General features: G+C 65.1%; 90 protein-coding genes, 1 tRNA gene and 1 riboswitch (1 of these 92 only partly in view). Of the genes, 52 read left to right on the top strand and 39 right to left on the bottom strand.

What is annotated here, in order from left to right; translation table 11 throughout:
• Positions 1-225 precede the first annotated feature (225 nt).
• The 11 genes from FAS41_RS15470 to FAS41_RS15420 form a co-directional block, all read right to left on the bottom strand.
• Positions 226-1,479: a methyltransferase gene (locus tag FAS41_RS15470; protein WP_138523712.1), complete on the bottom strand. Its 1,254-nt coding sequence runs from the start codon at positions 1,477-1,479 to the stop codon at positions 226-228.
• Between the two features lie 32 nt (positions 1,480-1,511).
• Complete coding sequence (locus tag FAS41_RS15465) at positions 1,512-2,204, bottom strand: ABC transporter permease (RefSeq protein ID WP_138523710.1); 693 nt, start codon at positions 2,202-2,204, stop codon at positions 1,512-1,514.
• The gene (locus FAS41_RS15460; RefSeq protein ID WP_138523708.1) at positions 2,201-2,896 is read right to left on the bottom strand and encodes an ABC transporter permease; all 696 of its coding nucleotides are present in this window, start codon (positions 2,894-2,896) and stop codon (positions 2,201-2,203) included. The genes FAS41_RS15465 and FAS41_RS15460 overlap by 4 nt, the downstream gene beginning before the upstream one ends.
• A gap of 56 nt (positions 2,897-2,952) precedes the next feature.
• Complete coding sequence (locus tag FAS41_RS15455) at positions 2,953-3,705, bottom strand: ABC transporter substrate-binding protein (RefSeq protein WP_138523706.1); 753 nt, start codon at positions 3,703-3,705, stop codon at positions 2,953-2,955.
• A 14-nt stretch (positions 3,706-3,719) separates the two neighbouring features.
• Positions 3,720-4,493 carry an ABC transporter ATP-binding protein gene (locus FAS41_RS15450; protein WP_045215765.1) on the bottom strand — a complete coding sequence of 258 codons (774 nt, stop codon included), beginning with the start codon at positions 4,491-4,493 and terminating at the stop codon, positions 3,720-3,722.
• Between the two features lie 284 nt (positions 4,494-4,777).
• Complete coding sequence (locus FAS41_RS15445) at positions 4,778-7,108, bottom strand: LTA synthase family protein (protein WP_138523704.1); 2,331 nt, start codon at positions 7,106-7,108, stop codon at positions 4,778-4,780.
• A gap of 231 nt (positions 7,109-7,339) precedes the next feature.
• Positions 7,340-7,415, bottom strand: a tRNA-Phe gene (locus tag FAS41_RS15440).
• 78 nt (positions 7,416-7,493) lie between these two features.
• On the bottom strand, positions 7,494-7,766 hold the full coding sequence (locus FAS41_RS15435; protein WP_138523702.1) for an oxidative damage protection protein: 273 nt from the start codon (positions 7,764-7,766) through the stop codon (positions 7,494-7,496).
• On the bottom strand, positions 7,763-8,830 hold the full coding sequence (gene mutY, locus FAS41_RS15430) for an A/G-specific adenine glycosylase (protein WP_138523700.1): 1,068 nt from the start codon (positions 8,828-8,830) through the stop codon (positions 7,763-7,765). The genes FAS41_RS15435 and mutY overlap by 4 nt, the downstream gene beginning before the upstream one ends.
• Positions 8,827-11,055: an AsmA family protein gene (locus FAS41_RS15425; RefSeq protein WP_138523698.1), complete on the bottom strand. Its 2,229-nt coding sequence runs from the start codon at positions 11,053-11,055 to the stop codon at positions 8,827-8,829. The genes mutY and FAS41_RS15425 overlap by 4 nt, the downstream gene beginning before the upstream one ends.
• Positions 11,056-11,186: 131 nt before the next feature.
• Complete coding sequence (locus FAS41_RS15420) at positions 11,187-11,585, bottom strand: acetyl-CoA sensor PanZ family protein (protein WP_138523696.1); 399 nt, start codon at positions 11,583-11,585, stop codon at positions 11,187-11,189.
• A gap of 140 nt (positions 11,586-11,725) precedes the next feature.
• Between FAS41_RS15420 and hisB the strand changes: the two genes are divergently transcribed.
• The 7 genes from hisB (at position 11,726) to FAS41_RS15385 (ending at position 16,822) form a co-directional block, all read left to right on the top strand.
• On the top strand, positions 11,726-12,319 hold the full coding sequence (hisB, locus tag FAS41_RS15415) for an imidazoleglycerol-phosphate dehydratase HisB (RefSeq protein ID WP_015479330.1): 594 nt from the start codon (positions 11,726-11,728) through the stop codon (positions 12,317-12,319).
• A complete protein-coding gene (gene hisH / locus FAS41_RS15410; protein ID WP_081515338.1) occupies positions 12,319-12,957 on the top strand; it encodes an imidazole glycerol phosphate synthase subunit HisH in 639 nt (212 codons plus the stop codon). The genes hisB and hisH overlap by 1 nt, the downstream gene beginning before the upstream one ends.
• A gap of 3 nt (positions 12,958-12,960) precedes the next feature.
• Entirely contained in the window at positions 12,961-13,221 is a 261-nt protein-coding gene (locus FAS41_RS15405) for a DUF2164 domain-containing protein (RefSeq protein WP_138523694.1), read from the top strand.
• A 40-nt stretch (positions 13,222-13,261) separates the two neighbouring features.
• Entirely contained in the window at positions 13,262-13,999 is a 738-nt protein-coding gene (hisA, locus tag FAS41_RS15400; protein WP_088420217.1) for a 1-(5-phosphoribosyl)-5-[(5-phosphoribosylamino)methylideneamino]imidazole-4-carboxamide isomerase, read from the top strand.
• A 112-nt stretch (positions 14,000-14,111) separates the two neighbouring features.
• The gene (hisF, locus tag FAS41_RS15395; protein ID WP_138523692.1) at positions 14,112-14,882 is read left to right on the top strand and encodes an imidazole glycerol phosphate synthase subunit HisF; all 771 of its coding nucleotides are present in this window, start codon (positions 14,112-14,114) and stop codon (positions 14,880-14,882) included.
• A 276-nt stretch (positions 14,883-15,158) separates the two neighbouring features.
• Positions 15,159-15,914 carry a substrate-binding periplasmic protein gene (locus FAS41_RS15390; protein WP_425049000.1) on the top strand — a complete coding sequence of 252 codons (756 nt, stop codon included), beginning with the start codon at positions 15,159-15,161 and terminating at the stop codon, positions 15,912-15,914.
• 152 nt (positions 15,915-16,066) lie between these two features.
• Positions 16,067-16,822 (top strand): substrate-binding periplasmic protein, encoded by a 756-nt coding sequence (locus FAS41_RS15385; RefSeq protein ID WP_054910504.1) that lies wholly within the window; start codon positions 16,067-16,069, stop codon positions 16,820-16,822.
• A 116-nt stretch (positions 16,823-16,938) separates the two neighbouring features.
• Here FAS41_RS15385 and FAS41_RS15380 read toward each other — a convergent pair whose 3' ends face one another.
• From FAS41_RS15380 to gpmI, 4 genes are all read right to left on the bottom strand, one after another.
• Positions 16,939-17,721: a divergent polysaccharide deacetylase family protein gene (locus tag FAS41_RS15380; RefSeq protein ID WP_138523688.1), complete on the bottom strand. Its 783-nt coding sequence runs from the start codon at positions 17,719-17,721 to the stop codon at positions 16,939-16,941.
• A gap of 3 nt (positions 17,722-17,724) precedes the next feature.
• The gene (locus FAS41_RS15375; protein WP_138523686.1) at positions 17,725-19,035 is read right to left on the bottom strand and encodes a S41 family peptidase; all 1,311 of its coding nucleotides are present in this window, start codon (positions 19,033-19,035) and stop codon (positions 17,725-17,727) included.
• A gap of 27 nt (positions 19,036-19,062) precedes the next feature.
• Complete coding sequence (locus FAS41_RS15370) at positions 19,063-20,352, bottom strand: murein hydrolase activator EnvC family protein (RefSeq protein WP_138523684.1); 1,290 nt, start codon at positions 20,350-20,352, stop codon at positions 19,063-19,065.
• Between the two features lie 138 nt (positions 20,353-20,490).
• Positions 20,491-22,026, bottom strand: a complete 1,536-nt coding sequence (gpmI, locus tag FAS41_RS15365; protein WP_138523682.1) for a 2,3-bisphosphoglycerate-independent phosphoglycerate mutase — start codon at positions 22,024-22,026, stop codon at positions 20,491-20,493.
• Positions 22,027-22,171: 145 nt separating this feature from the next.
• Here gpmI and FAS41_RS15360 point away from each other — a divergent pair, with 145 nt between their 5' ends.
• Genes FAS41_RS15360 through secB form a run of 3 tightly spaced genes read left to right on the top strand, consistent with a single transcriptional unit; the run spans position 22,172 to position 23,370 of the window.
• The gene (locus FAS41_RS15360) at positions 22,172-22,594 is read left to right on the top strand and encodes a rhodanese-like domain-containing protein (RefSeq protein WP_138523680.1); all 423 of its coding nucleotides are present in this window, start codon (positions 22,172-22,174) and stop codon (positions 22,592-22,594) included.
• Between the two features lies 1 nt (position 22,595).
• On the top strand, positions 22,596-22,850 hold the full coding sequence (gene grxC, locus FAS41_RS15355) for a glutaredoxin 3 (RefSeq protein ID WP_138523678.1): 255 nt from the start codon (positions 22,596-22,598) through the stop codon (positions 22,848-22,850).
• Positions 22,851-22,887: 37 nt separating this feature from the next.
• Positions 22,888-23,370, top strand: coding sequence for a protein-export chaperone SecB (secB, locus tag FAS41_RS15350; protein WP_017517171.1), 483 nt, complete (start codon positions 22,888-22,890; stop codon positions 23,368-23,370).
• 761 nt (positions 23,371-24,131) lie between these two features.
• On the opposite strand, the gene FAS41_RS15345 is transcribed toward secB, so the two are convergent.
• Positions 24,132-24,584 (bottom strand): hypothetical protein, encoded by a 453-nt coding sequence (locus FAS41_RS15345; RefSeq protein ID WP_138523675.1) that lies wholly within the window; start codon positions 24,582-24,584, stop codon positions 24,132-24,134.
• On the opposite strand from FAS41_RS15345, the gene trmL reads away from it, so the two are divergent.
• On the top strand, positions 24,583-25,044 hold the full coding sequence (gene trmL, locus FAS41_RS15340) for a tRNA (uridine(34)/cytosine(34)/5-carboxymethylaminomethyluridine(34)-2'-O)-methyltransferase TrmL (RefSeq protein ID WP_138523673.1): 462 nt from the start codon (positions 24,583-24,585) through the stop codon (positions 25,042-25,044). The genes FAS41_RS15345 and trmL overlap by 2 nt on opposite strands.
• A gap of 324 nt (positions 25,045-25,368) precedes the next feature.
• Here the strand turns inward: trmL and ntrC are convergent, their stop codons facing one another.
• From ntrC to FAS41_RS15320, 4 genes are all read right to left on the bottom strand, one after another.
• Positions 25,369-26,799: a two-component system response regulator NtrC gene (gene ntrC / locus FAS41_RS15335; protein WP_138523671.1), complete on the bottom strand. Its 1,431-nt coding sequence runs from the start codon at positions 26,797-26,799 to the stop codon at positions 25,369-25,371.
• Positions 26,800-26,801: 2 nt separating this feature from the next.
• Complete coding sequence (gene glnL, locus FAS41_RS15330) at positions 26,802-27,878, bottom strand: nitrogen regulation protein NR(II) (RefSeq protein ID WP_138523669.1); 1,077 nt, start codon at positions 27,876-27,878, stop codon at positions 26,802-26,804.
• 206 nt (positions 27,879-28,084) lie between these two features.
• A complete protein-coding gene (locus FAS41_RS15325; protein WP_246084884.1) occupies positions 28,085-28,654 on the bottom strand; it encodes a DUF4124 domain-containing protein in 570 nt (189 codons plus the stop codon).
• A gap of 11 nt (positions 28,655-28,665) precedes the next feature.
• Entirely contained in the window at positions 28,666-29,214 is a 549-nt protein-coding gene (locus FAS41_RS15320; protein ID WP_138523665.1) for a DUF4124 domain-containing protein, read from the bottom strand.
• Between the two features lie 201 nt (positions 29,215-29,415).
• On the opposite strand from FAS41_RS15320, the gene FAS41_RS15315 reads away from it, so the two are divergent.
• On the top strand, positions 29,416-31,617 hold the full coding sequence (locus tag FAS41_RS15315; protein ID WP_425048995.1) for a mechanosensitive ion channel family protein: 2,202 nt from the start codon (positions 29,416-29,418) through the stop codon (positions 31,615-31,617).
• A gap of 206 nt (positions 31,618-31,823) precedes the next feature.
• Here the strand turns inward: FAS41_RS15315 and glnA are convergent, their stop codons facing one another.
• Positions 31,824-33,233, bottom strand: a complete 1,410-nt coding sequence (gene glnA, locus FAS41_RS15310; RefSeq protein ID WP_045215805.1) for a glutamate--ammonia ligase — start codon at positions 33,231-33,233, stop codon at positions 31,824-31,826.
• A 331-nt stretch (positions 33,234-33,564) separates the two neighbouring features.
• Here glnA and thiI point away from each other — a divergent pair, with 331 nt between their 5' ends.
• The 9 genes from thiI to FAS41_RS15260 all read left to right on the top strand — a co-directional run bounded on the left by thiI (position 33,565) and on the right by FAS41_RS15260 (position 47,202).
• Positions 33,565-35,019, top strand: a complete 1,455-nt coding sequence (gene thiI, locus FAS41_RS15300; RefSeq protein ID WP_138523661.1) for a tRNA uracil 4-sulfurtransferase ThiI — start codon at positions 33,565-33,567, stop codon at positions 35,017-35,019.
• Positions 35,020-35,189: 170 nt separating this feature from the next.
• Positions 35,190-37,010 (top strand): translational GTPase TypA, encoded by a 1,821-nt coding sequence (gene typA, locus FAS41_RS15295; protein ID WP_138523659.1) that lies wholly within the window; start codon positions 35,190-35,192, stop codon positions 37,008-37,010.
• 338 nt (positions 37,011-37,348) lie between these two features.
• Entirely contained in the window at positions 37,349-41,065 is a 3,717-nt protein-coding gene (locus FAS41_RS15290) for a DUF2339 domain-containing protein (protein ID WP_138523657.1), read from the top strand.
• Positions 41,062-42,426 (top strand): DUF3999 domain-containing protein, encoded by a 1,365-nt coding sequence (locus FAS41_RS15285; protein ID WP_138523655.1) that lies wholly within the window; start codon positions 41,062-41,064, stop codon positions 42,424-42,426. The genes FAS41_RS15290 and FAS41_RS15285 overlap by 4 nt, the downstream gene beginning before the upstream one ends.
• A 101-nt stretch (positions 42,427-42,527) precedes the next feature.
• A complete protein-coding gene (gene estP / locus FAS41_RS15280) occupies positions 42,528-44,435 on the top strand; it encodes an esterase EstP (protein ID WP_138523653.1) in 1,908 nt (635 codons plus the stop codon).
• A gap of 229 nt (positions 44,436-44,664) precedes the next feature.
• Positions 44,665-45,678, top strand: a complete 1,014-nt coding sequence (locus FAS41_RS15275; protein WP_138523651.1) for a class 1 fructose-bisphosphatase — start codon at positions 44,665-44,667, stop codon at positions 45,676-45,678.
• Positions 45,678-46,283: a DUF924 family protein gene (locus tag FAS41_RS15270; RefSeq protein ID WP_138523649.1), complete on the top strand. Its 606-nt coding sequence runs from the start codon at positions 45,678-45,680 to the stop codon at positions 46,281-46,283. Before FAS41_RS15275 ends, FAS41_RS15270 begins: the two co-directional genes overlap by 1 nt.
• Before the next feature lie 73 nt (positions 46,284-46,356).
• Positions 46,357-46,611: an outer membrane protein assembly factor BamE domain-containing protein gene (bamE, locus tag FAS41_RS15265; protein WP_138523647.1), complete on the top strand. Its 255-nt coding sequence runs from the start codon at positions 46,357-46,359 to the stop codon at positions 46,609-46,611.
• A 36-nt stretch (positions 46,612-46,647) separates the two neighbouring features.
• The gene (locus tag FAS41_RS15260; protein ID WP_138523645.1) at positions 46,648-47,202 is read left to right on the top strand and encodes a lipocalin family protein; all 555 of its coding nucleotides are present in this window, start codon (positions 46,648-46,650) and stop codon (positions 47,200-47,202) included.
• A 241-nt stretch (positions 47,203-47,443) separates the two neighbouring features.
• Here FAS41_RS15260 and FAS41_RS15255 read toward each other — a convergent pair whose 3' ends face one another.
• Complete coding sequence (locus FAS41_RS15255) at positions 47,444-48,808, bottom strand: formimidoylglutamate deiminase (protein ID WP_138523643.1); 1,365 nt, start codon at positions 48,806-48,808, stop codon at positions 47,444-47,446.
• Between the two features lie 247 nt (positions 48,809-49,055).
• Between FAS41_RS15255 and hutC the strand changes: the two genes are divergently transcribed.
• Positions 49,056-49,766, top strand: coding sequence for a histidine utilization transcriptional repressor HutC (hutC, locus tag FAS41_RS15250; protein ID WP_138523718.1), 711 nt, complete (start codon positions 49,056-49,058; stop codon positions 49,764-49,766).
• Entirely contained in the window at positions 49,763-50,353 is a 591-nt protein-coding gene (locus tag FAS41_RS15245; RefSeq protein ID WP_138523641.1) for a HutD/Ves family protein, read from the top strand. The genes hutC and FAS41_RS15245 overlap by 4 nt, the downstream gene beginning before the upstream one ends.
• A 147-nt stretch (positions 50,354-50,500) precedes the next feature.
• On the opposite strand, the gene hutH (FAS41_RS15240) is transcribed toward FAS41_RS15245, so the two are convergent.
• Positions 50,501-52,030 (bottom strand): histidine ammonia-lyase, encoded by a 1,530-nt coding sequence (hutH, locus tag FAS41_RS15240; RefSeq protein ID WP_138523639.1) that lies wholly within the window; start codon positions 52,028-52,030, stop codon positions 50,501-50,503.
• A gap of 234 nt (positions 52,031-52,264) precedes the next feature.
• Between hutH (FAS41_RS15240) and FAS41_RS15235 the strand changes: the two genes are divergently transcribed.
• The 9 genes from FAS41_RS15235 to hutG all read left to right on the top strand — a co-directional run bounded on the left by FAS41_RS15235 (position 52,265) and on the right by hutG (position 63,471).
• Entirely contained in the window at positions 52,265-53,281 is a 1,017-nt protein-coding gene (locus FAS41_RS15235; RefSeq protein WP_138523637.1) for an ABC transporter substrate-binding protein, read from the top strand.
• A gap of 462 nt (positions 53,282-53,743) precedes the next feature.
• Positions 53,744-55,411 carry a urocanate hydratase gene (hutU, locus tag FAS41_RS15230; RefSeq protein WP_138523635.1) on the top strand — a complete coding sequence of 556 codons (1,668 nt, stop codon included), beginning with the start codon at positions 53,744-53,746 and terminating at the stop codon, positions 55,409-55,411.
• Positions 55,412-55,590: 179 nt separating this feature from the next.
• Positions 55,591-57,003, top strand: coding sequence for a purine-cytosine permease family protein (locus FAS41_RS15225; protein WP_138523633.1), 1,413 nt, complete (start codon positions 55,591-55,593; stop codon positions 57,001-57,003).
• A 79-nt stretch (positions 57,004-57,082) separates the two neighbouring features.
• Positions 57,083-58,048, top strand: coding sequence for an ABC transporter substrate-binding protein (locus FAS41_RS15220; RefSeq protein ID WP_138523631.1), 966 nt, complete (start codon positions 57,083-57,085; stop codon positions 58,046-58,048).
• Positions 58,049-58,113: 65 nt separating this feature from the next.
• The gene (locus tag FAS41_RS15215) at positions 58,114-58,968 is read left to right on the top strand and encodes an ABC transporter permease (protein ID WP_138523629.1); all 855 of its coding nucleotides are present in this window, start codon (positions 58,114-58,116) and stop codon (positions 58,966-58,968) included.
• The gene (locus FAS41_RS15210) at positions 58,965-59,780 is read left to right on the top strand and encodes a quaternary amine ABC transporter ATP-binding protein (RefSeq protein ID WP_138523627.1); all 816 of its coding nucleotides are present in this window, start codon (positions 58,965-58,967) and stop codon (positions 59,778-59,780) included. Before FAS41_RS15215 ends, FAS41_RS15210 begins: the two co-directional genes overlap by 4 nt.
• A gap of 49 nt (positions 59,781-59,829) precedes the next feature.
• Entirely contained in the window at positions 59,830-61,362 is a 1,533-nt protein-coding gene (hutH, locus tag FAS41_RS15205; RefSeq protein ID WP_138523625.1) for a histidine ammonia-lyase, read from the top strand.
• Complete coding sequence (gene hutI, locus FAS41_RS15200; protein WP_138523623.1) at positions 61,359-62,555, top strand: imidazolonepropionase; 1,197 nt, start codon at positions 61,359-61,361, stop codon at positions 62,553-62,555. Before hutH (FAS41_RS15205) ends, hutI begins: the two co-directional genes overlap by 4 nt.
• 112 nt (positions 62,556-62,667) lie before the next feature.
• Positions 62,668-63,471 (top strand): N-formylglutamate deformylase, encoded by an 804-nt coding sequence (gene hutG, locus FAS41_RS15195; protein WP_138523621.1) that lies wholly within the window; start codon positions 62,668-62,670, stop codon positions 63,469-63,471.
• Between the two features lie 97 nt (positions 63,472-63,568).
• Here the strand turns inward: hutG and FAS41_RS15190 are convergent, their stop codons facing one another.
• Positions 63,569-64,480, bottom strand: a complete 912-nt coding sequence (locus tag FAS41_RS15190; RefSeq protein ID WP_138523619.1) for a LysR family transcriptional regulator — start codon at positions 64,478-64,480, stop codon at positions 63,569-63,571.
• Positions 64,481-64,612: 132 nt separating this feature from the next.
• On the opposite strand from FAS41_RS15190, the gene FAS41_RS15185 reads away from it, so the two are divergent.
• The 3 genes from FAS41_RS15185 to FAS41_RS15175 are packed head-to-tail and all read left to right on the top strand — an operon-like array spanning position 64,613 to position 67,170.
• Positions 64,613-65,857 carry a D-amino acid dehydrogenase gene (locus FAS41_RS15185; protein WP_138523617.1) on the top strand — a complete coding sequence of 415 codons (1,245 nt, stop codon included), beginning with the start codon at positions 64,613-64,615 and terminating at the stop codon, positions 65,855-65,857.
• Between the two features lie 24 nt (positions 65,858-65,881).
• Positions 65,882-66,232, top strand: a complete 351-nt coding sequence (locus FAS41_RS15180; protein ID WP_138523615.1) for a RidA family protein — start codon at positions 65,882-65,884, stop codon at positions 66,230-66,232.
• Between the two features lie 38 nt (positions 66,233-66,270).
• A complete protein-coding gene (locus FAS41_RS15175) occupies positions 66,271-67,170 on the top strand; it encodes a transporter substrate-binding domain-containing protein (RefSeq protein WP_138523613.1) in 900 nt (299 codons plus the stop codon).
• Between the two features lie 5 nt (positions 67,171-67,175).
• Here FAS41_RS15175 and FAS41_RS15170 read toward each other — a convergent pair whose 3' ends face one another.
• A complete protein-coding gene (locus FAS41_RS15170) occupies positions 67,176-67,652 on the bottom strand; it encodes an NUDIX domain-containing protein (protein WP_138523611.1) in 477 nt (158 codons plus the stop codon).
• On the bottom strand, positions 67,649-68,077 hold the full coding sequence (locus tag FAS41_RS15165) for a hypothetical protein (RefSeq protein WP_138523609.1): 429 nt from the start codon (positions 68,075-68,077) through the stop codon (positions 67,649-67,651). The genes FAS41_RS15170 and FAS41_RS15165 overlap by 4 nt, the downstream gene beginning before the upstream one ends.
• 179 nt (positions 68,078-68,256) lie before the next feature.
• On the opposite strand from FAS41_RS15165, the gene pip reads away from it, so the two are divergent.
• The 7 genes from pip (at position 68,257) to FAS41_RS15130 (ending at position 76,793) form a co-directional block, all read left to right on the top strand.
• Entirely contained in the window at positions 68,257-69,228 is a 972-nt protein-coding gene (pip, locus tag FAS41_RS15160; RefSeq protein WP_138523607.1) for a prolyl aminopeptidase, read from the top strand.
• Complete coding sequence (dtd, locus tag FAS41_RS15155; RefSeq protein ID WP_138523605.1) at positions 69,225-69,662, top strand: D-aminoacyl-tRNA deacylase; 438 nt, start codon at positions 69,225-69,227, stop codon at positions 69,660-69,662. The genes pip and dtd overlap by 4 nt, the downstream gene beginning before the upstream one ends.
• A gap of 201 nt (positions 69,663-69,863) precedes the next feature.
• Positions 69,864-71,432 (top strand): glucan biosynthesis protein G, encoded by a 1,569-nt coding sequence (locus FAS41_RS15150; RefSeq protein ID WP_425048994.1) that lies wholly within the window; start codon positions 69,864-69,866, stop codon positions 71,430-71,432.
• Entirely contained in the window at positions 71,425-73,998 is a 2,574-nt protein-coding gene (mdoH, locus tag FAS41_RS15145; RefSeq protein ID WP_138523603.1) for a glucans biosynthesis glucosyltransferase MdoH, read from the top strand. Before FAS41_RS15150 ends, mdoH begins: the two co-directional genes overlap by 8 nt.
• A 234-nt stretch (positions 73,999-74,232) precedes the next feature.
• Positions 74,233-75,030 (top strand): transporter substrate-binding domain-containing protein, encoded by a 798-nt coding sequence (locus FAS41_RS15140; protein WP_138523601.1) that lies wholly within the window; start codon positions 74,233-74,235, stop codon positions 75,028-75,030.
• A 73-nt stretch (positions 75,031-75,103) separates the two neighbouring features.
• Positions 75,104-76,066, top strand: coding sequence for an amino acid ABC transporter permease (locus tag FAS41_RS15135; protein WP_138523599.1), 963 nt, complete (start codon positions 75,104-75,106; stop codon positions 76,064-76,066).
• Complete coding sequence (locus FAS41_RS15130) at positions 76,059-76,793, top strand: amino acid ABC transporter ATP-binding protein (RefSeq protein WP_138523597.1); 735 nt, start codon at positions 76,059-76,061, stop codon at positions 76,791-76,793. The genes FAS41_RS15135 and FAS41_RS15130 overlap by 8 nt, the downstream gene beginning before the upstream one ends.
• A gap of 222 nt (positions 76,794-77,015) precedes the next feature.
• Here FAS41_RS15130 and rhlE2 read toward each other — a convergent pair whose 3' ends face one another.
• The 6 genes from rhlE2 to FAS41_RS15100 form a co-directional block, all read right to left on the bottom strand.
• Complete coding sequence (rhlE2, locus tag FAS41_RS15125) at positions 77,016-79,085, bottom strand: RNA helicase RhlE2 (protein WP_138523595.1); 2,070 nt, start codon at positions 79,083-79,085, stop codon at positions 77,016-77,018.
• Positions 79,086-79,239: 154 nt separating this feature from the next.
• Positions 79,240-80,088, bottom strand: a complete 849-nt coding sequence (metF, locus tag FAS41_RS15120) for a methylenetetrahydrofolate reductase [NAD(P)H] (RefSeq protein ID WP_081515389.1) — start codon at positions 80,086-80,088, stop codon at positions 79,240-79,242.
• Between the two features lie 54 nt (positions 80,089-80,142).
• The gene (locus FAS41_RS15115) at positions 80,143-80,673 is read right to left on the bottom strand and encodes an HD domain-containing protein (RefSeq protein WP_138523593.1); all 531 of its coding nucleotides are present in this window, start codon (positions 80,671-80,673) and stop codon (positions 80,143-80,145) included.
• Positions 80,674-80,726: 53 nt separating this feature from the next.
• Complete coding sequence (gene ahcY / locus FAS41_RS15110; protein WP_024764176.1) at positions 80,727-82,133, bottom strand: adenosylhomocysteinase; 1,407 nt, start codon at positions 82,131-82,133, stop codon at positions 80,727-80,729.
• Between the two features lie 8 nt (positions 82,134-82,141).
• A riboswitch (S-adenosyl-L-homocysteine riboswitch) is annotated at positions 82,142-82,254 on the bottom strand.
• Between the two features lie 216 nt (positions 82,255-82,470).
• Positions 82,471-83,694: a CaiB/BaiF CoA transferase family protein gene (locus tag FAS41_RS15105; protein WP_138523591.1), complete on the bottom strand. Its 1,224-nt coding sequence runs from the start codon at positions 83,692-83,694 to the stop codon at positions 82,471-82,473.
• Positions 83,695-83,829: 135 nt separating this feature from the next.
• Positions 83,830-85,011, bottom strand: coding sequence for an acyl-CoA dehydrogenase (locus FAS41_RS15100; protein ID WP_138523589.1), 1,182 nt, complete (start codon positions 85,009-85,011; stop codon positions 83,830-83,832).
• Positions 85,012-85,240: 229 nt separating this feature from the next.
• On the opposite strand from FAS41_RS15100, the gene gcvA reads away from it, so the two are divergent.
• The 5 genes from gcvA to FAS41_RS15075 all read left to right on the top strand — a co-directional run bounded on the left by gcvA (position 85,241) and on the right by FAS41_RS15075 (position 89,515).
• Entirely contained in the window at positions 85,241-86,149 is a 909-nt protein-coding gene (gene gcvA / locus FAS41_RS15095) for a transcriptional regulator GcvA (RefSeq protein ID WP_138523587.1), read from the top strand.
• A gap of 105 nt (positions 86,150-86,254) precedes the next feature.
• Positions 86,255-86,662: an acyl-CoA thioesterase gene (locus tag FAS41_RS15090; RefSeq protein ID WP_138213907.1), complete on the top strand. Its 408-nt coding sequence runs from the start codon at positions 86,255-86,257 to the stop codon at positions 86,660-86,662.
• Between the two features lie 195 nt (positions 86,663-86,857).
• The gene (locus tag FAS41_RS15085; RefSeq protein WP_138523585.1) at positions 86,858-87,865 is read left to right on the top strand and encodes an ABC transporter substrate-binding protein; all 1,008 of its coding nucleotides are present in this window, start codon (positions 86,858-86,860) and stop codon (positions 87,863-87,865) included.
• Between the two features lie 67 nt (positions 87,866-87,932).
• The gene (locus FAS41_RS15080; protein WP_138523583.1) at positions 87,933-88,739 is read left to right on the top strand and encodes an ABC transporter permease; all 807 of its coding nucleotides are present in this window, start codon (positions 87,933-87,935) and stop codon (positions 88,737-88,739) included.
• Positions 88,739-89,515 (top strand): ABC transporter ATP-binding protein, encoded by a 777-nt coding sequence (locus tag FAS41_RS15075; protein WP_138523581.1) that lies wholly within the window; start codon positions 88,739-88,741, stop codon positions 89,513-89,515. Before FAS41_RS15080 ends, FAS41_RS15075 begins: the two co-directional genes overlap by 1 nt.
• Before the next feature lie 13 nt (positions 89,516-89,528).
• On the opposite strand, the gene FAS41_RS15070 is transcribed toward FAS41_RS15075, so the two are convergent.
• A complete protein-coding gene (locus FAS41_RS15070; RefSeq protein WP_138523578.1) occupies positions 89,529-90,512 on the bottom strand; it encodes a TPM domain-containing protein in 984 nt (327 codons plus the stop codon).
• On the bottom strand, positions 90,509-91,123 hold the full coding sequence (locus tag FAS41_RS15065) for a LemA family protein (RefSeq protein WP_138523576.1): 615 nt from the start codon (positions 91,121-91,123) through the stop codon (positions 90,509-90,511). Before FAS41_RS15065 ends, FAS41_RS15070 begins: the two co-directional genes overlap by 4 nt.
• Before the next feature lie 146 nt (positions 91,124-91,269).
• Here FAS41_RS15065 and FAS41_RS15060 point away from each other — a divergent pair, with 146 nt between their 5' ends.
• The 3 genes from FAS41_RS15060 to FAS41_RS15050 all read left to right on the top strand — a co-directional run bounded on the left by FAS41_RS15060 (position 91,270) and on the right by FAS41_RS15050 (position 93,199).
• Positions 91,270-92,100 carry an EamA family transporter gene (locus tag FAS41_RS15060; RefSeq protein WP_138523574.1) on the top strand — a complete coding sequence of 277 codons (831 nt, stop codon included), beginning with the start codon at positions 91,270-91,272 and terminating at the stop codon, positions 92,098-92,100.
• Between the two features lie 100 nt (positions 92,101-92,200).
• The gene (locus FAS41_RS15055) at positions 92,201-92,587 is read left to right on the top strand and encodes an MAPEG family protein (protein WP_138523572.1); all 387 of its coding nucleotides are present in this window, start codon (positions 92,201-92,203) and stop codon (positions 92,585-92,587) included.
• Positions 92,588-92,731: 144 nt separating this feature from the next.
• A complete protein-coding gene (locus FAS41_RS15050) occupies positions 92,732-93,199 on the top strand; it encodes a c-type cytochrome (RefSeq protein ID WP_138523570.1) in 468 nt (155 codons plus the stop codon).
• Positions 93,200-93,292: 93 nt separating this feature from the next.
• On the opposite strand, the gene FAS41_RS15045 is transcribed toward FAS41_RS15050, so the two are convergent.
• Positions 93,293-93,691, bottom strand: a complete 399-nt coding sequence (locus FAS41_RS15045; protein ID WP_138523568.1) for a DUF1090 domain-containing protein — start codon at positions 93,689-93,691, stop codon at positions 93,293-93,295.
• Between the two features lie 164 nt (positions 93,692-93,855).
• Between FAS41_RS15045 and FAS41_RS15040 the strand changes: the two genes are divergently transcribed.
• Positions 93,856-94,854, top strand: coding sequence for a CE1 family esterase (locus FAS41_RS15040; protein ID WP_138523566.1), 999 nt, complete (start codon positions 93,856-93,858; stop codon positions 94,852-94,854).
• Here FAS41_RS15040 and FAS41_RS15035 read toward each other — a convergent pair.
• Positions 94,851-95,597 (bottom strand): metallophosphoesterase, encoded by a 747-nt coding sequence (locus FAS41_RS15035; protein ID WP_138523564.1) that lies wholly within the window; start codon positions 95,595-95,597, stop codon positions 94,851-94,853. The two genes, FAS41_RS15040 and FAS41_RS15035, sit on opposite strands and share 4 nt — an antisense overlap.
• Positions 95,598-95,768: 171 nt before the next feature.
• On the opposite strand from FAS41_RS15035, the gene FAS41_RS15030 reads away from it, so the two are divergent.
• Positions 95,769-97,073 carry a ferredoxin reductase family protein gene (locus tag FAS41_RS15030; protein WP_138523562.1) on the top strand — a complete coding sequence of 435 codons (1,305 nt, stop codon included), beginning with the start codon at positions 95,769-95,771 and terminating at the stop codon, positions 97,071-97,073.
• A 5-nt stretch (positions 97,074-97,078) separates the two neighbouring features.
• On the opposite strand, the gene ligB is transcribed toward FAS41_RS15030, so the two are convergent.
• From ligB to FAS41_RS15015, 3 genes are all read right to left on the bottom strand, one after another.
• Complete coding sequence (gene ligB, locus FAS41_RS15025; protein WP_138523560.1) at positions 97,079-98,746, bottom strand: NAD-dependent DNA ligase LigB; 1,668 nt, start codon at positions 98,744-98,746, stop codon at positions 97,079-97,081.
• A gap of 148 nt (positions 98,747-98,894) precedes the next feature.
• A complete protein-coding gene (metK, locus tag FAS41_RS15020) occupies positions 98,895-100,085 on the bottom strand; it encodes a methionine adenosyltransferase (RefSeq protein ID WP_081515406.1) in 1,191 nt (396 codons plus the stop codon).
• 17 nt (positions 100,086-100,102) lie between these two features.
• Positions 100,103-100,134, bottom strand: partial view of an ArsR/SmtB family transcription factor gene (locus FAS41_RS15015; RefSeq protein ID WP_138523558.1) — the final stretch only. 970 nt of this gene lie beyond the right edge of the window; only the last 32 of its 1,002 coding nucleotides appear in the window; its start codon lies off the right edge, out of view; the stop codon is at positions 100,103-100,105.

Raw genomic sequence — 100,134 nt, 5'->3', positions numbered from 1 at the left:
CTCTTTATGCACAAGGGGGAAAGCTTTAGGGCAGAAATTGCATATGAGATGTGATAGCAATCACGAAGTTTCGTAACTTGCTGTTTTTTAAGTATTTAATTTATATGTACAAAAAATAACCAGATCGCAGCGAGGCGGTCTGGGCGGTCAGTCAGGGACGGTTCTTCCTGGGTTACGAACAGAGTTATCCACAGGGTCTGTGGGTGAAGCGCTGGAACGACCGTCTCAGGTGCGTTCAGCCAGCAACAGCAGGTTGCGAGGGGTCATCCGGGTGGCGCAGAAGGCGCCCAAGGTGGCGCGATAGCCCTGTTCCTCGAGGAATAACGCGCGGTCGAGCAACAGCCACAGCTCCATGGGGCGGCGGAACAGCCCGCGCACCAGTTCAAGGTTGCGAACCTGGGCCAGGCGCTGCCAGCCCCGTGCCTCCAGTTTCTGCCAGTCCGTCCCAGCAGGCAGGTCGAGCCCCCTGAGGGCGGCGAGGTCGCAGCAGTAGTCGGCGAATGGCTTGTCCAACCAGATTGGCGACACTGAAGGAGTGGTCAGGTAGTCGTGGCTGCGGCGGACTTCCCGTTGCAGCAGGTCGAATGCCAGTCGCCGCGCCATTGATTCGTCGCGCTGGCGGCGCACGCGGGCGCCAGCGGTCACGGTTTCGGCGAGCGGCAAGCGCAGGTCGTCCCGCGAGAGCAGTAGAGCGGAGCCTTGCGCGGCGGTCGAGAGCGGCTGGTAGTGCTCGCTATCGATGCGGTTGTAGCAGCAGGGTGCCACTGCCAGCTGACGGCAGCCCTGGGCGCTGGCGAGCTGCAGCAGGCGCACGTGCAGGTTGCCGCAGGCGTGCAGGGCGACAGCCGTGTGCTCGGCTTGCAGGTGCTGGTGGGCGTCGGGTGCTAGCACGTCCTGCTGGCGATGTCGGGCGTGAAGCTGAAGCCGGTCGCTCAGGCGTTGGCCATCTTCCACCAGGGATTTGTCGAACTCCAGGCTCAGCAGCGGCTTGCCGTCGCGAGCCAGCAGGCGGCCAAGATGGCCTTTGCCGGCGCACCAGTCGAGCCATTGTTGCGGTGCTTCGGCGAAATCCAGGCGGCTGGCGAAGGCTTCGATCTGTTGCCACTTTCGGCCGGGGACATCGACCGTCAGTTGGTTCGGCAGCTTGCCCAGTGGCGTTGCCGGGAGTTCGCCAACGGCGGACAGCTGCGCGGCGGTGGCGGCCAGTGCGGGGAAGGGGGCGGGAGCGTCGAGCTGTTCAGGCGTGTTATGCGCCGCATCGGCGTCCTCGAGGCTGCGACTGCGCAGCCAGGTGGCCAGTTCGGGGTGATCGCGCTCCCAGGGCAGTTCCAGTTCCGTGAAGGGCTTCGGCCGCCACAGCGCCTGATGATCCAGCAGGAACCCATCCAGAGCCTGGAAGCGCTGGAGCAGGTCGGAGCCGGTCAGGGGAGTATCGTTCGGGAGCACGGTGCGAAGGGGAGGAAGCCACGGGGCGCGCATTATAGCGGCCCCGTGGGCGAGCGGTGCGCCGGTCAGCGGCCCTGCATGGAGTCCACTTTCAGCCAGCGTTCCAGCAGGCGGAAGATGCGGGTCAGCAGCAGGGTGATGACCAGGTAGAACAGTCCGGCGAGGCAGAAGAACAGCATGGCCTCGTAGGTGCGCGCGATGATGGTGCGGGTCATGCCCATGATGTCGAACAGGGTCACGGTGTACACCACGGCGCTGGCCTTGAGCATGAGGATCACCTCGTTGCTGTAGGCCGGCATGGCGATGCGCGCGGCGCGCGGCAGGATGATGTGGAACAGTGCTTGGCGACGAGACATGCCCAGCGCGCGGGCGGCTTCCACTTCACCCACCGGGATGGCGTGGATGGCACCACGCAGGATCTCGGCGATGTAGGCCGCGGTGTGCAGCGTCATGGTCAGCAGGGCGCACCAGTAGGGATCGCGCAGATACGGCCAGAGCGGCCCCTTGCGAACGCTCTCGAACTGGGCGAAGCCGTAGTAGACGATGAACAGCTGCAGCAGCAGTGGTGTGCCGCGGAAGAAGAAGATGTAGGCGTAGGGTACGGCGCGCACATACCAGTGCCGCGAAGCGCGGGCAATGCCCAGCGGTACGGCGAGGCACAGGCCGGCGACCACGGCAATGGCCAGCAGCTCCAGGGTCAGGGTAGCGCCCTGGAGCATCTTTGGCATCCATTTGAGGATCAGCTCGAGATCGGTCATAGCTCATTCCTCACGAAGCCACGGCCGGCGCGACGCTCGAGGAAATGCAGGGCGGCCATGATGAAGACGGTCAGGCCCAGGTAGATGAAGGCCGCGGTCATGTAGAAGGTGAAAGGTTCCTTGGTCGCATTGGAAGCAACCTGGGCCTTGCGCATGATTTCGTCGAGGGTGATCAGCGAAACCAGCGCGGTGTCCTTCAGCAGAATCAGATAGAGGTTGCCCAGGCCCGGCAGCGCCACGCGCCATACCTGCGGCAGCACGATGCGCCAGAAGATGCGCGGGGCGGAGAGGCCCAGTGCCTGGCCAGCCTCGCGGTGGCCTTTGGGGATCGCCAGCAGTGCGCCACGGAAGACTTCGGTGGCGTAGGCGCCAAAGCACAGGCCCAGGGCACAGGTGCCCGCCGCGAATGGCGACAGGGCGAATTCGGGATAACCGAACAGGTCACCGATGGCGTTCAGGCCGGCCACGGTGCCGAAATAGATCATCAATACCCAGAGTGTCTCGGGTACGCCGCGCACTACGGTGGTGTAGAAACCGCCGAGCATGCGCAGGAAGCTGTTCTTCGAGGTCTTGGCGACGGCGCCGAGCAAGCCGAGGATCAGTCCCACGCAGACTGCGGCGAGCGAAAGCTTGAGTGTCATCCAGGTGCCGGCGATCAACTGATCGCCAAAGCCGTGCAGGTCGAAAATCATGGGGAGTCACGCCTGAAGGCGCGCGCCGCCCGGCAAGGGGCGGCGCGGCACGTGCATCAGTAGATGCTGAAGGGGAAGTACTTGTCGTTGATCTTCTTGTAGGTACCGTCGTCGACGATTTCCTTCAGAGCGGCGTTCAGCTTGTCACGCAGCGGGTCGCCCTTGCGCACGGCGATGCCGATCTTGTCGTTGTCGAACACCGGCTCGCCTTTGAACTCGAAGTCCTTGCCGGCATCGCTCTTCAGCCAGTCGTACTGCACGAACTTGTCGGCCAGCACGCCATCGAGGCGGCCCGAGGAGAGGTCGAGGTAGGCGTTTTCCTGGGTGTCGTACAGCTTGATGGTGACGGTGTCGGACATGTTGTCCTCCAGCCAGGTACCCGCGATGGTCGCGCGCTGGGCACCGATCACCTTGCCTTTCAGGTAGCCCTTGTCGGTCTTGAAGTCGGTCGACTTGGGCGCCACGAACTGCAGCTTGTTGGTGTAGTAGGGGTTGGTGAAGTCGACTGCCTGTTTGCGCTCGTCGGTGATCGACATGGAGGCGACGATGAAGTCGAACTTCTTGGCGTTCAGGGCCGGGATGATGCCGTCCCAGTCGGAGGTGACGACGTCGCACTCGGTCTTCATCTTGGCGCACAGCGCCTTGCCGATCTCGATATCGAAACCGACGACCTGGCCGCTGGCGTCGATGCCGTTGAAGGGCGGGTAGGCGCCTTCGGTACCGATGCGCAGTTTGTCTGCGGCGATGGCCTGGCTCCCCAGTGCGAAGGTGGCCGCGATAGCCAGAACGATCTTCTTATAGTTGTTCATGCAGTGATGCTCCGTTAGCGGTGGCTGGACATGAATTGTTTACAGCGTGCCGATTGCGGGTTGTCAAATACCTGCTGCGGCGGTCCCTGCTCTTCTACCAGGCCCTGGTGGAGGAACACCACCTCGCTGGATACCTGGCGGGCAAAGTTCATTTCATGGGTCACCAGCAGCATGGTGCGACCCTCGTCGGCGAGCGCGCGGATAACGTTAAGCACTTCCTGGACCATTTCCGGGTCCAGTGCCGACGTTGGCTCATCGAAGAGGATGACCTTGGGCTGCATCGCCAGGGTGCGGGCGATGGCGGCGCGTTGCTGCTGACCACCGGAAAGCTGCGCGGGGAAGCTGTGGCGCTTGTCGGAGATGCCGACCTTGGCCAGCAGGGCCTCGGCAATCTCGGTGGCTTCGGCCTTGGTCTTGCCCAGTACACGACGCGGTGCCTCGATGATGTTGTCGAGGATGCTCATGTGCGGCCAGAGGTTGAAGTTCTGGAAGACGAAGCCCAGTTCGCTGCGCAGACGGTTGATCTGCTTGTTGTCCGAGGCGACCAGCGAGCCGTCCTTGGTTTTCTTCAGCTTGAGTTCTTCACCGGCGACCAGAATCTGGCCCTGGTGCGGGTTCTCCAGCAGGTTGATGCAGCGCAGGAACGTGGATTTACCGGAACCGGAGGAGCCGAGAATGGAAATCACATCGCCGTCGCGGGCGGTCAGGGAAATGCCTTTGAGCACTTCCAGGTCACCGTAACGCTTGTGCAGGTTACGGATTTCCAGTGCGGGTATGGCCGTGGCCATAGGGGGCTCCTCTATTGTTATTCGGACGCTTTCGCAGCAGGTCACTGCAGAATCGGGGCCATCCTGGCGAGGGGCAACCTAACACGCACTCTGGAGTGCGCCAAGCGCCCATCTGCCGCGGTCGTCGGCTGTAGTGGCAAGTTGTCGCATTGCCGCTCGGCGTTGTCGCCTGGGCTGAACTAGCCGCGCTGGATCGGGGCGTCGGCTGATGGCGCGGGGGGCGGGATAGTGCCAGTTTAGGCCGGCCGTTAAAAGTCCGACGGCCCTGGGGCCGCCGGTTGGGGTTACTGCATCATCTGCCGCAGTTGCGGGCTCGGATCTTCGATGGCTTCGGCGGGGGTGATGTCGTCCTGGGATTCCGGCGGCTGACTGGCCATCAGGTTCGGGTGCCCGGACAGTCGCGGAATCGGCAGGAGCTTGGCGTCGGCGAGCCCCGTACCACCGGCTTCGGTGGCGTTGATCGTCGATTTGCGCGGCTGGGTCAGCACGTGGAAATCGGTGATCTCGATGACGCCCTTGCCCTCGGCGAGCAGGTGGAAGGAGAACGCCTTGCGCGCTTCCTCGTTGTCGAAGCCGAAGGTCACCTCCAGCGGCTGGTTGCGTTTCACCAGCGGGAATTCGGGCATCTCGATAGGCACTGGCTTCTCGAAGGAGCGCGTCTTGAGCGTCACTTTCGCGCCATTGGCGTCCATCTGGATGGCGCGGATCTTCAGGCGCACCGTGGTGTGGGTGTTGGCCGGAAACTCCAGATACTGTGCGCCGATCAGGTTGTCGGTGTACTCATTGTCGATCTGCGGCTTCAGCCGGATGCGCTCCTTGGTCGCGAACTGGTATTCGCGGGCCGACTGCGCCTTGGTCACCGACTGGTCGAGAATGTCCGCGCGGGCGGTCATCAGGCGAGCGTCGCGACCACTGAAGCGGCCTTCGAACTTGGCGGTGTCGGCAATGAAGCCGTCACTCTTGTAGCGCCGGCAGACCTGCTGGAAGTCGCATTCGGTGAAGTTGCCCTTGCCGTCGTGGTAGCGCTGCATGCCGTTGGTGAAGGACACCATCTCGCGGCCGGTGGTGTAGTCGCGGAACAGCGAGCGGCCGGCGATATCCTGCGGCGCCTTGATCGCGAAGTAGTCGAGCACCGAGGACTCCAGGTCGACGTGGCCGTAGACGCCGGCCTTCACCGGCGGCAGAGCGGCCTGTTCCGGTGCAAGAATCAGGTTCAGGCCCCAGGCCGAGGCAAGGCGTACGTTGTCGATACCGTGGGATTCGTCGGAGGTGACGATCACCAGGGTGTCCTTGAGCACGCCTTTTTCTTCCAGACCCTTGAGGAAGGCGTCGACGGCGTCGTCCAGGTAGGCGATGGCGGCCTGGCGCGGGGTCGGGTATTTGGCCAGGTATTCGGGAGTGGCCGAATACGGCTGGTGTGTGCCGACGGTGAGCAAGGTGAGCATCCACGGCTGCTTCTTCTGGCGCAGCTGGCCGACATAGTCCAGCGCACCTTCGAAGAAGGCCTTGTCATCCATGCCCCAGGCGAACTCCAGGTACGGTTTTTTCTTGAACCAGTCACGGCCCAGGGTCTTGTCGAAGCCCATGGCCGGCATGACCTTGTCCTTGGCCATGAAGCGCAGCCCGGCGCCCTGCAGGAAGTGGGTGCTGAAGCCGGCCTGGTGCATCTGCGCCGGCAGACATTCGGCGGCGCGGGTCGGGTTGCCCAGCAGTTCGACACCCTTGGGCGTGCCGTTGTCCAGCTTGCTGTAGTCGCCACAGAGCATGGCGTAGAGGCCGCGGATAGTCTGGTGGCTGTGCACCACGTAGTCCGGGGTGGTCATGGCGCGCTCGGCCCAGGTGCTCAGGCGCGGCATCATCGATTCTTCGTAGCTGCTGCTCAGGGCGGCGCGGTTGGTGGCGACGTAGGCGCCGGGGATACCTTCCATGGCGATGATCAGCACGTTCTTCGCCTGCCCTCGGCCGGCCAGCAGCGGAGTGCCGTTGAGGTCGTGCTGGGTCAGGCCCGTGACATCCGGGCGGGCTTCCGGCTGGTCGCGGTCGCGCCAGTCCTGATAGGCCATCTCGCCGCTGGTGACTGCGCGTGAAACAAGCTGGTGCGGCAGGTTGAACTGCTTCCACATCTCCGCATCGCTGGGCTGGAAGTATTGCACGCCGGCGTGGGCGGCCAGCAGCGCGGCCGGCACGGCATAGGCGTAGCGTGGCAGCGGCGTTTCGCGGCGGCGCCAGAGCAGTGCGCAGAGCAGGATGCCGGCGCCGATCAGGATCGCCAGGTGCAGGTGGTTGAGGCCACCGCCCTCGGTGGAGTTGGCGACGAAGGTCGGATCGGCGAGGAAATGCAGGTCTTCCGGCGCGGGCATGCGGCCCACGGCGCTGACCAGCTCGGCGGTGCCGATGACCGACAGTGCCCAGATCAGCATGACCGGAATGGCGATGAACAGGCGTCGGTTGTGCAACGCGACGACCAGCAGGGTGCCAAGTGCGAGGTCCGACAGGTAACCCAGCGGCGTGCCCCAGCCAAGACTGTAACGGCCGATCACCGGGACCAGAAGGAAGAGGGCAGACAGAGAAACCAGGTTACCCCGGGAATTCCACCAGCTTATGAGTTTGCGCACAGTGACTCCGCTACGAAACATCGAATCCCGGAGGGTATCCCACTGAAGTGTGGAAATCGCCCGGATGGTCATGATTCTGAAAGATCGACGTGCTATGTGCCAGTAGACACTGTACTTAGGCAAACATTCGATACGAATCGTGGGAGCGCGCTGGGGCGGGGGAGTGACTTGTGCGGAGGGAAATGAAAAAGCCCCTGAAATCTCGCGATTTCAGGGGCTTTTCGGAAGGCTTGGTGCCCAGGGACGGAATCGAACCGCCGACACGGGGATTTTCAATCCCCTGCTCTACCAACTGAGCTACCTGGGCAACGTGGCGCGCATTAAAAGGGTTTTCGGAAGGGGTGTCAAGCGTGCCGCGAAAAAATTTTTCAAATAATACCGAAACTTACGCGCTGGGCGGGACGTAGCCCTCGGCCTGCGCGTATTCCTCGCCGGAGAGGAACTTGTCCATCTCGGCAGTGAGGAACTTGCGATCCTCGGCATTCATCATGTTCAGGCGGCGCTCGTTGATCAGCATGGTCTGGTGCTTCTGCCATTCGTCCCAGGCTTTCTTCGAGACGTGCTCGTAGATGTCCTGGCCCTTGGCTCCGGGATAGGGTGCGCGATCGAGGCCGGGCAGCTCTTCTTTGAATTTGCGGCACATCACCAGTCGGGTCATGACATTTCTCCTGCGTTCAACACGTCGGCAGCTCGTTTGAGCAGCTTCTTCACCGGGGCGGCGAGGCCGAGCCGCGGCGGGGTGGCGAGGTTATACCAGAGCCAGTCGGCCTCGGCCACGGCGGGGGCTGCGTCCTCGACGCGCACCAGCCAGGGCTCGATGGCCAGCTGGAAATGGCTGAAGGTATGGGTCAGGCCGGGCAGCTCGCGGCGCTCGCCCAGGCGCAGGGCGTGCTGCTGCGCGAGTGGGGCGAGGGCAGCCAGGTCGTCCAGTTCGGGAAAGCTCCACAGTCCCCCCCAGAGACCGGTCGACGGGCGGCGGTAGAGCAGGATGTCGCCGTCGCGGTTGGCCAGGATCGGCATCAGCGTGCGCTTCTGCGGCAGCGCCTTGCGCGGCTTGGACACCGGGAAGTCGGTCTCGCGGCCGAGGAAGTGCGCACGGCAGCCCTCGCGCAGTGGGCAGAGCAGGCAACTTGGCTTGCTGCGGGTGCAGAGCGTGGCGCCCAAGTCCATCATCGCCTGGGTGTAGTGGTTGACCCGCTCGTGTGGGGTGAAGCGCTCGGCGGCCTCCCACAGCAGCTTCGCCACCTTGGGCTCGCCCGGATAGCCGTCGCAGGCGATGTAACGAGCGAGCACGCGTTTGACGTTGCCGTCGAGGATCGGCGCGCGCAGGCCCATGGAGATGCTGGCGATGGCGCCGGCGGTGGAGCGGCCGATGCCGGGCAATTCGGCGAGTTGCTCGACGTCACGGGGGAATTCTCCGCCGTGCTGCTCCATCACCGTCTTCGCCGTCTTGTGCAGGTTGCGGGCTCGGGTGTAGTAGCCCAGGCCCGTCCACAGGTGCAGCACTTCGTCTTCCGGCGCGTTGGCGAGATCAGCCACCGTCGGCAGCGCGGTCATGAAGCGGTCGTAGTAGCCCATCACGGTGCTGACCTGGGTCTGCTGCAGCATGATTTCAGAAACCCACACCCGGTAGGGCGTGATGTTCTGCTGCCAGGGCAGGTCATGGCGGCCGTGGCTGTCGAACCAGTCGAGCACGGCCGAGTTGAAGCTTTGCGGGGTCACTTCTTGAACAGCCCTTTGAGTGCGTCTTTGAGTTCGGGACTGACCTTGTCGCCGAGCTTCTCTTCGAGTTTCTGGTTCAGCCGGTCCCCGGCCAAACGTGCGGCGATCTTGCCGATGCCGTCCTTGTCCAGGCGACAGGCCTTGGCACCCAGTTCCAGCGGGCCGCGGCAGCGCAGTGGCCATTCGATGCCGACGTAGCGCTTGTTCACTTCGCAGGCGGGGTCGGGCATGTCGCTCTTGTCGCCTTCGATGGTGACGCCAACACGGTAGTCCATGCCCAGCACGCGCAGGTCCAGGTCGCCATCGGCCTTGACGGTCAGGCCGGGGATGCTGGCCTTGAGGTCCGGGTTGCTGGCCACGCCATTCTTGAACACCAGGTTGCCCTGAAGCTCGCGGAACGGCGTGTCCTTGCCGCCATGCTCGGCGGTCAGCGACTTGCGGTTGAGCGTGGCGATGCCCTGGCAGAGCTGCTGTTCGAGGTTGGCGTTGAGCAGTACGCCCTGGGTCATGACGAAGCGCGCGGTGCCATTGAGGTTGTCGATCCAGGCCTTCTGGCTATTGCCCTGGGTGGTGATGTCGGCATCCAGGTCCAGCAGGCCCTTCACCGGCGGCTTCTGGCCCTGGGATTCGAGCAGGCGCTCCACCGGTACATCGGCGATGTGCTTTTTCGCCTGCAGGGTCGGTACGTCCTGGCGCACGTCGAGCGTGGCGCTGGCGTTGAACTTGCCGTCGTAGAGCTCGCCGCGCAGGTCGTCGAGGTTGATCAGGCCGCCTTGGCCGCGGAGCTTGAGCACGGCGTTCTCGATGGGCAGCTTGTCCAGGGTCAGTTGGCCGAGGTTCAGGCTGGCGTCCAGGTCCAGTGCCCGCAAGCGGGCAACCGGCAGTAGCGGGGCGTCGCTCCAGGCCTGCTGGGTTGGCTGGCTGGGCAGCGGGGTGTCACCCTTGATGGCGCTTTGTTCGGTGCTGGCGACTTCTGCCTTGCGCGCGCTGTTGGTGGCCTCCTGGGCCTTCTTGACCTTGGCGGGCAGGTAGCGGTCGAGGTTGAGCTTGTCACCGTTGAGCTGGGCGCGAATGGCCTGTTTGCCGAAGTCGGCGATGCCGAGGTTGCCGTTGAAGGTGCTGTCGTCCAGTTTCAGCTTGATGTCGTTCAGGGTCAGGCTATTGCGGCTACCGCTCAGGCGGGTAGCCAGCTCCACTCTGGTCAGGGTGGTGGAGTCGGCCATTTCCGGCAGGGGCTGGCCGATGCTTTCGAGAAATTCGCGCAGGTTGAACGGCGCCAGGGACAGGCCGCCGTCGAGCTTGGGCTCCTTATCCAGTTCGCGGGCCTTGATCTCGCCAAGGGCGCGCAGCTGGTTGACGGTGACCTTCAGGCCGTTCCACTCGGCGACCTGGGCGGCCTGATCGAGCACCAGCTGGCCCTGGGCGCTGTAGTTGGCAGTCTTGCCCTGGAACGGGTCGCCAGAGACTTCGCCGGAAAGCTTGGCGTCTTCGAGCTGGTAGCGCTTGAGGGCGCGATCAAAGCGCAGGCTACCGGTCAGCTCGGTGCGGGCGCGGATCACCGGCTGGTTGGTGCCCAGGTAGGCGCTGAGCTTGATCGGGATATTGCTGCCTTCTCGGATGGCGCCGGTGGTCAGTTCGATGCCTTCGACGCTGTAGTTCTTGCCGCTCTGCGCGTCGGCGTAATCGATGCGGGCGTTCTTCACGCTCAGGCTGTCGATGTCCAGCTTCATCGCCTGGTGGCCTTCGCCGGCAGTGGGCTTGGCCGGCTCTCTCGGTGCGGGCGTCGGTTGTGTGGCGGGTGTGGTGCCGGTGGCCGGCTGGGCGGGCTTGCCGATGCTTTCCCAGTTGCCGACGCCATTCTTGTCCTTGTTCAGGGAGAGGGTCAGGCCTTCGACGCGGATGTCGCTCATCTGCACTTCCTTGCGCAGCAGCGGCAGTACGCGCACCGACATGGCCAGCAGCTGCGCGTCAGCGAACGGCTTGTCCGGCGTCTGCAGGCTTGCCACGCTGGTGTCATGCAGCTCCAGGCCCAGCCAGGGGAACAGGCTCCAGCCGATGTCACCCTTGAGGTTCAGCTCGAGGTTGGCCTTGTCCCGGGCAAGCTGGCGGATCTCGTCCTTGTAGTCGTTCGGATCGAAGAAATGGGTCAGCACGAAGCCGGCGGCGACGATGAGCAGCAGCAGGACCAGGGCAACGATGCCGATGATTTTGCCGAACGCTTTCATGTACGGGTCCTTGTTCAGGCGGCGGGTGGAATGGCGAGAAAGTATACCAATGACGCGACGGCGCCCCAGCCCGGAAGGCAAGGTGCGGGTATTGCGGAGTTTGAACGGGGACTTTGCGCTCGGTTCCCGATTCAGTCCGGTTGCAGCGTCAGCCCGAGGTGATGCGCGAAATCAGCGGCTTGTGGTTGATCCGCAGCCGCGATCAGTCGCAGCGCGGCGCCCTGCAAGATGGCCAGGCGTTGTGCCTCTTCCAGCAGTCGCCGGGCCACACCGCGGTTGCGGGTGAGCTGACGCACGCACAGGCGGGACAGCCGCCAGGTGTCGTCATCGCGCTCGATCCAGGCTGCACCCAGCAGGCGGTCGTTGAAGCGTCCGGTGAGCAGCCGGCCCTCGGCAAGCCCGCGGGTGACCAGCGCCTCGGCATCGGCAAAGGGTGCCAGCAGCCATTGTGGCGCGTCGGCGTAGATCTTCAGCAGGTCCTGACGGTCCTGTTCGCTGGGCTGGGTCAGGTGCTGGACGACGACGGGCATGGGCAATCCTCGAAAGGCGAGCCGCGCAGTGTAGGACCATCGGCCAGCGCCGACCACCGCCCATAGCCGCGCAGCGCCCGGCGCGCCTATAATGCCGGCCCTTCTTATAATTACGTGCAGTGTTAGCTGTGGAGCTGGTGATGGCCGAACGCAAGGCATCCGTCGCGCGCGACACCCTGGAAACCCAGATCAAGGTTTCCATCGACCTGGATGGAACGGGCAAGGCCCGCTTCGATACCGGGGTTCCCTTCCTCGAGCACATGATGGACCAGATCGCCCGCCACGGCCTGATCGACCTGGACATCGAGTGCAAGGGCGACCTGCATATCGACGACCACCATACCGTCGAAGACATCGGCATCACCCTCGGCCAGGCCTTCGCCAAGGCCATCGGCGACAAGAAAGGCATCCGCCGCTACGGCCATGCCTACGTGCCGCTGGACGAGGCTTTGTCGCGCGTGGTCATCGACTTCTCCGGCCGTCCCGGCCTGCAGATGCACGTGCCGTTCACCCGTGCCAGCGTCGGCGGCTTCGATGTGGACCTGTTCATGGAGTTCTTCCAGGGCTTCGTCAACCACGCCAACGTCACCCTGCACATCGATAACCTGCGTGGGCATAACACTCACCACCAGATCGAGACCGTGTTCAAGGCCTTCGGCCGCGCGCTGCGCATGGCCATCGAGCTGGACGAGCGCATGGCCGGCCAGATGCCGTCCACCAAAGGGTGCCTGTAATGCAGACGGTAGCCGTCATCGACTACGGCATGGGTAACCTGCACTCGGTGTCCAAGGCGCTGGAGCGCGTGGGCGCCGGGCGCGTGCTGGTGACCAGCGACGCCAACGTGATCCGCGAGGCGGACCGCGTGGTGTTCCCCGGCGTTGGCGCGATCCGCGACTGCATGGCCGAGATCAAGCGCCTGGGCTTCGACAGCCTGGTGCGCGAGGTCAGCCAGGACCGCCCGTTCCTCGGCATCTGCGTCGGCATGCAGGCGCTGCTGGAGCGCAGCGAAGAGAACGACGGCGTCGACTGCATCGGCCTGTTCCCCGGCCAGGTGCGCTTCTTCGGCAAGGACCTGCACGAGGACGGCGAGCATCTGAAGGTGCCCCACATGGGCTGGAACGAAGTGGCGCAGAGTGTGGATCACCCGCTGTGGCACGACATCCCGGACCGTGCGCGCTTCTACTTCGTGCACAGCTACTACATCCAGGCCGGCAATCCGCGCCAGGTGGTCGGTCGCGGCCATTACGGCGTCGACTTTGCCGCCGCGCTGGCCGATGGCTCTCGCTTCGCCGTGCAGTTCCACCCGGAGAAGAGCCATACCCATGGCCTGCAGCTGCTGCAGAACTTCGCCGCCTGGGACGGGCGCTGGTAAGCCATGGCCCGGCAGAAGGACAAGCCCGCGATCCTCGACCTCGATGGCGTCCAACGCCAGAGCGCGGCGCGGGCGATCCAGCGTTTCCTCGAAGACCGCTTCGAGCTGGACGTCGGTTCCTTCGAGGCCGAAGAGGCGCTGGACTTCTTCCTGCGCGAGTTCGGCCCGCTGTTCTACAACAAGGCGATCTTCGACGTGCAATCTCACCTGAAAGACCGGTTCGAGAGCATCGAAAGCGACTTGTGGGCGCTCGAGAAGAGCTGACCCTACCCCATTCAACTTTGGATTCGAGCAGGTTCAACCCATGCTGATCATCCCCGCAATCGATCTGAAAGACGGCGCCTGCGTGCGCCTGCGCCAGGGCCTGATGGAAGACGCCACGGTGTTCTCCGACGACCCGGTATCCATGGCCGCCAAGTGGGTGGAGGGCGGTTGCCGCCGTCTGCACCTGGTGGACCTGAACGGTGCCTTCGAAGGCAAGCCGGTCAATGGTGAAGTGGTCACCGCCATCGCCAAGCGCTACCCGAACCTGCCGATCCAGATCGGCGGCGGCATTCGCTCGCTGGAAACCATCGAGCACTACGTCCGCGCCGGCGTCAGCTACGTGATCATCGGCACCAAGGCGGTCAAGCAGCCGGAATTTGTCGGCGAAGCCTGCCGCGCTTTCCCGGGCAAGGTCATCGTCGGCCTGGATGCCAAAGACGGCTTCGTCGCCACTGACGGCTGGGCCGAAGTGAGCGAAGTGCAGGTGATTGACCTGGCCAAGCGCTTCGAAGCCGATGGCGTCTCCGCCATCGTCTACACCGACATCTCCAAGGACGGCATGATGCAGGGCTGCAACGTCGAAGCCACCGCTGCCCTGGCCAATGCCACGCGCATTCCAGTGATCGCTTCGGGCGGCATCCACAACCTGGGTGATATCCAGAAGCTGCTGGACGCCCGCACCCCGGGCATCGTCGGCGCCATCACCGGCCGCGCGATCTATGAAGGCACGCTGGACGTTGCCGAAGCACAGGCGCTGTGCGACAGCTTCAAGGGCTGATCTGAACGCAGGCTGGGTGGGCCGCGAGGCGGCGTAACCCGGCGATGAGGACCTGGGGTGGTTTGGCAGCATGGGTATCGCTGCGCTCCACCCATCCTACGAGAGCATTGCTATGGCACTGGCTAAACGCATCATTCCCTGCCTCGACGTGGACAACGGCCGCGTGGTGAAGGGCGTCAAGTTCGAGAACATCCGCGACGCCGGTGACCCGGTAGAAATTGCCCGTCGCTACGACGAGCAGGGCGCGGATGAGATCACCTTCCTCGACATCACCGCCAGCGTCGATGGCCGGGACACCACCCTGCATACCGTCGAGCGCATGGCGAGCCAGGTGTTCATCCCGCTGACCGTGGGCGGCGGCGTCAGGACGGTGCAGGACATTCGCAACCTGCTCAATGCCGGTGCGGACAAGGTCTCGATCAACACCGCCGCGGTGTTCACCCCGGAGTTCGTCGGTGAGGCCGCCGCACGCTTCGGTTCGCAGTGCATCGTGGTCGCCATCGACGCCAAGAAAGTGTCGGGCCCCGGCGAAGCCCCGCGCTGGGAAATCTTCACCCACGGCGGCCGCAAGCCCACCGGGCTCGATGCGGTCGAATGGGCGAAGAAGATGGAAGGCCTGGGTGCCGGTGAAATCCTCCTGACCAGCATGGACCAGGACGGCGTGAAGAGCGGCTACGACCTGGGCGTGACCCGCGCCATCAGCGAGGCGGTGGGCGTTCCGGTGATCGCTTCCGGCGGCGTTGGCAACCTGGAGCACCTGGCCGCCGGCATCATCGAAGGCAAGGCCGACGCGGTCCTCGCGGCGAGCATCTTCCACTTCGGCGAGTACAGCGTGCCGGAGGCCAAAGCCTACCTGGCCAGCCGCGGCATCATCGTGCGCTGACCCCTTCCGGGCCGGGGTTCTCCCGGCCCGATGGCTCTATCCTGGGCCGTCCTTCTCCCGCGTCCGGTCGCCGCATCTCCTTCCTTCGCACGAAGCTTGCTAGCCAAAGGCTCAAGTCAAGGTGCTGGCGCTTCTGAGTCAAGGTACTGGCGTTCCAAAGTGAATGTGCTGGCGTACCTGTGTCCCATTGCCATATTCATAGGGTTTATTGGCGTCAATTCTCCGAGTAAGCTCTGCGCCTTCTTAGAAATGTCATACGCAGGAAATATCTCGATGCTGAAGCGCATTCTGCTCGCATGGCTAGGCTGCGGCCTGCTTCTGGCCAGCGCGGCAAGGGCTGAAACGGATTCTTCGGACTACAGCGTGGTGCTGCTCACCGAGAACTTCCCTCCCTACAACATGGCCATCAACGGCAAGAACTTCGCCCAGGAAGACAGCATCGACGGCATCGCCGTGGATATCGTCAAGGAAATGTTCAAGCGTGCCGGCGTGCAGTACAGCCTGACCCTGCGCTTCCCCTGGGACCGTATCTACAAGCTGGCGCTGGAGAAGCCCGGCTACGGCGTATTCGTCACCGCCCGCCTGCCCGAGCGCGAGAGCCAGTTCAAGTGGGTCGGCCCGATCGGCCCGGACGACTGGGTCCTGCTGGCCAAGGCCGACAGCAAGATCACCCTGAACAACCTGGACGAAGCCAAGCAGTACCGCGTTGGCGCCTACAAGGGCGACGCCATGGCCCAGTACCTGACCGAGCACGGCTTCGAGCCGGTGCTGGCGCTCCGTGACCAGGAAAACGCCGCCAAGCTGCGCGACGGCCAGATCGATCTGTGGGCCAGCGGCGACCCGGCGGGCCGCTACCTGGCCAAGCAGGTGGGCGTCACCGGCCTGAAGACCGTGCTGCGCTTCAACAGCGACCAGCTGTTCCTCGCGCTGAACCGCGAAACCCCAGACGCCGTGGTGCAGAAGCTGCAAGGGGCGCTGGACAAGATGCGCGCCGAAGGCTTCGTCGACGACGTGCTCAACAGTTACCTGTAACACCCGAAGGCCGGCCACTCGCCGGCCTTCGTGTTTGGCGCCGACATCCCTCGGCGCCGGTTTTGCCACGGAAGGCAGACGAGCGAAGTATTCCGTCCCCTCTGCAGGGATGCCGCAAGCCCAATAACGATAACCAAGCGAGCGGTATGACCATGCTGAAAGTCCTGATCAAGACCCTGACCCTGGGTCTGCTGTTGGGGGCCGCCACGGCCCGCGCCGAGTTGCCCGCCGATTACAAGATGGTGCTGCTCACCGAGAACTTCCCGCCGTTCAACATGGCGGTGGACGACAAGAACTTCGCTCGCGATGACGGTATCGACGGCATCAGCGCCGATATCGTCCGCGAGATGTTCAAGCGCGCCGGCATCCAGTACAGCCTGAGCCTGCGTTTCCCCTGGGATCGGCTGTACAAGCTGGCCCTCGACAAGCCCGACTATGGGCTGTTCTCCACCACCTACACGCCCGAGCGCGTGCCCCTGTTCAAGTGGGTCGGGCCGATCGCCAAGACCCATTGGGTCCTGCTGGCGCCGCCGGGTAGTTCGATCAAGGTGAAGGACCTCAAGGACGCCGCCAAATACAAGCTCGGTGCCTACAAGAACGACGCCGTCAGCCAGAACCTGGAAAGCCAGGGCATCCCGGTGCTCAACGCGCTGCGCGACCAGGAAAACGTGAAGAAGCTGACTACCGGCGAGATCGACCTGTGGGCCACCACCGACCCGGTGGGCCGCTACCTGGCCAAGCAGGAGGGCGTGTCCGGCCTGCAGACCGTCCTGCGCTTCAACGAGGCCCAGCTGTACCTGGCGATCAACAAGGACACCCCGGACGAGGTGGTGGCGAAGCTGCAGAAGGCGCTGGACGAGATGCGCGCCGATGGCTTCATCGAGCAGGCGACCAATAACTACCTGTAAGGTCGGCTTTTCGTTGTAGGGGCGAGCTTGCTCGCGAACCCGGCCTCCGGGGATTCCGGTGCCGGGTGCTGTTCGCGAGCAAGCTCGCTCCTACAGAAAGCCGATCCTGCCTACCTCTATCGGTAAATCCCGTCGCGCCCATGCCCCGCCATGGCGCGGTTGCCGCGCTCGGCGATCATCAGCGAGGGTTTCACCAGCTCGAAGCCCTGAGCCTTCAGGGTTGGTAGCACGCGCTTGAGCACGGCCAGGGTCGCCGGCTTCGGGTGGCCGATCATCACCACCGTACCCTGCTTGCGCGCCAGGTCCAGGCCACGCTGCATCTGCTCCAGCACCGCCGCTTCGCTCGGGTCGTCATCGAGGAACACGTCCCGTGACAGGCTGGCGAGGCCGATCTTCTGCGCCTCGGCGGCGGCCACGGTGGCGGCGCTGGTGCGGCTGTCGAGGAGGAACAGGTGGCGGCGCTGCAATTCCGCCGCCAGCCAGGCCATGGCCGGGCGGTCGGCCGTCATGCGGCTGCCTTCGTGGTTGTTCAGGCCTTGCACGTAGGGCACTTTCGCCAGCGCGGCGTCGAGGCGGCGCGCGCGTTCTTCCTGGCTCAGCTCCGGACGCCAGGCGTAGTCACCGCCGGCCGGGTCCATCGGCATGTGCAGCATGATGGTGCGCCCGCGCTGATGCGCCTCGCGCGCCAGTTCGGCGGCGTGGGGCGTGTCGGGGATGATCGCCAGGGCGATGGCGGGGGAGATGTCGAGCACCTGGCGGTCGCGTGCCAGATTCTGCCCAAGGTCGTCGATGACGATGCTGACCAGCGGCTTGCCGCTGGCCGGCCGGGGCGCAGCGGCCGCCGGCAGGCACAGCAGCGCGCCCAGGCACAGGCCGAACAGCAGCCAGGCCGAGCGCATCGCTTAGTTGTTGCCGCGGCTGACGCTGAGTCCTTTCAGCAGGCTGAGGGCTTGGCTGAGCTGGTAGTCGCCATCCTGCGGGCGATCCACCGGCGGCTTGCCGGAAGTGGTCGGGCGATCCTGGCCACCGTTGCCGTTGGCCAGGTGGCCCTGCAGGTCGGCTTCCTTGAAGCCGTCGAACTCGCTTTTCTCGCGAGTTACCTTGGCGCGCTCCACCTCGATGTCCGGGGTGATGCCCTGGGCCTGGATGGAGCGGCCGTTGGGGGTGTAGTACAGCGCGGTGGTGAGCTTCAGGGCGCGGTCGTTGTTCAGCGGCAGCACGGTCTGCACCGAGCCCTTGCCAAAGCTGTCGGTGCCCATGAGGATCCCGCGTTTCTGGTCCTGCAGGGCGCCAGCGACGATCTCCGCCGCCGAGGCGCTGCCGCCGTTGATCAGCACCACCAGCGGGACGCCGTCGCTCGGGTCGGCCGGATCGGCGGAGAAGCGCAGCTCGGAGTTGGGAATGCGGCCCTTGGTGTAGACGATCAGACCCTTGGTGAGGAAGGCGTCGGCCACTTCCACTGCCGATTGCAGTACACCGCCGGGGTTGTTGCGCAGGTCCAGGATCACGCCCTTGAGCTTGCCCTTGTTGTCGTTGCGCAGCTTGGACAGCGCCTTGACGGTCTCCTCGCCGGTGTTGACCTGGAACTGGGTGATGCGCAGGTAGCCGTAGCCCGGTTCGAGCATCTGGCTCTTCACGCTCTTGACCTTGATGATCGCGCGCTTGAGGGTGACGTCGAACGGCTTGCTGCCGCCGCGGACGATAGTCAGGGTGATCGGCGAGCCGGCCTTGCCGCGCATGCTGTCCACGGCTTCGTTCATCGACTGGCCCTTGGTCGGCTTGCCGTCGATCTTGACGATCAGGTCGCCGGGCTGGATGCCGGCGTTGGCTGCGGGGGTATCGTCGATCGGCGAGATCACCTTGACGAAGCCATCCTCGCTGCCGACCTCGATACCCAGGCCGCCGAATTCGCCGCTGGTGCTTTCCTGCAGCTCGGCGAACTCTTCCGGACCGAGGTAGGCGGAGTGCGGGTCGAGGTTGCTGAGCATGCCCTTGATGGCATTCTCCAGCAGCGTCTTGTCGTCCACCGGTTCGACATAAGCCGCCTTCACCCGGTCCAGGACCTCGGCAAAGGTGCGCAGCTCGTCGAGCGGCAGCGGAGCCTCCTTGCCGTTGGCCGCGGGGGATGCAGCCGGCGCGTCGGCGGCCTGGACCGCACCGACACCGAGCAGCAAGGCCAGGGCCAGGGTAGTGAGACGGAAAGCATGCGACATGTTTGGCTCCTAATGCGTGTTCGACGCTTATCCCTGCGTGCGACACCAGGTCGAAGGGTCCGCCGGGCGGCCCTGATGGCGAATGGCAAAATACACCGCCGGGGTACTCTGACCCCCGCTGGCTCCCACGGTTGCAATGGGATCGCCCGCTTTGACGGTATCGCCGGCGTCCTTCAGAAGACTTTGATTATGCCCATAAAGGCTGAGGTAGCCACCACCGTGGTCGAGAATGACCAGCAGGCCTGAGCCGCGCAGCCAGTCGGCGAACACCACGCGGCCGCCATGCACGGCACGCACGGTGCTGCCGGCGGAGGCACCGATCAGCACGCCATCCCAGGTGGCACGGGGGTCGTCGCCGCGCGGGCTGCCGTAGCGCGCCAGGACGCGGCCATCCACCGGCCAGGGCAGCTTGCCCTTGGTGGCGGCAAACGCGCCGCCGAATCCAGCGCCGCTGGAAACCAGCGGACCGCTGTAGTCGGGGCGCTTGGAGGGTGTCTGGGGTTTCTCGCCGCGGGCGGCCAGTTCCTGCTCGCGCTTGACCCGCTCGCGCTCGGCGGCCAGGGCACGCTGGCGCGCTTCCTCGGCTTCGCGGGCCTGGCGGGCGAGGGTTTCCTCGATGGTCTTGAGGACCTTGTTCAGGTCGTCCTGGCTCTGCTCGCGGTCCTTGAGCTTGCTGCTGCCGTCCTTCAGGTCGCTGTTGAGCTTGGCCAGGGTTTCCTGGCGCGCCTTGCGGGCGTCGGCCAGCTCCTGGCGTCGGGCCTCGAGGGCCGTCTGCTGGGCGACCTGCTCGTCCTTCTGCGAGGTGATTTCCTGCTCGACGTTGCTCAGCTGGCGCAGGGTCTCGTTGAAGGCCGAGAGCTGCTCCAGGCGCGCCTTGTTGATGTAGTCGTAGTAGGTCAGGGTGCGGCTGAACTTCTCGGGATGTTCCTGGTTCAGCAGCAGCTTGAGGTATTCCTGGCGACCGCTCTGGTAGGCGGCGCGGGCCTGGATGGCGATCAGGCGCTGCTGCTCAAGGCGTGCGCCCTGGAGTTTTTTTTTCTCTGAATCAAGGCGCTGCAGCTCTTCCTCGTTCTTCTTCATCTCGTCCTGGATCTGCTTGATCTGCTTTTCCAGGTCGCCCATCTGGGTCTCGGTGGACTTGAGCTGCTTCTGCACCCCGGACTTCTCGTCCTGGATGTTCTTCAGGTTCTTTTTCAGCTCATTGATGTCTTTCTGCGTCTGCTCCAGCTGACGTTGGGCGTCGGCGCGTTCGTCGGCAACGACCGCGAGCGGGCTCAGGAGGCAGATCAGCAGCAGCGGGAGGAGGGCACGAGGCATTGGGTGGCGGGCACCTGGATTCTGGACCGGGCTAGTATGCCCGTGGCGGGCGCTAAAAAAAACGCCCCAGGCCGCATGGCGTGGGGCGTTTGCTCTGACCGGCGGGAGATGGCTCACGTTCCCGCCAGATGATCGGCCTTAAAGCAGGCTGATGATCGACTTGCCGGTCATCTCTTTAGGCTGTTCCAGACCCATCAGATTCAGCAGGGTCGGGGCCACGTCGGCGAGTACGCCGCCCTCGCGGATGCTGACCTTGCGCTTGCCGACATAGACGAAAGGCACCGGCTCGCAGGTGTGCGCGGTGTGCGCCTGGCCGGTCATGGCGTCTTCCATCTGCTCGACGTTGCCGTGGTCGGCGGTGATCAGGGCTTCGCCGCCGACCTTGTCCAGCGCTTCGACGATCCGACCGACGCAGGTATCCAGGCACTCGACGGCTTTCACCGCGGCCTCGAACACACCGGTGTGGCCGACCATGTCGCCGTTGGCGTAGTTGACGATGATCACGTCGAAACGCTGGTGCTCGATGGCGTCGACGATCCGGTCGGTCACTTCCGGCGCGCTCATTTCCGGTTGCAGGTCATAGGTGGCGACCTTGGGCGACGGAATGAGGATGCGTTCTTCGCCTTCGAAGGGCTCTTCGCGGCCGCCGGAGAAGAAGAAAGTCACGTGGGCGTACTTCTCGGTCTCGGCGATGCGCAGCTGGGTCTTGCCGTTCTTGGCCAGGTACTCGCCCAGGACGTTGTCCAGGGACTCGGGCTTGAACGCGCTGGGCGCCGGGATGCTGGCCGCGTACTGGGTGAGCATCACGTACTCGGCCAGGTGCAGCTCGCGCTGGCGCGGGAACTCCTTGAAGCCCGGCTCGACGAAGGCGCGCGACAGTTCGCGGGCGCGGTCGGCACGGAAGTTCATGAAGACCACGGCATCGCCGTCTTCCACTCGCACCTGGTCGCCAATGCGGGTGGCCTTGACGAATTCGTCGCTCTCGCCGCGCTCATAGGCCGCGTTCAGCGCCCCCACGGCAGTGCCGGCGGTGAATTCGGCGGTGCCGTCGGTGATCAGGTTGTAGGCGGCTTCGACGCGGTCCCAGCGGTTGTCGCGGTCCATGGCGAAGTAGCGGCCGATGATGCTGGCGGTGCGGCCCTTGCCGATGCGGGCGAAGGCGTCGTCGAGCAGCTTCAGCGAGGGCTCGGCGCTCCTGGGTGGCGTGTCGCGGCCGTCGAGGAAGGCGTGCAGGTAGATTTTCTCGGCGCCCCGCTGCGCGGCCAGTTCGGCCATGGCGATCAGGTGGTCCTGGTGGCTGTGCACGCCACCATCGGAGAGCAGGCCGAGGATATGCACGGCCTTGCCGGCACCGGCGGCCTTGTCGACGGCACCGGTCAGCACCGGGTTCTGGAAGAACTCACCGTCGCGGATCGCCTTGGTGACGCGGGTGAAGTCCTGGTAGACGACGCGGCCGGCGCCCAGGTTCATATGGCCAACCTCGGAGTTGCCCATCTGGCCATCGGGCAGGCCGACGTCCATGCCCGAGCCGGAGATCAGGCCGTTCGGCTGGCTGGCCAGCAGGCGGTCCCAGTTGGGCTTCTTCGCGGCGTAGATGGCGTTGTATTCCGGGCTCTCGCTATGGCCGAAGCCGTCCAGAATGATCAGGACCAGCGGTTTGGGCGTTGCAGTCATAGTTACGGCTCTTTCCGAGAATAGGGGTCAGAAAAGGACCGGCATTTTACCTTTTGGTGCCGACAGACGCCATGATCCGCAGGGTTCAGCCGTCAGATACGCGCGTGTATACTGGCCGGCATTTTTACGTCTGGATGTCCTGCGCATGTCTTCGTTTCTTCCTCGTCTGATCGAATTCGCCACCCACCACTACCTGCTGGTCGGTGCCCTGGTCATCCTGCTGGTGCTGTTGGCCCTGCATGAAATGCGCAAGGGCGGCCGTGCGCTGTCCACCCGCGAGCTGACCGCCATGGTCAACGCCGAGCAGGCCGTGGTGCTGGATATCCGCCCGACCAAGGAATTCGCCACCGGCCACATCGTCGGCGCGCTGAACATTCCGGCGGACAAGCTGAACGCGCGCATGAGCGAGCTGGATAAGCACAAGGCCAAGACCATCATCGTGGTCGATGGCATGGGCCAGCACTCGGGTACCTGGTGCAGCGTGCTGCAGAAGGCCGGCTACACCGCCGCCAAGCTGTCCGGGGGCATCGGCAGCTGGCGTGGCGACAACCTGCCCCTGGTGAAGTGAGATGCCGTCGACCTTGATCTACACCAGCGCGTGGTGCCCTTATTGCATCCGCGCCAAGGCCCTGCTGGACAGGAAGGGTGTTGCCTACGAGGAAATCTCCGTGGACGGCAAGCCTGGCGTTCGCGCCGAGATGGCCAGCAAGGCAGGTCGCACTTCGGTGCCGCAGATCTGGATCGACGGAACCCACATCGGCGGCTGCGACGATCTTTACGCGCTGGAACGCGCGGGCAAGCTGGATACGCTGCTCTCGGCGTAATTCCTCATTCTGAAACGATGCACAAGAAGGTCCCGAAATGACTGAACAAGCCAGCAACGGCGCAGCCGAACAAGACAACAACCCGCAGTTCTCGCTGCAGCGCATCTACGTGCGCGACCTCTCCTTCGAGGCCCCCAAGGCTCCGGAAATCTTCCGTCAGGAGTGGCAGCCGAGCATCGCCATGGACCTCAATACCCGTCAGAAGCAGCTCGATGGCGACTTCTACGAAGTGGTCCTGACCGTTTCGGTGACCGTGAAGAACAACGAAGAAACCGCTTTCATCGTTGAAGTGCAGCAGGCCGGTATCTTCCTGATCAAGGGCCTGGACGCTTCCAGCATGAGCCACACCCTGGGTGCCTTCTGCCCGAACATCCTCTTCCCCTACGCCCGCGAAACCCTGGACAGCCTGGTTGTCCGTGGTTCCTTCCCGGCGCTGATGCTGTCCCCGGTGAACTTCGATGCGCTGTACGCGCAGGAAATCGCCCGCATGCAGGCATCCGGCGAGATCCCGGCCCAGTAATCACTGACGCCGAACGAGAAAGCCGCCTTAGGGCGCCTTTTTCTTTGTCTGCGATTCGTGCTGAGTGGAATTTGATCAGCTTTGCGCGAGCGCCGCACCGTCCGGTTTACAGACGGTTATCCACAGACTGTTCCGCTAGTTGCTCAGCAATGCTGTGGGTAAGCGCTGTTGCTCTTCGTAGGAGCGAGCTCGCTCGCGAACAAACTCCCCTGCTGGGTTGAAAGGTTCGCGAGCAAGCTCGCTCCTACAGAACAGATCGGCGTGTCGGGCGTTCAAGTTTGGTGCGTGCGCACTAGAGGGGCGCAGGCTGGCGACAGGCTATCGCTTCAGCATTTGCTCCCGGGTGCTGCGATGCAGACGCATAGGGAATCGCCAAAAGCCCCGCCGTTACTGGCCTGTAGCTGCTCTCGCAAGATGCCGGCCGAAGGCGGTGCCAATCTTGGCACGCCCTCTGCAATACCCCTGATAACAGCGATTTCAGGGGCCTCGGTACAGGCAGGCTGGGGAACCCCTCTTTTACAACTTGCGAACGCGTCGCCCGAAGCGGTGGCCGTCGCAGCCGGTTCGGGGGTCCTGGTACAGGCAGGCCGGGAAAGCCCCCTTTTTATGCCCGCAGGCGCGCCACGGCGAGCCTCGCACCCGTTAGGGGTCCTGGTACAGGCAGGCCGGGTAAACCCCTCTTTTATGTCGCGATTCTCCGTCTGGAGGACTCGCTTCCCGCTTCGGGGCCCCGGACCAGGCAGGCCGGGAAAACCCCGCTTTTATTCGGGCCGCGCGCTGATGGTCAGGCGCCACTGGCCGTCGACCTCAGTGCTGTCCCAGCTACCCTGCAGGCGTCGGGTCGACAGCAACGTCAGCAGAACCCCGCGCTTCCTTGGCTCCAGCTTCCAGCGCACCGGCGCATCGCCGATGCGCAACTGGCCCTGTTGCGCGTCGCCGCTGGCATCGATCTGCAGGGCGAGGGCGCCATCCAGGTGGCCGGCGCGAATGGCAGGCTGCGCGTCCAGGGTGAGCACCAAGCCACCGGCAGACGGCTCTACGGCAAGGATCTGCGGTGGCCCCTCGTGCGGTGGATTGACCAGGCGGCCCAGCATCAGGCCCAGCAGCAGGCCAAGCACGCATAGCGAAACCAGCACCTTCAGCCACGGCCTGGGCCGCATTTGCTCCTTGGCGGGGGTAGAATGCCCGCCGTTCTCAGGCTCGGAGCGCTGCATGTTCCACGTAATCCTTTTTCAACCGGAAATCCCCCCAAACACCGGCAACATTATCAGGCTGTGCGCCAACGCGGGTTGCAGCCTGAATCTCATCGAGCCGCTGGGCTTCGAGCTGGACGACAAGCGTCTGCGTCGTGCCGGGCTGGATTACCACGAGTACGCCAGCGTGCGCCGCTATACGAGCCTCGAAGAATGCCTGGAGCAGCTCGACCAGCCGCGTCTGTTTGCCTTCACCACCAAGGGTTCGCAGCCGTTCCACGAAGTGGCCTATGAGCGCGGCGATGCCTTCCTGTTCGGCCCGGAAAGCCGTGGCCTGCCGGAAGAGGTGCGCGACGCCCTGCCGCCGGAGCAGCGCGTGCGCCTGCCGATGCGCCCTGGCTGCCGCAGCCTGAACCTGTCCAACACCGTGGCTGTGACCGTCTACGAAGCCTGGCGCCAGCACGGCTTCGCGATGGATTGAGCGTTTTTTGATCAAATCGCGCAAACCCGCGCCGGTAGGGGAGCGCAGCGGCTTGCCCCAAGCTTATCCACAGGCAGGCGCACAGTGGATGTGGGCAAGCCGAAAATTCCTGCACAGAAACCACGCAAACCCCTAGGCCCCGCGTGCTCTGGTCTGTAGCACGTTCCTTCCCCGTTCCGTGCACAGTGTTATCCACAGGTTCTGGGGGTAAATATTGCCGGGATATGACTGCGTTCAACCCGGGCAGCGCTCGGGCCAGAGGCGTTTTTGGCAAGCGCAGCGCAAGAAAAAGGGGCCATTCGGCCCCTTTGTCGTGGAAGGACTTCAGTCCTCGCCGTCGTCGTCCGGGCCGTCGATCTTCATGCCCAGCTCCTTGATCTTGCGGGTCAGGGTGTTGCGGCCCCAGCCCAGTAGCACGGCGGCATCACGTCGGCGACCGGCCGTGTGCTTGAGCGCGGTCTCGATCATGATCCTTTCGAACGCCGGTACGGCAGTGTCCAGCAGGCTGGACTGTCCGCGCCCCAGTGCCTGATCGGCCCAGTGGCGCAGGGCCTGTTCCCAGTTCGCAGCCGGTACGCTGTCCTGCGGTTGGGTCATCAGCTCCGGCGGCAGGTCATCGACGTGCACCTCGCGGCCGGAGGCCATGACGGTGATCCAGCGGCAGGTGTTCTCCAGCTGGCGCACGTTGCCCGGCCAGCCGAGGTTCTTCAGGTATTCCTCGGTTTCCGGCTTGAGCAGCTTGGGCTCGACCGCCAGCTCTTGCGCGGCGCGGGAGAGGAAGTGCCGGGCCAGCGCGGGGATGTCCTCGCGGCGGTCGGCCAGGCGCGGGATGTGTACGCGGATGACGTTCAGGCGGTGGAACAGGTCCTCGCGGAACTTGCCTTCGCGCACCAGGTTTTCCAGGTTCTGGTGGGTCGCGGCGATGATCCGCACGTCCACCTTCACCGGGGTGTGGCCGCCCACACGGTAGAACTCGCCATCCGCCAGCACCCGCAGCAGGCGGGTCTGGGTGTCGGCCGGCATGTCGCCGATCTCGTCGAGGAACAGCGAGCCGCCGTCGGCCTGCTCGAAGCGGCCGCGGCGCTGGTTGGCCGCGCCGGTGAAGGCGCCTTTCTCGTGGCCGAACAGCTCGGACTCCATCAGGTCCTTGGGGATCGCTGCCATGTTCAGTGCGATGAAAGGCGACGTTGCGCGGGGGCTGTGGCGGTGCAGGGCATGGGCAACCAGTTCCTTGCCAGTGCCCGACTCGCCGTTGATCAGCACGGTAATGTTGGAGTGCGAGAGGCGGCCGATGGCGCGGAACACCTCCTGCATCGCCGGCGCTTCACCGATGATTTCCGGGGTGCGCGTCTGGTTGGCCGGTGCTTCCAGGCCCTGCTGCTCCTGGGCGTGCTGGTTGGCGCGCTTGACCAGGGAGACGGCTTCGTCGACGTCGAAGGGCTTGGGCAGGTATTCGAAGGCGCCGCCTTGGTAGGAGGCCACGGCGCTGTCCAGGTCCGAGTGCGCGGTCATGATGATCACCGGCAGGCGCGGGTGTACTTCGCGGATCTGCGCCAGCAGGTCCAGGCCGCTGGAACCGGGCATGCGGATGTCGGAGATGATGACGTCCGGTTGCTGCCGGCCCAGGCGGCTCATCACGCTGTCGGCGCTGTCGAAGCTGACGGTAGTCATGCCTTCCTGCTGCAGGGCTTTTTCCAGTACCCAGCGGATGGAGCGGTCGTCGTCGACGATCCAGACGGTCTCTGATCGGCTCATGGTCAATGCACTCCTTGTTCCAGGGGCAGGAACAGACTGAATACGGTGTGGCCTGGATGGCTCTCGCATTCGATCAAGCCCTGGTGCTGGCTGATGATGTTCTGGGTGATGGCGAGGCCCAGGCCGGTGCCGTCGGCACGGCCGCTGACCATGGGATAGAAGATGGTGTCCTGCAGTTCGGCCGGGATGCCCGGGCCGTTGTCGATGATCTCCACCTTGCACACCAGGCGATGACGCGTGTGGCCGATGGTGAACTGGCGCAGGGTGCGGGTGCGCAGGGTGATGCGCCCCAGCTTGAGTTCGTTCTGCGCGGCAATCGCCTGCATGGCGTTGCGCACGATGTTGAGCACGGCCTGGATCATCTGCTCGCGGTCGATCAGCAGGTCAGGGATGCTCGGGTCGTAGTCGCGCACCAGCGGGATGGTGCCCTGGGTCTCGGCTTCCACCAGGCTGCAGACGCGTTCCAGCACCTCATGGACGTTGGTCACCGAGAGCTGTGGCAACTTGTTGGAGCCGAGCATGCGGTCCACCAGATTCCTCAGGCGGTCGGCTTCTTCGATGATGACGTTGGTGTAGTCCTTGAGCGATTCCTCTGGCAGCTCACGGGAAAGCAACTGCGCTGCGCCCCGAATGCCGCCCAGCGGATTCTTGATCTCGTGGGCCAGGCCGCGCACCAGCAACTTGGTGGTTTCCTGCTTGGACAGTTGTGCCTCTTCCTTGGTGATCCGCAGCAGTCGGTCGCGCGGGTGGACTTCCAGCAGCAGCAGGGTATCGCGGCGGTCGAGGATCGGCGTCACCGCGTAGTCCACGGTGATGGTCTGGCCGGTCAGCGAGGTCAGGCTCGCCTCGCGCTTGGTGAAGGGGTGCGCCTCTTCCACTGCCTGGCGCAGGGACTGCAGCGCCTCGGGCGATTCGGTGAACAGCTCGCTGATGAACTGCCCGTGGCTGCGCTGGCCACTGACCGCCAGCAGCATTTCTGCCGCCGGGTTCATGTACTCCAGGCGCAGCTCGGCATTGAGCAGGATCACCGCCGTGGTGAGGTTGTCGAGCAACAGGCGGAGCTGGGTTTCTGTAGGCATGGCGTAAGAGATGTCCCAAGACTGTGCGGGAAAATGCAAAAAGCAAACCAGGCCCTGAAAAGACGCGTATTTCGCGGCATCGCGCTGATTTGCGGTGCGCAGGCGGCCGATCCGGTCAGCAGAAATGACCCGAAATGGGGAGAGTATAGAAAGTGGTGCAGGCGTACGCACCGATATGGTGCGTTTGTGGCAGGCCGCACGCCGCGTCAGTGGTCGGCGGCGGCGAGCGGCTGGGAAGTGTCGAGATCGGCCGATTCGGCCACTGAAACGCGGAACATGTGGAAAGGCTGACTGGGCGTCTGCTCGATGGTGCGGCCCAGGGTGTCGATGATCTCCACCGAGAGCTGGTGGGTGCCCCGGTCGATGTTGTTCAGCGGAAACACCGGGCTGCGGCCGGGCTCACCCACGGGCTTGCCGTCCAGCAGCAGGCGGTAGAGATGGCCGGGGAGCAGGGCCGGGTCGCTGGTGGCCGAGACGATCAGCGCGCCGTCATTGGCTCGAACGGTGGCGTCGGGCTCTGGCACGATGATACGCAGCAGCTGGTAGGCCGGAGGTCCGGGCGGCAGCGCGGGCGTGGCTGGCGCGTAGAGCGGTGGCGGCATGCGCACGCCGTTTGGCGAGCCGGGCTGGGAGTTGATCGGCGCCAGTTGCAGCTTCTGCGCGTTGCCGCGCGGCGGCTGGTCGGTGAAGACGCGATTACCTTCCTTGTCGATGTAGGTGTAGACCTCGGCGCTGGCCGACAGGCAGAACAGCGCCGACAACAGGAGCATCACCAGATAGCGCATCGTCAGCCGCCCGTCCGGGGTTGGACCTTGGGCCGTTGCGGGCTGTTGGTGCTGATGCGCTGCAGGGTGAAGCTCACCGGCGCGCTGGCCTGGATCACGCGGCTGCCCTGCAGGACCTGGACGGCCAGCGTGTGGTCGCCGCGGTCGATTTCCTGCAAGGCGATGCTGGTGCTGCTGGTCGGTGCGCCATAGGGCTGGCCGTCGAGCACCAGTTGCAGCAGATGGCCGCCCGCCAGGGCGGGCTGCACCACGACATTGACGATGAAGCTGCCGTTGTTCTGTCGCAGCGATTCATCGTCCGGCAGGTTGCTCAGGGCGAGAATCGCGTAGGCGTTGCTGGCCTGGTTCGCGGTGCCGCTGTCGGCGGGCACTGCGACCGACCCCTGCGGTCCGACTGTGTTGGTCGGTGGCAGCTCAACGGGCTTGGCGTCGACGTTGGTCGGCGGCTGGTTGGTGAACACTGTCTTGCCGTTGGCATCGGTGTACTTGTAGATCTGCGCGCTGGCTGGCAATGCGGCGGCGAGCAGCAGGGCGGTGAGGATCAGGCGCATGAAGAATCTCCGGATGGTCATGCCAAGCCTTGCACCGCCGACGGCGGCTGGCAAGTTGCCTATTGTCTTTCAGCAGGGCGCCGCGCGTTGTGCGCTGCTCCTCGTGGGGAGGACCTTTCCTGCGCGGGACGGGTCCGAGCCTGGCGCCGGCGTCTGTATGATGCGGGCAAGCGTGATTTTCCATTGTTCCGGGGTGTGCCTGTGATTCTGATTCGTTACCTGCTTCGTCAGTGGTTGCTGCTGTGCTGCCTCGGCCTGGGCCTGTCCTTCGCCGTACCCGCCATGGCAGCGCTTCCCGGGGCTCTCGCCGGGGTGACGGGCAGTGGCGAGGCGAAGGTCAGCGATGCCCAGTTGGAGCAGTCGCTGAACCAGGTGATCAAGACCCTGGAGAACGACCAGCAGCGCGCCGACCTGCTGAAGAAGCTCAAGCAGTTGCGCGACGCCACACAGAAGGGCGCTGAAGAACAGGGCGGTGTTCTGGGGCTGATTGGCGACACCCTTGGCAGCCTGGAGAAACAGTTCGAGGGCGCCAACAGCCCGGTGGTACGTTGGACCGAGCTGTTCCAGGGTGCCGGCTTCGAGCTTGAAGCACGGACCCCTTCGCTGGCGGAATGGCCGGGCATGATCCTCGATTTCGCCCTGGTCATCCTCATCTGGGCCTGCGTTGCCCTAGGCCTGCGCTGGATCGCCGGGCGCATGCGCAAGCGCTTCGGCCTGGAGGATGAACTGCCCCAGCACCCCAAGACCCGCGACCTGCTGTTGTTCGCCCTGCGCAAGCTTGGCCCCTGGCTGGTGGCCTTCCTGATCACCGTCTACCTGTCCGTGGTGCTGCCCAGTTCGCTCGGCAAGCTGGTGGCGATGGTGATCGCCTACACCCTGGTATGCGGCACGCTGTTCTCCGCGCTCTGTGTGATCTCCCTATCGCTGCTCAGTGGCCCGCACCGCATGCGAGCGCTGGACATCCTGCGCCGTCGTGCCTTCCGCCCGCTCTGGCTGATCGGCAGCCTCGCGGCACTGGGCGAAGTGATGCACGACCCTCGCGTCATCGAGAGCCTGGGGATGAACATCTCGCTGTTCGTCGGCTCCGTGGCGAACATCTGTGCAGCGCTGCTTACCGCGCTGTTCGTCCTGCAGTTCCGCCGGCCCATCGCCCACCTGATCCGCAACCAGCCGCTGGAGCGGCGCCTCAAGCGCAGGGGCCTGAGCGACCTGGTGGAGCTGGTCGGTTCGATCTGGTTCCTGCCGGTTCTGGTGCTGGTGGGCATCTCGCTGTTCGCCACCATCGTCACGGCTGGCGACAGCAGCTACGCCCTGCGTCGCGCGCTGGTCTGTGCTGTCGTGGCGGTGGTCGCGATGACCGTCAATGGCCTGATCCGCCGTGCCCATCAACGCTCGGCCCGACGCGGTGCACGTCGCCATGCGCCGTACATCGAGCAGTTGCAGAGCTTCGGCTACACGCTGCTGCACATCGCCAGCCTGCTGTTCTTCCTGGAGATCGGCCTGCGCGTCTGGGGCATGTCGCTGGTGCGTTTCGCCGAAGGCGACGGCTCGCAGATCAGCCTCAAGCTGTTCAGCTTCGGCACCACCCTGCTGGTCGCCTGGTTGGTCTGGATTCTCACTGATACCGCGGTACAGCACAGCCTCGGCCTGGGCGGCAAGAAGAGCGCCAACGCCCGCGCGCTGACCATGCTGCCGCTGATCCGCAACGTGCTGTTCGTGACCATCGCGGTGATTGCGCTGATCGTCGCCCTGGCCAACATGGGCATGAACGTCACGCCGCTGCTCGCCGGTGCCGGTGTCATCGGTCTGGCCATCGGTTTCGGTGCGCAATCGCTGGTGGCGGACCTGATCACCGGCCTGTTCATCATCATCGAGGACTCGCTGTCCATCGACGACTACGTGGATGTCGGCGGCCACCTGGGGACGGTGGAGGGCCTGACCATCCGCACCGTGCGCCTGCGCGACCTGGATGGTGTGGTGCACACCATCCCGTTCAGCGAGATCAAGAGCATCAAGAACTACTCGCGGCAGTTCGGCTACGCGATGTTCCGCTGGCCGGTGCCGGCGAGCATGCCCATCGACGACGCGCTGGCGCTGGTCAAGGAGGTCTCCGGCGAGTTGCGCGGCGACCGCACCATCAACCGCGCCATCTGGTCGCCGCTGGAAATCCAGGGTATCGAGAGCTTCGATGCCGGCCAGGCGATCCTGCGCTTCCGCTTCAAGACCGCGCCGATCCGCCAGTGGGAAGTGCAGCGCGCCTTCAACCTGCGCCTGCGGCAGAAGCTCGACAAGGCCGGGCTGGAGCTCTCCATGCCACGCCTGAATGTGCAGCTCTCGCGCCTGCGCAAATCGCGCCGCGAGGATGACGAGGAGCACGGCGCGCCGGTCGACGGCGGGATCTGAATCCGGCCTTCCGTTGTAGGAGCGAGCTTGCTCGCGAATGCGTTATCCGGTGACTCCAGTGCTGTGCGGTTCGCGAGCAAGCTCGCTCCTACAGGCGCAGACGCAGGCATAGGCACAGATACAGGTGCCGGCGGTTTTCTCCAGCCCATAAAAAAGGCCTCCCGAAGGAGGCCTTAATGGTGTCGCTATTTATAGGTATTCGTGGATCAGACGCTGTAGTACAGGTCGTATTCCAGCGGGTGCACGAAGGTGCGCACCTTGATTTCTTCTTCCGACTTCAGCTCGATGTAGGCATCGATGAACTCGTCGGTGAACACGCCGCCCTTGGTCAGGAACGCACGGCCCTTGTCGAGTTCTTCCAGCGCTTCTTTCAGGCTGCCGCAAACCTGCGGGATTTCCTTCGCCTCTTCCGGCGGCAGGTCGTACAGGTTCTTGTCGGCGGCATCGCCGGGGTGGATCTTGTTCTGGATGCCGTCCAGGCCCGCCATCAGCAGTGCGGCGAAGCACAGGTAGGGGTTGGCAGCCGGGTCCGGGAAGCGCGCTTCGATGCGGCGGGCTTTCGGGCTGGAAACGTACGGGATACGGATCGAGGCGGAACGGTTGCGGGCCGAGTAGGCCAGCATGACCGGGGCTTCGAAGCCCGGAACCAGACGCTTGTAGGAGTTGGTGGCCGGGTTGGTGAAGCCGTTCAGGGCCTTGCCGTGCTTGATGATGCCGCCGATGAAGTACAGGGCGGTGTCGGACAGGCCGGCATAGCCTTCGCCAGCGAAGGTGTTCTTGCCATCCTTGGAGATGGACATGTGAACGTGCATGCCCGAGCCGTTGTCGCCGTACAGCGGCTTCGGCATGAAGGTCACGGTCTTGCCGTAGGCGTCGGCCACGTTGTGGATGCAGTACTTCAGGGTCTGAACTTCGTCAGCCTTGGCAACCAGGGTGTTGAACTTCACGCCGATTTCGTTCTGGCCGGCAGTCGCCACTTCGTGGTGGTGAACTTCGATGACCAGGCCCATTTCTTCCATGGCGTTGCACATGGCGGTACGGATTTCGTGGTCGTGGTCGACCGGCGGTACCGGGAAGTAGCCGCCCTTGACGCCCGGACGGTGGCCTTTGTTGCCGGTCTCGATGTCAGCGTCGGTGTTCCAGGAAGCCTGCTCGGAGAAGATCTTGAACATCGAGCCGGAGATGTCGGACTTGAACTTCACTTCGTCGAAGATGAAGAACTCCGGCTCCGGGCCGACGAATACGGTGTCACCGATACCGGTGGACTTCAGGTATTCCTCGGCGCGCTTGGCGATGTTGCGCGGGTCGCGCTCGTAGCCTTGCATGGTGCTCGGCTCGATGATGTCGCAAACGATGATCAGGGTCGGCTCTTCGGTGAACGGGTCGAGCACGGCGGTGCTGTCGTCCGGCAGCAGGATCATGTCGGAGGCTTCGATGCCCTTCCAGCCTTCGATGGAGGAACCATCGAACATCTTGCCGGCTTCGAAGAACTCGTCGTCCAGCGCATCGCGGGCGGGCATGGTGACGTGCTGCTGCTTGCCTTTGGTATCGGTGAAGCGCAGGTCAACCCACTTCACGTCATGATCTTTGATCAGTTGTTGCGACTTGTACGACATGCTGTCCTCCAGGAGGGATTAGAGCTGGGAGCTTTCTGTGCCCCAGTATCGGGTGATGCCGGCCGGAATACTCCGCCAGGGCAACCTGCCTCACAAGAGAGCAAGTTGCGTGCCAGTGCCCGTAAATGGGCAGGGCCCCTGAAATCACGGGCTCTGGCGTGTGCTATGGATAATTGCACGGAAATAGTGCACTGCTTTGGTGCTCCGCCATGGTGCATAAGTCCATTTTGGTGCACCAAAAAGAAAGTCTCCGATTTCTGCTCAAGTCTTGAGCAATTTCGGATATAATTCCGCCCCTTTTTTTCAGTCCCATGGCAATCGCCCGATCCGCATGAAACTCATCGTCAAGGTCTTCCAGGAAATCACCATCAAGAGCCGGCCGGTGCGCAAGCGCTTCATCCGCCAGCTGGCGAAGAACATTCGCACGGTGCTCCGCGATCTCGACCCCGAGCTGCTGGTCGAGGGCGAGTGGGACAACCTTGAGGTCGAGACCAGGGTCGCCGACCCGAAAGTCCTGCGCGAGATGATCGAGCGCCTGACCTGCACGCCGGGCATCGGCCACTTCCTGGAAGTGCACGAATACCCGCTGGGCGATTTCGACGACATCCTCGAGAAGTGCAAGGCCCACTTCGGCGACAAGCTGCAGGGCAAGGTCTTCTCCATGCGCTGCAAGCGCGCCGGCAAGCACCCTTTCACCTCTATAGATGTGGAGCGTTACGTCGGTGGCGGCCTGCGCCAGCACTGCGGCGCGGCGGGCGTCTCGCTGAAGAACCCGGAAGTGGAAGTGCGCGTGGAAATCCGCCACGACCGCCTCTACGTGATCCACGCCCAGCACGATGGCCTGGGCGGCTACCCGCTGGGCGCGCTGGAGCAGGTGCTGGTGCTGATGTCCGGCGGCTTCGACTCCACCGTGGCGGCCTACCAGATGATGCGCCGCGGCATGATCAGTCACTTCGTGTTCTTCAACCTCGGCGGCCGTGCCCACGAACTGGGCGTGATGGAAGTCGCGCACTACCTGTGGAAGAAGTACGGCAGCTCCCAGCGCGTGCTGTTCGTCAGCGTGCCCTTCGAGGAAGTGGTCGGCGAGATTCTCACCAAGGTCGACGACAGCTACATGGGCGTGACCTTGAAGCGCATGATGCTGCGCGCCGCCAGTCGAGTGGCTGAGCGCCTGGAGATCGACGCGCTGGTGACCGGCGAGGCGATTTCCCAGGTGTCCAGCCAGACCCTGCCGAACCTCTCGGTGATCGACCGGGTGACCGACACCCTGGTGCTGCGCCCGCTGATCGTCAGCCACAAGCAGGACATCATCGACACGGCGACGAAGATCGGCACCGCCGAGTTCGCCAAGCACATGCCAGAATATTGCGGTGTGATTTCGGTGAACCCGACCACCCAGGCCAAGCCGTACCGCGTCGACCACGAAGAAACCAAGTTCGACATGGCGGTGCTCGACCGCGCCCTGGAGCGTTCCACCCAGATGACTGTCGATCGCGTGATCGATGAGCTGGGCAAGGACCTGTCGGTGGAAATGGTCGGCGAAGTGCTGGCCGGCCAGATCGTGGTGGACATCCGTCACCCGGATGCCCAGGAAGATGAACCGCTGGCCATCGAGGGCATCGAAGTCCTGGCCATGCCGTTCTACGCGATCAACAGCAAGTTCAAGGAACTGGACCCCAACCGCCAGTACCTCCTGTATTGCGACAAGGGCGTGATGAGTCGCCTGCACGCCCACCACCTGGTCAACGAAGGGCACACCAATGTGCGTGTTTACCGTCCGCAATAAAGGCGCGGACCAACGCCGCCAGCCCGGACTGTTCGGCGGCAGTATCCGCCACCGACCTCCCGACACATTCGGTGCGTAGGCTCACGCCCTGACCTTTTGCACCGCCGCGCCACGGCCCGGCCCCCGCTGCCGAAAACGGCAGCCGAAGATTCACTATCGAGACTGACACTGTGATCGAAAAACTGCGCAACATCGCCATCATCGCCCACGTCGACCATGGCAAGACCACCCTCGTAGACAAGCTCCTGCGCCTGTCCGGCACCCTCGACCGCAAAGAAGCGGAAAACGAGCGCGTGATGGACTCCAACGACCAGGAAAAAGAGCGTGGCATTACCATTCTGGCGAAGAACACCGCCCTGAAATGGAATGACTACAGCATCAACATCGTCGACACCCCCGGCCACGCCGACTTCGGTGGCGAGGTTGAGCGCGTGATGTCCATGGTCGACTCCGTACTGCTGGTGGTCGACGCCCAGGACGGCCCCATGCCGCAGACCCGTTTCGTCACCCAGAAGGCCTTCAAGGCCGGCCTGCGCCCGATCGTCGTAGTGAACAAGATCGACCGTCCGGGCGCGCGTCCTGACTGGGTCATCGACCAGATCTTCGACCTGTTCGACAACCTCGGCGCCACCGACGAGCAGCTGGACTTCCCGATCGTCTACGCCAGTGCCCTGAACGGCATCGCCGGCATGGACCACGAGAAGATGGACGACAACATGGACGCGCTGTTCCAGGCGATCATCGACCACGTCCCGGCGCCGAAAGTCGACGTCGACGGCCCGTTCCAGATGCAGATTTCCCAGCTGGACTACAACAGCTTCCTCGGCGTGATCGGCATCGGCCGTATCGCCCGCGGCAAGGTCAAGACCAACACCCCGGTCGTGGCCATCAGCGACGACGGCACCAAGCGCAACGGCCGCATCCTGAAGATCATGGGTCACTCGGGCCTGCAGCGCGTCGAAGTCGCCGAAGCCGAAGCCGGCGACATCGTCTGCGTCTCGGGCATGGACGAGCTGTACATCTCCGACACCCTGTGCGACCCGCAGAACGTCGAAGCGCGCCCGCCGCTGACCGTCGACCAGCCGACCGTGAGCATGACCTTCCAGGTCAACGACTCGCCGTTCGCCGGTAAAGAAGGCAAGTTCGTCACCAGCCGCAACATCAAGGACCGTCTGGACAAGGAACTGCTGCACAACGTGGCCCTGCGCGTCGAGCAAGGCGACTCCCCAGAGAAATTCAAGGTTTCCGGCCGTGGCGAACTGCACCTCTCGGTACTGATCGAAACCATGCGCCGTGAAGGCTTCGAGCTGGCCGTAGGCCGTCCGGAAGTGGTCATCATCGAGACCGCCGAAGGCGAGAAGCAGGAGCCGTACGAGAACGTCACCATCGACATCGAAGAGCAGCACCAGGGCTCGGTGATGGAGCAGATGGGCCTGCGCAAGGGCGATCTGACCAACATGATCCCCGACGGCAAGGGCCGCGTGCGCCTGGAGTACACCATCCCGGCGCGTGGCCTGATCGGCTTCCGTAACAACTTCCTGACCCTGACCTCGGGCACCGGCATCCTGACCTCGACCTTCAGCCACTACGGCCCGATCAAGGCCGGCGAAGTGACCAACCGTCAGAACGGCGTACTGGTCTCCATGGCCACCGGCACCGCGCTGACCTACTCGCTGGAAACCCTGCAAAGCCGCGGCAAGCTGTTCCTCGGCCCAGGCGACGAGATCTACGAAGGCCAGCTGGCCGGCATCAACAGCCGCGACAACGACCTGGTGATCAACCCCACCAAAGGCAAGAAGCTCGACAACATGCGCGCTTCGGGCAAGGACGAAGTCATTGCCCTGGTTCCGCCGATCCGCTTCACTCTGGAGCAGGCGCTGGAATTCATCGCCGATGACGAGCTGGTGGAAGTGACGCCGAAGTCGATCCGTCTGCGCAAGAAAATGCTCAACGAGAACGACCGCAAGCGCTACGAACGCGCCAAGGTCTGATTCGACGGGTAACAAGGAAAAGCCGGGCATCTGCCCGGCTTTTTTTTGCCCGTCTTCCAGGTAGCTTCACTGGATCTGTAGGAGCGAGCTTGCTCGCGAACGGATTCTCCGGTGGCATTGAAGCGGGGCGGTTTGCGAGCAAGCTCGCTCTTACGAAAGGCACCCTCGTCTTTGAAATTTCAGTGAGGCGTGGCTACGAGGCAACTTCGCGACGTCAGAGTACTCGAAGCTGAGCGTTAGTGGACGCAGGCCAGGGAGCCAGGCCGATATACTCAGCTTCCCGGGCGTTGCCGCCCGGGTCGGGATGGATTCGCACAGAACCTCAAGGATTCGAAAGCATGCAATGGATTTTCATGCTGGTCGGCCTGGTCATCGGCGCCGCTGCAGGCGAGTCGATCACCGGGGCGGTATTGGGCGCAGTGGTCGGCCTCGCGCTGGGGCAGACCTTCGCGCTGCACAGCCTGCAACGGGAGAACGCCAGCCTTCGCAGTGAGCTGAAGACCTTCGGCGAACGCTTCGACCAGGGCACCAAGGCCCTGTATGAGCGGTTGCTGCAGGTGGAGCGTGGCCCGGTCGGGCAGACGCCTCCACCGGTCAGCGTCGAGACTGTCGCGCCGGAAATGCCGGTTGCCCCGACCGAGCCCGAGGTCGAGGTCGACGTACCCGTCAGCGAACCCGCTGCCACAGAGCTGGAGTGGAACATCGAGCTGCCCACCGACGAACTGGCGCCGGCCCCGGCGGCCGCTGCGCGGGTGGAAGCGCCCATCGAGTGGTCCGACCTGGTGCTCGAGCCGATGGAAAGGCCGGCTGCCCAGGCCCGCGTCGAGGAGCCAGAGGCTCAGCCACAGCCGGCTCCTGCTGCACCTCCGCTGCCGCCGGCTCCGCCCGTTCCATCCTTGTTCGACCGTGCCTTCGGCGCCGCCCGCGACTGGTTGCTGGGCGGCAACACGGTGCTTCGCGTCGGTGTGGTGCTGCTGTTCCTCGGCCTGGCCTTCCTGCTGCGCTATGCCACCGAAGGCATGACCATGCCGCCGCAAGGGCCGTACCTCGGCACCGCCGCTGCCGCGCTGGCACTGCTCGGGCTCGGCTGGTGGCTGCGTCAGCGGCGCCCGGCCTATGCGCTGATCCTCCAGGGCACCGGCGTCGCCGTGCTCTACCTGACGGTGTTCGCCAGCATCAAGCTGTATCCGGCGATGAACCATGGCGAGGTGCTGATCGACCCGAAGGCCGGTTTCGTGCTGCTGGTGGCGGTCACCCTGTTCTCGGCGATTCTCGCCATCCTGCAGGACGCAGTGGGTCTTGCCGCTGCCGCTGCGCTGGGCGGTTTCGCCGCGCCGATCCTGGCGTCCACCGGCGGTGGCAGCCATGTCGCGCTGTTCAGCTACTTCGCCCTGCTCAATGCCGGTATTTTCGCCATCGCCTGGTTCAAGGCCTGGCGGATGCTCAACCTGATCGGCTTCTTCGGTACCTTCGGCATCGGCCTGGCCTGGGGGCTGCGTTCGTACCAGCCGGAGCTTTTCGCCACGACCGAGCCGTTCCTGATCCTGTTCTTCCTCACCTACGTCGCCATCGGCCTGCTGTTCGCCCGCCGCCGCCTGCGCGAGGCAGCCGGGGCGCCGGACGATAATTCCCGCGAGGCGCTGCTGCGCTGGTCGGCGCGGCAGACCGACTACGTCGACGGCACCGTGCTGTTCGGCACGCCGCTGGTGGGTTTCGGCCTGCAATACGGGATCATCCAGCACCTGGAGTTCGGCGCGGCGTTCAGCGCCCTGGCGCTGGGTCTGTTCTACATGGTGCTCGCCCGCCTGCTAGCCGGGCGCACCGCCGGTCGCGCGCTGCTGCTGGTGGAAACTTGCCTGGCGCTGGGCGTGGTATTCGGCACGCTGGCGATCCCTCTGGGCCTCGATGCGCGCTGGACCTCAGCCGCCTGGGCCGTGGAAGGTGCCGGCATCTTCTGGCTCGGCTTGCGTCAACAGCGGCCGCTGGCTCGGATCTTTGCCTTGTTGCTGCAAGTGGGCGCGGCGCTGGCCTTCCTTGCCGGCCTGGAAGTGAACCCGCTGTCGCTGACGCTGCTCGACGGCGCGCCACTGGGCGCACTGATGCTCGGCGTGGCGCTGCTGTTCAGCTTCTGGAGCCTGCGCATTGCCGCTCCGCAGACCTTGCGCAGCTGGGAGCCGAACGCTCGCCCGGTGCTGGCGGCCTTCGGTCTGACGTTTCTCTACCTGATCGCCCCTCTGCTGATGGGCGCGGACGGCACGGCCATGTCCTGGGCCGTAGCCGGGCTGGCGACCCTGTTCGCCGCGCTGCGCCTGCGTTCGCGCACCTTCCTGGCCTGCACCTTTGCGGTGCAACTGCTGGGCGGTGCGGTGTTCCTCCTGCATCTGCACGGCGCACAGGAGGGTGGTGGTGTGCTCGGCTCGGGTTGGCGCGGGCTGGTGACGGCATCGTTGATCGGGCTGGCGCTGATCGCCGCCATGCTGATCGCCGCGCGGGATTCGATGGTGCGCGACGACCGCCGGCTGATGCTCGGCCTGAGCGTGGTCCTGCTACTGGGCCTGGCCTTCATCAACCTCGCCGTGCTCTTCGTGCTGCGCTGGCAGACCGCCGCCGCTGTCTGGGCTGGCAGTGGGTTGCTGATCCTCTGGCTGAGCCTGCAGTTGCAGCAACGCGCGGCCTTCGTCTTCGGTCTGGTGCTGCAGGTTATCGGCGCGGGCGCCTTCCTCTTCGGTGGCGCGGCACTGTTCGGCGACCTGCCCAGCGAGGGCCTGAAACCGCTGGCGCACATGGGCTTCTGGACCCCGGCAGTGCTGGCGCTGGCTGCGCTGGTCGGCGCCTGGCGCCTGCACCGCGCCAGCGAGCGCGAGCGCAACCTGGCGCTGGGCGGCCTTGGGCTGGAGCAACTGTCGCAATTGCTGCTGGTGTGGGGCGCGGGCTGGTGGGCGCTGACCGCTGTCTGGGAAATCGCCCGCTTCGTACCCGGCGAGATGCGTGAACATGTGGCGCTGCTGGTGGCGGCGGTCAGCGTCGGCCTCTGGTCGCTGCTGGCGCGCCGCGAGCAGTGGCGCGCGTTGGCACTGCTGTGCCTGGCATTGGTGCCGGTGTCGCTGGTGGCGCTGGCCAGTGCCTGGAGCCTGGGCTATCACCCGCTGGCAGAACTGGGCTGGCTCGGCTGGCTGGCGGTGTTCGCGGTGCACTTCTTCACCCTGCGCCGACTTGACGCCTTGCTGCCGCACCGCGCTGCACAGGTGGCCCATGTACTGGGTTGCTGGCTGATCCTCGGCGTGCTGGCGTTGGAGCTGCGCTACCTGTTCTTCGCCCTGGCCGAGCATTACAACGCCTGGCGCTGGCTGGGCTGGGCGCTGGTGCCGAGCCTGTTCCTGATCCTCATGGGGGGCATGGCGCGTCTGCCGTGGCCGGTGGCGGCCTTCGAGCGCGAGTACCGCGCGATCGCTGCCGTCCCGGTGGCCCTGGCGCTGCTGGGCTGGTTCTGGCTGGTCAATCTGTTCAGCAACGGCGCGGCCGACCCGCTGCCGTACCTGCCGTTGGTGAACCCGCTGGAGCTGGGCATGCTCATCGTGCTCGCGGCGATCTTCCAGTGGACGCGCCTGGGCCTGCCGCAACTGGGCGTTGCCGAGTCGACCCTGCGCCTGCCGGTGCAGGCGGTGCTGGGCGCTTCGCTGTTCGCCCTGCTGACCATGGCGGTGTGCCGCACCGCGCACCATTGGGGCGGCGTGCCGTTCGAGTTCGATTCCCTGAGCCAGTCCATGCTGGTACAGGCCGGGTTGTCCATCGTCTGGGCGCTGATCGCGCTGGGCCTGATGATCGCCGGGCACCTGCGCGGTCGCCGCGACTTCTGGCTGGTCGGGGCAGTGCTGCTGGTGGTCGTGGTGATCAAGCTGTTCCTCGTCGATCGCGCCAGTGGTGGCAGCCTGGAATGCATCATTTCCTTCATCGGCGTCGGCGTGCTGATGCTGATCGTCGGCTACTTCGCACCGCTGCCGCCGCGCCGGCCACAGCCTGATGAGCAACCGCAACAGGAGCTCCCCTCCGCATGAAGCTCAATACCCTCTTCCTGCTCGCCGGTGCCTGCCTGCTGGGCAATCACGCCAGTGCCGCACCCACTCCGGCGGACTTCGCCCATCGCGTGCCGCTGGAGCTTTCCGGCCAGGGGCCGTGGTACCGCGTACAATTGCCCATCGAGGTCCTGTTCGCCGCCCGCCATGGCGACCTGCGCGACGTACGCATCTTCAACGCCGAAGGCGAGGCGCTGCCCTACAGCTTGCGCACCAGCGCAGCCAGCGAGAAAGAGGTGCGCAGCGAAGTGCAGGCGCGCATCTTCCCGCTGCGGGGTGCCTCTGGCAGCGCGGCCGGCGACAACCTGAAGATCGTCCGCAGCACCACCGGCACCATCCTGGAAATCACCCCGAACGCGCCCGCGCAGGACAAGACCCAGGTGCTGCGCGGGTGGCTGCTGGAAACCGGCTCCGGCGACTTGCCGCTGGACCGCCTGCAGCTGGACTGGACGGCGGACAGCGACGGCTTCCAGCGCCTGCGCATCGAAGCCAGCGATGACCTGGAGCACTGGCGCTCCCTGGGCGAAGGGCAATTGGCCCGGCTGGATTTCAACGGCCAGCGCATCGAGCAGAACGACATAGCGCTGCCCGGCGAGACGGCGCGCTACCTGCGCCTGTGGTGGGAGTCGCCGGAGCAGGCCGCGCAACTGGTCGGCGCCACGCTCAGCGGCAGCCGCAGCAGTAGCGGCCCGGTACCGATGCTCTGGTCCGAACCCCTGGCGGCCAAGGTCGACAATAATGGCGACTTCAGCTGGAGCCTGCCGCTGGCGCTACCGGTGGAGCGCGTGCGGATTTCGTTGCAACAGGACAACACGTTGGCTCCGGTGGTGATCTCCGGCCGCCACGACGGCAATGTGCAGTGGTCGCCGTTGGCGCGCGGCGTGCTGTACCGCCTGCCGGGTCAGGGTGGTGAAATCACCCAGGAGGAGCTGGCATTGCCCGGCACCACCCTGGGCCAGCTGCGTCTGCAGGTGGATGCGCGCGGCGGCGGCCTCGGGGGTTCGACGGCGCACCTGAGCGTGGGCGTTCGCGCCAGCGAACTGGTGTTCCTTGCACGCGGCGGTGAGCCCTACGAACTGGCGGTGGGCAGTGGATCGATCACCGATGGCAGCCTGCCGCTGACCACCCTGGTGCCCGGCTACGAGCCCAAGCGCCTGGCGAACATGGGCGAGGCGCGGCTCAAGGGCGCTCTGCAGGCGCCGGCGACACCACTGCCTGCCGATGTCGCGAAAGCCGATACCCACTGGAAGCGCTATGGCCTGTGGGCGCTGCTGCTGGCGGGCGTCGGCCTGCTCGCGCTGATGGCGCTGAGCCTGCTGCGGAGCAACCGCCAGGCGAGCTGATCGGCGCGGATCGCCCCAAGATAGGGGTGTCGCCTGTAGAAATTCTGATACTGTCTGGGTTGTTCTGATTACCGAATAACAACAAAGCATGGAGTAGCAGAATGATCAGAAAGGCGCTCACCCCGCTGGCGGCTGCGTGCGCGTTGGCCATTGCCGCGCAGGCCTCCGCAGCCCCTTCGCCGTATTCCACCCTGGTCGTCTTCGGCGACAGCCTGAGCGATTCCGGCCAGTTCGCCGATGCCGGCGGCCCCGCTGGTGCCAGTACCCGCTTCACCAACCGTGTCGGTCCGACCTATCTGGACGGCAGCGGCGAGATCTTCGGCCCCACCGCACCGATGATTCTCGGCGGCAAGCTGGGCATCAATGGCGCCGACCTGAACCCCTCAACCTCGCTGGTCCCCGGCACCGTGGACGGCAACAACTGGGCGGTCGGTGGCTACCGTACCGACCAGATCTACGACTCGATCACCGCTGCCGGTGGCTCGGTGGTCACTTCCGGCTCCACCAGCCGCACCCGTGACGGCTATCTGGTGAACAACCGCGCTGATCCGAATGCGCTGTACTACCTCACCGGTGGTGGCAACGACTTCCTCCAGCTGCGCATCACCAACGACCCGACCGCCCGAGCTGCAGCAGGCCGCCTGGTGGATAGCGTGGATGCGCTGCACGACGCCGGTGCGCGCTACATCATGGTCTGGCTGCTGCCCGACCTCGGCCAGACCCCGGCCACCAACGGCACCGCGCTGGAATCCTTCGGCACCCAGCTGTCGGGCATCTTCAACGAGGAACTGGTCAGTCAGCTGGCCGCCTCCGACGCCAACGTCATCCCGCTCAACATCCCGGCGATGTTCAAGGAAGTACTGGCCAACCCGGGCGCCTATGGCCTGGCGACCGACCAGAACCTCGTCGGCACCTGCTTCAGCGGCAACAGCTGCACCGAGAACGCGGTGTATGGCCGCCACGGCACCAACCCCGACCCGACCAAGCTGATCTTCAACGACGGCGTGCACCCGACTATCGCCGGCCAGACGTTGATCGCCGACTACGCCTACTCGGTGCTCTCCGCCCCGTGGGAAGCGACCATGCTGCCGGAGATGGCCCTGGGCACCTACAACGCCTACCAGGACCAGCTGCGCAGCCAGTGGTTGGCGGACTGGGAGAACTGGCAGGGCGTCAACCAGTGGCGCGGTTTCGTCACCGGTGGGGCGCAGCACCTGGACTACGACGACCAGGACAGCGCGGCCGATGGCGACGGCTACGGCGCCAACCTGACCCTGGGCACCAGCTATCGCCTGGATGACGCCTGGCGCGTCGGCGGCTCGCTGGGCTTCTACCGGCAGAAGCTGGAGCTTGGCTCCGACGACTCCGACTACAAGCTCAACAGCTACCTGGGCAGCCTGTTCGTCCAGTTCCAGCAGAATCGCTGGTGGGCTGACGCCTCCGTGACCGGCGGCAAGCTCGACTTCGATGAGGCGAACCGCAAGTTCACCATCATCAACCACGAAGTGGAGGAGAAGGCCGATACCGACGGCAGCCTGCTGGCCTTCAGCGGTCGCTTGGGGTACGACATCGCCCAGGGCGGCGAAAACTGGCACCTGTCGCCATTCGTCAGTGCCGACTGGGCGCGGGTGAAAGTGGACAGCTACGAAGAGGGCAGCGGCCGTTCCACCGCGCTGGCCTATGACGAGCAGGACCGCTACTCCCGTCGCCTCGGTGCCGGCCTGCAGGGCAAGCTGGACCTCTCCCAGGAAACCCAGCTGTTCGGCGAGGTTGCCGTGGAGCGCGAATACGCCGACGACACCCAGAATGTCGGGATGAACTTCACCAGCCTGCCGGACATCGGTTTCAGCCTGCAGGGCTACACCCCGCAGAGCCATCTGCAGCGCGCCACCATCGGCTTCGCCCAGAAGCTGACCCCGGAGCTGTCGCTGCGCGGCGGCTACAGCGCGCACCGCAGCAGCGACGACCTGGCGCAAGGGGTGAACCTGGCGTTGAGCCTGGACTTCTGACCGCCTGAGGTGAGCGCGGCGGGGTGACGGGCGGTTGCGGCCGTCACCCCGCTTTCTTTTCAGCGTACCGCTCGCCACGCGGCCGAAGGTCGCGGTGCCGATCGCCTCTGGGGAACTGCCCGTGCGCGGCGGGCTCCAAGCATTCTGCGTGCCTCTGCGCAAGGAGGCATCGCGGTCGTTTCCACGCTAGAATGCGCCCTGATTTTTATCTTCTCCCCTGGAGTCTTCCATGTCCCGCGTTACCCTGAGCCGCTACCTGATCGAGCAGACCCGCAGTCACAACACCCCGGCCGACCTGCGTCACCTCGTGGAAGTGGTGGCCCGCGCGTGCAAGGAAATCAGCCACGCCGTGTCCAAGGGTGCGCTGGGTGGCGTGCTCGGCAGCATGGAAACCGAGAACGTGCAGGGCGAGGTGCAGAAGAAGCTCGACGTCCTGTCCAACGAAATCCTCCTGGAAGCCAACGAGTGGGCCGGTAACCTGGCCGGCATGGCCTCCGAGGAAATGGACCACCCCTACCAGATTCCGGGCAAGTACCCCAAGGGCGCCTACCTGCTGGTCTTCGACCCGCTGGATGGCTCCTCCAACATCGACGTCAACGTCTCGGTCGGCACCATCTTCTCCGTGCTGCGCTGCCCACAGGAATACCTGAGCCAGAACGACAGCCTGCGTGAAGAGGCCTTCCTGCAGAAGGGCACTACCCAGGTCGCCGCCGGCTACGCCATCTACGGCCCGCAGACCATGCTGATCCTGACCCTGGGCAACGGCGTGAAAGGCTTCACCCTGGACCGCGAGCTGGGCAGCTTCGTGATGACCCACGACAACATCACCGTGCCGACCAGCACCGCCGAATTCGCCATCAACATGTCCAACCAGCGCCACTGGGAAGCCCCGGTGAAGCGCTACGTCGACGAGCTGCTGGCCGGCAAGGAAGGCCCGCTGGGCAAGAACTACAACATGCGCTGGATCGCCTCCATGGTGGCCGACGTGCACCGCATCCTGACCCGCGGCGGCGTGTTCATGTACCCGCGTGATTCCCGCGAGCCGGAGAAGCCCGGCAAGCTGCGCCTGATGTACGAAGCCAACCCGATGTCCTTCATCATCGAGCAGGCCGGCGGCGCCGCCACCAACGGCCGCCAGCGCATCCTCGACATCCAGCCCGACAGCCTGCACCAGCGCGTCGCGGTGTTCCTGGGCTCGAAGGAAGAAGTCGAGCGCGCCACCGCCTACCACCAGGAAGGCTGATGAGCACCGCGCCCTGGCAGACCCTGCTCGACTGGTGGTTCGGCACTGCGCTGGATGCCAATGAAGTCGCCGCCCAGCGCAACGCGCTGTGGTTCGGCAAGAGCGGCTGCCAGGACGTGGACTCGGAAAACCGTTTCGGCGGCCTGGTGCGCCAGGCCCTGGACGGCGGTCTGCAGGAGTGGGAGCGCGAGCCGCAGAGCTGGCTGGCGCTGATCCTGCTGCTGGACCAGCTGCCGCGCATGGTCTTTCGCGACAATCCGCGCGCCTATGCCGGCGACGCCCGCGCCCAGCAACTGGTGCGCCAGGGCCTGGAAGCGGGTTTCGACCGCCAGTTGCCGCGCATCGAGCGAGTGTTCGTCTACATCGTGCTGGAGCACGCCGAAGACCTGGCCAGCCAGGATGAGGCGGTACGCCTGTACGAAGCGTTGCAGGCCGAATCCAGCGAGAGCGAGAAGGTGCTTTTCGCCGGTTACCTCGCCTACGCACGCAAGCACCAGGTGGTGATCGACCGCTTCGGCCGTTTCCCTCACCGCAACGCCATCCTCGGCCGCCAGTCCACGGCTGAAGAAGCGCAGTTCCTCACGGAACCTGGCTCACGTTTCTGACTCCAACCCGGCGGCCGAATCGGTCGCCCTGTGCCAAGCTTGTTGGCCTGCCCCCAAAACAATGGAGTTGTCGATGTCCTTCCGCCGCCTCGCGCTCGTCGCGTTCTGTGTCGTCCTGGCCGCTTGCAGCAAAGTGAACCAGGAGAACTATTCCAAGATCAAAACCGGCATGACCAAGGCCGAAGTCGAGGACCTGCTCGGCAAGCCTGCCGAATGCTCCGGAGCTCTGGGCGTTTCCAGCTGCACCTGGGGTGACGACAAGGCCTTCATCAGCATCCAGTACGCCGGCGACAAAGTGCTGCTGTTCTCCGCCCAGGGCCTGAAGTAACCCGCCCGGGCAGGGCAGGCAGCCAAGGAGGAGCGAATGCATCGATCCATGATCTGGCTGGCCTGCCTCGTTGCACTGAGCGGTTGTGCGGGCTCTACCCAGCAGCCGCCGCAGACCGTGCAGGTCGACCTCAAGCGCTACATGGGCACCTGGTACGAGCTGGCGCGCAAGCCGATGTTCTTCCAGCGCCAGTGCACGCAATCCGAAGCCCACTACCGCCTGCAGGACGATGCCAGCATCGCGGTGACCAACCGCTGCCTGACCAGCGATGGCGACTGGGACCAGGCCACTGGCCGCGCCGAGGCTCAGGTGCCGGGCCGCACCGACAAGCTCTGGGTGCGCTTCGACAACACCTTCACGAAACTCTTCCCCGAGATCGCCAAGGGTGACTACTGGGTGCTCTACGTCGACGACGACTACCAGACCGCGCTGGTCGGCAACCCCGACCGCGAATACCTCTGGCTGCTGTCGCGCCAGCCGGTGGTGCCGGATACGACGCGGCAGAAGCTGCTGGGGCTGGCCCATGCGCGGGGTTACCAGACGGATGACCTGATCTGGCGCGCAGCCGACTCCAGTTCGGCGACCCAATGAAAAAACGCCCCTCGGGGCGTTTTTTCATTGCGGCCATCTCGCGCGGTATGACCGGCGCGGGTTTTCGTAGGAGCGAGCTTGCTCGCGAACCAGCCCCGCTGTGGAGATCGTTCGCGAGCAAGCTCGCTCCTACAGGTGTGGTCCCTGGCTCGTAGGATGGGTGGAGCGCAGCGATACCCATGCTGTATCTGCGCCCGGATCGATGGGTATCGCTGCGCTCCACGCCATCCTACAAAGGCAATCAGTCCAGCAATTCGCGCAGCACGCTGGCGAACTCGCGGGCGCTCTGTTCTTCGAGCGCATGCCGGCCGCCGCGCACCCGCCACTGTCCGGCAACCATCACTTCGCGCACCTGGCGATCGCCACCGGCGAACAGCCAGCGGTTGAGGATGGCGTCACCACGGGCGGTCTGCAGGTAAGGGTCGCCGCCGTCGAGCACCAGCAGGTCAGCGCGCTTGCCCACCGCCAGTTCGCCGGTGGGTTGGCCAAGGGCCTGGGCACCGCCGGACAACGCCGCGTCGAACAGGGTGCGGCCGACCATGGGCTGGTCCTGTCCATAGAGACGGTTGCGACGCTGGTCGCGCAGGCGCTGGCCGTATTCCAGCCAGCGCAGTTCTTCCACCACGCTGAGCGAAACGTGGCTGTCCGAGCCGATGCCGAAGCGGCCGTGCTGGGCCAGGTAATCTACTGCCGGGAAGATGCCGTCACCCAGGTTCGCCTCGGTGGTCAGGCACAGGCCGGCCACCGCGCCACTGCGGGCCATGGCGGTGACTTCGTCGGCTTCGGCATGGGTGGCGTGGACCAGGCACCAGCGCTCGTCCACGGCGACGTTCTCGTACAACCACTGCAGCGGGCGCCGGCCGCTCCAGGCGAGGCAGTCATCGACTTCCTTCTGCTGCTCGGCGATGTGGATGTGCACCGGGCAGCCGCTGGTGTCGGCGCCCAGCACCTCGGCGATCTGCTGTGGTGTCACTGCGCGCAGGGAGTGGAAGCACAGGCCGAGGCTCTGCTGCGGCTGCGTCGCCAGGTGCGCACGCAGGCCGTCGATCAGCTTCAGATAGTTTTCGGTGCTGTTGATGAAGCGACGCTGGCCCTCGCTGGGTGCCTGGCCGCCGAAGCTGGCGTGGGAGTAGAGCACCGGCAGCAGGGTCAGGCCGATGCCGGCGTCCGTCGCCGCCTGGCTGACGCGCAGGGCCAGTTCCGCCGGATTGGCGTACGGCTGGCCGTCGACGTCGTGGTGCACGTAGTGGAATTCGGCGACGCCGGTGTAACCGGCCTTGAGCATCTCGATGTACAGCTGGCGGGCGATTACCCCGACTTGCTCGGGCGAGAGGCGGCCGACCAGGCGGTACATCAGGTCGCGCCAGGTCCAGAAGCTGTCGTTGGGGTTGCCGGCGACTTCCGCCAGGCCCGCCATGGCGCGCTGGAAGGCGTGCGAATGCAGGTTCGGCATGCCCGCCAGCAGCGGGCCGGCAACGCGCTCCGCACCTTCTGCACTGGCATCCGGGGTGATCGCGGTGAACAGGCCGTCGGCATCGATCTCGAAGCGGACATTGCGCGCCCAGCCGGAGGGCAGCAGGGCGGATTCGGCGAACAGGACGGACATGCTGGGGCCCTCGCAGGGTTCTTGTTAAATAGGCGGGGAATTTGTATATACATATACAGACGTTTGCCGAGACCGTAAACTGCCAGGCACCCGACGGTCGCTACAGGACTTGTATGCACCGGTCGAATCCGGTACATGCCGGAGTCAGACCCAGGCCTTCGTCCACCGTCGCCCAGACAAGGAGTTTCCCGTGCCCGCATCGCCCACGCCTACCTCGCCCGCCGAGGGTTCGTCGCTCGCCGCGCAGATGGGGGAAATTCCCGCGCCGTTGTACGCCCGCGTCAAGCAACTGATCATCCAGCAGATCCAGTCCGGCACCTGGCCGCCGCACCATCGCGTGCCCTCCGAAGCGGAGTTGGTCGACGAGCTGGGCGTCAGCCGCATGACCATCAACCGCGCGCTGCGCGAGCTGACCGCCGACGGCCTGCTGGTGCGCATGCAGGGCGTGGGTACCTTTGTTGCCGAGCCCAAGGGCCAGTCCGCGTTGTTCCAGGTGCAGAACATCGCCGAGGAAATCACCGCCCGCGGCCACAAGCATCACCTGGTGGTGGTCAGCCTGATCGAAGAACTGGCCAGTGCCGAGCGAGCGTTGGCGCTGGACGTGCGCGAAGGTCAGCGCATCTTCCACTCGGTGATCGTGCACTACGAGAACGATATTCCGGTGCAGATCGAAGACCGCTATGTGAATGCCGCCGTGGCACCGGACTACCTGAAGCAGGATTTCACCGGGCAGACGCCGTTCGCCTACCTCACCCAGGTCGCGCCACTGAGCGAGGGCGAGCACGTGGTCGAGGCGGTGCTGCCCAGTCCCGAGGAATGCAAGCTGCTGTCTGTCGACCGCCATGAGCCGTGCCTGCTGATCCGTCGGCGCACCTGGTCGGGACGCAATACCGTGACCAGCGCGCGCCTGCTCTATCCGGGCTCGCGCTACCGCCTGGAAGGACGTTTCAGTTCATGACCGATCTGCGATTGCTGCGCGCTGCCGACTACCCGGCGATGCCCTGGAAGAATGGCGCGGGCACTACCCGCGAGATCGTCCGCGATGCCGGCGATGGCCTGGAAGGTTTCGGCTGGCGCGTGTCCATCGCAGACGTTGGTGCGCCGGGGCCGTTCTCCGCGTTTACCGGCTACCAGCGCATCATCAGCGTGCTGGAAGGCGAAGGCATGCAACTGAAGGTGGATGGTACCGACTCCCGCGACCTGCGCGCGCTCGACGCCTTCGCCTTCGATGGCGCCAGCGCGGTGGACTGCACGTTGCTGGGCGGGGCGATCCGCGATTTCAACCTGATCTATTCGCCGGCTCGTTACCGGGCGCGGCTGCAGTGGTTGAAGCTGGACGGTGCGGCGCACTTCTTCAGCAGCGCTTCAACGGTGCTGCTGTTCAGTGCGGGGGAGGGTGTCCATGTCAGCCACGATGATGAAGCTGCCGGTCTACTGGGGCTGCATGACACGCTGCTCGCTGAGGGCGATGGTGCGCTGCATGAGTGGCGGCTGTCAGCAGCGGGCAAGACGGATATCTGCGTGATCGAACTCGATCCGCGTTGAATGGAAAGGGCGCCCTTGAGGCGCCCTTTTCGTTTGTAGGATGGCGTGGAGCGAAGCGATACCCATCAATCACTCTGCGGCGATCCGCATGGGTATCGCTTCGCTCCACCCATCCTACGGGTAAGCCGGACAGCCCTGGTTGCCGCGTCAGTCGTAAAGCCGCGCGTAACCGATCCAGCGGCTCATCACTCCATCCTCCACCCACGCCCGCGCAGCGGCGATGTCCGGCGCGAAGTAGCGGTCCTGCTCATAATGCGGCACCTGGCTGCGGATCAGCGTGCGGACTTCCTGCAGCTGCGGCGAGCTTTGCAGCGGCGCATGGAAGTCCACGCCCTGTGCGGCGGCCAGCAGTTCGATGGCGACCACGCCGGCACTGTTGCCGGCCATGTCCTGCAGGCGGCGGGCGGCGAAGGTGGCCATGGACACGTGGTCTTCCTGGTTGGCCGAGGTGGGCAGGCTGTCCACCGAGGCCGGGTGCGCCCAGGTCTTGTTCTCCGAGGCCAGCGCCGCCGAAGTGACCTGGGCGATCATGAAGCCGGAGTTCAGCCCGCCCTCCTTGACCAGGAACGCCGGCAGCCCGGACATCGCCGGGTCCACCAACTGGGCGATGCGTCGCTCGGACAGCGCGCCAATTTCCGAAATCGCCAGCGCCAGCACATCGGAGGCCATCGCCACCGGCTCGGCGTGGAAGTTACCGCCTGACAGAACGTCGCCGTCAGCGCTGAACACCAGCGGGTTGTCGGAAACGGCATTGGCCTCGCGCAGGAAAACCCCGGCGGCGAAGCGCAGATGATCCAGGCACGCGCCCATCACCTGTGGTTGGCAGCGCAGCGAGTAAGGGTCCTGCACGCGCTTGCAGTCGATGTGCGACTGGTTGATCGGACTGTCGTGCAGCAGCTCGCGGTACAGCGCGGCGACGGCGATCTGCCCCGGCTGGCCGCGCACTTCCTGGATACGTGCATCGAAGGGGACGAACGAGCCTTTGAGCGCTTCTACCGTCAGGCTGCCCGCCACCACGGCAGAGACGAACAGCTTCTCCGCCGCGAACAGCCCGCGCAGGGCCAGCGCGGTGGATACCTGGGTGCCATTGATCAGCGCCAGGCCTTCCTTGGGGCCGAGCACCAGCGGCTCGGCGCCGGCGAGAGTAAGGCCTTCGGTGGCTTCGAGGATGCGCCCTTCATGGCGAACCTGGCCAACGCCGAGCAGGATCGAGGACATATGCGCCAGCGGCGCCAGGTCGCCCGAAGCGCCCACCGAACCCTGGGACGGGATGCAAGGGTAGACCCGCGCCCGGTACAGCTTGAGCAGCGTCTCGATCACCGGCAATCCGACGCCGGAGAAGCCGCGCGCCAGGGAACCGATCTTCAACGCCATGATCAGCGCGACGCTGGAATCGTCCAGCAGCGGGCCGGTGCCGGTGCAGTGGGAGAGGATCAGGTTGCGCTGCAGGGTAGCGAGCTGGTCCTCGGCGATGGAGGTGCGCGCCAGCAGGCCGAAGCCGGTGTTGATGCCGTAGACGGTGCGCTGGTCGGCGATGATCTGGCTGACCGTCTGCGCGCTGCGCAGGATGGCTTCGCGGCATTCGTCGGCGAGCTGCAGGTCGGGTTGGTGCTGGTAGATGGCGCGCAGCTGGTCGAGGTCGAACTGGCCGGGCGTCAGGAGCAGGGTTTCGGGCATGGCGGCATCCTGGATTCGGTGAAGTGTTACCGTGGATCGTTCCTGTATATACAGGTATAGCAATCGCTGTGCCATGGCGCGCCAGGGCCCGTATGTGCGTCGTCAGCATGGCTGTGAAGTGATTCAGGGGAGAGTGAATGTCACCGCCGGTGGCATTTCCAGTCCGATGGTCGTGGGCAAATCGCGGATCGACGGCTAAACCCTAAGGGACACCGACGCGCCCGGAGCCGCCCAATGCCTGCCATCCGTTGCCTGTTCGCCCTGTTGCTGGCCTTCGGGCTGTGCGCCCAGACCCTCGCCGCTGGCTGCCCTTACCCGAAAACCGTGGTGTTCGCCGGGCTGAACTGGGAGAGCGGCATGTTCACCACCGAGGTGCTGCGCTTCATCCTGGAGAAAGGCTACGGCTGTCAGACCGATGCGGTGCCGGGTAACACCGTGACCATGGAAAACGCGCTGAAGCAGAACGACATCCAGGTCACCGGCGAACAGTGGGCCGGGCGCAGCACCGTCTGGCAGCAGGCGGAGAAGGCCGGCCAGGTGTTCTCCGTGGGCGAGACGGTCAAGGGCGCCAGTGAAGGCTGGTGGGTGCCTGACTACGTGGTGCACGGCGACGCCAAGCGCGGCATCAAGGCCTCCGCGCCGGGACTGAAGTCCGTCAGCGACCTGCCTGAATACAAGGCGCTGTTCAAGGATGACGAGGAGCCGGACAAGGGCCGGTTCTACAACTGCCCCACCGGCTGGACCTGCGAGATCGTCAACACGCAGAAGCTCAAGGCCTACGGCCTGACGGACAGCTACGTGAACTTCCGCACCGGCGCCGGCCCTGCGCTGGACGCGGCGATCAGCTCGGCCATCGCCCAGGGCCGGCCGGTGCTCTTCTATTACTGGGCGCCGACGCCGCTGCTGGGGCGCTTCAAGCTGGTGCAGCTGGAAGAGCCTCCCTTCAATGAGGAGGCCTGGAAGACGCTGACCGATCCGAACAATCCCAGTCCGAAGGGTTCGCGCTCGTTGCCGGCGAAGATCAGCATCGGCGTGTCCCGCGACTTCCACGACAAGGCACCGGCACTGGTGCAGGTATTCGAGAGGGTCGAGCTGCCATTGCCGATGTTCAACGCGCTGCTGGCGAATATGGCCGAACACCACCGGGACGTGGCGGATGTGCGGGCGAAGTTCTTCCGTGAGCACCGGGAGCTTTGGTCGAAGTGGGTGACGGCGGAAGCGGCAGGGAAGATTGATGCGGCGTTGAAGTAGGCGCGGCGTTCGGATGGGTTCGCGAGCAAGCTCGCTCCTACGAAGAGCCTATCGGCGCCTGCCCTGTAGGAGCCAGCTTGCTCGCGAACATCGCCGTTGCCGACCTCCATTCCCTGCTCGGAAATGGCTTGTCTATACAACCTGTGTTCCTTGGTAGCGAGCGGTGTTACCGAACGCAACGAAACGGTGCACGTAAGCCTTCTTCTGGTGCGCTTGTCTTTCAGACGGCAGTTTTTGTCAGTCGCTAAAGCTTCCCGATTTTTCGCTTTTTATTCTTATAAATCAATTGGTTGATTGTTCGTCTTGGTGGGCGAAAGGCTCCGCAGGGCAAGGTTGGCCTTTGCTTTGCTTATACTTGTACATACAAGCATAGACATGACGGTTTCGAGCCCCTCGCAGCCGTCCACCGAACCGCCAGAGCCCTAACCGGCTTAACGATCCGAGCAAGCGAAGGAGCCTTCCGTGACCAAATTCCGCGACGTCGAAATCCGTGCCCCGCGCGGCACCCAACTGAACGCCAAGAGCTGGCTGACCGAAGCGCCGCTGCGCATGCTGATGAACAACCTCGACCCGGAAGTCGCCGAGAACCCGAAGGAACTGGTGGTCTACGGCGGCATCGGTCGCGCCGCGCGCAACTGGGAGTGCTACGACAAGATCGTCGAGACCCTGAAGGAGCTGAATGAGGACGAGACCCTGCTGGTGCAGTCCGGCAAGCCGGTCGGTGTCTTCAAGACTCACGCCAACGCTCCGCGCGTGCTGATCGCCAACTCCAACCTGGTGCCGCATTGGGCCAACTGGGAACACTTCAACGAACTGGATGCCAAGGGCCTGGCCATGTACGGCCAGATGACCGCCGGCTCGTGGATCTACATCGGCAGCCAGGGCATCGTTCAGGGCACCTACGAAACCTTCGTCGAAGCCGGCCGCCAGCACTACAACGGCAGCCTGAAAGGCAAGTGGGTGCTCACCGCCGGCCTCGGCGGCATGGGCGGCGCCCAGCCGCTGGCCGCGACCCTGGCCGGGGCTTGCTCGCTGAACATCGAATGCCAGCAGAGCCGCATCGACTTCCGCCTCGCCAGCCGCTACGTCGACGAGCAGGCCAAGGACCTAGACGACGCCCTGGCGCGAATCGCGAAATACACCGCCGAAGGCAAGGCTATCTCCATCGCCCTGCTGGGCAACGCCGCGGAAATCCTCCCGGAACTGCTCAAGCGTGGCGTACGCCCGGACATGGTCACCGACCAGACTTCCGCCCACGACCCGCTCAACGGCTACCTGCCGGCCGGCTGGACCTGGGAACAGTACCGCGACCGCGCGCAGACCGAACCGGCTGCCGTGGTGAGGGCCGCCAAGCAGTCCATGGCCGTGCACGTCAAAGCCATGCTGGAGTTCCAGAAGCAGGGTGTGCCGACCTTCGATTACGGCAACAACATCCGCCAGATGGCCAAGGAAGAGGGCGTTGAGAACGCCTTCGACTTCCCCGGCTTCGTCCCGGCCTACATCCGCCCGCTGTTCTGCCGCGGTATCGGCCCGTTCCGCTGGGCGGCGCTGTCCGGTGATGCCGAGGACATCTACAAGACCGACGCCAAGGTCAAGGAGCTGATCCCGGACGATGCCCACCTGCACAACTGGCTGGACATGGCCAGGGAGCGCATCAGCTTCCAGGGCCTGCCGGCGCGCATCTGCTGGGTCGGCCTGGGCCAGCGCGCCAAGCTCGGCCTGGCGTTCAACGAAATGGTCCGCAGCGGCGAGCTGAAGGCGCCCATCGTGATCGGCCGTGACCACCTCGACTCCGGCTCGGTGTCCAGCCCCAACCGTGAGACCGAAGCCATGCGCGACGGCTCCGATGCCGTATCCGACTGGCCGCTGCTCAACGCCCTGCTGAACACCGCCAGCGGCGCCACCTGGGTCTCGCTGCACCACGGCGGCGGCGTGGGCATGGGCTTCTCCCAGCACTCGGGGATGGTGATCGTCTGCGACGGCACCGATGAAGCCGCTGCGCGTATCGCCCGCGTGCTGACCAACGACCCAGGCACCGGCGTGATGCGCCATGCCGACGCCGGCTACCAGATCGCCATCGACTGCGCCAAGGAGCAAGGCCTGAACCTGCCGATGATCACCGGCAAGTGAGGGGGCGCCGCACGTAGGGCGGATAACGCTGGCGCGTTATGCGCCCTACGACGGGCAATCCATCGCGGGTAGCGAACCAGGACCAGGGAGAGGGCCGCCGCACGGCGTGGTGCGGCGGCCTGGTCCGTGAAGCAGCAGTGCATCGACAGACAAGAAATCCCTTCGGGAGAACAATAACGATGTCCCAGGCCAGTGATAGCTCCAAACCCCTGATCGAAGTGCGTTCGATCAACTACATTCCCGAGGCCGAGCGCCACGGCAAGCTCTACAGCCAGTTCACCCTGTGGCTGGGCGCCAACCTGCAGATCACTGCCATCGTCACCGGCGCCCTCGCCGTGGTGCTGGGCGGCGATGTGTTCTGGTCGCTGATCGGCCTGCTCATCGGCCAACTGCTCGGCGGTGGCGTGATGGCGCTGCACGCCGCCCAAGGGCCGAAGCTCGGCTTGCCACAGATGATCTCCAGCCGCGTGCAGTTCGGCGTCTACGGCGCGGCCATTCCGATCGTGCTGGTGTGCCTGATGTACCTGGGCTTCACCGCCACTGGCACCGTGCTTTCCGGTCAGGCGCTGGGCCAGCTGTTTGGCGTCAGCGACAGCGTCGGCATCCTGATGTTTGCCAGCGTCATCGTGCTGGTGACCGTGCTCGGCTACCGGGTGATCCACGTCATCGGCCGCATTGCCAGCGTCATCGGGGTGATCGCCTTCGTCTACCTGTTCAGCCGCTTGATGAACCAGACCGACGTCAGCGCGCTGCTGCAGATTCGCCATTTCAGCTGGAGCAGCTTCCTGCTCGCGGTGTCCCTGGCCGCCTCCTGGCAGATCGCCTTCGGGCCGTATGTCGCGGACTACTCGCGCTACCTGCCGAGCAAGACTTCCTCGGTGAAAACCTTCCTCGCCGTGGGCGCAGGCTCGGTGATCGGCGCGCAAGTGGCGATGATCTTCGGCGTGTTCGCAGCAGCCGGAGCCAACGGGCAGTTCGCCGGCCATGAAGTGGCCTACATCGTCGGCCTGAGCGGCAGTGGCGCTGTCGCTGCGCTGCTGTACTTCAGCATCGCCTTCGGCAAGATCACCATCTCGACGCTGAACTCCTACGGCAGCTTCATGTGCATCGCCACCGTGATCAGTGGCTTCCGTGGCCACCTGGAAGTGAGCCGCGCGCAGCGCCTGGTGTTCGTCCTGCTGATCGTCGGCGCCGCGACCCTGATCGCGCTGCTCGGCCAGCATTCGTTCCTCGGCGCGTTCAAGTCCTTCATCCTCTTCCTGCTGGCCTTCTTCACCCCGTGGAGCGCGGTCAACCTGGTGGACTACTACTGCATCACTCGCGAGCACTACGACGTGCCGGCGCTGGCCGACCCCGATGGCCGCTACGGTCGCTGGAACATCCCCGGCATCAGCGTCTACGTGATCGGCGTGCTGGTGCAGCTGCCCTTCATCTCCACCAAGTTCTACACCGGCCCGCTGGTGGACGCCCTGGGTGGCGTGGATATCTCCTGGATCATCGGCCTCGTGGTTCCGGCCGTTCTCTATTACCTGGTCGCCCGTCGCGTCACGCGGGCAGTACCGGACCGGCTGATCCTGCCGGCCCGCACCTGAACAGACCGGCCCGGCCGCGCGGCCACAAGCACGCACGGCCCTTGCACTGCCCAACCTCATTCACGTTTAGGAGCATCAGATGAACAACACCAAGAAGACGCTGCTGGGCCTGTTCCTGTCCGCCGGCCTGCTGGCCGGCACCTCGGCCCAGGCCGCCGGCTGGTGCGAGAGTGGCAAGCCGGTGAAATTCGCCGGGCTGAACTGGGAGAGCGGCATGCTGCTCACCGACCTCATGCAGATCATCCTGAAGAACGGCTACGGCTGCGAAACCGACAGCCTGCCGGGCAACTCCATCACCATGGAGCAGGCGCTGGCGAACAACGACATCCAGATCTTCAGTGAGGAATGGATCGGCCGCAGCGACGCCTGGAACAAGGCCGCCGCCGCGAACAAGGTGGTCGGCGTGGGCGCCCCCATCGTCGGCGCCACCGAGGGCTGGTACGTCCCGCGCTTCGTGATCGAGGGCGACAAGGCGCGCAACATCGAAGCCAAGGCGCCGAACCTCAAGGCCGTGACCGACCTTGCCCAGTACTCCGAAGTCTTCCGCGATCCGGAAGAGCCGGGCAAGGGCCGTTTCTACAACTGCCCGGCCGGTTGGACCTGCGAGCTGGAAAACTCCGAGATGCTGAAGAAGTACGGCCTCGAGGACAAATACACCAACTTCCGCCCCGGCACCGGCCCGGCCCTGGATGCCGCCGTGCTGTCGAGCTACAAGCGCAAGGAGCCTATTCTCTTCTACTACTGGTCGCCGACGCCGCTGATGGGCCAGGCCGACCTGGTGAAGCTGGAGGAGCCGGGCGTGAACAAGGACGTGAAGATCCAGGTCGGCCTGTCCAGGGCCTTCCATGACCAGGCCCCGGAACTGGTCGCCGTGCTGGAGAAGGTCAACCTGCCCATCGACCTGCTGAACCAGAACCTGGCGAAGATGGCCAAGGAGAAACTGACCTCCGAGCAACTGGCCAAGGCCTTCCTCAAGGAACACCCGGAAGTGTGGACCACCTGGGTCAGCGAGGACGCTGCGAAGAAGGTCCAGGCCGCGCTCTGACGCCGCCAAACCCGGAAGGAGCCTCGGCTCCTTCCGGTGATGCCCACTCCTGACGAGTACGTGCCATGTTTCCCGAACGCTTCACCTTCTCCATCGCCGACTGGGTCAACGGTTGGGTCGATGCCCTGGTTACCAATTACGGCGACGTGTTCCGCCACATCTCCGACACCCTGCTGTGGGCCATCGTCAACCTGGAGAGCGTGCTGCGAGCCACGCCCTGGTGGCTGATGCTGGCCATCGTCGCGGGCATCGCCTGGCACGCCACGCGGCGCATCCTGCCGACCGTGGTGATCGTCGGGTTGCTGTTCCTGGTGGGCGCCGTGGGGCTGTGGGACAAGCTGATGCAGACCCTGGCGCTGATGATGGTCGCCACGATCATCTCGGTGCTGATCGGCATCCCGCTGGGCATCGTCGCCGCGCGCAGCGACCGCTTCCGCGCCGTGTTGCTGCCGCTGCTGGACATCATGCAGACCATGCCCAGCTTCGTGTACCTGATTCCGGTGCTGATGCTGTTCGGCCTGGGCAAGGTGCCGGCGATCTTCGCCACCGTGATCTACGCCGCGCCGCCGCTGATCCGCCTCACCGACCTGGGCATTCGCCAGGTCGACCGCGAGGTGATGGAAGCCATCACCGCCTTCGGCGCCAACCGCCGCCAGCAGCTGTTCGGTGTGCAGCTGCCGCTGGCGCTACCGAGCATCATGGCCGGCATCAACCAGACCACCATGATGGCCCTGTCGATGGTGGTGATCGCTTCGATGATCGGCGCCCGTGGGCTGGGCGAGGATGTGCTGGTAGGCATCCAGACGCTCAACGTCGGCAAGGGCCTGGAGGCGGGTCTCGCCATCGTCATCCTCGCCGTGGTCATCGACCGCATCACCCAGGCTTACGGCCGCTCGCGCCACCATGAGGCCAGCAAATGAGCAAGATCCAGGTCAAGAACGTCTACAAGATCTTCGGCGCCAAGGCCGATGCGGCCCTGGCGATGATCCGCCAGGGCAAGAGCAAGGCCGAGGTACTGGCCGCCACCGATTGCGTGGTCGGGGTGAACGACCTCTCGCTGTCCATCGAGGCGGGGGAGATCTTTGTCATCATGGGCCTCTCCGGTTCCGGCAAGTCGACCCTGGTGCGCCACTTCAACCGCCTGATCGACCCCACCAGCGGGCAGATCCTGGTGGACGGCGAGGACGTCCTCGCCTACGACGCTGCCGCGCTGGAGAACTTCCGTCGGCGCAAGATCAGCATGGTGTTCCAGAGCTTCGGTCTGCTGCCGCACAAGAGCGTGCTCGACAACGTCGCCTACGGCCTGAAGATTCGTGGCGAGAGCAAGGCGCTGTGTCAGGAGCGCGCGCTGCACTGGATCGCCACCGTGGGCCTGAAGGGCTACGAGAAGTCCTACCCGCACCAGCTCTCCGGCGGCATGCGGCAAAGGGTTGGTCTGGCCCGCGCACTGGCCGCGGATACCGACATCATCCTCATGGACGAAGCCTTCAGCGCCCTCGACCCGCTGATCCGCGCGGACATGCAGGACCAGCTGCTGGAGCTGCAGAAGACCCTGCACAAGACCATCGTCTTCATCACCCATGACCTCGATGAAGCGGTGCGCATCGGCAACCGCATCGCCATCCTCAAGGACGGCCAGCTGATCCAGGTCGGTGCGCCCACCGACATCCTGCACAAGCCCGCCGACGAATACGTCGACCGCTTCGTCCAGCGCCGCGTCGCCGCGATCTAAAGCCATTCACCGGCGGGGAAGGGGGCTTCCCTGCCTACAGGAGTTCTGCATGTCGTCCTCTTCCACCATCACCCTCGACAACGGCCCGCTGCGCTGGCAGGACCTGGTCGCGGTGGCTCGCCATGGCGCGCACCTGCAACTGGCGCCGGCGGCCTGGGCGCGCATCGACAACGCCCGAGGGATCGTCGAGCGCATCGTCAGCCGGGGAGAGCGCGCCTATGGCATCAACACCGGGCTGGGCGCGCTGTGCAACGTGGTGCTGCAGGGCGAGCAACTGGCGCAGCTGTCGCGCAATACCCTGCTCAGCCATGCCTGTGGCGTCGGCGAGCCGCTGAAGGACGAGCAGACCCGCGCGATTATTTGCGCGGCCATCACCAACTACAGCCACGGCAAGTCCGGCCTGCATCGCCGTGTGGTCGAAGCGCTGGTCGCGCTGCTCAACCACGGCATCACCCCGCGCGTGCCGTCGCAGGGTTCGGTCGGTTACCTGACCCACATGGCCCACGTCGGCGTGGCGCTGCTGGGCATCGGTGAAGTGAGCTACCGCGGCGAAGTCGTTCCGGCCTTCCAGGCCCTGGCCGCCGAAGGCCTGGAACCGGTGCAGCTGGGTGCCAAGGACGGGCTCTGCCTGGTCAACGGCACGCCATGCATGACTGGCCTGAGCTGCCTCGCCCTCGACGACGCAACGCGCCTCTCGCAATGGGCCGACGTCATCGGTGCCATGAGCTTCGAAGCCCTGCGCGGGCAGATCGACGCGTTCGACGCCGAGATCATCGCGCTCAAGCCGCATCCGGGCATGCAGAAAGTCGGTGCCAACCTGCGTGCGCTGCTCGAGGGCAGTGAAGTCATCGCCGCCAGCAAGGGCATCCGGACCCAGGACGCGCTGAGCATCCGCTCCATGCCGCAAATCCACGGCGCCTGCCGTGACCAGCTGGAGCACGCGGCGAAGCAGATCGAGACCGAACTCAATTCCGCCACCGACAACCCGCTGGTGCTGGGTACGCCGGACGACTACCGCGTGGTCTCCCAGGCCAACCCCCACGGCGAGTCCGTGGCCATGGCCGCCGACCTGCTGGCGATTGCCGTGGCCGAGCTGGGTGGCGTTGCCGAGCGCCGCCTGGATCGTCTGATCAATCCGCTGGTCAGTGGCCTGCCGGCCTTCCTGGTCAGCCAGCCGGGCGTTAATTCCGGGATGATGATCGTGCAGTACGTCGCCGCCTCCCTGGCCGGCGAGAACCGCCAGCTGGCCCAACCGGCGGTGGTGGACAACTTCGTCACCTCCGGCCTGCAGGAAGATCACCTGAGCCTGGGCACCAGTGCCGCGCTGAAGCTGGGCAAGGTGGTTGGCAACGTCACGCAGATCCTCGCCATCGAATACCTGCTGGCCGCCCAGGCCTTCGAATTCCTCAAGCCGCAGCGTTTCGGTGCCGGCACCGACTGTGCCTGGAGCCTGCTGCGCGAGCGCGTGCCGGCCTACGACAGCGACCGCTGGCTGGCGCCGGACATCGCCCGCGCCGCCGCGCTGCTGGATGACCGCGCTGCGCTGCAAAGCGTCGGCGCGAGTATCGGGAGGCTGCAATGAAACACCTCTGGCAGCACTGCCATGCCGCCACGATGAAGGCGGGGCGCTACTCGATCATCGAGGATGCCGCGATCATCACCGAGGGCGAACGCATCGTCTGGATCGGCCCGCGCTCCGAATTGCCCGAGCGCCCGCTGCAGAGTACCGACCTGGGCGGCGCCTGGGTCACGCCCGGCTTCATCGACTGCCACACCCACCTGGTGTTCGGTGGCGACCGCAGCGGTGAGTTCGAGCAGCGCCTGAACGGCGTCAGCTATGCCGAGATCGCCGCGGCCGGTGGCGGTATCGCCAGCACCGTGCGCGCCACCCGCGAAGCCAGCGAGGAGGAGCTGCTGGCCAGCGCCATCAAGCGTGCCCGCCCACTGCTGGCCGATGGCGTGACCGTGCTGGAGGTGAAATCCGGCTATGGCCTGGACCTGGACAGCGAGCGGCGCATGCTGCGCGTGGCCCGCCGGCTGGAACAGGAGCTGCCGGTGACGGTACGCACCACCTGCCTGTCCGCTCACGCCTTGCCGCCGGAGTATGCCGGCCGCGCCGACGAGTACATCGAGCGGGTCTGCCACCACATCCTCCCTGCCCTGGCCGAGGAAGGTCTGGTGGACGCTGTGGATGCCTTCTGCGAGCACCTGGCGTTTTCCCCGGCGCAGGTCGAGCGGGTATTCCAGACCGCCCAGCGTCTGGGGCTGCCGGTCAAACTGCACGCCGAGCAATTGTCTTCGCTGCATGGCTCCAGCCTCGCCGCGCGGTATGGTGCGCTGTCCGCCGACCACCTGGAATTCATGGACGAGAGCGACGCCATCGCCATGGCCGAAGCCGGCACCGTTGCCGTGCTGTTGCCGGGCGCCTTCTTCGTCCTGCGCGAAACCCAGCTGCCGCCGATGGACGCCCTGCGCAAGCACGGCGTGAACATCGCCATCGCCAGCGACCTCAACCCCGGCACCTCGCCCGCGTTGTCGCTGCGGCTGATGCTGAACATGGCCTGCACGGCATTCCGCCTGACCCCGGAAGAAGCGCTGGCCGGCGTCACCCTCAACGCCGCGCGGGCGCTGGGCATGGCCGACAGCCACGGCAGCCTGGAAGCGGGCAAGGTCGCCGACTTTATCGCCTGGGACATCCAGCGCCCCGCTGAACTCGCCTATTGGCTCGGCGGCGACCTGCCCAAGCGCATCATTCGTCACGGCGAAGAACTATGAGCTGCTTTTCGTAGGAGCGAGCTTGCTCGCGAACAGCCCCGCTGCGGAGTTGGGTTCGCGAGCAAGCTCGCTCCTACAGGTTCGTTCTCGCCCGTACTGGAGCTAGCACCCCATGGACAACGTTCTCGAATTCAAACGCGGCCGCGTGCCCCTGCTGATCAGCATGCCGCACCCCGGCACTCGCATGACCCCGGCCGTGGAAAATGGCCTGGTGGACGAGGCCCGCGAGCTGGCCGACACCGACTGGCACATCCCGCAGCTCTACAGTTTCGCTGAGGAACTGGGCGCCAGTACCCTGGCCGCCGGCTACTCGCGCTACGTCATCGACCTCAACCGCCCGGCCGACGACAAGCCGCTGTACAGCACCGCCACCACCGGCCTCTACCCGGACACCCTGTTCGACGGCCGCCCGCTGTTCAAGGACGGCCAGACGCCTTCCGCCGAAGAGCGCGCGCGTTACCTCGCCGAAGTCTGGACGCCTTACCACCAGACCCTCACCGACGAACTGGCGCGCCTGAAGGCCGAGTTCGGTTACGCGTTGCTGTGGGATGCCCACTCGATCGCCTCGGTGATCCCGCACCTGTTCGACGGCAAGCTGCCGGACTTCAACATCGGCACCAACAGCGGCGCGAGCTGCGATGCAGAGTTGGCCGAGCGATTGGTCGCGGTGTGTGCCGGCGCACCGGCCTACAGGCACATCCTCAACGGCCGCTTCAAGGGCGGGCACATCACCCGCCACTACGGCCAGCCGCAGGACAACGTGCACGCGGTGCAGTTGGAACTCGCACAGTGCAACTACATGGATGAGCAGGCGCCCTTCGGTTACCGCGAAGACCTCGCCGCACCGACCGCCCAGGTGCTCCGCGGAATGCTGGAAACCTTCATCGCCTGGGGCCGCGAGCGCTACGGCCGCTGAGTTTTACGCAGCTTCCTGTCGCGCCGGGACTGTCGGCGCGGCTCCGCCGGACCACGCATCCCGGCGGCGCTGCCCTGGTTCGGCAGGGGGCTGTCTTTTATTCGAAGCGATGCTGCGCCAGTTGTTTCTCAGCGTGCCGCACCAACATCTCCAGCAGCAGCGCCTGGGTATGCGGCGGCGTTTCGTCGGCGCGGGTGAGGGCGTAGAGCGTTACCTTCACGGTGGGGGACAGGGTGCGCTGCACGGTCAGGCGCTCGTCGGCGCCCAGCGCGGTGAAAGGATCAACCAACGCCAATCCCGTTCCGGCTTCCACCAGCGTGCGCGCCAGGGCGTAGGTCTGCACCGCGATCCGCACGCGTGGTGGCGGCTCGATATTCGCCAGATGGCCTTCCAGGCGTGCCGAAAGGGGGTCGGAAGTGGACAGGCCAATCATGGGTTCGCCCGCCAGCTCGTCCAGTGTCAGCGCCTTACCCAAACGGCCTTCCGGCCAGTGGCCGCGCGGCGCCAGGGCCACCAGCGGGCCGCTGGCAATGGGCTGCGAGCGCAGGCCGGGATGGTCGGTCTGCTGCAGGGTCAGCGCCAGATCCAGCTCGCGCATCAGCAGGTTCTGGATCAATTCGCGCGAGTGCTGGGTCGCCAGTTCGCAACTGCTCTGCGGGTAGCGGTCGGTCCATTCGCGGATCACTGGCGGTAGCAGCGACAGTGCCATCGCCGGTGTGGCGCCCACGCGCAGGCGGTTCTCCGGCTGGCCGCGCAGGCTCTGCGCGAGGCGCCGGACGCCTTGCAGACTTTCCGTGACCTTCGCCACTTCGCGCTCCAGCTCCAGCGCCTCGGGCGTCGCCTGCAATTTGCCGCGCACGCGCAGGAACAGCGGGAAGCCCAGTTGCTGCTCGGCGTGCTGCAGCACCTTGGTCACCGCCGGCTGGGAGACATGCAGCAATTGCGCGGCGCCGCTGACCGAGCCGGTCTCGCGGATGGCCTGGAACACTTCGATATGGCGCAGGCGCATGAGCGCTTCCCCTTGGGTGAATAACGTACGCGTATAACGCAAGGTTATGGGTTGCCCATGTTTATTCATTGTTCGCCGCCTGTCATCCGGCCCTAAGGTCGAGGCCTGGAATCGATGGGCAGTGAGACGGCAATGGCACAGCGGGTTTGCATTATCGGCGCGGGGGTGGTCGGGCTGAGCACGGCCCATGCGCTGGTCCTCGAAGGCTTCGACGTCACCGTGCTGGAGGCGCGGGATCAAGCCGGGCTGGAAACCAGCTTCGCCAACGGCGGCCAACTGTCCTACCGCTATGTCGCGCCGCTGGCCGATGCCGGCGTACCGCAGCAGGCGTTGGGCTGGCTGCTGCGCGGGGACTCGCCGTTGCGTCTGCGCCCGCGCCTGGATCCGGCGCAGTGGCGCTGGCTGCTGGATTTCACGCTCGCCTGCCGGCGTTCGGTGAACCAGGCCAATGCCCGGCATCTGCTGCGTCTTGCGTTGTTCAGCCAGCACACGCTGGCGCAGTGGCGCGAAGAGGGGCTGGACGGTTTCGACTGGCGGCGCAACGGCAAGCTGGTGGCCTTCCGCGACGAAGGCAGCTTCCGCAGTGCACGGCAGAACCTGTCCGATCCTGCCGCGCAATTCGTGTTGTCGGCGCAGCAGTGCCGTGAGCTGGACCTGGCGCTTGAGCGCGCGCCCTTTGTTGGTGGCATCCATACGCCGGACGAAGAGGTCGCCGATTGCTTCCTGTTCTGCCAGCGACTGGTCGAGCAGCTCCAGGCGTCCGGCCGTTGCCGCCTCGTCTATGGGCATCCGGCGTCGAAGCTGATTCTGCGCAACGCTGCCGTGGCCGGCGTAGAGGCGGGCGGCCAGAGTTTCGAAGCCGATCACGTCGTCCTCGCCGCCGGCTACCGCAGCGCCGCGCTACTGCCGGGCGGGCCGCGTCTGCCGCTCTATCCGCTCAAGGGTTACAGCCTGACGGCGCCGATCCGTGCCGGTGACCACGCGCCGGACGTGAGCCTGACGGACTACGACCGCAAGGTGGTCTACGCGCGCATCGGCGAGCGCCTGCGCATTGCCGCCATGGTCGATATCGTCGGCTTCGACCCGCGCCTGGAGCCCAAACGGCTGGCGCTGATCCGCCAGCAAGCGATGGATACGCTGCCCGACGCCTGCGACTACGACGCCGCCATCGAATGGGCCGGCATGCGCCCGGCGACGCCCACGGGCGTGCCGCTGGTAGGCGCCTGCGGCCCGCGCGGGCTGTGGCTGAATCTCGGGCACGGCGCGCTTGGTTTCACCCTGGCCTGCGGCAGTGCGCAACTGATCGCCGCGCAGATCGCCGGCCGCCGCCCGGATATCGACACCAGCGGCCTCACGCCCGAACGGCTCGCCGGCTGATTTCATTGGATCAGGAGACTCACCATGCAACTTACCCGCATCGCCACCAATGACCGCCTCTCCGGCGCTATGGTCTACGGCTCGCTGGTGTTCCTCTCCGGGCAGGTGCCCGGTCAGGCCACCGACATCCAGGGCCAGACTCGCGAAGTACTGGCGAAGATCGACGCATTGTTGGCCGAAGCCGGCACCGACAAGGCCAACATGCTCAGCGCGACGATCTACCTGAAAGACATCGCCACTGATTTCGAGGCCATGAACGGCATCTGGTCCGCCTGGCTGCCCGAAGGTTGCGCACCGACCCGCACCACGGTGCAGGCGTTGCTGGCGCGGCCGTCCGTGCGGGTAGAAATCACCGTCATCGCCGCGCGGCCCTGAATTTCAACCGACCCATAACAACAAGAGGGATCGAACCCATGAAACGACTCGTACTGGGAATGCTGGCGGCGTCCAGCCTGGTCTGCGCGCTGGCGCAGGCGAATGAGGCACTGGATGGCACGCTGAAGAAGGTCGCCGATCGAGGCACGATAACCCTGGGTTATCGCGACGCTTCCGTGCCTTTCTCCTACCTGGGCGACAACAGTGGCCAGCCGATGGGCTACTCGGTGGACCTGGCCGGCAAGGTGGTCGAGCGCATCAGGCAGAAGCTCGACAAGCCGGACCTGACGGTGAAGTACAACCTGGTGACTTCGCAGACACGTATCCCGCTGGTGCAGAACGGCACGGTCGATCTGGAATGCGGCTCCACTGGTGTCACCGCCGAGCGATTGAAGCAGGTCGCCTTTTCCTACGGCTTCATCTACGTGAAGGGTCAACTGCTGACCGCCAAGGACAGTGGCATCCAGGGTTTCCCCGACCTCAAGGGCAAGAACGTGGTGACCACCGCCGGCACCACCAACGAACGCTACCTCAAGGCTTACAACGCCGAGCACAAGCTGGGCATGAACGTGGTCAGTGCCAAGGACCACGGCGAAGCCTTCCTCATGCTGCAATCCGGTCGAGCGGTGGCCTTCTACATGGATGACGCGCTGCTCTACGGCGAGAAGGCCAAGGCCCGCGACCCGCACCAGTGGGTGGTGGTGGGCGAGCCGCAGTCGCGGGAGATCTACGCCTGCATGGTGCGCCGCGACGATCCGCAGTTCCTTGCCTTGGTCAACCAGACCCTGGCCGATCTCTACGCCTCGGGCGAGATCAAGGGTATCTACCAGCGCTGGTTCGAGCAGCCTATTCCGCCGAAGAATCTCAACCTGGAGTTCCCCATGACCGCCGAGTTGCAGGCGATCATCGCCAAACCCACCAGCGAGCCGGTGCAGTAACGCCGCTAGCGTTGCAGGCCGAGGTGGCGGATCAGTGGCTGTGCCTCGGCCAGGCGTTCCCAGACGTCGTCGAGCAATTCGGCGGGGTAGTAGGAAGGCAGGCGCGGCAGTTCCTGGCGGGGTATCCAGGCGACCTCGCGGATATCGAATTCGTCGCCGCCCAGGCCGCGCAGGTTGTCCAGGCTGACGCGGCCATCCCAGGTGTCGACACGGTAGAACAGCTCCATGTGGAAGCGCCCGGCCACCGGCTCGGCGAACTCGCGCACGTAGACCAGCGGGCCGACTTCCACTGCCAGCCCGGTTTCCTCCCTGCACTCGCGGCGCACCGTGTCGCGGGTGGAATCGTCCTTGTCCGACTCGAAGCCGCCACCCGGCGGAATCCAGTACACAGCGCCGGCGACCTCGTGACGCACCAGCAGGATTTCGTCGTTGCGCAGCAGCAGGCCGGCGGCGCGGATGCGGTGTTGCAGGGGCGTCTTCATTGCCAGTCGAGCCTCGCCAGTTTCCACTCGGAGCCGTCGCGCCACCACTCCAGCCTCACGGAGTAATGCCCGGCGCTGTCGGGGATGAGGTTCTCGGCGCCGGTGAGGGCGACCTGCGCGTCGGTCTGGCCGCGGTTGGTGTAGGTCGGATCGATCCGGCTCTCGCTGCTGAGCAGGATCACCTTGACCTGCTGGTGGCGCAGGAACATCAGCGTCATGGTGCGCTTGGCCCAGTCGCGATCGAATTCGCCGTTGGCGCGGAAATCGCCGGCCAGCTGATCGATCACGGCCCCGCTATTCTTGGCTTCGAGGTTGTCCTGCAATTGCTTGACGGCGGCGTCCAGTTGCGCGCGTGGGTCGTCGCGGCCGCAGCCGCTCAGAGCGAACAGCATCAGGAACAGAGAAAGAAACAACTTCCGTGGCATGGCTCACTAACTCCCTTATGGGTTTTTCGCTGGCCCGAGTATCATGCCCGACACCGTGGGGGCCGAAGACTTTCGATGGAAGTCGCGCTGCGGCAACGCGACTTTCTATAAGGTGGCGACAGGCCCTAGGATGGTTACTGGTCCGGGAGCGACCGTACGCACTGATCCAGGAGCGAGCCATGCAAACTTTGTATCCGGAAATCAAGCCTTATGCGCGCCATGAACTGGCCGTCGAAGCGCCGCACGTCCTCTATGTGGACGAGAGCGGGACGCCCGACGGACTACCGGTTCTGTTCATCCATGGCGGCCCGGGCTCCGGTTGTGATGCCATGTCGCGGCGCTTCTTCGATCCCAATATCTACCGCATCGTCACCTTCGACCAGCGCGGGTGTGGCCGCTCCACGCCCTACGCAAGTCTGGAGAACAACACCACCTGGCACCTGGTGCAGGATATCGAGCGCATTCGCGAGCACCTGGGCATCGACAAGTGGGTGCTGTTCGGTGGCTCCTGGGGCTCAACGCTGTCGCTGGCCTACGCCCAGGCCCATCCCGAGCGTGTGCTGGCGCTGATCGTGCGCGGCATCTTCCTCTGCCGCCCGCAGGAAATTCGCTGGTTCTACCAGGAGGGTGCGAGCCGCCTGTTCCCCGACTACTGGGAGGACTACCTGGCGCCGATTCCTGCCGACGAGCACGACGACCTGCTGCATGCCTTCCATCGCCGCCTGACCGGCCCGGACCAGATCGCCCAGATGCACGCCGCCCGCGCCTGGTCCACCTGGGAAGGCCGCACCGCTACGTTGCGTCCGAATCCGGCGGTGGTCGAGCGCTTCGCCGACCCGCACCGCTCGCTGTCCATCGCGCGCATCGAGAATCACTATTTCGTCAACGACGGCTTCCTCGAGCCCGACCAGTTGCTGCGCGACATGCACAAGATCGCCCACCTGCCGGGAGTGATCGTTCACGGCCGCTACGACGTGGTCTGCCCGCTGGACAATGCCTGGGCACTGCACAAGGCCTGGCCCAACAGCGAGTTGCAGATCGTCCGCGACGCCGGTCACGTCGCCGGTGAGCCGGGCATCACCGATGCTCTCGTGCGCGCCACCAACGAGATCGGCCGGCGCCTGCTGAACCTCCCGCCGGAGGCTGAATGAAGGGTCTGATCCAGCGGGTGCGCGGCGCCCGTGTCGAGGTCGATGGGGAAATCGTCGGTGCCATCGATCACGGACTGTTGGCCCTGGTCGGCGTCGAGCCGCAGGATGATGAGACCTCCGTGAACCGTTTGTTGCACAAGCTGCTTAACTATCGAGTGTTTGGCGACGATGAAGGTAAAATGAACCTTTCATTGAGCGATGTCGGCGGCGGTCTGCTGCTGGTCTCGCAGTTCACCCTGGCCGCGGATACCCGAAAAGGGCTGCGACCGAGCTTTTCCAGCGCGGCGCCACCTGAAAAGGGCGCCGCGTTGTTCGATCTACTCGTGGAGCAGGCGCGAGAGCGTCATCCGCTGGTCGCCACTGGCCGTTTTGGCGCCAACATGCAGGTCCACCTGGTCAACGACGGCCCGGTGACCTTTCTACTGGAGGCTTGAACGCGCGGCAGCTTGTCATATCGCCGTGGGATGATGGTTAGGGCTTATGCACTTAGAACAATGCGCCTCCGGGAGCCCGAAGTACCCGTGGAAAGAATCGGGGAATCATTCAGGCTCACCGGGGTCGGAATTCAATCGCCGGCAAATTGGCATCGCCTTTGCTGGCTTTAATCGTTTTGTGTTCACGGACGAGGGGGACTCGTGATTTTCCGTTCCGTTCAACAACCGCTTTCGCGCCAAATCCTTCGCGGACTGGTCGGCTCCGCCCTGTTGGCGTTGAGCGCTACCCATGCCTGGGCCTTCAATCTCGACGACGTTGGCGAAAAGGCCAAGGCGCTGGCTGCTGAGAAGTACAGCGCACCGACGAGCAACCTGCCATCGGAATTCAGCGAAATGAAGTTCGCCGATTACCAGCAGATTCGCTTCCGTAACGAGAAGGCCTACTGGGCCGACGAGAAGACCCCCTTCAAGATCAGCTTCTATCACCAGGGCATGCACTTCGACACCCCGGTGAAGATCAACGAAGTCACGGCGACCGACGTCAAGGAGATCAAGTACGATCCCTCCCGTTTCGACTTCGGTTCCCTGAAGTTTGACGCCAATGCCACCAAGGATCTGGGCTACGCCGGCTTCCGCCTGCTGTACCCGATCAACTCCCCCGACAAGCAGGACGAGATCGCCACCTTCCTGGGGGCGAGCTACTTCCGCATCATCGGCAAGGACCAGTGGTGGGGCCTGTCCGCACGCGGCCTGGCGCTGGACACCGCGCTGCCGTCGGGTGAGGAATTCCCGCGCTTCCGCGAGTTCTGGATCGAGAAGCCCAAGGCCAAGGACAAGCACCTGGTGATCTTTGCGCTGCTGGATTCGCCCCGTGCGACCGGCGCGTACCGCTTCACCATCCGTCCGGGCAACGACACCGTGGTCGACGTGAAGGCTCGCGTGTTCCTGCGCGACAAGGTGAGCAAGCTGGGCCTGGCACCGCTGACCAGCATGTTCCTGTTCGGCTCCAACCAGCCGTCGCCGGAGCACAACTTCCGTCCGGAACTGCACGACTCCACCGGCCTGCAGATCCACGCTGGCAACGACGAGTGGATCTGGCGTCCGCTGAACAACCCGAAACACCTGTCCGTCAGCGCCTACAGCGTCGAGAACCCGAAAGGTTTCGGCCTGCTGCAGCGCGGTCGCGAGTTCTCCCGCTACGAAGACCTGGACGACCGCTATGACCTGCGTCCGTCCGCCTGGGTCGAGCCGCAGGGCGATTGGGGCAAGGGTACCGTCGAGCTGGTGGAAATCCCGACCCCGGACGAAACCAACGACAACATCGTGGCCTTCTGGAACCCGGAGAAACGCCCGGAAGCCGGCGAGCCGCTGGACTTCGCTTACCGCATGCGCTGGACCAAGGACGAGGAAGCCCTGCACGACGCGAAGAATGCCTGGGTCATGCAGACCCTGCGTTCGGTCGGTGACGTGAAGCAGAAGAACCTGATCCGCCAGCCTGATGGCAGCGTTGCTCTGGTCGTCGACTTCGTCGGTCCGACCCTGAAGGCGTTGGCGGCCGATGCGCCGGTGAGCACCCAGGTGAGCACCGACGACAACGCCGAGGTGAAGGAAAACGCCCTGCGCTATAACGCAGTGACCAAGGGCTGGCGTCTGACCCTGCGGATCAAGGTCAAGGATCCGAAGAAGCCGACGGAAATGCGCGCCGCCCTGGTGAACGGTGGCCAGACCATTTCCGAAACCTGGAGCTACCAGCTGCCTGCCGATGAATAATTCCACCGCTACCACCGCGCCGGTGGCCGACTACCTCGCGCACCTGCCCCTTTCGGCGCAGGAGCGGGAGCGGCTGGCCCAGGCCGGTTCCTTCAGCGAGCTGCATGAGCAGCTCGCTGGCGATGTCCAGGGAGAAGACGCTGCGCTGGCTTCGGTCGGTGCGCGTCTGCGCCACGGCTATGGGCAGGACCTGGACGATGCCCAGATGCTGGGCATGGACGATAACGGCCGCACCTACCTCAAGGCTGCGCCGCCGATCCAGCGTACCAAGGTGATTCCCGAGCCCTGGCGTACCAATCCGATCATGCGCGGCTGGCGCCGGCTGACCGGTCGCAGCAACCCGGCCAAACCTGCCCGTGACCTGCCCAAGGCACGCTGGCAGCGGGTCGGCTCGCTACGCCGGTTCATTCTGGTCCTGCTCATGCTCGGCCAGACCAGCGTCGCCACCTACTACATGAAAGGCATCCTGCCCTACCAGGGCTGGGCTTTCGTCGACCTTGAAGAGATCAATCGCCAGACCTGGCTGCAGACTCTGGAGCAGGTGCTGCCCTATGCCATTCAGTTCGGCGTGCTGGCGCTCTTCGCCATTCTCTTCTGCTGGGTGTCGGCCGGTTTCTGGACTGCCCTGATGGGCTTCTGGGAACTGCTCACCGGCCGCGACCGCTACCGCATCTCCGGCAGCAGCGCGGGCAGCGAGCCGATTGCCGCCGATGCGCGTACCGCCATCGTCATGCCGATCTGCAACGAGGACGTTCCGCGCGTCTTTGCCGGCCTGCGGGCGACCTACGAGTCGGTGGCGGCCAGCGGTGAGCTGGATCGCTTCGACTTCTTCGTGCTCAGCGACACCAACCAGCCCGACATCGCCATGGCCGAAGAAAAGGCCTGGATCGAGCTGTGCAAGGAAGCCCTGGGCTTCGGTCGCATCTTCTACCGCCGCCGTCGGCGCCGGGTGAAGCGCAAGAGCGGCAACATCGATGACTTCTGCCGTCGCTGGGGTGGCCAGTACAAGTACATGGTCGTCATGGACGCCGACAGCGTGATGAGCGGCGACTGCCTGACCAAGCTGGTGCGCCTGATGGAGGCCAATCCCGAGGCCGGTATCATCCAGACCGCGCCCAAGGCGTCGGGCATGGACACCCTCTATGCGCGCATGCAGCAGTTCGCCACCCGCGTCTACGGCCCGCTGTTCACCGCCGGCCTGCACTTCTGGCAGCTGGGCGAATCCCATTACTGGGGCCACAACGCGATAATCCGGGTGAAACCCTTCATCGAGCACTGCGCCCTGGCACCGCTGCCGGGCAAGGGCTCCTTCGCTGGCGCGATCCTCTCCCACGACTTCGTCGAAGCCGCGCTGATGCGTCGTGCCGGCTGGGGTGTGTGGATCGCCTATGACCTGGAAGGCAGCTACGAAGAATTGCCGCCCAACCTGCTGGACGAGCTCAAGCGCGACCGCCGCTGGTGCCACGGCAACCTGATGAACTTCCGCCTGTTCCTGGTCAAGGGCATGCACCCGGTGCACCGCGCGGTGTTCCTGACCGGCGTGATGTCGTACCTGTCGGCGCCGCTGTGGTTCTTCTTCCTGGTGCTGTCCACCGCGCTGCTGGCGGTACACCAGTTGATGGAGCCGCAGTACTTCCTGGAGCCGCGCCAGCTGTTCCCGATCTGGCCGCAGTGGCACCCGGAGAAGGCCATCGCGCTGTTCTCCACCACCCTGACCCTGCTGTTCCTGCCCAAGCTGCTCAGCGTCATGCTGATCTGGGCCAAGGGCGCGAAGGGTTACGGCGGCGTGATCAAAGTGACGATGAGCATGCTGCTGGAGATGTTCTTCTCCGTGCTGCTTGCCCCGGTGCGCATGCTCTTCCACACCCGCTTCGTACTGGCCGCGTTCCTCGGCTGGGAAGCGCAGTGGAAGTCGCCGCAGCGTGACGACGACGACACCCCGTGGAGCGAAGCGATTCGTCGCCACGGTCTGCAGACCCTGCTGGGCCTGTGCTGGGCACTGCTGGTGGCATGGCTGAACCCGCGTTTCCTGTGGTGGCTGTCGCCCATCGTCGGCGCGCTGATGCTTTCGATCCCGGTTTCGGTGATCAGCAGCCGGGTCAAGCTGGGCCTGGCCTCGCGCGACGAGAAGCTGTTCCTCATTCCCGAGGAATACGACACTCCGCGCGAGCTGCGTGCCACCGACGAGTACACCTACCAGAACCGCTGGCAAGCGTTGAAGGATGGCTTCGTTCGTTCTGCTGTCGACCCGGTGCTGAACGCTTTGGCTTGCGCCATGGGCACCGCCCGTCACGGCCAGTCCGCGGCCATCGAGGCGACTCGCACCGCGCTGGTCGAGAAGGCGCTGGAAGCCGGCCCCGAGCAGCTCGATGGCAACCGTCGCCTGGCGCTGCTGAGCGATCCGGTGGCGCTGTCGCGCCTGCACCTGGCGCTCTGGCAGGGCGAGAAGGAGCAATGGATTGGGCCGTGGCGCCACTCGCTGCAGGCTGACGCCCATGCCCCAGCCGTCCCTCTGACGCCGGTCGCGGAGCAGGGCGCGATGGCCTTGCCCGCCGCGCAGTCCTGATGCCGCGTCGCTCTCATCCTGCTCCTGTGAAGAGCGGGGTGAGGGCGACTCGCCGGTTTCCCCTGTTTTCCCCTCGCTCCGCTGCTGGTACCCTGCGCCAGCTATCCAGAAAAGATTGAGATATCCGCCGCATGGGGTACGCTTCGCACCCTTCTGCGCCCGGCATGCCTTGGCGCGCCCGGCTCGATCGCTGGAAAAAACAACAAGTTCTTTCATTTGCTTGGGAGTTTGGGGATGAAAAAGTACCTGGCATCGCTGGTGATGGGCGTCTGCGCCCTGGTCAGCGTGAGCGCGGCTCAGGCCGGCGCCATCGATGAAGCGGCCAAGCGCAGCACCCTGCGCGTGGGCATGGACCCGACCTACATGCCGTTCGAGATGACCAACAAGCGCGGTCAGATCGTCGGTTTCGAAGTGGACCTGCTCAAGGCCATGGCCAAGTCCATGAACGTCAAGCTGGAGCTGGTTTCCACCGCCTACGACGGCATCATCCCGGCGCTGCTCACCGACAAGTTCGACATGATCGGCTCGGGCATGACCTTGACCCAGGAACGCAACCTGCGCCTGAACTTCTCCGATCCCTTCATCGTGGTGGGCCAGACCCTGCTGATCCGCAAGGAACTGCAAGGCGAGATCAAGTCCTACAAGGACCTGAACGACGCGAAGTACCGCATCACCTCCAAGATCGGCACCACCGGCGAATTCGTCGCCAAGAAGCAGCTGTCCAAGGCCCAGTACCACGGCTTCGACAACGAGCCCGAAGCGGTCATGGACGTGGTCAACGGCAAGGCCGACGCCTTCATCTACGACTCGCCCTACAACGTCGTTGGTGTGAGCAAGTTCGGCGCTGGCAAGCTGGTGCACCTGGACCAGCCGTTTACCTACGAGCCGCTGGCCTTCGGCCTGAAGAAGGGCGACTACGACTCGATCAACTTCATCAACAACTTCCTCAAGCAGATTCGTGAAGACGGCACCTACGATCGTCTGCATGACAAGTGGTTCAAGAGCACCGATTGGCTGAAGGACATGGAATAATCCACGTCTGACGCTGGTTGACCCGACGCGCAGGCCTCAGGCCTGCGCGTTCGCATTTTCACGGTAGAGATTCGTGGCTAGAACGAAACGCGCAACCTGGCCCTGGCACGGGCTGACCGGACTGATCCTGCTGTTGATCGGCCTGGCCCTCTGGTACTCCACCTCGCTGATTTCCTACGAGTGGCGCTGGAACCGCGTCCCGCAGTACTTCGCCTACCAGGCTGAAGAACCCCTGCGCGCGGACAGTATTTCGCGGGTAGAGAAGATAGAGGATCAGGGCGACAACGCTCGCGTCACGCTGGTGGATGAGGACGGCAAGCAGCAAGTGCTGACCGTGGCCGCCGACAGCCTGCAGTTCTCCGAGAACGACGATGTCGCCGAGGGCGATGTCGTCGGCGCGACCCGCCACTGGGCCGCCGGGCCGCTGGCCTGGGGGCTGTGGACCACGGTGTGGATCTCCTTCGTCTCCGGTGCGCTAGGCCTGTTCATCGGCCTGTTCACCGGTCTCTGCCGCCTGTCGAAGAACCCGACCCTGCACGACCTTTCGACCCTCTACGTCGAGCTGGTGCGGGGTACGCCGTTGCTGGTGCAGATCTTCATCTTCTACTTCTTCATCGGTACCGTGCTGAACCTCTCCCGCGAGTTCGCCGGGGTGGCGGCGCTGGCGCTGTTCACCGGTGCCTACGTGGCCGAGATCGTTCGGGCTGGCGTGCAGTCCATCGCCCGTGGCCAGGACGAGGCCGCGCGTTCCCTGGGCCTGAACGCCGCGCAGTCGATGCGCCATGTGATCCTGCCGCAGGCCTTCAAGCGCGTGTTGCCGCCGTTGGCCGGGCAGTTCATCAGCCTGGTCAAGGACACCTCACTGGTCTCGGTGATCGCCATCACCGAACTGACCAAGAGCGGCCGCGAGGCGATCACCACCTCGTTCTCCACTTTCGAGATCTGGTTCTGCGTCGCCGCGCTCTATCTCGTGATCAACCTGCCACTGTCCCACCTGGCGGGGCGCCTGGAGCGGAGGCTCGGCCAAAGTGATTGAAGTCCGTAACCTGTGCAAAACCTATGAGACGCCCGGGTTGCTGGTGCGCGCGGTGGACGATGTCACCACTGGCGTGGCCAAGGGCGAAGTGGTGGTGGTAATCGGCCCGTCCGGCTCGGGCAAGTCCACCTTCCTGCGCTGCCTGAACGGCCTGGAAGAGTTCGACTCGGGCTCGGTGAGCATCGACGGCGTCGACCTCGCCAACCCGAAGACTGATATCAACGCCTATCGCCGCGAAGTCGGTATGGTGTTCCAGCACTTCAACCTGTTCCCGCACATGACCGTGCTGGAGAACCTGTGCCTGGCGCAGAAAGTCGTGCGCAAGCGCGGCAAAGCCGAGCGCGAGGCCAAGGCCCGTGCGTTGCTGGAGAAGGTCGGCATCGGCCAGAAGGCCAATGAGTACCCGTCGCGCCTCTCTGGCGGCCAGCAGCAGCGCGTCGCGATCGCCCGTGCGTTGTGCATGGAGCCGAAGGTGATGCTGTTCGACGAGCCCACCTCGGCGCTCGACCCGGAAATGGTCGGCGAGGTGCTGGACGTGATGAAGACCCTGGCCGTGGAAGGTATGACCATGGTTTGCGTAACCCACGAAATGGGCTTCGCCCGTGAAGTGGCCGACCGCGTGCTGTTCTTCGATCACGGCAAGCTGCTGGAAGACGCCGCCCCGGCGGAATTCTTCGCCCAGCCCAAGGACGCGCGTGCGCAGAGCTTCCTGCGGCAGGTGCTGTGAGATTCATGCAGTTGTGAAACAGCCGCCTTCGGGCGGCTTTTTTGTGCTTGTTCGGTGGGCGAGGGGCGGCGCTTGTAGGAGCGAGCTTGCTCGCGAAAAAGCTCCGCAGCGGACTCAGTTCGCGAACAAGCTCGCTCCGGCGAAAAGCCTTCCAGTATCCAGGGAGCCCCACAATTGCCGGGCAAAAAGAAACCGCCCCGGAGGGCGGTTTCTTCTACAGCATCACTCGCGGTTGCGGGTCAGCAGCGCGGGACGCTCGGTCTTGCGGCGCGGCTCCAGCTCTTCCAGCTGCTCCGGCGTCGGGAAGCGGTCGGTGCGGACCAGATCGCGCTTGTTGATCACCACCGGCTGACGGGTCGGCTTGGCAGCGCCGTACTCGCTCGGCTCGCGCAGCGGGGCGTCGTTCATCCGCGAAGCCGGCGCCTTGCCACCGCGTTTGCGCTGGCCTTGCTTGCCCTGGCCGTTGCCACCCTGGCCTTGGCCCTGGGGGCGACCGCCGCCGTTAGGCTTCTTGGCGGCTCGGCCCTGACCTTGACCCTGGCCGCGATTCTGACCTTGCCCCTGACCTTGGCCGCCGCCCTGACCACCCTGGCCGCGAGCGCGCGGTTGGCCCTGGCCCTGGTTCTGGCCCTGACCTTGACCCTGGCCGCCACGGCGGCGCTGGCCGCGCTGCTGGTCCTTGTCCGGGAATGGGCTGACGTAGTCGGCGCGGTTGCCGAAGTTGTCGAAGTCGTCGTCGAGGAATTCTTCCGGATCGCGGTTGCCGTCGGCCTTCGGTGCGCGAGCCGGTTTGCCCTGCTGCTGACGGCCCTGGCCCTGCTGTTCTTGCTGGCGGGGCTGGCGCGGTTGGCGGGGCTCACGCGGCTGGGCGTTGGCATTGGCATTGGGTTGAGCGTCGCCGCCCTGGCCGTCGCCCTTCTTCTTGCCGCGACCGCCACGGCGGCGGCGCTTGCCAGCGGGCTTGTCGCCCTCGGCTGTTTCGCCTTCTGCGGCGGGCGCAGTGTTCAGTTGTTCTTCGCCCTGGGCCTGCTGCGGCTTGTCCTTGTTGCGGTCCTTGCGCTCGCCACGCTTGGCCTTGTCCTTGCGCGGTTGGCGCTGGGGGGCCTCCTTCGGTTCGGGCAGCTGGACTTCCGGCAGCACGGCGTCGGGGTCGAAGCCCTGCATGTCGCCATCAGGGATGCGCTGCTTGGTGAGGCGCTCGATGGCCTTGAGCAGCTTGTCTTCGTCCGGCGCCACCAGCGAGATGGCTTCACCGGTGCGGCCGGCGCGGCCGGTACGGCCGATGCGGTGGACGTAGTCTTCCTCGACGTTGGGCAGCTCGTAGTTGACCACGTGGGGCAACTGGTCGATGTCCAGGCCGCGGGCAGCGATGTCGGTGGCGACCAGGATGCGTACGTCGTTGGCCTTGAAGTCGGCCAGGGCCTTGGTGCGCGCGTTCTGGCTCTTGTTGCCATGGATCGCGGCAGCCGGCAGGCCGTGCTTGGTCAGGTACTCGGCCAGGCGGTTGGCGCCGTGCTTGGTACGGGTGAACACCAGCACCTGCTCCCAGGCGCCCATGGTCACCAGGTGTGCCAGCAGGGCACGTTTCTGTACGGACGGAATGCGGAACACGCGTTGTTCGATGCGCTCGACGGTGGTGTTCGGTGGGGTGACCTCGATGCGCTCCGGGTTGTGCAGGAGCTTGTTGGTGAGGTCGATGATGTCTTTGGAGAAGGTCGCCGAGAACAACAGGTTCTGGCGCTTGGCCGGCAGCTTGGCGAGGACCTTCTTCACATCGTGGATGAAGCCCATGTCGAGCATGCGGTCGGCTTCGTCGAGGACGAGGATTTCCACACGGGACAGATCGACGCTGCCCTGACCGATCAGGTCGAGCAGGCGGCCGGGGCAGGCGACCAGGACATCGACGCCCTTGGACATCGCCTGAACCTGCGGATTCATGCCGACGCCGCCGAAGATGCAGGCGCTCTTGAGGGGCAGGTCACGGGCGTAGACCTTGAAGCTGTCATGCACCTGGGCAGCCAGCTCACGGGTCGGCGTCAGTACCAGGACGCGGGCCTGGCGCGGGCCGTGGCGGTGTTCGCGGTCCGGGTGGCCTTCGGGGAACAGGCGTTCGAGCACCGGGAGGGCGAAGCCGCCGGTCTTGCCGGTGCCGGTCTGGGCGGCAACCATGAGGTCGCGGCCTTGCAGTACTGCGGGGATGGCGCGTTCCTGGACGGGAGTGGGGCGCGCGTAGCCGGCAGCTTCAACGGCGCCAGCCAGGGCCTCGGAGAGACCGAGGGAAGTAAAGGACATGCGGGGTTCCTGTAGGCCGGCGACCTGCCGGCTCGAGGGCGCGTGATTTCAAGCTCGGGGCGAGCGCTCAGCCGATGGCTGGAAGCACCCCGTCCACGATACGCCGGCGTTGCGCTGGCCGGGATCGCGGACGGTAAGCCCGGAGCAATGATCCTCAGCGGGGGAGCTTGAGGTTGTTCCAGAGCGCCAGGCTGGGTTCAGCCTGGTTCAGGGTGTAGAAATGCAGACCGGGTGCGCCGCCTTCGAGGAGACGTTCGCACATGTCGGTGATGACCTGCTCACCAAAGGCCTGGATGCTGGCGATGTCGTCGCCGTAGGCTTCCAGCTGCTTGCGAATCCAGCGGGGGATTTCCGCGCCACAGGCGTCGGAGAAGCGGGCCAGTTTGGTGTAGTTGGTGATCGGCATGATACCCGGTACGACCGGAATGCTGACACCAAGTTTCTCCGCACGCTCGACAAAATGGAAGTAGCTGTCGGCGTTGAAGAAGTATTGTGTGATGGCAGAGTCGGCGCCGGCTTTGACCTTGCGCACGAAATTCGCCAAATCATCCTCGAAATTGCGCGCTTGCGGGTGAACTTCCGGATAGGCGGCAACTTCGATGTGGAAGTGGTCGCCGGTTTCGGCGCGGATGAATTCCACCAGTTCGTTGGCGTAGCGCAGCTCGCCGCTGGCCATGCCCATGCCCGAGGGCAGGTCGCCGCGCAGTGCGACGATGCGACGGATCCCGGCGTCCTTGTAGTGGGCCAGCAGGGCGCGCAGCTCGGGCTTGGTGTCGCCGACGCAGGACAGGTGCGGTGCGGTCGGCACCTTCACTTCGCCATCCAGTTGCAGCACGGTGGTCAGGGTGCGGTCGCGAGTGGAGCCGCCGGCACCGTAGGTGCAGGAGAAGAAGTCGGGCTTTTTCGCGGCCAGCTGGCTCGCAGTGGCCAGCAGTTTTTCATGGCCGGCTTCGGTCTTGGCGGGGAAGAACTCGAAGCTGAAACGGCGTTCTTTCTGACTCATGGTCGTTCCTTCGGCGCCGCGTCATTGCGTGGCTGCCGGCATGTGCCGTCGACTTCAGAAGTAACGGCGGTAGTGGTCTATCTTCGTGCGCAGTCGCTCGGCGCTGGGCTCGTGCGCATGGCCGAGGACGGCCAGGATGCGCTGCGACTGAACATGGTATTGGGCAATCTTGCTCCGCGCCCAGGTCGAGGGTGGCGGCTGCAGGTTGGTGATCCGGTCGCACAGCTTGACGATCGCATACTGCGGCGCGCCGGTCGCCAGCCTTTCGAGGTAGATGTCGAATGGCAGCTTCTCGCCATTCACCACCTTGCTCAGGCACTGTGCGCCCTCGGCGACGAACTCGCCGAAACGCGTCTGCAGTTCCTCGAAGGGCACCGGGGTGTCTTCGAGCACGTCGTGCAGCAGGGCGATCTGGACGGTTTCCGCCAGGCGCTCGATGGGCGCTTCGCGGTCGGCCGCCATCACTTCATTGGCCACCATCGCCAGGTGGACCGCATAGGGCAGTGTCGAGGCGGTCAGCGTCTGCCCGGCGTGAGCGCCGGCGGCGAAGAGCCAGGCCTGGTTGTAGCTGTCCTGCAGATCCATGGGGCACCAGATGGCGAAGAGGGCAGACGATTGCTCGTCTGCCCTCTGGTACATCAGTAGCGGTAGGTGTCCGGCTTGAACGGGCCTTCCACGGTCACGCCGATGTACTCGGCCTGTTTCGGGGTCAGCTGGGTGACGACGCCACCGAAGCCTTTCACCATTTCCAGGGCCACTTCTTCGTCCAGTTTCTTCGGCAGTACCTCGACGGTCAGACGCTGGGCTTTCTTCTCGGCGGAGAGGTCGGCGTACTTCTGCTCGAAGAGGAAGATCTGCGCCAGTACCTGGTTGGCGAAGGAGCCGTCCATGATGCGGCTCGGGTGGCCAGTGGCGTTGCCCAGGTTCACCAGGCGGCCTTCGGCCAGCAGGATCAGGTAGTCGTCGTTGGCCGGGTCGAAGTCGCCAGCGCCGGTGCGGTGAATCTTGTGCACCTGCGGCTTGACCTCTTCCCAGGCCCAGGTCTTGCGCATGAAGGCGGTGTCGATTTCGTTGTCGAAGTGACCGATGTTGCACACCACGGCGCGCTTCTTCAGCGCTTTCAGCATGCCGGCGTCGCAGACGTTGACGTTGCCGGTGGTGGTAACGATCAGGTCGATCTTGCCCAGCAGGGCGGCGTCAACGCTGGCTTCGGTGCCATCGTTCAGGCCGTTCTTGTAGGGGGATACCAGCTCGAAGCCGTCCATGCAGGCCTGCATGGCGCAGATCGGGTCGATTTCGGAAACCTTCACGATCATGCCTTCCTGGCGCAGGGACTGGGCGGAGCCCTTGCCCACGTCGCCGTAGCCGATCACCAGGGCCTGCTTGCCCGACAGCAGGTGGTCGGTACCGCGCTTGATGGCGTCGTTCAGGCTGTGACGGCAGCCGTACTTGTTGTCGTTCTTGCTCTTGGTGACCGCGTCGTTGACGTTGATCGCCGGGACCTTCAGGGTGCCGGCCTTGAGCATGTCGAGCAGGCGGTGCACACCGGTGGTGGTCTCTTCGGTGACGCCGTGGATGCGCTCGAGCATCTGCGGGTATTTCTTGTGCAGGATCTCGGTCAGGTCACCGCCGTCGTCCAGCACCATGTTGGCGTCCCACGGCTGGCCATCCTTGAGGATGGTCTGTTCGATGCACCACTCGTACTCCTGCTCGGTCTCGCCTTTCCAGGCGAATACCGGGATGCCGGCGGCGGCGATGGCGGCAGCGGCCTGGTCCTGGGTGGAGAAGATGTTGCAGGAGGACCAGCGCACTTCGGCGCCCAGCGCAGTCAGCGTCTCGATGAGTACGCCGGTCTGGATGGTCATGTGGATGCAGCCGAGGATTTTCGCGCCCTTGAGCGGCTGGCTGGCGGCGTACTTGCGGCGCAGGCCCATCAGAGCCGGCATTTCGGACTCGGCGATGATCAGCTCGCGGCGGCCCCAGGCGGCCAGGGAAATGTCGGCGACTTTGTAGTCAGTAAAAGCAGCGCTCATGTGTAACTCCATTCGTTGTCTGCGAATGGGCGCCGTTGATGCGTTTGGCGGTTGGCGGCAGCCGACCGTGACGCGCCCCGTCCGAGCCTGACAAGCCGAAGCGAATCGACCTGCTGCAGCGCCCCTCGGACAGGTGGCGGGAACGACCGGGCAGCGCCGGCCGTTATTGAAGCTCGCGGATTATAGCCATGGCGCATGACAAGCCAAAGGCTTTTGGTCGCGTTCGCGCGGCACATCGCGACCCGGAACCCCGCCGCGCCCGCGCCAGGGGCCGTGAAAACCCTGGCGCGGGCGTCGTTTCGGGGATCGTCGTGCACCCGCAGGGCACGGGTGCCGGTTGTCAGGAGGTTTAGATCACGCCGCCTTCACGCAGCTTACCGATGGCCGCCAGGTCCAGCCCCAGCACGCCTTCGAGGATTTCCTGCGTGTGCTGGCCGAGGGTCGGCGGGGCGTTGCGGTATTCCACGGGCGTCTCGGACAGGCGGATCGGGCTGGCCACCTGCGGCACACTACCGGCCAGCGGGTGCGGCAGGTCCACGCGCAGGCCGCGGGCGATCACCTGCGGGTCGGCGAACACCTGTGCCAGGTCGTTGATCGGGCCGCAGGGCACGCTGGCTTGTTCCAGTACGGCGATCCACTCGGCGGTGGTGCGCATCACGGTGGACTGGCGGATCAGCGGGATCAGCACCTCGCGGTGCGCCACGCGCGCCTTGTTCGTCGAGAAGCGCTCATCGGTGGCCCACTCCGGGTGGCCCGCCAGTTCGGCGAACTTGCGGAACTGGCCGTCGTTGCCGACGGTGAGGATGAAATCGCCATCGGCGGTCGGGAAGTCCTGGTACGGCACGATGTTCGGGTGCGCATTGCCCAGGCGACGCGGCGGGTTGCCGGTGGTCAGGTAGTTCAGGGTCTGGTTGGCCAGGCAGGCGACCTGCACGTCCAGCAGCGCCATGTCGATGTGCTGGCCGATGCCGCTGACATCGCGGTGGGCGAGGGCGGCGAGGATCGCGGTGGAGGAGTACAGGCCGGTGAGGATGTCGGTCAGCGCCACGCCGACCTTCACCGGGCCGGCGCCTTCCTCGGCGTCGGAGCGCCCGGTCAGGCTCATCAGGCCGCCCAGGCCCTGGATCATGAAGTCGTAACCGGCGCGCTTGGCGTAGGGGCCGAACTGGCCGAAGCCGGTGATCGAGCAGTAGATCAGCTTCGGGTTGAGTGCTTTCAGCGACTCGTAGTCCAGGCCATAGGCTTTCAGGCCGCCGACCTTGAAGTTCTCCAGCACGATGTCGGCCTTGGCGGCGAGCTCGCGCACCAGGCGCTGGCCTTCGGGCTGGGTGAAGTCGATGGTCAGGGACTTCTTGTTGCGGTTCGCCGACAGGTAATACGCCGCTTCGCTGGTGTCGCGGCCATCGCTGTCCTTGAGGAATGGCGGGCCCCAGGCGCGGGTGTCGTCGCCGCTGCCGGGACGCTCGATCTTGATCACTTCCGCGCCGAGGTCGGCGAGGATCTGCCCAGCCCAGGGGCCGGCGAGAACGCGGGAGAGGTCGAGGACACGGATGTGCGAAAGGGCGCCGGACATGCAATCACCTGCAGCTTGAATAGGGGCGGGGAGGACGCGGTGCGGGGACTCCACGGTCCTCCCCGGGGCCTCTCGGGCGAGAGGTAAAACGGGCGCCGACCTGCCCTCCAGTGGGAGCGGGCCGACGCGAGGCGCTTAGAAGAACGCCTGGATGCCGGTCTGGGCGCGACCGAGGATCAGCGCGTGGACGTCGTGGGTACCTTCGTAGGTGTTCACCACTTCCAGGTTGACCAGGTGGCGGGCCACGCCGAACTCGTCGGAGATGCCGTTGCCGCCGAGCATGTCGCGGGCCAGGCGGGCGATGTCCAGGGCCTTGCCGCAGCTGTTGCGCTTCATGATCGAGGTGATTTCGACGGCGGCGGTGCCTTCGTCCTTCATCCGGCCCAGGCGCAGGCAGCCTTGCAGGGCGAGGGTGATGTCGGTCTGCATGTCAGCCAGCTTCTTCTGGATCAGCTGGTTGGCAGCCAGCGGGCGGCCGAACTGCTTGCGGTCCAGGGTGTACTGGCGAGCGGTGTGCCAGCAGGCTTCGGCGGCACCCAGGGCACCCCAGGAAATGCCGTAGCGAGCGGAGTTCAGGCAGGTGAACGGACCACGCAGGCCGCGCACGTCGGGGAAGGCGTTTTCTTCCGGGCAGAACACGTTGTTCATCACGATCTCGCCGGTGATCGAGGCGCGCAGGCCGACCTTGCCGTGGATCGCCGGGGCGGACAGGCCTTCCCAGCCTTTTTCGAGGACGAAGCCGCGGATCTGGCCTTCGTCATCCTTGGCCCAGACCACGAAAACGTCGGCGATCGGGCTGTTGGTGATCCACATCTTGGCGCCGGTCAGGCGGTAGCCGCCGTCGACTTTCTTGGCGCGGGTGATCATCGAGCCCGGGTCGGAGCCGTGGTCCGGCTCGGTCAGGCCGAAGCAGCCGATGTATTCGCCGCTGGCCAGTCTCGGCAGGTACTTCTGCTTGGTGGCTTCGTTGCCGAATTCGTTGATCGGCACCATCACCAGGGAGGACTGCACGCTCATCATCGAGCGGTAGCCGGAGTCGATGCGCTCGACTTCACGGGCGATCAGGCCGTAGCACACGTAGTTCAGGCCGCTGCCGCCGTATTGTTCGGGGATGGTGGCGCCGAGCAGGCCGGTTTCGCCCATCTCGCGGAAGATCGCCGGGTCGGTCTGCTCATGGCGGAAGGCTTCCAGCACGCGCGGGGCCAGCTTGTCCTGGGCGAACTGCTGGGCGCTGTCACGCACCATGCGCTCTTCTTCGGTGAGTTGCTGATCCAGCAGCAGCGGATCTTCCCAGTTGAAGCTTGCTTTGGTCGCCATGGAGAAACCTCTAACGCAGACAGTGAATGACCCGCACAAGTCTAGGCGGGCTCGGTGTGGGCCATCCTAGTCAGCCGTCGGGAAGCCGGGCAACCGACTAATTCGCACGCTGTTGTGCTATTTTGTCACTCCGTAATTGTGGATTTGACGCATTTCTCCGCATGAATGGCCTCTATATCAGGCGTTCCTGGCGAATTCTGCGCATCACGATATTCCGAAGAGGCATTCGATGCGACGCAAGATACCGACCACCGCGGCGCTGGTCGCCTTCGAATCGGCGGCCCGCCACGAAAGCTTCACCAAGGCCGCCGACGAGCTGTCGCTGACCCAGAGCGCGATCTGCCGGCAGATCGCCACGCTGGAGGAGTTCCTCGGCGTCGAGCTGTTTCGCCGCTCGCGGCGCGGGGTGAAGCTGACCGAAGCGGGGCTCAACTACAGCCGTCGCGTCGCTCAACGGCTGGACGCCGTGGAGCGCGACACCCTGGCGGTGATGGGCCAGCAGGGTGGCGGCACGCTGGAGCTGGCGGTGGTGCCGACCTTCGCGACCCAGTGGCTGCTGCCGCGGCTGAAGGACTTCAAGCGCCTTCACCCGGAAGTGACGGTCAACCTGACCAACCGCACCCGGCCCTTCCTCTTCGCCGACACCGAATTCGACGCCGCGCTGTATTTTGGCGATGGGGTTTGGTCCGGCACGGTGGCCAACTTCCTCATGCACGAGAACCCGGTGCCGGTTTGCAGCCCCGAGCTGCTGGGCGGCCGCCGGGAGCTGTCGGCCGCGCAGATCGCCGAGCTGCCGCTGATGCAACAGACCACCCGACCCTACGCCTGGCGCCAGTGGTTCGGCTCGCTGGGCATGAGTGTGGCGCACGACATGAGCGGTACGCGCTACGAGCTGTTCTCCATGCTCGCCCAGGCGGCCATGCATGGCATGGGGGTGGCACTGATCCCGCCGATGCTGATCCAGCAGGAGCTGGCCGACGGCAGGCTGATCGTGCCGATGCAACATGCCTATTTGAGCGAAAATGCCTATTACCTGATGATTCCCGAACGCAAGGTGGAATCGGCGACCCTGGGAGCCTTCCGCGACTGGCTGGTGGATGAAGCCGCGCGATACCGCGCCGAAGCTGGCCTTGGCTGAGCCAGGGCAGGGTGGGCAGCGGCAGTCCGAGCCAGACTTGCATAGCCGGTGGGGCTTTCCCCGTCATCGCGCTCACGAGGCGCAACCTCCCAAGAAGGAGCTTTCATGAATTTCCATACCCGCAAATGGGTCAAGCCTGAAGACCTCAACCCGAACGGTACCCTGTTCGGCGGTAGCCTTCTGAAGTGGATCGACGAAGAAGCGGCGATCTACGCCATCGTCCAGCTGGGCAACCAGCGTGTGGTCACCAAGTTCATCTCCGAGATCAACTTCGTCAGCTCCGCGCGCCAGGGCGACATCATCGAACTGGGCATTACCGCCACCGAGTTCGGTCGCACCTCGATCACCCTGAGCTGCGAAGTGCGCAACAAGATCACCCGCAAGAGCATTCTCACGGTCGACAAGATGGTCTTCGTCAACATCGGCCCGGACGGTCAGCCGGCACCGCATGGTCGCACCGAGATCCTCTACATCAAGGATCAGTTCAAGGACGACGCCATTCCCCAGCCCTGATGGCTGATTCGCCAGGGTGATTGCCAGCGTGCCCGGAGCCAAGCCGATCCGCGGCGAAAACCTTTGCATTTGCGTCGATTGAATGTGAGCCTTTGCCCGCCCACGGCGGGCATGGGCCGACGCAAGCTCCCCGCCGATCCAGCAGCGCTTCATTCGCCAGGAATGCAGCTGCAAAACAATGACCGGGGAGAGACCATGCACACCACCTTCGCATCCGCACTGCGCCAACTGGCCGTGGCCACCTGCGCCAGCCTGCTGCTGGCCGGCGCCGCGCACGCCGCCGCGATCAAGGCTGACACCAAGCCCGAGGCCGGCACCTTCAAGATGGGCATGCAGCCCTGGCTGGGCTACGGCCAGTGGTACGTCGCCGAACAGGCCGGCGCCTTCAAGGCCAATGGCCTGGAGCAGGTCGAGCTGGTCAACTTCACCGAAGACAAGGACATGAACGCCGCCCTGGCCAGCGGTCAGATCGATGGCGGCAACCTCGCCACCCACACTGCCATGGCCATGGTCGCCGCCGGCCTGCCGGTGAAGATCGTCCTGCTGCTGGACCAGAGCACCAGCGCCGACGCGCTGATCGTCGACCCGTCGATCAAGACCCTGACCGACCTCAAGGGCAAGCAGGTTGCCTATGAAGAAGGCACCACCAGCGACATCCTCCTGCACAGCGCCCTGCGCAAGGCTGGTCTGACCATCGCCGACGTGCAGCCGGTGCCGATGCCCGCCGCCAACGCCGGCAGCGCGCTGATCGCCGGGCAAGTGCCGGCCGCGGTGACCTACGAGCCTTACCTGTCCGCCGCCAAGCAGCAGAACCCCAAGGTCAACCTGCTGTACAAGGGCTCGGATGATCCGGGCATCATCAGCGACGTATTCGTGGTCCGCGACGAAGTGCTGAAGGAGCGTCCCGGCCAGGTGCTGGCGCTGATCAAGAGCTGGGAAGCCGGTCTGAAGCACTACAACGAGAAGGGCGCCGAAGGTCGCGCCGCCATCGCCAAGGGTGTGGGGGCCGACGAGTCCGAGCTGACCAGCGCCTTCGACGGCGTGCACTTCTACTCGGTGAAAGAAAACCAGGCCGAGCTGAAGGGCGCCTTCCAGAAAGGCTCGTTCGAGCACATCCAGAAGGCCGCCAGCGAAGCCGGCATCCTGCAGCAGCCGGTCACCCCGGCGCAGGCCATCGACGCGCGTTTCGTCGAGGCACTCTGATCCTCTGATACACCCCGCGCGCCGGCCCTGAGCCGGCCCGCGTCTTTCTCCGTTCGACGAGCCCGACATGAAAGCCCGCAAATCCAACCCGCTGTTCACCATCGGCAAGCCGATCGCGCAGCGCCATTTCCTGCTCATCGGCGGCGCCGTGTTCGTCCTGCTGGCGCTGCTCTGGTGGCTGGCCGGGGCGAGCGGCGCGGTACCGAAAATCTTCCTTCCCGCGCCCGGCGACGTCTGGGCACGCATGCTCAAGCTGGCCGCCGACGGTACCTTGTGGTCGGACCTGAAGGTCAGCGTGTACCGCATCGCCGTGGCCTTTGTGGTGTCCTCGGCGATGTCCATCGTGATCGGCGTGTTCGCCGGTTGCTACGGCTTCTGGAAGGCCGCGACCGAGCCGCTGGTGGACTTCGTGCGCTATATGCCGGTAGTCGCCTTCGTCCCGCTGACCATCCTCTGGGCCGGCACCAGCGACTTCCAGAAATTCCTCATTATCTGGATCGGTACCTTTTTCCAGCAGGTGCTGATGGTGATGGACGCGATCAAGCGCGTGCCGGCGGATTTCGTCGGCCTCGGCCGAACGCTCGGCATGCCGGATCGCCGCATTCTCCTGAAGATCGTCCTGCCCAGCGCGTTGCCGGGCATCTGGGATGCGCTGCGGATCAGTCTTGGCTGGGCCTGGACCTGGCTGGTACTGGCCGAGCTGGTGGCCGCGACCTCGGGCCTGGGCTACCGCATCACCGTGTCCCAGCGCTTCTTCCAGACCGACACCATCATCGGCTACATCCTCCTGCTCGGCTTCCTCGGGCTGGTCACCGACCAGGCCATGCGTGCCGGCGAGAAGGTCCTGTTCCGTTACAACCGGAGGCGCAGCTGATGGCGACCTTGGAAATCACCGGCCTGAACAAGAGCTTCGCGGTCGGCAAGGAGCGCCGCGAGGTGCTGCGCAACATCGACCTGACCCTGGCGGACAACGAGTTCGTCTCCATCGTCGGCACTTCGGGCTGCGGCAAGAGCACGCTGCTGTCCATCGCTGCCGGCCTGGAGGAGTTCGACAGTGGCAGCGTGCGGGTCGACGGCGTACCGATCACCGGGCCGGGCCTGGACCGTGGGGTGGTGTTCCAGTCCTATACCTTGTTGCCCTGGCTCACGGCGCGGCAGAACGTCGAGTTCGCGCTCAAGGCCGCCGGCCTGTCCCGCGCACAATGCCGCGAGATCGCCGACGAGCACCTGGAGCTGGTGAAGCTGACGAAATTCGCCGAGGCTTATCCGAACGAACTGTCCGGCGGGATGAAGCAGCGCGTGGCGATTGCCCGCGCGCTGTCCTACCGGCCGAAGATCCTGCTGATGGACGAGCCTTTCGGTGCGCTGGACGCCATGACCCGCCACCAGATGCAGGAACTGCTGACGCGCATCTGGGAAACCCATCGACTGACGGTGATGTTCGTCACCCACGACGTGGAAGAGGCGGTCTACCTGTCCGACCGCATCGTGGTGATGGGCCTGGGGCCGGGGCGGATCAAGACCACCTTCGACGTAAAGCTCGGCCGCCCGCGCCACGAGGACATGGCCGCCAGCGCCGAGTTCATCGAGCTGCAGCGCCAGGTGCTGCGCTCGATCCGCGAGGAAGAACAGGGCGTCGCCGCCCTGTAATTCTCAGCGGGAGTTACCAGCGGCCGGAGGCACCGCCGCCGCCGCTGGAGCCACCGCCACCACGAAAGCCGCCACCCCCTCCACCGCCACCACGACCACCCCGGCCGATGGAGCTGAGGATGCTCATCAGCAGTTGCAGCACGCCCATGGTCAGCCACATCGGCGGCAGGAAGAAGATGTACAGCACCAGCGGGATCGAAAAGGCGCCGATCATCTGTTGTTGCAGCGCCGCGGGGTTTGCTTCGCTCAACAGCAATACGCCGGAGGCTGCGGCGCCTACTACCGCGCTGCACAGCAGGTAACGGCCCATGCTGCGCTGGCGCATCCAGGACATCGGCAGCAGCATGCCCAGTAGTGGCACACCGATCAGCAGGCCAAGCATCGCAGCCAGGCGGGTGGGCGGGATTTCCTCGACGCTGCTGGCGTTCTGGTTCGAGTAGGTGTCGCTGTAGTTCTCCGCCGGGCCGGTGCGCGGCAGCTCGTCGTCGGGACTGTCCGGAGTGGCAGCGTTGACCGGCGGCTCGATCAGTGCGATCAGGCTGTTCACGCCGGCCTGGATGCCGCCGGGGAAGTCGCCTTTCTGGAAGGAGGGAACGATCTGCTCGCGGATGATCCGTCCGGCCTGCACGTCGGTGATGGTGCCTTCCAGCCCGTAGCCGACCTCGATACGCAGGGTACGGTCGTTCTTGGCGACCACCAGCAGCACGCCGTCATCTACGCCCTTGCGGCCCAGCTTCCACTGCTCGAAAGCGCGTACCGCGTAGTCCTCGATGCTGTCCTCGCCGGTGCTGGGAACCAGCAGCACGGCCAGCTGCGCGCCCTTGCGCTGCTCCAGGCCGGCGAGCTGGCTTTCCAGCTGCGCGCGCTGGCCCGCATCGAGGGTCTGGGTGAGGTCGGTGACGCGGGCGCTGAGCGGCGGGATGGCGACCGGCGCGGCTTGCAGCAGGGCCGCCCAGCACAGCAGCAGGGCGGCCAGCAGCCAGCGCGGCAGGGTCATTGCGCGGGCTGCGCCGGCGCGTTGCCGAAGTCCACTTTAGGCGCGGTGGAAATGGCGGCTTCGTTCTCGACGCTGAAGTTGGCCTTGGGCTTGTAGCCGAAGATCTTCGCGGTGATCACCTGCGGGAACTGGCGAATCATCACGTTGTACTCCTGCACGGCCTTCACGTAGCGGCCACGGGCGACGGTGATGCGGTTCTCGGTGCCTTCGAGCTGGGTCAGCAGGTCCTTGAACAGGCCGTCAGCCTTGAGCTGCGGGTAGTTTTCGGAGACCACCAGCAGGCGCGACAGCGCCGAGCTGAGCTGGCCCTGGGCCTGCTGGAAGCGCTGCATCGCTTCCGGATCGTCCAACTGGTCGGCGTTGATGGTGGTGCTGCCGACCTTGGCGCGTGCCTCGGTCACCTGGGTCAGCACGCTGGCCTCATGGGCAGCGTAGCCCTTCACGGTGCTGACCAGGTTGGGAATCAGGTCGGCGCGCCGCTGGTACTGGTTGAGCACTTCCGACCAGGCGGCCTTCACCCCTTCGTCGCCGGACTGCATGGCGTTGTAGCCGCAACCGGAGAGCAGGGTGACGAGGATATAAGCAGTCAGGAACTTGATCAGGCGTGGCATGGCAGGTGCTCGTGCAGGCGAAAAGGCCCAGTCTAGGCCAGTTCTGGCTGATCAGTCAGATGGAAATGTCCTAAACACTCGGTGCTTGCCGGCAGTGGGGGCGCTCGGGGTAGAATTGGACTGGTCTATACCAGGAGTTCGTTTTCGTGCTCGCCACTACCCTGGTGCTGCTGGCCGCCCTGCTGCACGCCACCTGGAACACCCTCGTCAAATTCAGCAACGACCGCCTGCTGGTGGTCGCCTGCATGGACATGGTCGGCCTGGCCGCTGCGCTGGTCGTGCTGCCCTGGATCGAGATTCCTCCCGCCGCCGTCTGGCCCTGGCTGCTGGCCGCCGTGTCGCTGCAGCTGGTCTACCGGGTGCTGCTGATCCAGGCCTACAAGGTTGGCGACCTCGGGTTGGTCTACCCGCTGATGCGCGGCCTGTCGCCCTTGGTGGTCTTGGCGCTGACCCTGACCTTCGGCGGCGAGCACCTGACGGACAAGCAGATTCTCGGCATCCTGCTGATCCCGGTCGGCATGCTGTTCCTGCTCAAGGGCGGCGGCGGTTCGAAGCTGCCGTGGATCGCCTATCCCACCGTGCTGCTGATGGGCCTGTGCATCGGCAGCTACACCTGGACCGACGGCAACGCGCTGAAGCTCTGGCCCAAGCCGCTGGATTATCTGGTCTGGCTCTCGCTGCTGTCCGGCTTGCCGTTCCCGCTGGTGGCGCTGTTCGGGCGGACGCGGGCCTTCGCCAAGTTCTGGATCAATGACTGGAAGCTGGGTCTGAGTGTTGGCTTCTGCGTGCTGCTCAGCTATGGGTTGGTGCTCTGGGCCATGCAACTGGGCTCCATCGCCGAGGCCGCCGCGTTGCGCGAAACCAGCGTGTTGCTGGTGGTGCTGTTCGGCATGCGCTTCCTCAAGGAACCCTTCGGCCTGCCGCGCCTGGCTGCTTGCAGCCTGGTACTGGCGGGCATGCTGGTGATGAAGCTCTGAGGATTGGCCCCGGCTACGGGGCAAGCCGCCAAGCCGGTCAAGGACGCGGTGTGCAGCCTTGATCTAAGCTGCGCGCTTTCCCCCTCGACGAGACTCCTCCATGCCCATTGCCTTCTGGTGCGTCCTGATCGCGATCTTCCTGCCCTACGTCGGCACCAGCATCGCCAAGTTCACCGGCGGCGGTTTCGGTCCCCGGCAGAACCACGACCCGCGTACCTTCCTCGCCACCCTGGAGGGCTACCGCAAGCGCGCCAATGCCTTCCAGATGAACAGCTTCGAGGTGACCCCGGCGTTCGCCGCGGCAGCGATCATCGCTTACGTGGTGAACAATGCCGAACCCGCCACCATCGACCGCCTGGCCATCGCCTGGGTCACCAGCCGGCTGCTCTACCTGATCTTCTACATCGCCGACCTGGCGCTGCTGCGCTCGCTGGTGTGGTTTGCCGGCATGGCGCTGATCATCGCGATCTTCGTCGTCTCGGCCTGACCTGAGCGCACCTGAACGGCAGCTGAACGAAAGGCACGGTGCTGCGGCGGATGGCCGCAGCGGCGGGCGGCCGGTCTGGATCATTCGGGGATCGGGGCGGATAATCCGGCGCTTCCGTGTCCAGCCGTCCTACAAGAGTCCCCCATGAAGTTGAAGACCCTGCTCGTTCTGCTGCTCGCCGGCACCGCGCTCGCCGGCTGCCATCGCCAGGACCCGAACTCACCGGAATACAAGCGCCAGGCGGTGTTCAAGGAGATGCTCAAGACCAGCGAAGACATGGGTGGCATGCTGCGCGGACGCATCCCCTTCGATGCGGACAAGTTCCGCGCGAACTCGACCAAGCTCGGCGAGCTGGCCGACAAGCCCTGGCAGTACTTCCCCACCACCCAGCCGCCGGCGGACCAGGTAGAAAGCGACGACACCCGCGCCAAGGCGGAAATCTGGCAGCGTCAGCTGGAGTTCCAGGCCGACGCCAAGACCTTCGAGCAGGCCGTCGGCACGCTGGGCGAGAACACCCGCAATGCTGCGCCGACTCCCGAGGGTGTGCGCAAGGACTTCGCCGCGGTGGAAGATGCCTGCGAAGCCTGCCACAAGAAATTCCGCGCGCTCTAAGCGCGCTTTTGTAGGAGCGGATCTTATCCGCGCAGCGCTCAGACCGAGCTGTCAGTCGGATCGCGGATAAGATCCGCTCCTACAGCGATACGCTTACTCCTCCAGCTCGCGCTTGGCCTGTTCCAGTTCGGTGCGAGCTTCGGCCAGCTTGTCCTTGCGCTTCTCGATCTTCTCCGCGTCACCCTTGCTCATTGCCTTGCGCAGGTCCTTCTCGCGCTGGGCGACTTCCTTCTCCGCCTCCAGCACGTTCTGCTTGCGCTCCTGCGTGAGGCTGGCGTCGGTGCAATAGGTTTTCACCTTCTCCAGGGCAGTTTGCAGGCCGGCGACGCGGTTGCCGTTGCCTTGCGCCTTGGCTTGTTCGAGCTGGGTTTCGATGGCGGCGCGCTTGGCGGCGCAGCCGGTCAGCGGTTGCTTGGCGGCATCGGCGGCAAACAGCGGGCTTGCACAGCCGAAGGCGAAAACGGCGGCCATCAGGGCAGAGCTTCGGAACATTTTCGGAGTCCTTGGTTACCAAACACTATGACGTTGGAGTCAACGGCTAGAGTTTGCCATGGACGGGCGGGCGAGGGGCTGCCCCAGGACAATTGCCCCCGCTCGATTGCCTCAGAAGACGGCCGGGACTCGCAAGGCCCGCCAGGCGGGCAAGGAGAGGCGGTATGCGGGTGGCGATGCGGATCGTGCAGGCACTCATCGCGCTGCTGGTGTTGGCGCTGCTGGTGGGCGGTTGGTGGTACGTGCCCGGTGAACTGAAGTCGCGACCGGCGCTGACCGGCAGCAGCGAGGATGCTTCGGTGCGCCAGGGCGAACGGCGCCGCAGTTATGTCCTTTACGTGCCGCAGAAACTGGCAGAGCGCCCGGCGCTACTGGTGGTGCTGCACAGCTCGCAGAGTAACGGCGAGCGCATGCGCCGCGACAGCGGCTATCGCTTCGACGCGCTGGCCGACCGTGATGGCTTCCTGGTGCTGTATCCCGATGGTTTCGAAGGGCACTGGAACGACTGTCGGCGGGCCGCTTCCTACAGCGCGCGGCGCCTGAACATCGACGATGTCGGCTTTCTCTCGCTGATGATCGACAGCCTGCGGCGCGAGCGCGGCGTCGACCCGGAGCGAGTGTTCGTCACTGGCTACTCCAATGGCGGGCAGATGGCGCTGCGCCTGGCTGCCGAGGCGCCGGACAAGGTCGACGGTGTCGCTGCCGTGGCTGCCAGCCTGCCGAGCACCGACAACGACGCCTGTCGTCCTGCTGAAGCGCCCAAGGCTGCGCTGTTGATGAATGGCACGCGGGACCCGATCAATCCCTATGCAGGTGGCCGGGTCACGCTGTTCGGCTTCGGTGACCGCGGCAATGTGCTCTCCGCCGAGGATTCTGCTCTCGCGCTGGCGCGGCGTAACGGTCAGGGCGGTGCGCCACAGGTGGACAAGCTGACCCAGCCCGGTCCGGTATGGACGCAGCGGCAACGTTGGGCAGACAGCGGCGGGCCGCCGGTTGAGCTGGTGACGGTGTTTGGTGGCGGGCACCTGATTTCGCAGCCGCTTTACCGGCCGCCACGCCTGCTCGGTCAGGTCGACCCGCAATTGGATGGACCTGCAGAGATCTGGCGTTTCTTCAGCGAGCTGTCACCCGGCGAACCGCCACATAGCGAGCCACCGTTCTAGAGTTCGATCACCCGACAGGGATCGAAACCGCTGTACTCACCGGGGTAGGCGCCGGGGTTGGCGACGATCCGCCCCCGGCCAACTCGATAATCCAGGCACTCGTGGACGTGCCCGTGAATCCATAGATCGCAGCGCTCGACCAGGCTTTCCAGGTTCGAGGCGAAGGCGGGTGACAGGGCGTCGCCGACGTAGTGCGAAGGAATCGAACGGGCGCTGGGCGCATGGTGCGTCACCACCACCGTCGGGCCTTGGAAGGGCTGGGCCAGCTCCGCATCTAGCCACTCGCAGCTGGCGCCATGCAGCGCTTGGCTCATCCGGGGTGTGAAGGGTTGGGTGAAGTAATCCACCGTATTGAAATCCGGCATCAGTAGCTGCGCCTGCTCGCAGGCCAGTTCCGACGCACTTTCGCCGTAGAGCTGGAAGTCCGTCCATAGCGTGGTGCCGAGGAAGCGGACACCGCTAAGGATCACCGAATCCTTTTCGAGGAAATGGATGTCCAGCGCACGGGCCAGGTTGCGCATGCTCTGAGTCAGCTCGGGCAGGTCGGAGTGATAGAACTCGTGATTGCCGGCGACGTAGATGATTTCACTGTCGGGGAATTCCTCGCGCGCCCAGTGCAGGCCTTGCAGGTGCTCGTGAATGTCTCCGGCCAGCACGATAACGTCCGCAGCGGCCTGCGGTAGTTCGCGGCGGCCGTCGGGGAAATGTTCGTGGTGGAGGTCGGAGAGGACTCGCAGGCGCATGTTACGACTTACTTGTAGGAATATGCCGAGCATATCGAAGGACGATGCTTTTGACATGGGTCATGGCATTGCCGATACCGGGCGAAAGTCCATACAGAATTAAGGGATGATTCAGAAGAATCCTTCAGCTTCCGCTTGGGCTCGCTGCTTTGGCGCCCCCAAGGAGGACTCATGAAACTCATCTGGATCGTACTGCTGGCCGTGACGGCCACCTTTGGTTTGGCGCTGGCCATTGACCCACCGGCGACGCTGGACATCTGGGTCCTGCGCAAGCAGGCCATTCTCTTCACGGGTGTCGCATCCTTCGCGCTGATGTCACTGATCATGCTGCTGGCGGTGCGCCCTGTCTGGCTGGAAAAGCCCCTCGACGGCCTCGACCGCATGTACCGCGCGCACAAATGGGCGGGCATCCTGGCCATCGTGCTGGGCCTGCTGCACTACCTGATGGAATTGGGCGGGCCGCTGCTCGCCGAGTTCATCGCCAAGCCGGCCAAGGGGCCGCGGGTGGAAACCTTCCTCGACGCGTTCCGCGGCTCGGCCAAGGACCTGGGCGAATGGTCGGCCTGGCTTTTGGCGGCGATGCTGGTCATCACCCTCTGGCAACGCTTCCCCTACCACCTGTGGCGCTATGTCCACAAAACCCTCGCGGTGGTCTACCTGGTGCTCGCCTTCCATGGCGTGGTGCTGGCGCCGGCGGGTTACTGGACTCAGCCAGTCGGCTGGCTCGTGGCGTTCTGCGCCGCCGTGGGCAGCCTCTGCGCGCTCTGGTCGCTCGCCGGGCAGATCGGCCGTCAGCGCACCCATGACGGCGTCGTGATAGCGCTCGAGCGCCCCGGCGAACGCATGCTGGAGGTGACCTGCAAGCTGCAGGGCCGTTGGCAGCATCGTGCCGGCCAGTTCGCCTTCCTCACCTGTAATCGCCTGGAGGGGCAGCATCCCTTCACCCTTTCCAGCGGCGACCAGGGCAATGGCGAGGTGCGCTTCAGCATCAAGGCGCTCGGGGACTACACACAGCGCCTTCAGGATGCCCTGAAGGTCGGTGATCCGGTGAAGGTGGAAGGGCCCTACGGCCGCTTCGATTTCCGTCGTGACAAGGGCGAGCGGCAGGTGTGGATCGCCGGAGGTATCGGCATCACGCCGTTCCTGGCTTGGCTCGAGTCGTTACAGGCGCGGCCGGATGACTGCCCGGAAGTGACACTGCTGTACTGCGTGCGTTCGCCGTCCGACGCGATCTACGCCGGTCGCCTGCGTGAGTTGTGCGCGAAATTGCCGCGCATCGATCTGCGCGTGCATTACAGCGAAAGCGAAGGCTACCTGCAGGCGGCCGACCTGGGCGTGAAACCCGGAGCGCAGGGGCGCTGGCCGAGCGTCTGGTTCTGCGGTCCGCAGGCGCTGGCCGAACTGCTGCGCCGTGACCTGCGCCGCCAGGGCATGCCGGGCAACCGCTTCCATCAGGAAGCCTTCCAGATGCGCTGAGGCGCTCAGAAGCCGGTGATACCGAGGTCGTGTAGCCGCTCCCGCAGTTGCACGACCTCCGGCGCCTTGAAGAAAGCCTCCAGCTGCATCGCACGGACCTTGCCGATGCCCGGTTGCTCCTGCCACTGCAAAGCGCCGCGGGCGGCCAGTGCGGACCAGTCTTCCCCCGCTGGATGAGCATTGGGGGAGGGCGCGCCGAGTGCGCGCAGCCAGGCGGTGAACGAGCGTTGGTGAGCCAGCTGGAACTGCTGGTGCAGGGTGGCGGCGCTGCGCTCGCCCAGGCCGGGCACCTGGCTCAATTGCTCTGGTGTCAGGGGCATCCAATCGAGCAGTCCTGTCAGCAGGCCGGCTTCGTGCAGGCGCCGCCAGGTACCTGGGCCGACGCCGGAAAGCCCCAGGCCATGCTTGCCGCCCAGCCAATCGAGTCGAGCGAGGAACTGTTCCTCGCAGCCCTCATCGGGCCTCCAGCAGGACAGGGCGTTGAACTGGTCGTCCGTGGGGGCAGCCATTTCGGGGCGAGTCGGCGAGCGCCAGACCACGCCGTCCAGGCGCGGGATGGTCAGCCCCGCGAGGGCAACGGCGACCTGATCACCGGGCCGGATATCGAGGCTGCGCCAGCGCTTGAGCGAGCCGGCGCCGACGCGCCGGATGGTCCTGCCATCCAGCTCCACGGGGGCGAGATGCAGCACCGGTGTCACCCGCCCGCTGCGGCCGACCTTGAACTCCACGCGCCGCACCTCGGCCAGTGCCTGTTGATGCGGGTACTTCCAGGCCACCGCCCAGCCCGGTGTCTGTGTGCTCCAGGCCTTGCCCGGCGGTCGGCGGCCCTGGCGGATGACGATGCCGTCGCTGGCGAAAGGCAGCGCCTGGCGATACCAGCGCTCGCGCCAGGCCTCTATATCCGGCAGGCCAGTAACCGCTTCGGTGAGCGCGGCGCTGTCGCCGAGTCCTAGTTGGCGCAGGCGCTCCAGGCGTTCGGGCATCTCCAGCGGCCCGTCCGGCAACTCCCAGACGAACAGGCCGATCTGCGCGCCCTCGTCATCCAGTTCCTTGCGCGCCATCAGTCCGGCAACCTTGCCGCGTGCGCCCATACCGCCGTTCCGCGCTTGCACATGCTGCGGCAGGCGCCAGTACAGCTCGCCTTGCAGTACCAGCTCACTGTTCGTGTCGGGCAATTCCTTGGGGATGGCGGCAATCCGCTGCGCATTGGCAGTCCAGTCCTGCCCGCGGGTGCCGTCGCCGCGGCTAATCGCCTGGGTGAACCGGCCGTTGCCGTAGATCAGCGTGACTGCCACGCCGTCGACCTTGGGCTGCACCCAGAGGTCGCTGCGGCGCGCCAGCCAGGTGCGCACGGCCGAGGCATTGGGAAGCTTGTCGAGTCCGGTATGCGCGAACGGGTGCCGCACCTCCCCGGCGCTGCTGGCCAGCGGCGCCTCGGGGGCGGCAGGGACTCGCGGGAAGCACGCCTGCCATTGCAGCAGGCGCTCGCGGGCCTGGTCGTAGAGTTCGTCGGCGACCGGCGACTGGCCGTCGCGGTGGTAGGCGTCATCCCACTGCTTCAGCTGTGCACGGAGCGCATCGATCTGCCGGAGTGCCTGCTCGGCCGGCCAGTCGGGGCAGGCCTTGGCGACGAGGGGAAGGCAAAGCAGGAAGGCGAGGGCAAGGCGAAGCATGGCTGGCGTCCGGGCGGCGGAAACTCGCAAGGCTAGGACTGGGAAGCGGTGCTCGACGCCGGGATGGGCGTGGATTCTTCGCGACGGTTTGTGGGAGCACGGAAACGAAAAAGCCCCGCCGAGGCGGGGCTTTTCCTGCTACCGGGTCTTACAGGCCGGCGGCGTCACGCAGGGCGGCAGCCTTGTCGGTGCGCTCCCAGGTGAAGGCGGTGAAGGTGTCGTCACCGTAGGTCATTTCGAACGGGTTGCGACCGAAGTGGCCGTAGGCCGCGGTCGGCTGGTACATCGGGTGCAGCAGGTCGAGCATCTTGGTGATCGCGTACGGACGCAGGTCGAAATGCTCGCGGACCAGCTGGATGATCTTGTCATCGCTGATCTTGCCGGTGCCGAAGGTGTTGATCGAGATGGAGGTTGGCTGGGCCACGCCGATGGCGTAGGACACCTGGATCTCGCAACGCTCGGCCAGGCCAGCGGCAACGATGTTCTTCGCCACGTAGCGGCCGGCGTAGGCAGCCGAACGGTCGACCTTGGACGGGTCCTTGCCGGAGAACGCGCCGCCGCCGTGACGGGCCATGCCACCGTAGGAGTCGACGATGATCTTGCGGCCGGTCAGGCCGCAGTCGCCCACCGGGCCGCCGATCACGAAATTGCCGGTCGGGTTGATGTGGAACTGGGTGTCCTTGTGCAGCAGTTCGGCCGGCAGCACCTGCTTGATGATCAGCTCCATCACGCCTTCGCGCAGGTCCTTGTAGCTGACCTCCGGGTTGTGCTGGGTGGACAGGACGATGGCGTCGATACCGACGACCTTGCCGCCTTCGTAGCGGCAGGTGACCTGGGACTTGGCGTCCGGGCGCAGCCACGGCAGCAGGCCGGATTTGCGGGCCTCGGCCTGGCGCTCCACGAGACGGTGGGAGAAGCAGATCGGGGCGGGCATCAGCACGTCGGTTTCGTTGCTGGCGTAGCCGAACATCAGGCCCTGGTCGCCAGCGCCCTGGTCTTCCGGCTTGGCGCGGTCGACGCCTTGGTTGATGTCCACCGACTGCTTGCCGATGATGTTCAGCACGCCGCAGGTGGCACCGTCGAAGCCGACGTCGGAACTGTTGTAGCCGATGTCGATGATGACCTTGCGCACCAGGTCTTCCAGGTCGACCCAGGCGGAGGTGGTGACTTCGCCGGCGATGATCGCGACACCGGTCTTCACCAGGGTTTCGCAGGCCACGCGGGCGTATTTGTCCTTGGCGATGATGGCGTCGAGCACCGCATCGGAAATCTGGTCCGCGATCTTGTCGGGATGACCTTCGGAGACGGATTCAGAGGTGAAAACTGAGTATTCGCTCATCTAACGGTTCCTATCTTTTACCGGTGGGTGAGGACGCTTCGTGAATCCG

This window comes from Pseudomonas nicosulfuronedens, assembly GCF_005877905.1.
Lineage (GTDB): Bacteria > Pseudomonadota > Gammaproteobacteria > Pseudomonadales > Pseudomonadaceae > Pseudomonas > Pseudomonas nicosulfuronedens.
The sequence above is the reverse complement of the archived record's forward strand: the minus strand, read 5'-3'. Positions and strand labels throughout refer to the sequence as shown.

What these genes read in the sequence shown, in the direction of transcription:
- FAS41_RS15470 (WP_138523712.1), bottom strand. Translation starts at nt 1,479, where the DNA reads ATGCGCGCCCCGTGGCTTCCTCCCCTTCGCACCGTGCTCCCGAACGAT.
- FAS41_RS15465 (WP_138523710.1), bottom strand. Translation starts at nt 2,204, where the DNA reads ATGACCGATCTCGAGCTGATCCTCAAATGGATGCCAAAGATGCTCCAG.
- FAS41_RS15460 (WP_138523708.1), bottom strand. Translation starts at nt 2,896, where the DNA reads ATGATTTTCGACCTGCACGGCTTTGGCGATCAGTTGATCGCCGGCACC.
- FAS41_RS15455 (WP_138523706.1), bottom strand. Translation starts at nt 3,705, where the DNA reads ATGAACAACTATAAGAAGATCGTTCTGGCTATCGCGGCCACCTTCGCA.
- FAS41_RS15450 (WP_045215765.1), bottom strand. Translation starts at nt 4,493, where the DNA reads ATGGCCACGGCCATACCCGCACTGGAAATCCGTAACCTGCACAAGCGT.
- FAS41_RS15435 (WP_138523702.1), bottom strand. Translation starts at nt 7,766, where the DNA reads ATGACCCGACTGGTGATGTGCCGCAAATTCAAAGAAGAGCTGCCCGGC.
- FAS41_RS15425 (WP_138523698.1), bottom strand. Translation starts at nt 11,055, where the DNA reads ATGAAAGCGTTCGGCAAAATCATCGGCATCGTTGCCCTGGTCCTGCTG.
- FAS41_RS15420 (WP_138523696.1), bottom strand. Translation starts at nt 11,585, where the DNA reads ATGCCCGTCGTCGTCCAGCACCTGACCCAGCCCAGCGAACAGGACCGT.
- hisB (WP_015479330.1), top strand. Translation starts at nt 11,726, where the DNA reads ATGGCCGAACGCAAGGCATCCGTCGCGCGCGACACCCTGGAAACCCAG.
- hisH (WP_081515338.1), top strand. Translation starts at nt 12,319, where the DNA reads ATGCAGACGGTAGCCGTCATCGACTACGGCATGGGTAACCTGCACTCG.
- FAS41_RS15405 (WP_138523694.1), top strand. Translation starts at nt 12,961, where the DNA reads ATGGCCCGGCAGAAGGACAAGCCCGCGATCCTCGACCTCGATGGCGTC.
- hisA (WP_088420217.1), top strand. Translation starts at nt 13,262, where the DNA reads ATGCTGATCATCCCCGCAATCGATCTGAAAGACGGCGCCTGCGTGCGC.
- hisF (WP_138523692.1), top strand. Translation starts at nt 14,112, where the DNA reads ATGGCACTGGCTAAACGCATCATTCCCTGCCTCGACGTGGACAACGGC.
- FAS41_RS15385 (WP_054910504.1), top strand. Translation starts at nt 16,067, where the DNA reads ATGCTGAAAGTCCTGATCAAGACCCTGACCCTGGGTCTGCTGTTGGGG.
- FAS41_RS15380 (WP_138523688.1), bottom strand. Translation starts at nt 17,721, where the DNA reads ATGCGCTCGGCCTGGCTGCTGTTCGGCCTGTGCCTGGGCGCGCTGCTG.
- FAS41_RS15375 (WP_138523686.1), bottom strand. Translation starts at nt 19,035, where the DNA reads ATGTCGCATGCTTTCCGTCTCACTACCCTGGCCCTGGCCTTGCTGCTC.
- FAS41_RS15370 (WP_138523684.1), bottom strand. Translation starts at nt 20,352, where the DNA reads ATGCCTCGTGCCCTCCTCCCGCTGCTGCTGATCTGCCTCCTGAGCCCG.
- gpmI (WP_138523682.1), bottom strand. Translation starts at nt 22,026, where the DNA reads ATGACTGCAACGCCCAAACCGCTGGTCCTGATCATTCTGGACGGCTTC.
- FAS41_RS15360 (WP_138523680.1), top strand. Translation starts at nt 22,172, where the DNA reads ATGTCTTCGTTTCTTCCTCGTCTGATCGAATTCGCCACCCACCACTAC.
- grxC (WP_138523678.1), top strand. Translation starts at nt 22,596, where the DNA reads ATGCCGTCGACCTTGATCTACACCAGCGCGTGGTGCCCTTATTGCATC.
- secB (WP_017517171.1), top strand. Translation starts at nt 22,888, where the DNA reads ATGACTGAACAAGCCAGCAACGGCGCAGCCGAACAAGACAACAACCCG.
- trmL (WP_138523673.1), top strand. Translation starts at nt 24,583, where the DNA reads ATGTTCCACGTAATCCTTTTTCAACCGGAAATCCCCCCAAACACCGGC.
- FAS41_RS15345 (WP_138523675.1), bottom strand. Translation starts at nt 24,584, where the DNA reads ATGCAGCGCTCCGAGCCTGAGAACGGCGGGCATTCTACCCCCGCCAAG.
- ntrC (WP_138523671.1), bottom strand. Translation starts at nt 26,799, where the DNA reads ATGAGCCGATCAGAGACCGTCTGGATCGTCGACGACGACCGCTCCATC.
- glnL (WP_138523669.1), bottom strand. Translation starts at nt 27,878, where the DNA reads ATGCCTACAGAAACCCAGCTCCGCCTGTTGCTCGACAACCTCACCACG.
- FAS41_RS15320 (WP_138523665.1), bottom strand. Translation starts at nt 29,214, where the DNA reads ATGCGCCTGATCCTCACCGCCCTGCTGCTCGCCGCCGCATTGCCAGCC.
- glnA (WP_045215805.1), bottom strand. Translation starts at nt 33,233, where the DNA reads ATGTCGTACAAGTCGCAACAACTGATCAAAGATCATGACGTGAAGTGG.
- thiI (WP_138523661.1), top strand. Translation starts at nt 33,565, where the DNA reads ATGAAACTCATCGTCAAGGTCTTCCAGGAAATCACCATCAAGAGCCGG.
- FAS41_RS15290 (WP_138523657.1), top strand. Translation starts at nt 37,349, where the DNA reads ATGCAATGGATTTTCATGCTGGTCGGCCTGGTCATCGGCGCCGCTGCA.
- FAS41_RS15285 (WP_138523655.1), top strand. Translation starts at nt 41,062, where the DNA reads ATGAAGCTCAATACCCTCTTCCTGCTCGCCGGTGCCTGCCTGCTGGGC.
- estP (WP_138523653.1), top strand. Translation starts at nt 42,528, where the DNA reads ATGATCAGAAAGGCGCTCACCCCGCTGGCGGCTGCGTGCGCGTTGGCC.
- FAS41_RS15275 (WP_138523651.1), top strand. Translation starts at nt 44,665, where the DNA reads ATGTCCCGCGTTACCCTGAGCCGCTACCTGATCGAGCAGACCCGCAGT.
- FAS41_RS15270 (WP_138523649.1), top strand. Translation starts at nt 45,678, where the DNA reads ATGAGCACCGCGCCCTGGCAGACCCTGCTCGACTGGTGGTTCGGCACT.
- bamE (WP_138523647.1), top strand. Translation starts at nt 46,357, where the DNA reads ATGTCCTTCCGCCGCCTCGCGCTCGTCGCGTTCTGTGTCGTCCTGGCC.
- FAS41_RS15260 (WP_138523645.1), top strand. Translation starts at nt 46,648, where the DNA reads ATGCATCGATCCATGATCTGGCTGGCCTGCCTCGTTGCACTGAGCGGT.
- FAS41_RS15255 (WP_138523643.1), bottom strand. Translation starts at nt 48,808, where the DNA reads ATGTCCGTCCTGTTCGCCGAATCCGCCCTGCTGCCCTCCGGCTGGGCG.
- hutC (WP_138523718.1), top strand. Translation starts at nt 49,056, where the DNA reads ATGGGGGAAATTCCCGCGCCGTTGTACGCCCGCGTCAAGCAACTGATC.
- FAS41_RS15245 (WP_138523641.1), top strand. Translation starts at nt 49,763, where the DNA reads ATGACCGATCTGCGATTGCTGCGCGCTGCCGACTACCCGGCGATGCCC.
- hutH (WP_138523639.1), bottom strand. Translation starts at nt 52,030, where the DNA reads ATGCCCGAAACCCTGCTCCTGACGCCCGGCCAGTTCGACCTCGACCAG.
- FAS41_RS15235 (WP_138523637.1), top strand. Translation starts at nt 52,265, where the DNA reads ATGCCTGCCATCCGTTGCCTGTTCGCCCTGTTGCTGGCCTTCGGGCTG.
- FAS41_RS15225 (WP_138523633.1), top strand. Translation starts at nt 55,591, where the DNA reads ATGTCCCAGGCCAGTGATAGCTCCAAACCCCTGATCGAAGTGCGTTCG.
- FAS41_RS15220 (WP_138523631.1), top strand. Translation starts at nt 57,083, where the DNA reads ATGAACAACACCAAGAAGACGCTGCTGGGCCTGTTCCTGTCCGCCGGC.
- FAS41_RS15215 (WP_138523629.1), top strand. Translation starts at nt 58,114, where the DNA reads ATGTTTCCCGAACGCTTCACCTTCTCCATCGCCGACTGGGTCAACGGT.
- FAS41_RS15210 (WP_138523627.1), top strand. Translation starts at nt 58,965, where the DNA reads ATGAGCAAGATCCAGGTCAAGAACGTCTACAAGATCTTCGGCGCCAAG.
- hutH (WP_138523625.1), top strand. Translation starts at nt 59,830, where the DNA reads ATGTCGTCCTCTTCCACCATCACCCTCGACAACGGCCCGCTGCGCTGG.
- hutI (WP_138523623.1), top strand. Translation starts at nt 61,359, where the DNA reads ATGAAACACCTCTGGCAGCACTGCCATGCCGCCACGATGAAGGCGGGG.
- hutG (WP_138523621.1), top strand. Translation starts at nt 62,668, where the DNA reads ATGGACAACGTTCTCGAATTCAAACGCGGCCGCGTGCCCCTGCTGATC.
- FAS41_RS15190 (WP_138523619.1), bottom strand. Translation starts at nt 64,480, where the DNA reads ATGCGCCTGCGCCATATCGAAGTGTTCCAGGCCATCCGCGAGACCGGC.
- FAS41_RS15185 (WP_138523617.1), top strand. Translation starts at nt 64,613, where the DNA reads ATGGCACAGCGGGTTTGCATTATCGGCGCGGGGGTGGTCGGGCTGAGC.
- FAS41_RS15180 (WP_138523615.1), top strand. Translation starts at nt 65,882, where the DNA reads ATGCAACTTACCCGCATCGCCACCAATGACCGCCTCTCCGGCGCTATG.
- FAS41_RS15175 (WP_138523613.1), top strand. Translation starts at nt 66,271, where the DNA reads ATGAAACGACTCGTACTGGGAATGCTGGCGGCGTCCAGCCTGGTCTGC.
- FAS41_RS15170 (WP_138523611.1), bottom strand. Translation starts at nt 67,652, where the DNA reads ATGAAGACGCCCCTGCAACACCGCATCCGCGCCGCCGGCCTGCTGCTG.
- FAS41_RS15165 (WP_138523609.1), bottom strand. Translation starts at nt 68,077, where the DNA reads ATGCCACGGAAGTTGTTTCTTTCTCTGTTCCTGATGCTGTTCGCTCTG.
- pip (WP_138523607.1), top strand. Translation starts at nt 68,257, where the DNA reads ATGCAAACTTTGTATCCGGAAATCAAGCCTTATGCGCGCCATGAACTG.
- dtd (WP_138523605.1), top strand. Translation starts at nt 69,225, where the DNA reads ATGAAGGGTCTGATCCAGCGGGTGCGCGGCGCCCGTGTCGAGGTCGAT.
- mdoH (WP_138523603.1), top strand. Translation starts at nt 71,425, where the DNA reads ATGAATAATTCCACCGCTACCACCGCGCCGGTGGCCGACTACCTCGCG.
- FAS41_RS15140 (WP_138523601.1), top strand. Translation starts at nt 74,233, where the DNA reads ATGAAAAAGTACCTGGCATCGCTGGTGATGGGCGTCTGCGCCCTGGTC.
- rhlE2 (WP_138523595.1), bottom strand. Translation starts at nt 79,085, where the DNA reads ATGTCCTTTACTTCCCTCGGTCTCTCCGAGGCCCTGGCTGGCGCCGTT.
- metF (WP_081515389.1), bottom strand. Translation starts at nt 80,088, where the DNA reads ATGAGTCAGAAAGAACGCCGTTTCAGCTTCGAGTTCTTCCCCGCCAAG.
- FAS41_RS15115 (WP_138523593.1), bottom strand. Translation starts at nt 80,673, where the DNA reads ATGGATCTGCAGGACAGCTACAACCAGGCCTGGCTCTTCGCCGCCGGC.
- ahcY (WP_024764176.1), bottom strand. Translation starts at nt 82,133, where the DNA reads ATGGAGTTACACATGAGCGCTGCTTTTACTGACTACAAAGTCGCCGAC.
- FAS41_RS15105 (WP_138523591.1), bottom strand. Translation starts at nt 83,694, where the DNA reads ATGTCCGGCGCCCTTTCGCACATCCGTGTCCTCGACCTCTCCCGCGTT.
- FAS41_RS15100 (WP_138523589.1), bottom strand. Translation starts at nt 85,011, where the DNA reads ATGGCGACCAAAGCAAGCTTCAACTGGGAAGATCCGCTGCTGCTGGAT.
- gcvA (WP_138523587.1), top strand. Translation starts at nt 85,241, where the DNA reads ATGCGACGCAAGATACCGACCACCGCGGCGCTGGTCGCCTTCGAATCG.
- FAS41_RS15090 (WP_138213907.1), top strand. Translation starts at nt 86,255, where the DNA reads ATGAATTTCCATACCCGCAAATGGGTCAAGCCTGAAGACCTCAACCCG.
- FAS41_RS15085 (WP_138523585.1), top strand. Translation starts at nt 86,858, where the DNA reads ATGCACACCACCTTCGCATCCGCACTGCGCCAACTGGCCGTGGCCACC.
- FAS41_RS15080 (WP_138523583.1), top strand. Translation starts at nt 87,933, where the DNA reads ATGAAAGCCCGCAAATCCAACCCGCTGTTCACCATCGGCAAGCCGATC.
- FAS41_RS15075 (WP_138523581.1), top strand. Translation starts at nt 88,739, where the DNA reads ATGGCGACCTTGGAAATCACCGGCCTGAACAAGAGCTTCGCGGTCGGC.
- FAS41_RS15070 (WP_138523578.1), bottom strand. Translation starts at nt 90,512, where the DNA reads ATGACCCTGCCGCGCTGGCTGCTGGCCGCCCTGCTGCTGTGCTGGGCG.
- FAS41_RS15065 (WP_138523576.1), bottom strand. Translation starts at nt 91,123, where the DNA reads ATGCCACGCCTGATCAAGTTCCTGACTGCTTATATCCTCGTCACCCTG.
- FAS41_RS15055 (WP_138523572.1), top strand. Translation starts at nt 92,201, where the DNA reads ATGCCCATTGCCTTCTGGTGCGTCCTGATCGCGATCTTCCTGCCCTAC.
- FAS41_RS15050 (WP_138523570.1), top strand. Translation starts at nt 92,732, where the DNA reads ATGAAGTTGAAGACCCTGCTCGTTCTGCTGCTCGCCGGCACCGCGCTC.
- FAS41_RS15045 (WP_138523568.1), bottom strand. Translation starts at nt 93,691, where the DNA reads ATGTTCCGAAGCTCTGCCCTGATGGCCGCCGTTTTCGCCTTCGGCTGT.
- FAS41_RS15040 (WP_138523566.1), top strand. Translation starts at nt 93,856, where the DNA reads ATGCGGGTGGCGATGCGGATCGTGCAGGCACTCATCGCGCTGCTGGTG.
- FAS41_RS15035 (WP_138523564.1), bottom strand. Translation starts at nt 95,597, where the DNA reads ATGCGCCTGCGAGTCCTCTCCGACCTCCACCACGAACATTTCCCCGAC.
- FAS41_RS15030 (WP_138523562.1), top strand. Translation starts at nt 95,769, where the DNA reads ATGAAACTCATCTGGATCGTACTGCTGGCCGTGACGGCCACCTTTGGT.
- ligB (WP_138523560.1), bottom strand. Translation starts at nt 98,746, where the DNA reads ATGCTTCGCCTTGCCCTCGCCTTCCTGCTTTGCCTTCCCCTCGTCGCC.
- metK (WP_081515406.1), bottom strand. Translation starts at nt 100,085, where the DNA reads ATGAGCGAATACTCAGTTTTCACCTCTGAATCCGTCTCCGAAGGTCAT.